The organism is bacterium, from assembly GCA_037143175.1.
Classification (GTDB): domain Bacteria; phylum Verrucomicrobiota; class Kiritimatiellia; order CAIKKV01; family CAITUY01; genus JAABPW01.
Genome location: JBAWZF010000001.1, coordinates 1 through 115,343, shown reverse-complemented (window position 1 = coordinate 115,343; position 115,343 = coordinate 1). Strand labels below are relative to the sequence as shown.

At 53.1% G+C, this 115,343-nt stretch carries 95 protein-coding genes and 3 pseudogenes (1 of these 98 running past the window's edge); 46 read left to right on the top strand and 52 right to left on the bottom strand.

The genetic code is table 11. The annotated features are described in order from the left end of the window. The 3 genes in view from WCI03_00490 to WCI03_00480 are tightly spaced (each overlapping or abutting the next) and all read left to right on the top strand, a layout consistent with a single transcriptional unit that may run on beyond the window. A protein-coding gene (locus tag WCI03_00490; GenBank protein ID MEI8138323.1) for an O-antigen ligase family protein crosses the window boundary here: on the top strand, positions 1 to 1,098 show its 3' portion. It extends 651 nt beyond the left edge of the window; only the last 1,098 of its 1,749 coding nucleotides appear in the window; its start codon lies off the left edge, out of view; the stop codon is at positions 1,096 to 1,098. Then, positions 1,095 to 1,436, top strand: coding sequence for a hypothetical protein (locus tag WCI03_00485; GenBank protein ID MEI8138322.1), 342 nt, complete (start codon positions 1,095 to 1,097; stop codon positions 1,434 to 1,436). The genes WCI03_00490 and WCI03_00485 overlap by 4 nt, the downstream gene beginning before the upstream one ends. Then, positions 1,436 to 1,795, top strand: coding sequence for a hypothetical protein (locus WCI03_00480; GenBank protein MEI8138321.1), 360 nt, complete (start codon positions 1,436 to 1,438; stop codon positions 1,793 to 1,795). The genes WCI03_00485 and WCI03_00480 overlap by 1 nt, the downstream gene beginning before the upstream one ends. Here WCI03_00480 and WCI03_00475 read toward each other — a convergent pair. Further along, the gene (locus WCI03_00475; GenBank protein ID MEI8138320.1) at positions 1,785 to 2,363 is read right to left on the bottom strand and encodes a MarC family protein; all 579 of its coding nucleotides are present in this window, start codon (positions 2,361 to 2,363) and stop codon (positions 1,785 to 1,787) included. The genes WCI03_00480 and WCI03_00475 overlap by 11 nt on opposite strands. Positions 2,364 to 2,393: 30 nt before the next feature. Further along, entirely contained in the window at positions 2,394 to 3,233 is an 840-nt protein-coding gene (locus tag WCI03_00470) for an AraC family transcriptional regulator (protein MEI8138319.1), read from the bottom strand. 105 nt (positions 3,234 to 3,338) lie between these two features. On the opposite strand from WCI03_00470, the gene WCI03_00465 reads away from it, so the two are divergent. Next, a complete protein-coding gene (locus WCI03_00465) occupies positions 3,339 to 4,478 on the top strand; it encodes a uroporphyrinogen decarboxylase family protein (protein ID MEI8138318.1) in 1,140 nt (379 codons plus the stop codon). Here WCI03_00465 and WCI03_00460 read toward each other — a convergent pair. The 3 genes from WCI03_00460 to WCI03_00450 form a co-directional block, all read right to left on the bottom strand. Beyond that, a complete protein-coding gene (locus WCI03_00460; GenBank protein MEI8138317.1) occupies positions 4,473 to 4,820 on the bottom strand; it encodes a hypothetical protein in 348 nt (115 codons plus the stop codon). The genes WCI03_00465 and WCI03_00460 overlap by 6 nt on opposite strands. A gap of 90 nt (positions 4,821 to 4,910) precedes the next feature. Then, the gene (alaS, locus tag WCI03_00455; GenBank protein MEI8138316.1) at positions 4,911 to 7,556 is read right to left on the bottom strand and encodes an alanine--tRNA ligase; all 2,646 of its coding nucleotides are present in this window, start codon (positions 7,554 to 7,556) and stop codon (positions 4,911 to 4,913) included. Positions 7,557 to 7,699: 143 nt separating this feature from the next. Then, entirely contained in the window at positions 7,700 to 8,818 is a 1,119-nt protein-coding gene (locus tag WCI03_00450) for an aldo/keto reductase (GenBank protein ID MEI8138315.1), read from the bottom strand. A 156-nt stretch (positions 8,819 to 8,974) separates the two neighbouring features. On the opposite strand from WCI03_00450, the gene WCI03_00445 reads away from it, so the two are divergent. Further along, entirely contained in the window at positions 8,975 to 10,192 is a 1,218-nt protein-coding gene (locus tag WCI03_00445) for an MFS transporter (protein MEI8138314.1), read from the top strand. 71 nt (positions 10,193 to 10,263) lie between these two features. On the opposite strand, the gene WCI03_00440 is transcribed toward WCI03_00445, so the two are convergent. The 5 genes from WCI03_00440 to WCI03_00420 all read right to left on the bottom strand — a co-directional run bounded on the left by WCI03_00440 (position 10,264) and on the right by WCI03_00420 (position 16,953). Next, positions 10,264 to 12,081 carry a VWA domain-containing protein gene (locus WCI03_00440; GenBank protein MEI8138313.1) on the bottom strand — a complete coding sequence of 606 codons (1,818 nt, stop codon included), beginning with the start codon at positions 12,079 to 12,081 and terminating at the stop codon, positions 10,264 to 10,266. A gap of 4 nt (positions 12,082 to 12,085) precedes the next feature. After that, positions 12,086 to 14,389 carry a tetratricopeptide repeat protein gene (locus WCI03_00435; protein MEI8138312.1) on the bottom strand — a complete coding sequence of 768 codons (2,304 nt, stop codon included), beginning with the start codon at positions 14,387 to 14,389 and terminating at the stop codon, positions 12,086 to 12,088. Further along, complete coding sequence (locus WCI03_00430) at positions 14,389 to 14,817, bottom strand: biopolymer transporter ExbD (GenBank protein MEI8138311.1); 429 nt, start codon at positions 14,815 to 14,817, stop codon at positions 14,389 to 14,391. Before WCI03_00430 ends, WCI03_00435 begins: the two co-directional genes overlap by 1 nt. Beyond that, positions 14,814 to 15,536 (bottom strand): MotA/TolQ/ExbB proton channel family protein, encoded by a 723-nt coding sequence (locus tag WCI03_00425; GenBank protein ID MEI8138310.1) that lies wholly within the window; start codon positions 15,534 to 15,536, stop codon positions 14,814 to 14,816. The genes WCI03_00430 and WCI03_00425 overlap by 4 nt, the downstream gene beginning before the upstream one ends. Before the next feature lie 232 nt (positions 15,537 to 15,768). Continuing rightward, on the bottom strand, positions 15,769 to 16,953 hold the full coding sequence (locus WCI03_00420) for a uroporphyrinogen decarboxylase family protein (protein MEI8138309.1): 1,185 nt from the start codon (positions 16,951 to 16,953) through the stop codon (positions 15,769 to 15,771). A gap of 188 nt (positions 16,954 to 17,141) precedes the next feature. Here WCI03_00420 and WCI03_00415 point away from each other — a divergent pair, with 188 nt between their 5' ends. Continuing rightward, positions 17,142 to 17,894 carry an AraC family transcriptional regulator gene (locus tag WCI03_00415; protein MEI8138308.1) on the top strand — a complete coding sequence of 251 codons (753 nt, stop codon included), beginning with the start codon at positions 17,142 to 17,144 and terminating at the stop codon, positions 17,892 to 17,894. A gap of 365 nt (positions 17,895 to 18,259) precedes the next feature. Here WCI03_00415 and argS read toward each other — a convergent pair whose 3' ends face one another. The 3 genes from argS to WCI03_00400 form a co-directional block, all read right to left on the bottom strand. Then, positions 18,260 to 19,981, bottom strand: a complete 1,722-nt coding sequence (argS, locus tag WCI03_00410; protein MEI8138307.1) for an arginine--tRNA ligase — start codon at positions 19,979 to 19,981, stop codon at positions 18,260 to 18,262. A gap of 8 nt (positions 19,982 to 19,989) precedes the next feature. Then, positions 19,990 to 21,312 (bottom strand): phosphomannomutase/phosphoglucomutase, encoded by a 1,323-nt coding sequence (locus tag WCI03_00405; GenBank protein ID MEI8138306.1) that lies wholly within the window; start codon positions 21,310 to 21,312, stop codon positions 19,990 to 19,992. 100 nt (positions 21,313 to 21,412) lie between these two features. Continuing rightward, a complete protein-coding gene (locus tag WCI03_00400) occupies positions 21,413 to 21,856 on the bottom strand; it encodes a hypothetical protein (GenBank protein ID MEI8138305.1) in 444 nt (147 codons plus the stop codon). 192 nt (positions 21,857 to 22,048) lie between these two features. On the opposite strand from WCI03_00400, the gene WCI03_00395 reads away from it, so the two are divergent. Both WCI03_00395 and WCI03_00390 read left to right on the top strand, forming a co-directional pair. After that, entirely contained in the window at positions 22,049 to 23,227 is a 1,179-nt protein-coding gene (locus WCI03_00395; protein ID MEI8138304.1) for a DUF1343 domain-containing protein, read from the top strand. Next, positions 23,224 to 25,104 (top strand): sugar phosphate nucleotidyltransferase, encoded by a 1,881-nt coding sequence (locus WCI03_00390; GenBank protein ID MEI8138303.1) that lies wholly within the window; start codon positions 23,224 to 23,226, stop codon positions 25,102 to 25,104. The genes WCI03_00395 and WCI03_00390 overlap by 4 nt, the downstream gene beginning before the upstream one ends. On the opposite strand, the gene WCI03_00385 is transcribed toward WCI03_00390, so the two are convergent. Continuing rightward, positions 25,101 to 25,928 carry a patatin-like phospholipase family protein gene (locus WCI03_00385; protein ID MEI8138302.1) on the bottom strand — a complete coding sequence of 276 codons (828 nt, stop codon included), beginning with the start codon at positions 25,926 to 25,928 and terminating at the stop codon, positions 25,101 to 25,103. The genes WCI03_00390 and WCI03_00385 overlap by 4 nt on opposite strands. Then, positions 25,925 to 27,805: an NAD(+) synthase gene (gene nadE / locus WCI03_00380; GenBank protein MEI8138301.1), complete on the bottom strand. Its 1,881-nt coding sequence runs from the start codon at positions 27,803 to 27,805 to the stop codon at positions 25,925 to 25,927. The genes WCI03_00385 and nadE overlap by 4 nt, the downstream gene beginning before the upstream one ends. Positions 27,806 to 27,928: 123 nt before the next feature. Here nadE and WCI03_00375 point away from each other — a divergent pair, with 123 nt between their 5' ends. The 4 genes from WCI03_00375 to mtaB all read left to right on the top strand — a co-directional run bounded on the left by WCI03_00375 (position 27,929) and on the right by mtaB (position 31,829). Next, positions 27,929 to 28,174, top strand: coding sequence for a hypothetical protein (locus tag WCI03_00375; GenBank protein MEI8138300.1), 246 nt, complete (start codon positions 27,929 to 27,931; stop codon positions 28,172 to 28,174). Positions 28,175 to 28,205: 31 nt separating this feature from the next. After that, complete coding sequence (locus WCI03_00370) at positions 28,206 to 29,012, top strand: DUF3108 domain-containing protein (GenBank protein MEI8138299.1); 807 nt, start codon at positions 28,206 to 28,208, stop codon at positions 29,010 to 29,012. Positions 29,013 to 29,099: 87 nt separating this feature from the next. Further along, the gene (locus WCI03_00365; GenBank protein MEI8138298.1) at positions 29,100 to 30,533 is read left to right on the top strand and encodes a nitronate monooxygenase; all 1,434 of its coding nucleotides are present in this window, start codon (positions 29,100 to 29,102) and stop codon (positions 30,531 to 30,533) included. A gap of 12 nt (positions 30,534 to 30,545) precedes the next feature. After that, complete coding sequence (gene mtaB, locus WCI03_00360) at positions 30,546 to 31,829, top strand: tRNA (N(6)-L-threonylcarbamoyladenosine(37)-C(2))-methylthiotransferase MtaB (GenBank protein MEI8138297.1); 1,284 nt, start codon at positions 30,546 to 30,548, stop codon at positions 31,827 to 31,829. Here the strand turns inward: mtaB and infA are convergent. Next, positions 31,807 to 32,037 carry a translation initiation factor IF-1 gene (infA, locus tag WCI03_00355; GenBank protein ID MEI8138296.1) on the bottom strand — a complete coding sequence of 77 codons (231 nt, stop codon included), beginning with the start codon at positions 32,035 to 32,037 and terminating at the stop codon, positions 31,807 to 31,809. The two genes, mtaB and infA, sit on opposite strands and share 23 nt — an antisense overlap. A gap of 170 nt (positions 32,038 to 32,207) precedes the next feature. Between infA and smc the strand changes: the two genes are divergently transcribed. From smc to WCI03_00335, 4 genes are read left to right on the top strand one after another with little or no spacing between them, the layout of a single operon-like run. Continuing rightward, positions 32,208 to 35,813: a chromosome segregation protein SMC gene (smc, locus tag WCI03_00350; protein ID MEI8138295.1), complete on the top strand. Its 3,606-nt coding sequence runs from the start codon at positions 32,208 to 32,210 to the stop codon at positions 35,811 to 35,813. 28 nt (positions 35,814 to 35,841) lie between these two features. Next, positions 35,842 to 36,657 (top strand): inositol monophosphatase family protein, encoded by an 816-nt coding sequence (locus WCI03_00345; protein ID MEI8138294.1) that lies wholly within the window; start codon positions 35,842 to 35,844, stop codon positions 36,655 to 36,657. A 23-nt stretch (positions 36,658 to 36,680) separates the two neighbouring features. Further along, on the top strand, positions 36,681 to 38,189 hold the full coding sequence (locus WCI03_00340) for a trypsin-like peptidase domain-containing protein (GenBank protein MEI8138293.1): 1,509 nt from the start codon (positions 36,681 to 36,683) through the stop codon (positions 38,187 to 38,189). Beyond that, a complete protein-coding gene (locus tag WCI03_00335) occupies positions 38,186 to 39,682 on the top strand; it encodes a hypothetical protein (protein MEI8138292.1) in 1,497 nt (498 codons plus the stop codon). Before WCI03_00340 ends, WCI03_00335 begins: the two co-directional genes overlap by 4 nt. A gap of 24 nt (positions 39,683 to 39,706) precedes the next feature. On the opposite strand, the gene WCI03_00330 is transcribed toward WCI03_00335, so the two are convergent. After that, positions 39,707 to 40,834: an ATP-binding protein gene (locus tag WCI03_00330; protein MEI8138291.1), complete on the bottom strand. Its 1,128-nt coding sequence runs from the start codon at positions 40,832 to 40,834 to the stop codon at positions 39,707 to 39,709. 353 nt (positions 40,835 to 41,187) lie between these two features. Here WCI03_00330 and WCI03_00325 point away from each other — a divergent pair, with 353 nt between their 5' ends. From WCI03_00325 to larC, 10 genes are all read left to right on the top strand, one after another. After that, on the top strand, positions 41,188 to 42,840 hold the full coding sequence (locus tag WCI03_00325; GenBank protein ID MEI8138290.1) for a glycerol-3-phosphate dehydrogenase/oxidase: 1,653 nt from the start codon (positions 41,188 to 41,190) through the stop codon (positions 42,838 to 42,840). Positions 42,841 to 42,874: 34 nt separating this feature from the next. Beyond that, positions 42,875 to 43,678 carry a 1,4-dihydroxy-6-naphthoate synthase gene (locus WCI03_00320; protein ID MEI8138289.1) on the top strand — a complete coding sequence of 268 codons (804 nt, stop codon included), beginning with the start codon at positions 42,875 to 42,877 and terminating at the stop codon, positions 43,676 to 43,678. Beyond that, complete coding sequence (locus WCI03_00315; protein ID MEI8138288.1) at positions 43,675 to 45,141, top strand: UbiA-like polyprenyltransferase; 1,467 nt, start codon at positions 43,675 to 43,677, stop codon at positions 45,139 to 45,141. Before WCI03_00320 ends, WCI03_00315 begins: the two co-directional genes overlap by 4 nt. A 42-nt stretch (positions 45,142 to 45,183) precedes the next feature. Continuing rightward, on the top strand, positions 45,184 to 45,744 hold the full coding sequence (locus WCI03_00310) for a UbiX family flavin prenyltransferase (protein MEI8138287.1): 561 nt from the start codon (positions 45,184 to 45,186) through the stop codon (positions 45,742 to 45,744). Then, positions 45,741 to 47,525, top strand: coding sequence for a UbiD family decarboxylase (locus WCI03_00305; GenBank protein ID MEI8138286.1), 1,785 nt, complete (start codon positions 45,741 to 45,743; stop codon positions 47,523 to 47,525). The genes WCI03_00310 and WCI03_00305 overlap by 4 nt, the downstream gene beginning before the upstream one ends. Next, a complete protein-coding gene (gene ubiE / locus WCI03_00300) occupies positions 47,522 to 48,979 on the top strand; it encodes a bifunctional demethylmenaquinone methyltransferase/2-methoxy-6-polyprenyl-1,4-benzoquinol methylase UbiE (GenBank protein MEI8138285.1) in 1,458 nt (485 codons plus the stop codon). Before WCI03_00305 ends, ubiE begins: the two co-directional genes overlap by 4 nt. 22 nt (positions 48,980 to 49,001) lie before the next feature. Next, complete coding sequence (locus WCI03_00295; protein MEI8138284.1) at positions 49,002 to 49,814, top strand: four helix bundle suffix domain-containing protein; 813 nt, start codon at positions 49,002 to 49,004, stop codon at positions 49,812 to 49,814. Positions 49,815 to 49,893: 79 nt separating this feature from the next. Continuing rightward, complete coding sequence (gene mqnC, locus WCI03_00290; protein MEI8138283.1) at positions 49,894 to 52,077, top strand: cyclic dehypoxanthinyl futalosine synthase; 2,184 nt, start codon at positions 49,894 to 49,896, stop codon at positions 52,075 to 52,077. Positions 52,078 to 52,108: 31 nt separating this feature from the next. Continuing rightward, positions 52,109 to 52,849 (top strand): nickel pincer cofactor biosynthesis protein LarB, encoded by a 741-nt coding sequence (gene larB, locus WCI03_00285; protein ID MEI8138282.1) that lies wholly within the window; start codon positions 52,109 to 52,111, stop codon positions 52,847 to 52,849. Then, a complete protein-coding gene (gene larC / locus WCI03_00280; GenBank protein ID MEI8138281.1) occupies positions 52,846 to 54,069 on the top strand; it encodes a nickel pincer cofactor biosynthesis protein LarC in 1,224 nt (407 codons plus the stop codon). Before larB ends, larC begins: the two co-directional genes overlap by 4 nt. Here the strand turns inward: larC and WCI03_00275 are convergent. Together WCI03_00275 and WCI03_00270 are read right to left on the bottom strand one after the other, a co-directional pair. After that, complete coding sequence (locus WCI03_00275; protein MEI8138280.1) at positions 54,058 to 56,178, bottom strand: glycoside hydrolase family 52 protein; 2,121 nt, start codon at positions 56,176 to 56,178, stop codon at positions 54,058 to 54,060. The two genes, larC and WCI03_00275, sit on opposite strands and share 12 nt — an antisense overlap. Positions 56,179 to 56,196: 18 nt before the next feature. Beyond that, positions 56,197 to 57,465, bottom strand: a complete 1,269-nt coding sequence (locus WCI03_00270; protein ID MEI8138279.1) for a sialate O-acetylesterase — start codon at positions 57,463 to 57,465, stop codon at positions 56,197 to 56,199. A 244-nt stretch (positions 57,466 to 57,709) separates the two neighbouring features. Between WCI03_00270 and WCI03_00265 the strand changes: the two genes are divergently transcribed. Continuing rightward, a complete protein-coding gene (locus WCI03_00265) occupies positions 57,710 to 58,375 on the top strand; it encodes a carbohydrate-binding family 9-like protein (GenBank protein ID MEI8138278.1) in 666 nt (221 codons plus the stop codon). 5 nt (positions 58,376 to 58,380) lie between these two features. On the opposite strand, the gene WCI03_00260 is transcribed toward WCI03_00265, so the two are convergent. Beyond that, a complete protein-coding gene (locus tag WCI03_00260) occupies positions 58,381 to 59,235 on the bottom strand; it encodes an NAD(+)/NADH kinase (GenBank protein MEI8138277.1) in 855 nt (284 codons plus the stop codon). Next, positions 59,232 to 59,966 (bottom strand): TlyA family RNA methyltransferase, encoded by a 735-nt coding sequence (locus WCI03_00255; GenBank protein MEI8138276.1) that lies wholly within the window; start codon positions 59,964 to 59,966, stop codon positions 59,232 to 59,234. Before WCI03_00255 ends, WCI03_00260 begins: the two co-directional genes overlap by 4 nt. A 152-nt stretch (positions 59,967 to 60,118) precedes the next feature. On the opposite strand from WCI03_00255, the gene WCI03_00250 reads away from it, so the two are divergent. Genes WCI03_00250 through WCI03_00235 form a run of 4 tightly spaced genes read left to right on the top strand, consistent with a single transcriptional unit; the run spans position 60,119 to position 66,462 of the window. Continuing rightward, entirely contained in the window at positions 60,119 to 61,621 is a 1,503-nt protein-coding gene (locus WCI03_00250) for an SPFH domain-containing protein (protein ID MEI8138275.1), read from the top strand. Then, positions 61,621 to 63,300, top strand: coding sequence for an SPFH domain-containing protein (locus tag WCI03_00245; protein MEI8138274.1), 1,680 nt, complete (start codon positions 61,621 to 61,623; stop codon positions 63,298 to 63,300). Before WCI03_00250 ends, WCI03_00245 begins: the two co-directional genes overlap by 1 nt. Positions 63,301 to 63,325: 25 nt before the next feature. Beyond that, positions 63,326 to 65,719: a glycosyltransferase family 39 protein gene (locus WCI03_00240; GenBank protein ID MEI8138273.1), complete on the top strand. Its 2,394-nt coding sequence runs from the start codon at positions 63,326 to 63,328 to the stop codon at positions 65,717 to 65,719. Continuing rightward, complete coding sequence (locus WCI03_00235; GenBank protein ID MEI8138272.1) at positions 65,716 to 66,462, top strand: VTT domain-containing protein; 747 nt, start codon at positions 65,716 to 65,718, stop codon at positions 66,460 to 66,462. Before WCI03_00240 ends, WCI03_00235 begins: the two co-directional genes overlap by 4 nt. Here the strand turns inward: WCI03_00235 and WCI03_00230 are convergent. From WCI03_00230 to WCI03_00220, 3 genes are read right to left on the bottom strand one after another with little or no spacing between them, the layout of a single operon-like run. Beyond that, on the bottom strand, positions 66,443 to 67,558 hold the full coding sequence (locus tag WCI03_00230; protein ID MEI8138271.1) for an LptF/LptG family permease: 1,116 nt from the start codon (positions 67,556 to 67,558) through the stop codon (positions 66,443 to 66,445). The two genes, WCI03_00235 and WCI03_00230, sit on opposite strands and share 20 nt — an antisense overlap. A gap of 1 nt (position 67,559) precedes the next feature. Continuing rightward, entirely contained in the window at positions 67,560 to 68,153 is a 594-nt protein-coding gene (locus WCI03_00225) for a MerR family transcriptional regulator (protein MEI8138270.1), read from the bottom strand. Next, positions 68,141 to 68,539, bottom strand: coding sequence for a gamma-glutamylcyclotransferase family protein (locus WCI03_00220; GenBank protein ID MEI8138269.1), 399 nt, complete (start codon positions 68,537 to 68,539; stop codon positions 68,141 to 68,143). Before WCI03_00220 ends, WCI03_00225 begins: the two co-directional genes overlap by 13 nt. 293 nt (positions 68,540 to 68,832) lie before the next feature. Between WCI03_00220 and WCI03_00215 the strand changes: the two genes are divergently transcribed. Further along, complete coding sequence (locus WCI03_00215; protein ID MEI8138268.1) at positions 68,833 to 69,285, top strand: GtrA family protein; 453 nt, start codon at positions 68,833 to 68,835, stop codon at positions 69,283 to 69,285. Here the strand turns inward: WCI03_00215 and WCI03_00210 are convergent. Genes WCI03_00210 through WCI03_00195 form a run of 4 tightly spaced genes read right to left on the bottom strand, consistent with a single transcriptional unit; the run spans position 69,229 to position 74,736 of the window. Continuing rightward, positions 69,229 to 70,251 (bottom strand): hypothetical protein, encoded by a 1,023-nt coding sequence (locus tag WCI03_00210; protein MEI8138267.1) that lies wholly within the window; start codon positions 70,249 to 70,251, stop codon positions 69,229 to 69,231. The two genes, WCI03_00215 and WCI03_00210, sit on opposite strands and share 57 nt — an antisense overlap. Beyond that, positions 70,248 to 72,458: a ribonuclease R gene (rnr, locus tag WCI03_00205; protein MEI8138266.1), complete on the bottom strand. Its 2,211-nt coding sequence runs from the start codon at positions 72,456 to 72,458 to the stop codon at positions 70,248 to 70,250. The genes WCI03_00210 and rnr overlap by 4 nt, the downstream gene beginning before the upstream one ends. A 28-nt stretch (positions 72,459 to 72,486) precedes the next feature. Next, entirely contained in the window at positions 72,487 to 73,449 is a 963-nt protein-coding gene (locus WCI03_00200) for an ABC transporter permease (GenBank protein ID MEI8138265.1), read from the bottom strand. A 3-nt stretch (positions 73,450 to 73,452) separates the two neighbouring features. Continuing rightward, positions 73,453 to 74,736 (bottom strand): ABC transporter permease, encoded by a 1,284-nt coding sequence (locus tag WCI03_00195; protein MEI8138264.1) that lies wholly within the window; start codon positions 74,734 to 74,736, stop codon positions 73,453 to 73,455. A 152-nt stretch (positions 74,737 to 74,888) separates the two neighbouring features. Between WCI03_00195 and WCI03_00190 the strand changes: the two genes are divergently transcribed. The 3 genes from WCI03_00190 (at position 74,889) to WCI03_00180 (ending at position 78,491) form a co-directional block, all read left to right on the top strand. Further along, a complete protein-coding gene (locus tag WCI03_00190; protein ID MEI8138263.1) occupies positions 74,889 to 75,272 on the top strand; it encodes a RidA family protein in 384 nt (127 codons plus the stop codon). A 75-nt stretch (positions 75,273 to 75,347) separates the two neighbouring features. Then, the gene (locus WCI03_00185; GenBank protein ID MEI8138262.1) at positions 75,348 to 76,898 is read left to right on the top strand and encodes a metallophosphoesterase family protein; all 1,551 of its coding nucleotides are present in this window, start codon (positions 75,348 to 75,350) and stop codon (positions 76,896 to 76,898) included. A gap of 90 nt (positions 76,899 to 76,988) precedes the next feature. Then, positions 76,989 to 78,491, top strand: a complete 1,503-nt coding sequence (locus WCI03_00180; GenBank protein MEI8138261.1) for a metallophosphoesterase family protein — start codon at positions 76,989 to 76,991, stop codon at positions 78,489 to 78,491. Here WCI03_00180 and ruvX read toward each other — a convergent pair. From ruvX to WCI03_00155, 5 genes are read right to left on the bottom strand one after another with little or no spacing between them, the layout of a single operon-like run. Continuing rightward, positions 78,448 to 78,897 (bottom strand): Holliday junction resolvase RuvX, encoded by a 450-nt coding sequence (gene ruvX / locus WCI03_00175; GenBank protein ID MEI8138260.1) that lies wholly within the window; start codon positions 78,895 to 78,897, stop codon positions 78,448 to 78,450. The genes WCI03_00180 and ruvX overlap by 44 nt on opposite strands. Beyond that, positions 78,897 to 79,655: a type III pantothenate kinase gene (locus WCI03_00170; GenBank protein MEI8138259.1), complete on the bottom strand. Its 759-nt coding sequence runs from the start codon at positions 79,653 to 79,655 to the stop codon at positions 78,897 to 78,899. Before WCI03_00170 ends, ruvX begins: the two co-directional genes overlap by 1 nt. Beyond that, the gene (gene nadC, locus WCI03_00165; GenBank protein ID MEI8138258.1) at positions 79,655 to 80,509 is read right to left on the bottom strand and encodes a carboxylating nicotinate-nucleotide diphosphorylase; all 855 of its coding nucleotides are present in this window, start codon (positions 80,507 to 80,509) and stop codon (positions 79,655 to 79,657) included. The genes WCI03_00170 and nadC overlap by 1 nt, the downstream gene beginning before the upstream one ends. Then, positions 80,506 to 81,693: an ABC transporter ATP-binding protein gene (locus WCI03_00160; GenBank protein ID MEI8138257.1), complete on the bottom strand. Its 1,188-nt coding sequence runs from the start codon at positions 81,691 to 81,693 to the stop codon at positions 80,506 to 80,508. The genes nadC and WCI03_00160 overlap by 4 nt, the downstream gene beginning before the upstream one ends. Before the next feature lies 1 nt (position 81,694). Then, positions 81,695 to 82,480 carry an ABC transporter permease gene (locus WCI03_00155; protein ID MEI8138256.1) on the bottom strand — a complete coding sequence of 262 codons (786 nt, stop codon included), beginning with the start codon at positions 82,478 to 82,480 and terminating at the stop codon, positions 81,695 to 81,697. Positions 82,481 to 82,593: 113 nt separating this feature from the next. Here WCI03_00155 and WCI03_00150 point away from each other — a divergent pair, with 113 nt between their 5' ends. From WCI03_00150 to WCI03_00140, 3 genes are read left to right on the top strand one after another with little or no spacing between them, the layout of a single operon-like run. Continuing rightward, a complete protein-coding gene (locus tag WCI03_00150; GenBank protein ID MEI8138255.1) occupies positions 82,594 to 84,189 on the top strand; it encodes an ABC transporter permease subunit in 1,596 nt (531 codons plus the stop codon). Next, entirely contained in the window at positions 84,189 to 85,181 is a 993-nt protein-coding gene (locus tag WCI03_00145) for an ABC transporter ATP-binding protein (protein MEI8138254.1), read from the top strand. The genes WCI03_00150 and WCI03_00145 overlap by 1 nt, the downstream gene beginning before the upstream one ends. Before the next feature lie 59 nt (positions 85,182 to 85,240). Next, the gene (locus WCI03_00140; GenBank protein ID MEI8138253.1) at positions 85,241 to 86,215 is read left to right on the top strand and encodes an oligopeptide/dipeptide ABC transporter ATP-binding protein; all 975 of its coding nucleotides are present in this window, start codon (positions 85,241 to 85,243) and stop codon (positions 86,213 to 86,215) included. A 70-nt stretch (positions 86,216 to 86,285) separates the two neighbouring features. On the opposite strand, the gene rsmB is transcribed toward WCI03_00140, so the two are convergent. From rsmB to WCI03_00115, 5 genes are all read right to left on the bottom strand, one after another. After that, positions 86,286 to 87,578: a 16S rRNA (cytosine(967)-C(5))-methyltransferase RsmB gene (rsmB, locus tag WCI03_00135; GenBank protein ID MEI8138252.1), complete on the bottom strand. Its 1,293-nt coding sequence runs from the start codon at positions 87,576 to 87,578 to the stop codon at positions 86,286 to 86,288. Positions 87,579 to 87,582: 4 nt separating this feature from the next. Further along, a complete protein-coding gene (gene rlmN, locus WCI03_00130) occupies positions 87,583 to 88,632 on the bottom strand; it encodes a 23S rRNA (adenine(2503)-C(2))-methyltransferase RlmN (protein ID MEI8138251.1) in 1,050 nt (349 codons plus the stop codon). A gap of 64 nt (positions 88,633 to 88,696) precedes the next feature. Next, the gene (gene murJ, locus WCI03_00125; GenBank protein ID MEI8138250.1) at positions 88,697 to 90,298 is read right to left on the bottom strand and encodes a murein biosynthesis integral membrane protein MurJ; all 1,602 of its coding nucleotides are present in this window, start codon (positions 90,296 to 90,298) and stop codon (positions 88,697 to 88,699) included. A gap of 130 nt (positions 90,299 to 90,428) precedes the next feature. After that, complete coding sequence (gene carB, locus WCI03_00120) at positions 90,429 to 93,635, bottom strand: carbamoyl-phosphate synthase large subunit (GenBank protein ID MEI8138249.1); 3,207 nt, start codon at positions 93,633 to 93,635, stop codon at positions 90,429 to 90,431. Between the two features lie 25 nt (positions 93,636 to 93,660). Continuing rightward, positions 93,661 to 95,172: a DUF1846 domain-containing protein gene (locus tag WCI03_00115; protein MEI8138248.1), complete on the bottom strand. Its 1,512-nt coding sequence runs from the start codon at positions 95,170 to 95,172 to the stop codon at positions 93,661 to 93,663. A 140-nt stretch (positions 95,173 to 95,312) separates the two neighbouring features. Here WCI03_00115 and WCI03_00110 point away from each other — a divergent pair. After that, a pseudogene (locus tag WCI03_00110) lies at positions 95,313 to 95,774 on the top strand (GDP-mannose 4,6-dehydratase). Position 95,775: 1 nt separating this feature from the next. On the opposite strand, the pseudogene WCI03_00105 reads toward WCI03_00110, so the two are convergent. The 5 genes and pseudogenes from WCI03_00105 to WCI03_00085 all read right to left on the bottom strand — a co-directional run bounded on the left by WCI03_00105 (position 95,776) and on the right by WCI03_00085 (position 104,038). Continuing rightward, positions 95,776 to 96,165: pseudogene (locus WCI03_00105) on the bottom strand (type I restriction-modification system subunit M N-terminal domain-containing protein). A gap of 49 nt (positions 96,166 to 96,214) precedes the next feature. Next, on the bottom strand, positions 96,215 to 99,517 hold the full coding sequence (gene carB, locus WCI03_00100; GenBank protein ID MEI8138247.1) for a carbamoyl-phosphate synthase large subunit: 3,303 nt from the start codon (positions 99,515 to 99,517) through the stop codon (positions 96,215 to 96,217). Positions 99,518 to 99,555: 38 nt separating this feature from the next. Further along, on the bottom strand, positions 99,556 to 101,208 hold the full coding sequence (locus tag WCI03_00095; protein ID MEI8138246.1) for a CTP synthase: 1,653 nt from the start codon (positions 101,206 to 101,208) through the stop codon (positions 99,556 to 99,558). A gap of 11 nt (positions 101,209 to 101,219) precedes the next feature. Continuing rightward, positions 101,220 to 102,668 carry an amidophosphoribosyltransferase gene (gene purF / locus WCI03_00090; protein MEI8138245.1) on the bottom strand — a complete coding sequence of 483 codons (1,449 nt, stop codon included), beginning with the start codon at positions 102,666 to 102,668 and terminating at the stop codon, positions 101,220 to 101,222. 92 nt (positions 102,669 to 102,760) lie between these two features. Next, a complete protein-coding gene (locus WCI03_00085; protein MEI8138244.1) occupies positions 102,761 to 104,038 on the bottom strand; it encodes a hypothetical protein in 1,278 nt (425 codons plus the stop codon). A gap of 166 nt (positions 104,039 to 104,204) precedes the next feature. On the opposite strand from WCI03_00085, the gene WCI03_00080 reads away from it, so the two are divergent. After that, the gene (locus WCI03_00080) at positions 104,205 to 104,405 is read left to right on the top strand and encodes a helix-turn-helix transcriptional regulator (protein MEI8138243.1); all 201 of its coding nucleotides are present in this window, start codon (positions 104,205 to 104,207) and stop codon (positions 104,403 to 104,405) included. A 6-nt stretch (positions 104,406 to 104,411) separates the two neighbouring features. Here WCI03_00080 and WCI03_00075 read toward each other — a convergent pair whose 3' ends face one another. From WCI03_00075 to WCI03_00055, 5 genes are all read right to left on the bottom strand, one after another. Continuing rightward, positions 104,412 to 104,633 (bottom strand): zinc ribbon domain-containing protein, encoded by a 222-nt coding sequence (locus WCI03_00075; GenBank protein MEI8138242.1) that lies wholly within the window; start codon positions 104,631 to 104,633, stop codon positions 104,412 to 104,414. Positions 104,634 to 104,701: 68 nt separating this feature from the next. Next, the gene (locus WCI03_00070; GenBank protein MEI8138241.1) at positions 104,702 to 104,995 is read right to left on the bottom strand and encodes an HU family DNA-binding protein; all 294 of its coding nucleotides are present in this window, start codon (positions 104,993 to 104,995) and stop codon (positions 104,702 to 104,704) included. Positions 104,996 to 105,185: 190 nt separating this feature from the next. Then, positions 105,186 to 107,219, bottom strand: coding sequence for an NAD-dependent DNA ligase LigA (gene ligA, locus WCI03_00065; GenBank protein ID MEI8138240.1), 2,034 nt, complete (start codon positions 107,217 to 107,219; stop codon positions 105,186 to 105,188). 20 nt (positions 107,220 to 107,239) lie between these two features. Continuing rightward, positions 107,240 to 107,425, bottom strand: a complete 186-nt coding sequence (locus tag WCI03_00060; GenBank protein MEI8138239.1) for a hypothetical protein — start codon at positions 107,423 to 107,425, stop codon at positions 107,240 to 107,242. Between the two features lie 54 nt (positions 107,426 to 107,479). Further along, on the bottom strand, positions 107,480 to 109,273 hold the full coding sequence (locus WCI03_00055; protein MEI8138238.1) for a chitobiase/beta-hexosaminidase C-terminal domain-containing protein: 1,794 nt from the start codon (positions 109,271 to 109,273) through the stop codon (positions 107,480 to 107,482). Between the two features lie 222 nt (positions 109,274 to 109,495). On the opposite strand from WCI03_00055, the gene WCI03_00050 reads away from it, so the two are divergent. Beyond that, a complete protein-coding gene (locus WCI03_00050) occupies positions 109,496 to 109,825 on the top strand; it encodes a PilZ domain-containing protein (protein MEI8138237.1) in 330 nt (109 codons plus the stop codon). A 20-nt stretch (positions 109,826 to 109,845) separates the two neighbouring features. Here the strand turns inward: WCI03_00050 and WCI03_00045 are convergent, their stop codons facing one another. Next, positions 109,846 to 110,226, bottom strand: a complete 381-nt coding sequence (locus WCI03_00045) for a PEGA domain-containing protein (GenBank protein MEI8138236.1) — start codon at positions 110,224 to 110,226, stop codon at positions 109,846 to 109,848. A 176-nt stretch (positions 110,227 to 110,402) separates the two neighbouring features. Continuing rightward, on the bottom strand, positions 110,403 to 111,566 hold the full coding sequence (locus tag WCI03_00040) for a Gfo/Idh/MocA family oxidoreductase (protein ID MEI8138235.1): 1,164 nt from the start codon (positions 111,564 to 111,566) through the stop codon (positions 110,403 to 110,405). A gap of 273 nt (positions 111,567 to 111,839) precedes the next feature. On the opposite strand from WCI03_00040, the gene WCI03_00035 reads away from it, so the two are divergent. Beyond that, a complete protein-coding gene (locus WCI03_00035) occupies positions 111,840 to 112,106 on the top strand; it encodes a hypothetical protein (GenBank protein MEI8138234.1) in 267 nt (88 codons plus the stop codon). A gap of 155 nt (positions 112,107 to 112,261) precedes the next feature. Here WCI03_00035 and WCI03_00030 read toward each other — a convergent pair whose 3' ends face one another. After that, positions 112,262 to 112,549: an XRE family transcriptional regulator gene (locus WCI03_00030; GenBank protein MEI8138233.1), complete on the bottom strand. Its 288-nt coding sequence runs from the start codon at positions 112,547 to 112,549 to the stop codon at positions 112,262 to 112,264. After that, on the bottom strand, positions 112,536 to 112,826 hold the full coding sequence (locus WCI03_00025; protein MEI8138232.1) for a type II toxin-antitoxin system RelE/ParE family toxin: 291 nt from the start codon (positions 112,824 to 112,826) through the stop codon (positions 112,536 to 112,538). The genes WCI03_00030 and WCI03_00025 overlap by 14 nt, the downstream gene beginning before the upstream one ends. Before the next feature lie 201 nt (positions 112,827 to 113,027). Here WCI03_00025 and WCI03_00020 point away from each other — a divergent pair. From WCI03_00020 to WCI03_00005, 4 genes and pseudogenes are all read left to right on the top strand, one after another. Then, positions 113,028 to 113,295 (top strand): annotated as a pseudogene (locus WCI03_00020) (ORF6N domain-containing protein). Between the two features lie 273 nt (positions 113,296 to 113,568). After that, positions 113,569 to 114,513 (top strand): AraC family transcriptional regulator, encoded by a 945-nt coding sequence (locus WCI03_00015; protein ID MEI8138231.1) that lies wholly within the window; start codon positions 113,569 to 113,571, stop codon positions 114,511 to 114,513. A gap of 266 nt (positions 114,514 to 114,779) precedes the next feature. After that, complete coding sequence (locus tag WCI03_00010; protein MEI8138230.1) at positions 114,780 to 115,097, top strand: nucleotidyltransferase domain-containing protein; 318 nt, start codon at positions 114,780 to 114,782, stop codon at positions 115,095 to 115,097. Beyond that, entirely contained in the window at positions 115,098 to 115,292 is a 195-nt protein-coding gene (locus tag WCI03_00005) for a hypothetical protein (protein MEI8138229.1), read from the top strand. Positions 115,293 to 115,343: the final 51 nt, after the last annotated feature.

Sequence of the window (115,343 nt, the reverse complement as noted above, 5' to 3'; positions counted from 1 at the left end):
TCCATCAGTACACGACGATGGGTTGGCGCCATTTTTTATTTTGGACTGACCAGCCTGATGGGATGCGTGGTCTTCATGTCACTTTCCCGTGGTGCCATGCTGGCCATGGCTGTCGGCCTGGTAACAACGGCCCTGATCATTACCTTTCGACACCGACTACTCTGGGGGGGCATACTTCTCTGTTTAATGGCGGCAGGTAGTGGCCTGTTGGTTACACAAAGTCCGGCCATCCGCACACGTCTGGCAGGGATTCATAACCCGGCACAAGTTGACAGCGTTAACAGTCGTCTGAATGAATGGAAGGAATCCCTGCGAGTCTGGCCCCATTACCCCATCCTAGGGGCCGGAGCCAACGCCCTCCGCATGGTATACCCCCAATATCGGCAGACCAGTGTCGGCGCCCGTTTGATCCATGCAGAAAATGAATACATCCAACTCGTAGCCGAATGCGGGCTGCTGGGAGTGGGACTTGTCTTCATGGTGGCATGGAGCCTTCGACAAAGACTGAAACAAGCTTCTGCACGACCTCCTGCAGTCATCATTACCGCGGTTTCAGGCGCTCTGTCTGTCACGGCCATCCACTGCATCTTTGATTTCCCTGCTCATCTTCCGATCTATGCGCTTGTTCTGGGTGCGCTGGTCGGATTATTACTTACCCCGGTGCCAGAAACTCATCCCCGCTGTTGGCTGACCATGACGCCAGCACTGATCGCGCTTCTTGGGACTATCGCCATTGCCTGCTATCAACCCTCCGCGGTACGAACCATGGATGATCCAAATTATCTCTATAAGGCCAAATACCGGGACTTGCACCGTGCGCTGATCTGGGCACCAACATCATCGGCCTGGCTTTATCTGGGACGGACCATGTTTAAAGAAGGTTCGATAGTAAGGAATGGTCCTCTTTGCAGCCAGGCGGAATCCTTAATGACCCGTGCCGCGACACTGGATCCTCAAAATTACTGGCTTTGGTATGAAGTGGGCCAGATCCGGCTCAGCCTTGATGATAAGCAGCGGGCCACCGAGGCCTTTCAAAAGGCTCAAGCGCTCCGATCCTGGATGACCCCACCCGTAATCCCTGGGGGATCCACACCATGAACCACAGCCTCCTGGGTGCGTCATTTCCATTTGCCATAGCGCTTATCTGGTACTTAATACGGCACTGCCGGGCGAGTTTTGCCATGCTCATCATCACTCCCCTCGCCATGGCCATCTGCGGCGTGTGGGCGTCCATTCCGGATCTTCCCCGGTTAGTTGGCTGGCACTCACTCTATATGAAGCTCTCCATGGATCCACGGATCAATATCTTCTTCTGGCACTATACCATTGACCAGATTGAGACCGACTCCTCCTGGTATGCTGCGGGAATCTTTTTGCTGGGGATGGCGGTTATGCTGGCTGCCCTGCGTGAACTAAAAATACGGGAGACTCCCTGATGGCTCACGCTGCACTCCATTTCGCGGTGGGAATGACGGCGGGCATGGTGCTACTGGCTCCACGCCTCAGAACGGCCTGGCAAACGCGACGGCATGTGTACGCTGCCGCAAGGTGGTGGGTCCTCGCCGCCTGGGGCCTTGGCTTTGCCGCAATTGTGCCCAGCCTACTGAAATATGGAGGATGGCCGGAATCATTTTGTGCAGGCTGGTGGATGAATATATTCCTGCTACACCCCCTCCTCAACCGGCTTCTCCCCCAGAACCTGATTCTGGCCAGTTTCATATTCGGCAGTCTGATCGCCCTCCAATATCTGATCATACTGGCATCCATCCGGCGAATGAATCCGCCTAATGCATGAATTGGATGATACCTTTTCGCACCATCATCACGGCGATCGCGGCGAGCAGGAGACTGGCCAGTTTGGAGACGGCTTTGGTACCTGCCCGGCCCAAAAGGGAGGTAATGAAACCGGCGAAGTGGAAAACAATACCAGCCAGCAGAATGTTCATGATGGCGGCAGAGATCGTGGGAATAATTCCATACTGATCGACGAGCAGTAAGATGGTGGTCAGCACCGCTGGCCCGACAATCAGGGGAACCCCAACTGGAACAGCGCCGAGACTATCAGGATCCTCTGGATCCGGATGTTTATTGCTCACCAGAAGATCGCGCAATGAAATGGCAAAAAGCAGAACTCCCCCCGCGACCATGAAGTCGGAAGTCGTGATCCCCAGCAGTTGGAATACAGCCTTCCCGATCATCACAAAAACAATCGCCACCAGGGTGCCGGTAATCAGTGATTGCCAGATCACCTTCCGGAGCTTCTGTTGGTCAATGCCCTCGGTCAGGGCCAAAAACATCGGAAGCACACCCACCGCATCCACGGCAACAAACAGCGGCACAAAACACAACCAGAAATTATGCATAATCGTTCCCCTTGATAGAATTCACCACAGCTACCTAACAGAAGCAGGTGTCCGATGCATCACGCGCTTGAATACCCTCGAAAAATAAAAGGGATCATCATATCCCAGGCGTGCGGCCGTCTCCTTGACACTGAGTCCCTCATCACGCAGATAGCGGTAGGCCAACTGCATCTGCTCGCGATGAATGAACTGGGTGGGCGTGACTCCAAGCTGTTTCCTAAACAACGCATTCACATGTTCCGGGGTAACCCCAAATACATGAGCTAAACTGCGCCGGGTGATCTTCTGGTCGAGATGAGTACGAAGATATGACACCATGACCTTCATCCGCCCTGAAAAAACGCCCGACTGCCCTCCACTCCAGAACCCAGCTAACCTCACCCAGATTTCCTTAAGTATGGTCTCAAGCAACACCGCCCGATATTTATCATACCCCTCGAACACCGTCCGACAGCGCATAAACAGGTCATGAATGGCGGTATCGCCGTCCGTTCGGGTCACCCGCTGGGGGGGTGGCGAAAAGCCATAGTCTCCCTGCGCCCAGCTCGCACCGGGAATGAGCTCGCCATGAATACAACTAAAAACTGCATGAGCCAGCTCATCTACCCGCCTGACAGTGTGCCACTCCATCGGGGGAATCAGCAATACATCTCCGGCGCTCAAAATAAGGGGAGAAGCCGTTCGGGTTTCATAGGCAAAACGTCCTTCGATAATCAGGATTAATTCGAAATCCGGTATTTGTCGTTCGCCCCAATACCGCCCGCGACTGACCTCCAAGTAATTCGCAACACTCACAACAGGGCGAAGCTCATTCACCGTTAGCTGAATAAATTTCTTATTATTGTCCATGAAAACCCAACCGTCATCCATTGTTTTCCTGATCCATTCAATGTATACTAACTCATAGTAACTGGTTTTTGTTTTTAACAAATTACTTTTATTCATGTTCTGCAATATTAAGGAAGGATATACCTCATGAGCTCTCCCCAAAAAGTGATCACTCCCTGCCGTCAAAAATGGAAGGGCACCATGACTGACCGCCAGCGCTTCAACAACCAGATGCAGTATCTCCCGGTTGACCGCTGTTTCAACATGGAGTTTGGCTACTGGGAAGAGAACTTCAGCGAATGGGATCTATTTACAAAAAACAACATTAAGAATAATGACGAGGCGGATGTATTTTTCAGCTTTGATAAACAGGCCGTGACGGGAGGCAATGTATGGATGAGTCCGCCGTTCCCCCATGCGGTGATTGAGGAAACCGCGAACACGAAAATTGTCATGAACGGGGATGGTTTGCTGGCCGAGGTCCCCAAGGATGGCCACGACACAATCCCCCATTACATCAAGGCCAGCATCGTGACCCCGGACGACTGGAAACGCTGCAAGGAAGAACGGTTCCGGCTGGACGATCCCGCGCGCAAGGTAAATATCGAAGCGATGAAACGCGCTCATCCCACGACCCGGGACTATCCCCTGGGCGTCTGGTGCGGCTCAATGATCGGTAAAATTCGTGACATGCTGACTTTTGAGGGTCTCGCCTACGCTGGCTTTGACTACCCGGAAATGGTTGAGGACATGGTCGAAACGTCCTGCCAACTCGTCGAGAATGCCCTCGACCAGATGCTCCCCCAAATGGATTTCGACTTCGCGGCTGGCTGGGAGGATATTTGCTTTAAAAATGGGCCCATCGTCTCGGCCGATTTCTTCCGCGACGTCGTGATGCCTCGCTACAAACGAATTTCCAAACGCCTCCAAGCCGCAGGAATCAAGCTCTGGTGGATTGATTGTGATGGCGATGTGAGACCCATTTTAAAATATATGATGGAAGGGGGCATGAATTGCCTGTTCCCCTTTGAAGTCAATGGCTGCGCCCACCCGGCAGAACTGCTGGCTGAGTACGGCAAAGAACTGCGCATCATGGGCGGGTTCGATAAAATCGAGATGGCCAAAGGCCCCGACGCCATCAAAGCTTATATGAAAACCTTGATTCCGCTTGTCGAACGTGGCGGTTACATCCCGTTCTGCGATCATCGGTGCCCCCCCAATGTGAAACCGGAATATTACCTCTATTACCTGGATCTCAAGGAACAGATGTTCGGTCTGAAATCATAATTTCTTTAAAAAGTCACGGCAAGTATCAGTGGCTTCCACGACCTTGCCGTGTTTGCTGCATCGTTGTACGAAGGGATTCACCACATAGTGCTGACAGTGCCGGCAAAGGCGTTCCGCCTCGGCCTCATCAAACACCTTAATGACGCGGGAGACGTCGCTGTCATCAAACACCTTCGGCTTGCGCCGCTGCTTAAACGGCACCTCAGCCTCATCCAAATACTCATGTCCACAGGCCGCGCAGGTCAGGCTCTCCCCGACCTTCTTGAACCCGTCAAACTTAGGCACACGTTTAAGCAAACTTTCCTGCCCACATGCAGAACAAATTATCTCAACACTGGCCATTAAGCACTCCTTAGGGATCTCAGTTATCTGTTATCGGTTATGGTTATTCAGCCCCAATAACCAATAACTCAGAACAAATAACCCGCTCCCCTATACCAATTCACTTGCCTTCGCCACCGCCTCGGCAATCTTACTCACATCTTTGCCACCAGCCCGCGCCATGGCCGGCTGACCACCACCGCCGCCGCCCGCGATCTTGGCCACTTCCTTGATAATCTTGCCGGCATGGACTCCCTTCTTCACAAGATCAGGGCTCACAACCACGATAAACTGGGCCTTACCATCGCTTGTCGCACCGAGAACCACAACAGCAGATCCAGCCTTTTCGAGAGCCGCTTCCGCGAGATTCTTCAGGGCATCAGGAGAAACCTCGCCCACCGCAACGGCCATCAGTTTGACCCCTTTTACCTCTGCCGCAGCGGCCAGAACACCATCTAACTTCTGCATCGCTGCGGCATTTTCGTTATCCCTGATCTGCTTTTCAAGCGCCTTCACCTGATCCACAAGAGTGTCCACACGTCCGGGGATTTCGACTGCCGACACACTGAAACGCTTGGCCAAGCCCTCCAACATAGACCGGTCATTACACATCGCGTCATAGGCCGGGATGCCGGTCACGGCCTCGATGCGCCGAACTCCGGAAGCGATGGAACATTCCGACACGATCCTGAACAGGCCAATTGTGCCCGTGGCCGATACATGAGTTCCCCCACAGAGCTCACGACTGAATCCACCTACATTCACGACCCTCACGGTGTCACCATATTTCTCATCAAAGATGGCAACAATCCCCGATCCGGGCACATCTTTAAGAGCCATCTCACTGATGCCAACAGACGCATTGGCAATAATCAGTTCATTAACACGGCGCTCTACGGCAGCCAGCTCAAGCGGTGTTAGCGCCTGGAAGTAATTAAAGTCAAACCGCAGCCGCTCGGGAGAAACCATGGAGCCAGCCTGCTTAATGCTGGTGCCCACAATCTCTTTCAAGGCAAACTGCATTAAATGCGTTGCCGTATGGTGACGGGCCGTCGCCGCCCGTCTCTCGGGGTCCACAGTGGCTGACACCATCTCACTTGCCGTTATTTTACCGCGCGTCACCCGCCCCACATGAAGAACGATTCCTTCGGTCGGTTGCCGGGTATCCGTCACTTCAAACTCACCATCGGGGCCGGTAATGGTTCCACGATCCCCGACTTGTCCGCCTTTTTCTGGATAAAAAGATGTTTCCGCCAGCAGAATGGCGCCTTCCTGCCCTTCGAACATTGCTTCCACCACAGCACTAGCCCCAGCGGCATCCTTGCCCAATAGTTTCAGTACAGGGGCTTTGCCGGAAAGGCCGGCGTAACCGATGAATTTCGTTTTGATACCACTCGCAACAAGATCCGACACCAGATCCACATCAGCGTCCGCCGTGGCCGCCTTGCGGGCATTCCGAGCCCGTTTCCGCTGCTCATCCATCAAAACAGCAAACCGCTTTTCATCGACATCCAAACCTTTTTCTTTGGCGATTACCACGGTCAGGTCCAGCGGGAACCCGTAGGTATCGTAGAGTTTGAAGGCCGCATCTCCGGGGAACACAGTACTCCTAGAAGCAACCACGTCGGCAGTCACCTCATCAAACAGGAAAAGCCCCCGGTCAAGGGTCACAGAGAAACTCTCCTCCTCAGCCAGAATAGCCCGGGCAATCTCTTTGCGATGTTGACCTAACTCCGGGTATTGAGCACCCATCGTCTCCTCCAGTGTGGGCAGTAGCGCCGTCATAAAGGGCTTGGTAAAGCCGATCTTCCGTCCATAGCGAACCGCACGGCGCAGTAAACGACGCAACACATATCCCCGCCCGTCATTAGAGGGAAGCACCCCATCACCAATGGCAAAGGCGAGCGTCCGGAGGTGATCGGCAATCACCCGCATCGCCACCCCTCCCGATCCTTCATAGGGATACCCACTCATCTGGACCATCTTCTGGATCACGGGCTGAAAGATGTCGGTGTCGTAGTTGGAGGTCTTCCCCTGAATCACGGAAACCACACGTTCCAACCCCATCCCGGTATCGACGTGTTTGGCAGGAAGCTCCTCGAGAGACCCATCTTGTCGACGATTGTACTGCATGAAGACGTGATTCCAGATTTCGATCACCTCCTGCAGACCGGCATTGATCATATCCGGTGTGCAGCCATTGACCGTACGGTCAAAATGAATTTCAGAGCAGGGCCCGCAGGGGCCGGTTTCACCCATTTCCCAGAAGTTATCCTTTTCGGCAAATTTCAAAATATGGGTTGGATCAATGTCAGTGACCTCTTTCCAGATGGCAATTGCCTCATCATCATTCTTATAAACCGTAGCCCACAGACGGTTTTTGGGGAGTCCCCAGACCTTAGTTAGCAGTTCCCAGCCCCAGGCGATGGATTCCCGCTTGTAGTAATCCCCGAAAGACCAATTCCCCAGCATCTCGAAAAAGGTATGATGATAGGTATCATGGCCGACCTCTTCGAGGTCGTTATGTTTGCCGCTTACGCGAATACACTTCTGACTGTTAGCAACCCGCCCATACTGGCTCACACGGGCACCCAGAAAGATTTCCTTGAACTGGTTCATCCCGGCGTTGACGAACAGAAGCGTCGGATCCGCTTGCAATACCACAGGCGAACTGGGGACAATCTGATGTTGCTTGGACTTGTAGAAGTCCATAAACGATTGCCTGATTTCTGCCACCGTCATTGCTGATTTCGTCATAATAGCCATCCTTTTCGATCCAATCCAAAGCCCATACACAGAAACAATATCCATTATCAAAATAGGGCCAGAGGCTATACCACCCCTTGCTCTGATTCAAGCAATCTCCACAGCCTCAATTCATATTGATAACGCGGGAATTCTCACATGCGGAGTTCGCGCAGCATGGCCCGGATGCCCAGACTATTAGGACATTTCTGCTCGCACGCGCCGCACTCGTTACATCGGGCGGCGCTTTGCGCCTCCGGAATCCCCTTGAGTCCGCTCTGAGGCCAATCCGAAAGGCCAAAACACTTCCAGTTCCTGTAAACCTCCATATGCCGCGGAATGTCAACCCCTTGCGGACAAGGCATACAATAACGGCACATCGTACAAAAACGGTCGCCCAATGTGGCGCGCAACCGATCCAGGCCTTCACACATCGCCTCAAAATCAACCGAGCCGGGCACAAACTCCCGAACCGTTTTAACGTTCTGATCGAGCTGTTCCGTTCGATTCATGCCGGAGCAGGCAGTGCTCACGTTTGGATTGGAAAGAACAAATCGTAGTGCCATCTCGGTGGTAGGCAGATCCATCTTGAGCGCTTCCTTCAACTTGTCGGATTCAAAGGATAACATCCCCCCGGCGACAGGGCACATCGCCACAACGCCCACACCCAGTTCCCCTGCCCGCTTGATGGTCGGCTCATACTGACGATTCAATAAATTGTAAGGAACAGTCAGGCTGTCAAATAACCCCGTCTCAATGCATCGGGTGAAATTCTCCGGCGTATCGTGGCCGGTAAACCCGACATGCTGAATCAGACCTTCATTCTGGGCGCTTCGGATGGCTTCAAGCACACCACCACGTTTAAGCAGATGCGGCATATTGGCCCAGGCAAACCAGCCAACCTGGAAAAACTTGAAGTGAGTCAGCCCGAGAATATCGAGCTGGCGCTCGATCTCCTTTCGGAACCGGTAAGCCGTCTGGTCGGGACCGATGCCTTCCTTACCGGAAATAATAACCCCTGCTGTTTTACCAACAAGTCCCGGAGCCGTACGATGCTGACAGGTGCCGCCCAGGTAATACCGTGTAGTCTCGAAATAATTGACTCCCATATCTATGGCCTGAGCAATGAGCGAAGTGTTATAAGGCTGATCCTCGCCCAAACGCATACAACCAAAAGACAGGGCGGACACGGTCATACCGGTCTTACCAAAGGGACGATATCGCATGGTATCCGCTTTGCAGTTTAAAGGCTCACTGTTTGAAGGCATCTTCATAATTATTCCACTTTTCTGATGGTGCTGGCACGTACTCCGAAACTCAGATATAAAAAATCACGGATTAAGAAAGTGTCAAAATCGAGACGGAAACACAATCAAGTAGATCTAACTTCACGCTTTCTCTGGTTTTCACCCTATGGTACGTTCCGGCCCATGCAAATTTCTCGACAGCGATTATCTCTCTGCATTTACTTACTGCCAGCGGTTGCCGATATGGTGGTTGCCCAGTTTATGTTCATCAATGCGATCCGTCTGTCGCAGCAAGGGGCAAGCGCCACGATCGTAGCCAATACCCTTACCACATGGAGCCTGGTCTATCTTGTGGCCTGCCCGGTAATTGGACGATTTATCACCGCCGCGAATGCATCGCGCCTGATGGTGGCCTCCATGGGTGGTCTTTCAGTGCTGAGCCTGCTCTTTACCCTCATTCCCGGGGTTATCGGGGTTTACATCCTCATGGCGCTGGCGGGCATTGCAACGGCGCTATTCTTTCTGCCATTTCAGGTCTTCATGAAGGCCGTGGATGGGGCCAATAACAAACCCCTCACCTACTCGACCGGACTTTACACCTTTGCCTGGAGCATGGGCTTTGCCATCGGCCCCTTTGTCTCCGGACTTCTGATGGAACTTGGCACCTCAACACCGGATGTCGCCAACACAGGCTGGAAATGCGCCTGCTATTTCGCATCAGTCATGTCGGCCCTGACAGGAATAGCCATTTTCTTTCTGAGAGACTTTGCCCAGTCACCGCAAACCAATACTGATCGACTCGTCGTGACGCCCCTCCCTCCCGAATCAAAACCAGTGAACTATTCGCGTCAATCTGACCTCGCCTGGCTTGGGTGGATCAGTGCAGGCGTGGGTGTCATCGTACTTACATTTATTCGCGCCGTCTTCCCTGTACGCGGAGAAACCTTCCTTCATCTGACTCAAAGTTTTCAAGGGCTGCTCTTTTTCTTACTAAGTGCCGCCCAGGGGCTGACGGGATTAGCATTATGCTGGAGTCGGTTCTGGATGTACCGCCCCACCACAATAGCAATATTTGGCAGCTTGGGTATGGCGGGAATGCTGATGCTGGGCTTTGCTCAATCTCCCCTAATACTCTGCACTGGTGCCATAGTGTTCGGGATCTATGCAGGCAGCTTTTTCTTCTACCTGGTTTTTCACGCTCTGGTTCACCCCCAGAGAAGTTCGCAATATGTGGCGATCAATGAAAGTGTGGTGGGCATCTGCACGATGCTGGGCGCCATGCTGGGAGGACTCCTGGCCGACCGATTCGGGTTCGGCACACTCTACGCCACAGGCGCAACCCTCATTCTACTGGCCTTAATCCTGCAAGGGTTCATCCACAACCGCAAACCGTTGAGGTAAAAGAGCCCTAAGTTATTAGTTATCTGGAGAGGTTATTGGGAATTCCCAGTAACCAATAACGAATAACCATTTTACTGCTGAAGCTCGGTCTTGTAAGGGATCTTGATTTTATAGGCCTTGCCCAAGCGGCCAAGCTCAGTGATGACCCCGGGCTGTTTCGTGCGGGTGTGCTCCCCGATGAGATAATAGGCACGCTGCCAAGCCCAACTTTTCCTAACGCCTTCATCCGCCACCAAGGCCGTTGCAAGATCCAAATCAAAAACCATATCACACTTGATCTCATCGGCCTGCCCTGTAGCCTGGAATACCAGATGCGGCGTCCCTTTAAGATACCGCCCGTAAATCACCAACGGCCGGTCGAGATACAGATTTGCCGTCAGAGCCGGGTAGGCCTCACAATACGTCTGGCCTGCAAACCGGAACCGCACATCGGATAACACCGGACGACTCACTTCCCGCACACGATTCTCCAACACGGCCGGTATATCCCAGCGGCCAGTCTTGACAATATAAGTATCGCCACGGTTCCGATAACTTAAGAGATCCAGCAAATAGGCATCGACACCGGGGAAAGTACCTACCGTGAAAACGGACACCTGCCCCTGATTGGCCTGACTGAAAGCCTCAATGATCCGGGTGTGATCAGTCATTCCCATGGTCGCAACCCCATCACTCGCAACAACCATGATGACCGGGCGACCAGGCTTACGGGGTAACTGAAGCAAATCTTTAAGAGAATCATAGATATCGGTATTGCCAACCGATTCCATCCGTCCGATGAATTCCCGTGCCCGCTGAAGATTATCAGGATCCACAGTCGCCCAGGTATCGAAGCACTTCACAACCGAATCACGAAATTCCACTACGTTGAAGCGGTCACCCGGAGCCAGAAGATCAAGGGACTTGAGCAGTCCCTCGCGGCAATAATGGAGTTTCTGCTCAGTGATACTGGCCGAGCCGTCCTGGACCAAAATCATATCTTTTGTCAGCACAGGCAACAGGTCCGCCGTCCGGCGCTTGATCTCAATACGGCAGTAATCATACAGTTCGCCCCTCGGCGTATGATAGACATACACGTCTGCTTTCAGGTGCCGCTCCAGGGCCTTAAGGATATTGACGCGGGCCTGCTTCTCCTCGATAAGTTTCTTGGGCTCCTCTTCAATAACCTTTTTAGGAGGTGGCACATCCCGCGCGGCACGCCCTAACCCCACTCCGGCAGGCACGTTCCGCCCCCAGGTAAATTTAGAGGGATCATCCACCAGGTAATAGGCTCCCGTAGAGACCAACCCGCTTTCCAGGGCTTCCCTGCTGGCTGGTGCTGAAATATCCAATCCGGTCTCCCCGCGGGGAACTGTATCCATATATCGCCGCGGCTTCCGCAGGGCGGCATCATCTTTTACAATGGCCTTATTGATACTCAGAATTTCCTGACAGGGTTCCCAGAGCGGACGATCCACCGGCACCGGTTCGGCCAGATTCCGTTGCTCGCCGATCAATACCCCCGCCCCCACCTGCCGCGGCTCCACCGCCGACTCGTCCATCGCGCGCCGTATAGTTGTCGCCTCGGTTCCAACATCACCAGCCACCTCACCACGTGCAGTCTCAGGCTTGAATTTCGGAGGGCGCCGGTCAACATCCGGCAGTTCAGGCACCGGCTTCACATCCTCCAATTTCAGGGAAATCTGTTTCTCCGAGGCTGGGCGGGCGGTCATCTTATAGACACTGAAACCCGGAAGCATAAGAAAGACGGCTATATGCAAAAGGAGTGATGCCAGTATGGCGATGCCATACCAAACCAGATTGCGGCGGCGGATCTGCCGGATCATCTCCACGGCGCCTAAGGCCTGGTTTTTCTTTCGGAAATTGAGTTGTCTCTGAGTCATGTTCATGGGATTAATTCTTTTTTACCCAATCACTATCAGGGTAACGCTCCAGCAATTCTTTTTTAGCCTTCAAGGCGTCATCCACACGACCCGCCGCAGTAAATTCCGCAACTGCCAAGTACAAACATTCCGGGACCAAATCCGGATCATCAAATAACACCGCCACACTCAGAAAATGACGCGCGGCGCCTCCATGATCCCCTTTTGCCTTCAGTGATTTTCCGATTCCGGCATAAGCTTGGACACGAATGGGAAGTAACAAATCAGTTCCCGCCAACGTGGCCGACTCCTCAAACGCACGTTTAGCCTTATCGGCATCATTACCCAATAGATTCAGCTCACCCAGCTTAAGCCACGCTTCAGCCAATGCCTGACTTTTAAAACTTACCCCCGTCACCCGCTCAAAAGCCTGTCTGGCATCCTCAGTCTTCCCCTGCCCCATCAGAATTTTACCCTTCAGGCACCAGGCCGTTTGCTTCCAGTTATCCGTTTTTGCCTCGGTCAGCAGTAATTCAACCACTTCGGACGCCTTGGCATACTCATGCTTTTTTAGCTGATAATCACCCAGCCATTCCAGCAATTCGATGGGAAATTTTTCGCGCAGCGGCGAGCGAATCAGCTCTTGCAGAATGGGCGCGGCATCATCCGGTTTTGCTCTCCGCTGAAGCACCAGGGCCAGACGGAAATTGGCCCGCTGCCGCAAATCATCAGAGGGAGGCGGCACCGCCGTAAACACCTGACGAAAGGACGCCTCAGACTCCTCGAATTTACCGGCTTCCTCCAACAATACCCCGCTCCAGAAGCGGGCATCAGCCAGATATTTCGTGGCGGAAAATTTCACGAGAAGCTCACGCCAGGTTTCCATCGCCTGGGCATCCCTCCTCAAATAGGTTTCGCTAATTGCCTTCTGATAGAGGGAATCCTCAACAAACCGGCATTGCGGGAATTTCTCGAGTAACCGGGAATAAGCAGCCACAGCCTGCTCCGGCTTTTTCGCCGTTCCAAGGCAGGAAGCCTGGGCAAAAATGGCCTGAGGAACCAATTCATGTTTCGGAAAATCTGCCGCAAGCCGCCCAAACAACTCGGCAGCCTGTAAAAGGTCGCCCTTCTTCTGGAGCAAATGGGCCAGTCGGTACAACGCATCCCCCGCCAGCATGGAGTCAGGATACTGGTCAAGCAGCATACGGTAATACTGAACAGCGCTGGCATCATCATTGAGCGCCGCACTCGACTCCGCCAAAAGCCAGCATACATCCCGCTTCACGCGATCGTTAGTAATCAGTCCCCGCGCCTGGTCAATTGCCGCCTGAAAACGCCCGAGCTTGAATAATACCAGGGCCCGTTCGTAGACCGCACTGACTGCGGAATCCCCCGATGGATTATGCTTTAGCAACTCAGCATACGTCTCAGCGGCCTCCTCGTTTTTCATAACCTGCCGCAAACAGTTTGCCTTGAGATAAAGCCATTCAGGAATCTTTCCAGCCTCCTCCGCCGATTCGGTCGCTGCATCCCCATAAATTTTCAAAGCCTCGGCAAAGCGCTTGGAGTTGTAAAGCGCCCAAGCCTGTTGCAGCCGCGATTGGACCACACGCTCATCTTTCGGATATTGAGTGGCTAATTTTTCATAGGCTTGCGCTGCGGCATCATAGTCTTTCCGGGAATAGCAGAAGTCTCCAAGCTGGAACAAAGCCTCGGCGCCCATCCGTGGCGATCCCGGAGCAGCTGCCGCCAATCCATAGAGAAGTGCGGCCCGCTTGCCCTCGCCGCGCCGGTCAATCCCTGCCAGTGCAAGAGCCGCATAGGGAATTAACTGGGTACCCGTATACTTCGTTAACACCGCATCATAGGCACTAGCCGCCTCATCCAGCTTCCCTTGCTTCTCCAGGGCGCCCCCCAACGCAAACTGACAAGCCGCCCCCATCTCAGGCATCGGGGACCCCTTGAGCATGGAATTGAGCAACTGAATCTGCTCTTCGCGCTTCCCGCTCTGTTCCAATAGTTCGGCCCGGCGCAAGCCGGCACGGTAATGGGACTCACCCCCGGCAAACTCATCAAATACCCGCTGATACGCCTGACCGGCCTCCTGGGTTCTGCCAAGCGAGCGGAAACATTCGCCCATCCGGTACATGACAACGTCATTCGAAGCATTCTGGGGATTCTGCGTCAGATAGGCCTGATACTCCTTCAGCGCTGTCTCCCACATACCGCGGGAATAAAGGCCATCCGCAAACTGCAACTGCTCAACTTCACTGAGGGCAAAAACCGGCAATGATGAAAAAATGATCAGCGAAAAAATGACAGCCAGTTTCACCATCACGGTTCGCCCTTCTTTTCAACAAAGCCAGTGGCAAAAGACACATTCCAGATGTCGGCCTGGCGGCAAAGATCAAGGACGCGGATCACATGTTGATACGCCGTCTCACTGTCGGCACGCAACAACACCGGCTGGCCGGGAAAAAGCACGACCAACCGCTTGAGCAGCGCCGAGAGTTCGGGATCACTGAGTTTCCGCCCATTCACCACGGTCGCGCCATTTTTCATGATATTCAGGATAATTTCACCCGGCAGGCGCTGCTCAATCTTCGCAGTAGAAGCCGTGGGCAACTTGACATCCAACTCGGCTTCCCACTGCGTAAAGATCTGACTCATGATGGAGTAGCAGAGCAGAACCAGCAAAAAATCCACCATCGGCGCGATCTGAAAGGCGATGGGATTAGGTTGATGTTTTGCCCGAAAGTTCATTTACCCCTCTTGCTTAACAGGATGTTCATGACTTGCCCTGAAGATACCTCAAGTTCAGCAATGATCCGGGCGGCGCGGTTGCGGAAGAAAGCATAGAAGGCCATGGCTGGAATACCCACAATTAGACCCGCCGCCGTGGCAATCAAGGCCTCACCCACCCCTGCGGCCAGCAGCATCGGTTTGGCTTTGGTCAAATCCAACGCTACCGCATTGAAGGCGTGAATCATTCCAAACACGGTTCCCAGCAGTCCCACCATCGGGGAGAGTACCGCCAGATCGAACAAGTATTGGGTCTGACCCTGGATAATAAGAGCCTGGCGCCCTCCTTCAGACTCAATAACATCTTTGAGGAGTGGAGGCGAGATTTCACCGGATCGCGCATAATCAATGGCGGCGACGGCTACCTCGGAGAAGGCGCAGGGTTTATACCCGCACGCGGAACGAGCATCGGCCAGTTCCCCTGCTTCCAGCTTATCCAATACATCATCCTTCAACATCTGAGGAACCACCTGATTGCGGCGCAAAACGAAGAAAAAGTAGATCACCAGTGCCAGTCCCACAATGGACATTACTCCGAGGGCCACCATCACCACTCCCCCGCGGCTCAGCATTTCCATCAAGGAAACTTTCTGTGATAAGAGATCGTCTTTACCCGCCACCGTTTCGGCCAGCGTCGATGTTGCCGTCAATGCCAGCATCAAGGTCGTCATCCATTTCATATTCATACGCATATCCCTATTCTCCTAACCCGGCAATGCCGGAAGTTAAAAACATATATCTAGAGGCTAACGACGAAGTTTTACGGCATCAAGCCTAATCTCAATGATCTGATGCACTAGGGTAATTACGGATTGGCGGGTCACGCCCAACCGATGCGTCTCGCGGTCGAGGGAATGAATCATCCAGACGGGAAAATCCACATTGACCCGCTTTTGCTGGCTAATGACCCGTTCAGCCGCCCAACTCCAGGCACCGCATTCGATAATGCATGTAATTAGCGTAAGACACATTGTTGGGCACACCGTGATCGCACGTGGGAATATAGCCGCCGCATTCCCGCATGAAAGGAATGATCCTCTCGACCATTCTATCAATATCACGCGGCGTTTGAGCCAGCACACGCTTGTCGATCCCGCCGGTAATCACGAGATCAGGATACTGCTTACGCGTTGCCACGACATCACAGTTGCTGGCGACTTCAAACGGGCTCATCACATCCATTCCGATGCTCTCCCGGTAAATGGGGATCACCGGATCGGCAAACCCATCCGTATCAATCTGCACATAGAGATGGCGCGTGCGATCAAGCTGGCGCGCATTCAGGTTGGCAATCAACTGCTGGTAGTACGGCAGGATAAATTCCTTCATCATTTCCGGAGAGATCAGCGAACCGTGATTGTAGCAAATATCCTCCCCGAAATATATTTCGTCAATGGTCACCGCCTGCTGATGCCGGGCAATCACGGTATCGGCCAGCTCAAACCACGTTTTCATGCAATCATGCACCATGTCCGGCATATCGTAAAAAGCGTATAACAATTCCTCGGGGCCGATGAGGCTGCGCAAGTACATATAGCCTCCAACAAGATTCTGAACAATGTACCGCCCCTCCGCAGCGGCCGCACTGGCAGCGGCCATACGCAACTCCAAGTCCGCATAGCGTTCAGGACTCGCCGGATTCATCCGCCACTTCACATTCTCCACCCAGGTGCGCATGTCCTTGACGGGATGATCCACATATTCGGGCATGAAGCCATGTCGACGCCCCTTGAAAAACAGAACATGGCGTCCTGCAAAATCCTGCACCAATTCCGTTTCGCCCCGGTCCTCGATCAACTTGGTCTCAAAACAAGGCCGGAACTCAGCCTCACACCACCCGATCTGTCCCAGCGAATGACTCCCAGGCGGATCGTAACCAAACAATTGCTCCTGAGGCACATCGGCAGGCATCCCCTCCTCCGCTTTCCACCGTTCAATCGCGTCAGCCCAGATGTAGAATTCACGATGAAATATGGGCGCACCCGGTTTACGCTCATAGGCATCCCGAAGCTTGCGGGCACCCGAACTCATGCGCTCACGCGGCACTGGCGCCAAGATCCCCTCAGCACCGACCAACTCAGAACTTTTCATACTCATTTCAGACTCCTTTACTTGTTAACCCATGCGTTTGAATGCGGCTTTGAACACGAATAATCAGTATAATACGCAAAAACTGATAAAAAAAGAATGGACGAATCGGCTATTTTCATACATAAATCGGCATAACTATGTGGCAGGATTGTTCCAATGCAAGAAATGGAGGGCTCCCGGGGGGATGCCTGGCCTTGAATACCCTCTGGCATGTTCGGGCGGATGCTTCCTATTGTGTAACCCGTGATCAGCCTGCCACACAAAACATGATCGCCCTGCGAACGATAAGGGGACGAGGCAGCGTAACGCTTAATACCAGTGAGACTTTTGAGGTTTCACAAGAAACCCTGTTGATTGTGGAAAATGACCTTATTCGACAGTACCGACAGGAAGCAGGCTCATGGCACTTCTGGTGGTTCGAATTCAGAGTCAGCGGCCCTTTGTTCTTCCCGCTCCGCCAAATCATGAACGTCCCGGCGAAATCCGACGAACTGGAATTGCTGAAGCACCTGTTCAGCACCTTGAGAAAGGAGGCCCCGGCGCAACGCAGTCTTGCCTCCGCAGGTCTGGCCTACCTCCTCCACATCTGGATTGCGGCCGTTCAGGAACAACAACAAGCCTCTCCCCACCAGGCCAAGGTGATGCATACCATCGAGACCATGTATGCCCTCACCGACGGGTCGTATCGCGTAGCCGAAATGGCCCAGCAGGCTGGCTTGAGCGATCGGCGCTTCCGACAGGTGTTCGAAACCATTACCGGTCAAACTCCTAAACATTTTTATGATGGGATCCGGCTCGAGTTCGCCCGCCAACTGTTACTCGCCTCTCCGGACAAAATCGAGACCATCGCCGAACGTCTGGGATTCTCAAGCCCCTTCCATTTCAGCCGGAGTTTCCGCAAATGTTTTGGCGCCCCCCCCTCCCACATCCGCAACGGGCGAAACTAGATCGCCCTGCACCTTCAGTAGGAGGGGGTATGCTTAATCTTAATCCTCGCCGCGCCTTGAGCGGGTACGCGCCCATATCGATAAGCACTTCCGCACTCCCCTGACCCTGGATCATCTGGCGGACATCGCTGGGCACTGGTGTTCCTGATGCAGGCGGCGCGGCTTGATCCGAAGATTCAACTGCCTCGAATTTGAAAATCGGCAACAATCAGGTGCATCGGATCCAGACGAAGCGCCATTATCGTCACAAGTCCGGATTCACATCCCTACCACTTGCTCGCCTACCATGGGATACATCCACAGTTTCTCGCGTTCTTACTGGGAAGGCTACAAAAGGCCGAAAATGGTGTGTCAAGGAGAGCCCATTAGATCCTGTCCGGTGTCTCAATGCCGAGCAACTTCAAGCCCTGTCGCAAGAGTTTGGCGACCACCGAGCACAGGCGCACACGACTCTCGCGCACGCCTTCCGGCGCCTTGAGGAATGGCACATTCTGATAAAAAGTGCTATAGGCAGAGGCTAATTCATAAAGGTAATCAGCCAATATGCTCGGCTTGTAACCCTCTGCGGCACGCACCACAGTTTCCGGAAAACGGAGGATCATGACCGCCAGCACCCGCTCAATAGGCTCGCCCAGCAGAATCGGATAGTTATTCAAGTCAAGACCGGGGAATAGATCGCGATATTTGTCCTGAACACTGGCAATACGCGCGTAGGCATATTGAAGATAGGGGGCTGAATTGCCGTCCAACGCCAAAGCCTTTTCCCAGGTAAAAGTCACCAGACTCTGGGGGTTCTGACTCAGGTCAGTATATTTAACCGCCCCAATGCCTGCGGCACGCGCAATGTCCTTTTGTTTTTCTTCGGGCATCTCGGGACTGGACTCCTTAACGACGGCAAGTGCACGGGCCTCCGCCTCGTCCAGATATTTCTCCAGCTTGATCACATTGCCTTGCCGTGTTGAAAACGTTCCCTCGGGCAAACGCATCAACCCGAACCAGACATGCTCAAGATGGGTCTTACATCCAAGTTTACGGGCAACCGCAAATACCTGCCGGAAGTGGTTCTGCTGGCGCTCATCCGTCACATAGATGATCTTGTCAGGATTAAACTCAGCAATCCGGCTCTGAATGGTGGCCAGATCGGTCGTGGCATAATTAAAGCCACCATCAGTTTTTTTAACGATACAGGGTGGCAATTTTTCATCATCCAAAAAGGCAACCAAAGCCCCTTCACTCTCACGTGCCAAACCCTGATCCAGCAAAGCTTGAACAACACCGGGCAGGCGGTCGTTATAAAAGCTTTCGCCCCGCATCAGATCAAACGTCACATCCAACCGCTTGTAGATATGCGCGAACTCCTTCAGACTTAATTCCACAAATTGCTGCCAAAGCCGGCGATTTTCGGGGTCACCCGCCTGAAGCTTCACCAGTTCGTTCCTAGCCTGAGCTAACCAAGTTTCATCCGATTTGGACTGTTCGTAACTCTTAACGTAAACCCGTTCAAGTTCCTCAATGGGTTCGGCTTCAAGTGCAACGGGATCCGCGAAATGGCGATAGCCCATGATCATAATCCCAAACTGGGTACCCCAATCTCCAAGATGATTGTCAGATATCACCTTATACCCGAGAAAACGATGCAAACGATCCAGGGAATTTCCAATCACCGTAGACCGTATATGCCCGATATGCATGGGCTTAGCGACATTGGGACTGGAGTAATCAAGAATCACCGTTTTGCCGATCCCCATTTGCGGCACGCCGCAACTTGGATCACGTCCTGCCGTATCGACCATACGGGCAAGCCAATCCTTATTCAGGGTAATATTGATAAAGCCAGGACCAGCGATCTCCAGTTTGGCAACCGCATCAATCGGAACCGCTTGTTTAACAACCGTATCAGCAATCTGGCGCGGATTCTTTTTCAGTTGTTTGGCAAAGCCCATCGAGTGATTACACTGGTAGTCACCAAATTCGGCACTGGTAGTGGCCACCACACCGATAGCCCACCACCCCTCAGTAACCTCAGGTAAAGTCTTCTGAAAAGCCGCCCGCATCCAGTCCGAAAGCATTTGTTCAATAGTTGTCATAGATTGTGTCAAGCTCCACGGATCAAGTTCAGCAATTCGTCCCGTCGCGCTTCCATAACGGCCTTTGTTTTGGCCTCCAGATTCAACCGGACCAAGGGTTCGGTGTTGGAGCAACGCACATTAAACCACCAGTCAGCATATTCAACAGTAATGCCATCCAGCTCAAGAAGCTTCCCATCAGTGTACTTCTTACGAATCGCATCAAGCACAACCTGAGCGCTATGCACTTCGGAATTGATTTCACCGCTGGCAAAATAGCGTTGGATCGGCTTGATCAGCTCTGACAGTGTCTTACCCGTCTTAGTAATGACATTGGCGATATATATCACAGCCATGGCGGAACTTTCCGTCGTGTAGTTGTCGCGAAAATAGTAATGACCCGACAACTCGCCAGCGAAGATCGCCTTATTGTCACGCATCTGCTGCTTGATAAAGGCGTGCCCCACCCGACTCATCATCGGTTTACCACCACTGGCTTCAATAGTCTCCTTGACGGCCCAACTGCTGCGCAAGTCGTAGAAAATCACGCCCTTCTCCCTTTCCAAGATACTTGAAGCTATCAGGGCAGTAATAATGTCCATGGGCACGATGTCGCCCTTCTCATCGACAAATCCGGCACGGTCGGCGTCTCCATCAAACGCCACACCAAAATCAAATTTCCCATGCCGTACTGTTTCCTGTAGCACTTCCATGGTCTCCGTGTTCAGGGGATTGGCTTCATGATTCGGGAAAGTTCCATCAAGAGTGTCAAAAAGCCGCTTTATTTCAACCACTCCATCCAGGCAGCGCGCCTCCAGAATGCCCATTGAGTTTGCAAAATCCACCGCGATCTTAACCGGACGTCGAATATCTGCAGCTTTTTGTACATGTTTCACGTAAGCGGGAATGATGTCATAGGCCGTGACCGTACCCGAACATGACGCTGGGGCGGCAAACCCTTTATTGAGCACAATCTGCTCGACTTCCTTGATGCCGGTGGCGCCACTGATCGGAATCCCCTGCTCCCGGCAAAGTTTAAAGCCATTCCATTCCCCGGGATTATGTGAAGCCGTGATCATGATGCTGGCATCGGCACCTAGCGAACCGTTAGCGTAATACGACATCGGCGTCGAACACATGCCGATGTTAATCACATCGGCTCCCTGCATCGTGATGCCCTCACAAAGTGCCTTAAAAAGGGGAATGGAATGCGGACGCATGTCATATCCGATCACCACTTTTTTGCATTTCAAAAAGGTAACAAAAGCCCGGCCAATAGCATTCGCCAATGCCTCGGTCAATTGAGTGCCATAGATGCCACGAATGTCATAGGCCTTGAAAATTCCCGCCATATTAACCTCTTTTCTCAGAATTCTATTAAAATATACTTCCTCTTAAAATGAAAACGGGACGCTGAAAAGCGTCCCGTGTCTCAACCTTAATGAACTCGACTCACGTTGTCTTTTTGGTCGATTTCTTCACAGTCGACTTCTTCACAGGAACGGTCGATTTCTTCACGATCGTCTTTCCGGCCGTATGAACGACTGGCTTGACAGGAGCTTTGGCTGCATCCGCTTTCACCTGAGCCTGCTTAGCGGCTTCATCAGCCTTCTTGCGCATTTCTTCCTGAAGGCGAAGCTGGTGCTGACGGGTCCATTCCATGGCGGTCTGGCGGAGCTTCTCGACTTCATCCATCTTACGCAGGGTATCCTGCTTCAATTGTTCAGACTCCTGCCGGATCAATTCTTTCTCACCTGTCAACCGATCAACATCCTTACGGCGGCTAGAAGCCATGACAGAGGCAATGATGGCCCAGATCGTTACAAAGACAACCAATAAAGACAAAAGCATTACGGTCGTGTTCTTCGGCTCGCGCAGTGATTCATTTTCCATCATAGTATCTCCTCGTTCATCCAGTTTCCCCGTTATTCACGGTTATGTTTTTGTGAAAAATTCAGAAGCGAATATGCAGGATCGCCTAAAAAAAAACAAGTAGTTTTTTGAATAACGAGAGCGCTCCGGAATTTCGACTTCTGAATCCCGACTTCTTCCTTTGAGTTTTCATACGCACTGTGCCAAAGTGCCGCTATGACAGGCGTCGATAAAACCTTTAAATCAGGAATGGATGTTCTCCTGGAGGATCATCCAGACTGGCTGGCAGGATCGCGGGTGGGACTAGTGAGTCACACGGCAGCCGTTGATCAAGCCGGCATCACCTCGGCTGAGAAACTGCGTCATTGTCCCGGGGTTAACTTATGTGCGTTATTTGGTCCTGAACACGGTTTTAGGGGGCTTGCCGCAGCAGGCGATCCGACACAGGATGAATCGCATTCGGAATGGAATATCCCCATCTACTCTTTATACGGAACTACCCGAAAACCCACTCGAGAAATGCTTCAGGGCGTCGATATCCTGGTAGTTGAGTTTCAAGACCTCGGAGCCCGTCCCTATACTTATGTCTCCACGCTCTCCCTCGTACTGGAAGCCGCAAACGAATTCCATATTCCCGTAATCATAGCCGACCGCCCCGTTCCGCTCCCGCTCAGTGCAGATGGCCCTGTCACTGACAATAAGTTCAAGAGTTTCGTAGCGGCACTCCCCCTGCCCATGCAATACGGTATGACCCCTGCCGAGACCGCGTTATGGATCCAAAATCAATTCCTGCCAGAACTGGACCTCCGGATTGCTCCCATGCAAGGCTATAACGGCGAAAGCGAACGGCAACGCTCATGGCCGCCTTGGATGCCCCCCTCCCCGCGCATAAAGTCCTGGGAATCCGCCAGTCTCTTCACCTGTACTGTATTCGGGGAAGCGCTTCCCGCGTTGGACTATGGCTCAGGAACAAACCTCGCATTTCAACTGGTTGGCGCGCCCTGGCTTGAGCGGGATCGGCTGGCCGACCGCCTGAGCGCAAGCAGCCTTACCGGTATTAGATTTGAGCCCATTGATTATCAATCCCAGTCCGGCCTTTATCAAGGAATGTCGTTTGCCGGTCTGCGACTCATCATTACCGATTACACCACGTTCCGGCCGTTAGTAACTTGTATCACCCTCATCGAGAATATCATCACACTCTACGGACATGCTCCGCTATGGACCGCTCCCGGCACACGACCCGGGTGGTTTGATAGCCTGTTCGGAACCGACCAAGTCAGATTGGCCCTTCAGGCGGACACGCCCGCCGCAGAAATTATCGCGCAATGGCAGCCAGCTCTCATTGAATACAGACACACACGACGCCCCCACCTTCTTTATGGAACAAGATGAATAAACCTAGAAAAGCAATTATTCTGGCAGCAGGTTTCGGTTCAAGACTCCTCCCCTTAACCCTGCTCAAACCCAAGCCACTATTCCCCATATGGGGGCAACCTGTTCTGGGACATACCCTGCAATTACTGCAGCGCTGGGGCGTGAAGGAAGTGCTGGTCAATGCCCACCACCATGCCGATCAAATTCTGGCTTATCTCCAAACCATCCCCGTTCCGGGAATGAAATACCATGTTTCCTTCGAGCCGAATGTGCTCGGAACAGGCGGAGTCCTGCCCAAAGCCCGCTGGTTTCTGGATGATCAGCCTTTCTGGATGATCAATGCCGATGTGATGGCCGAATTGGATGAACTCCCCTTGATTAAGGCCTTCCATCAACATGCTGCAATCGCCTCCTTATGGCTCCACCCAGAACGCGGACCACGTACCGTTGAACACAAAAATGGTCTGATCAGTGTATTCAAAAGTCCACTCGCGAAAACTGAAGGCACCGCAACTTTCTGCGGATTGCAACTGCTCTCCCCCGGGATCCTCAAGTATCTTCCGGAATCCGGATTTGCCAGTATTGTCGATGCTTATGAAAACGCTTTGGTCGCAGACGAAAAGATCGCCGGCGTGGTGGTGCCAAATGCCTACTGGGCAGACATTGGTAACCCGGAATCCTATCTCGCCGCCCATCGTGAAATGCTGGAGTTGCCCCGCTGGAAATCCTTCCGCTCCCGTGACGGGCGGATTGTGGCATCCGGCATAGGTACTACCATTCATCCAAAAGCCAAAGTCGACCGGTCCGTACTTTGGGATCATGTCACCCTCCTCCCCGGCGCCAACGTGCAGGATGCGATTATCACGGACGGTGTGACGCTGAGTAGCCGTGCCTCTTATATGGCGATCCCCGCGGCCGATTTACCCGATGCCGTGATCAGCCGGGTTCTCAATCAACTCGACTGGAATCCTAATGCCACAACTGTTCTGCCGCTTCCCCCACGAGGTTCTGCACGAACCTTTACCCGCCTAATCTCCGGCTCTCAGGAAAAATCCAAAAGCGCTATGGTTGTACGCTACAGCCTCGAACGCCCGGAAAACGGACTTTACACCAGCCAGGCGAGATTTTTACTCAAACAGGGCATCAGCGTACCTGGCGTGCTTCTCGATTGGCCGAAGGAACAACTATGCGTTTTGGAAGATGTCGGGGAAAACAGCTTGGAGCAACTTATGCCAAACCTGGACCGGGCTCACTGTATCGAATTCTATAAGCAGACCCTGGACAACGTGGCCTGTCTGCATACCCAGGCCACGCGGGCCGCCGCGCGCCATCCCCTCAAGTTATCAATGCCCTTCACCCGTCATCTTTATGAATGGGAACAATCCTTGTTCTGTGATCAGTTTTTACGCCGTCATCTCCCCATCAATGAAGACCAGTGCAAACTGATTCGGAAGGAATTGGCGGGCTTGATTCCGGCTCAAGTTCGCGCCCCGCGCGTCATCGTTCATCGCGACCTGCAGTCCAGTAACGTTTTGATTAACACGGGAAAGGTATTCCTGATCGATTTCCAGGGAATGCGGATGGGAACGGCAGCCTATGATTTGGCCTCTCTCCTTTGTGATCCCTATGTCAATCTTCCTGCCGATGTGCGCGATGAGCTTCTGGAATACTATCTAGGGTTGATTCCCAACGGTAAACCCGTAAGGGATCTTTTCTGGATCGCCGCCGTGGAGCGCTTATCCCAGGCTTTGGGGGCATTCGGCCGACTGGGCGCGGCACCCGCCACCTCGTACTTCCTGAAACATATCCCCGCCGGCATCAATCAACTCCAAAAAGCCCTTCTCCATATTCCAGGCCTACCCACACTTAAAAGCGGCCTGAATGCGAGGGGCTAACGGGCCAGCATGACTCGCTCAAGCGCTTGCTTGAGTTTCTGGCACGCAGGCTGGGCCTGTTCATAGATCAAATCGGCCTTATAGAACTCCAAAACATCGACGTTAATGATATCGGGGGCGATATAGATTTCAGGAGGGGCATGCCGTAATTTCTCCGCAATAATGGATTTTTGCATGATGTCGAACGAACCCAACACAACTCGGAATAGGCTGGGCATTTTGTGCCGGGTCTGCCGCAACGCCCCCATAACATTGATGGCAACCACAATGTCGCAATCGGTGAGAAGATCAAACGGAACCGGATTAACGGTTCCCCCATCCGTTAAAAGCCGGCCATCCCAGCGCACAGGCGTGAATAATCCGGGCAGTGCCATACTGGCTTTTACCGCATCCAGAAGTTCCCCGGAGTTAATGACCACCTGCTCGGCTGAATGAAAATCCGTCGTCACCACCTGCAATGGAATCTGCAAATCCTCAAACTGGCTGACACGCATGGCCTCATAAAGGAAATCAATAAACTTATCCCCCTTTAAAAGACCGCCATGACCGAATTCCAAGTCAAGAAACTTGATCCATTTAAAAGTGTCTTTTCTGCGCATGGCGCTTCGAAAAGATTCCCCCTTAGCCATGAGCATACTGTGCACGCCCTCCCGGATTTCCACGCCCGAAAGCCCCGAGGCATAAAGTGCCCCCATCACCGCGCCAATGCTGGTGCCCGCAATGCGATGAGGCCGGATACCCAACTCGTCAAAGACTTCCAACATGGGAATATGCGCCAATCCACGCGCCCCGCCGCCACCAAGTGCCAAACCGATTTTTTTCATATCCCGATCAAATCTTTTTTCAGCGCTTCATAGCGCTGGGTATAACGGGGGCCCATCTGGGATTCCCGGTGATCAAAACCGAACGCACGGCGTTTGACGGCCAACACCGGCGGGGCCTGAATGCGTTTTGCAACGCCCAGCCCCTGATACTGTTTCCACCACCGCTCCAAATCCGCAATGAATTCCCTGACGGCGGGGAAAAGGGCGTTGACTTTGCCGGCATAGCCAATACGCGCTTCAAGACTTCCGTCCCGATACCACTCCAGAATCTCTTCAGGAGTCACCCGATTCCAGTCTTCCACCCACGTCCGGAAAAGACAATCATGATAGGGATATATCAAGGGATCCCCCTTCCCCTTATCCACCGCCTGCGCGGCACTTAACTCGGCAGAGGGAACAACGGTAAATGAACCCTCAGGGATGACGCCCCGTTGATAGACATGAGTGTTCAGGTAGCGACCCAATGCATAAACTTCACCTTTCCAGAGGTCGGCGATATTGGCCAGATATCCACCCAGATCACCATAAAGCGTGGTATAGCCAACAGTCATCTCTGACTTGTTCGCATTGCAGGTAAACACCCCGCCAAAAGCAGCCGCTATGGCAGCCAGCACACGAGCGGAACGATCACGCGCCTGAATATTTTCCAGCAAAAAATCAGTAAGAACCAGTTTTCGCCTGGCCCCAGACCATTGTATTTCGACCTCAGACAGCTGGGTTTTCGTGTGATGCACGCTTTCTTCAATCGGAATTTCCATATAACCACACCCGAGATTGCGGGCCAACTCGCGCGCCAGGGAAATGGTTGTGCTGGAATTAAACTGGCTGGGCATATTAACGAGCAACAAGTGCTCAGGGGGAAGAATACACCCATAGATGGCGGCCACCACGGCGGAGTCAATCCCGCCCGAGGCCCCGACCACAACCCGATCCACCCCACAGGCCTTCATGAACCGTCGCGTACCATATCGGATCGCCTCAAAAAGCATGGAGACATCATCTGCGGCGGGAACGATCGGTACGCCAAAAGCCTGGCGCCCCCCAACCGGCATCATGAAATCTATAACGCCTTCGGTATATGGGGCCAGCGGCTCGATACTGTTCCCGTGCCCATCATAAATGCAGGAGGCCCCATCAAACGTGAAAACCGTTTTCCCGTTATTCTGAAGACCCGTCGTGTTGACGTAAATCAGAGGCCGCTGAATTCTGGCCGCGGCCGCGGCAAATACTCGATTGCGCTTATTGTTTTTGTTGAAAGTAAACGGGGAGCAGCTCGCATTAACCACAAAATCCACACCATGCTTCGCCAGAATTTTAAGGGGCGACACATCGTAGTCACTATCCCATGCATCCTCACACAGCACCGCACCAATCCGCCCACACGCGGTAACGACCGGCGCAATCAGTTTAGACAGAGGCCGTCCCAGTTCACACGCCAACTTCCGGGTGTCATAAAAATAGCGGCTGTCATCAAACTCCCTGTAATTTGGCATCAGCGTCTTGATAACAAAGGGATAAGGGCACTCTATCGGCCCGATAAAACGACCCGACTCGGCAACAAACAGGGCATTATATTTGCGAGTCCGGCCATCCTCATTCTTCAGGCGCCAATCAAGCCCCACATTCCCGAAAATAACCGTCAACCCGGTGGCGGCGGACCGGATTTCATTGCCACACGCTTCGCACTCACGCAAAAAGGCTGCACGTTCCCATTCATCCCCGAGCAAATACCCCGGAATGGCCATTTCCGGAAAAACAAGAAGTTGTACCTGATCCTGTTTCGCGACCTCAATCAAGGCCAACATTGTGGTGGTATTCTCCCGGGGTCGCCCGGGTAAAACCTCCATTTGGGCCAATCTGACTTGAACTTTGTGCATAGCAATCACACCCAACTGACATTCCGCTGATAGTCTCGATCCTTTTATCTACCGTAAGTTGTCACCTGTGTCACGATCGTTCCTATGGGCAGTCGCCATAACTTCGGCATAATCAGCGCCTTCATGAATCGAAACGAACAGACACATTACCCTGCAAGTCCCGATGCCGTGCCCTCCAATGCGGCACGAATCAACCGGACCCTGTCGCTTTCCATCGTCGAAGGATGTGCCTGGGCGGTGATGTGGGCTTCGGCGAATCATTCGTGGGGCCATAGCCCAGCTCATCGGGGCCAGCGTGATCGAACGCCTCGGCCGACGCAGTCCCCTGTGTTCACTCACAATGACTATGTTGCCTTCAAAGAGCATTGACTACTGGCTCGCAAGAGGCTTTTATTCCCGAATGAAGCTATTGGTATCCATCTATTTTCTAGCCCTGACATGGGGTGGTACCGCATTGGGTGAGAGTGACCCCAATTATCTGTCCGGGTTTAACTGGCCCATTGGCGAAAAAATCACCTACCGCATCTATTGGGGCATCATTCCCGTCGGCATCAGCACCAGTTGGACGGAATGGACTGAATATGAAGGGCAGAAAGTGCTGGCCATCCGGATGCGAACCATTTCGAACAAAGTCGTCGAAAAAATGTATCCCGTCGATGACACGATCGAAAGCCTCGTCACTCCTGATACATTTCTACCGATCAGGTTCTCCAAGAATATGAGCGAAGGCACCCATAAATATAAGGAAGAAACGCTATTTGACCGGACAAATTTGGTGGCCCATTGGGAATCCAAACTGACCGGAAAAAAGAAGGTTTATCCCATTGAGGCTGAAACACGGGATATTCCCTCCTTAATGTATTACCTTCGGATCCAAACCTTTACGCCCGGCAAACGAGAACACCTCCGAGTTCAGGCTGATGAAAAAATCTACGATCTCTGGTTGAATATCCGAAAGAAGGAAAAAGTCGATACTCCGAACCATGGCGACGTCGAAAGCATAAAGGTGGAACCTGAAGCCTCCTTCAACGGGCTATTTGTCCGGAAAGGCAAGCTTTGGGTGTGGATATCCAATGACCCGCGCCATCTGGCCACTCGGATCGAAGCCAGCATCCCGGTTGCCAATGTCAGAGCGGTAATCATAAAAGTTGAAGGTCCGGGAACTGATTTCTGGCTCAAATCAAATGAGCCATCCCAAAAAGATTAAGCAGTGGGTAGCTTCTCTAAAATATTATGCCCCCATCGCTAAACTTTGTGGCTTTTGTCGAAAAATAGGTATACAATGGATGGCGTTATGAATATTTCGATTCCAAAAATCATACAGGGCGGGATGGGTACCGGAGTTTCAAACTGGCGTCTGGCGCAAGCGGTATCCAGGATCGGACAACTCGGCGTCGTATCTGGTACCGGGCTGGATCACGTTCTCGTCCGTCGCCTTCAAGATGGAGATCCAGAAGGACACATCCGTCGGGCGCTGAGCCATTTTCCTTTCCAGAAAATGGTTCAGACGATTCTTAATAATTATTTTATCCCAAATGGGAAAGCCCCCGATGCGCCCTACCGCAACTTCGGGCCACACGCCGTGGCCGGTAAACGGGAACCCCAGGAACTTTGTATAGCCGCCAATTTTGTTGAGGTTTACCTCGCCCGCGAAGGACACACTAACCCCGTGGGAATCAATTATCTGGAGAAGATCCAACTTCCCCATCTCCCCTCCATTTATGGAGCGATGCTTGCCGGAGTCAGCGTTGTCATTATGGGCGCAGGCATCCCACTTGAAATCCCTGGGATATTGGACGTCCTTGTCAACCACGAAGCCGTCTCCTACCCGATCCACATTACGACACAGAAAACCGGGGGCGAAGTTATCCGACTTCAGTTTAATCCTCGTGATTTTCAGGAAGATACTACCACTCCCCTAGCCGCCTTACACAGACCCGCATTCCTGCCCATTGTGTCATCTGACACTCTGGCTACCATGCTACTTCGTCGCGCCACCGGAAGCATTCAGGGCTTCATCATCGAGGGCCCCCTCGCAGGCGGTCATAACGCCCCCCCCCGCGGTAAACTCCAGTTATCCGCGCGTGGCGAACCCATATACGGCCCTCGCGATACGGTTGATCTTGCTGCATTCCGTGCGATGAATGTGCATTTCTGGCTTGCCGGTGCCTATGGTTCAGCCGCCAAGTTGTCCGAAGCCTTGGCCGCAGGGGCCTCAGGAATTCAGGTAGGAACCGCTTTTGCACTGTGCGTGGAATCCGGGGTAACCACGGAATTAAGGCATGCCTTAATTCAAAAGGCCCTCGATGGCAAAGCAGAAGTCTTTACGGATCCGCTCGCTTCACCCACCGGCTTCCCCTTCAAAGTAGCTAAACTCGAAGGGACTCTCTCAGAACCCGAGATTTACAGTAAACGCCGCCGGGGATGCGACCTCGGTTTTCTGCGCGAAATGTATCGCAAAGATGATGGCTCCATCGGGTATCGTTGCCCAGCGGAAAACGTTGAGGCATATGTTGCAAAGGGCGGCAAAATAGAGGACACGGTAAACCGGAAATGCCTCTGTAACGGTTTGGTCTCGAACATTGGGTATCCACAGCATTTTAAGGGAGGCGGCCAGGAATTGCCCGTCCTCACACTGGGCGATGACTACGTCAACATCAGTCAATTCTGCAAGTCAGGCAGTTTGGATTTTTCGGCAGCTGATGTAGTACGCGTCCTCCTTGGTTAACACCCTTGCAGGATGAATCCCACCGTCTCATTCAAAACCCTGGGGTGCCGGCTGAATCAGGCCGAAACCGCAACGATAACCGCTGCTTTTTCAAATGCAGGTTACGTGTTCACCCCTTTCGGAACCGTCTGCGACGTCACCGTCATTCACGGCTGTGCCATCACCGGTAAAGCTGAACACAGTTCGCTTTACGCGGCCCGGCAAGCCAAACGCATAAGCCCCAATACTCTGGTGATTCTTGCGGGATGCCCCGCCGAAACTCTTGGTGAGTCGTTGCGCGACAACCCCAGTGTGGATTTAGTCATTGGGCAATCCGAAAAATATTCCATTCCCGAGCTCCTACACCGCCTCCATCCGGGGCACTACCCCATTCCGCCAGCTACGGTCAAACTTCAAGCGGCTCCTCAATTCGAAACTCAACGCGCTCTGATCAAAGTTCAGGACGGGTGCGACTTTCATTGCGCCTATTGCATTGTTCCCACGGCGAGAGGAGCCCCAGTAAGTCGCCCGTTAGCCCAAATTTACGATGAAATTAAATGCGTGGTTGAGGCTGGCTTCAGCGAAATCATCCTGACAGGAGCCAATCTGGGACGCTATCAGGATGGAAACATTCATCTGGTTGATCTGATTCAGAAAATCGAGACCATTCCGGACTTGAAGCGCATCCGTCTCAGTTCCATCGAAATCACAACCACCGAACGCGCCATCATTGATCATATGGCGAACTCACCAAAACTCTGCCACTTCCTGCACATCCCACTCCAAAGCGGTGACGACCACACCCTCGCAACCATGGGACGCCGGTATAATTCAGCCACCTATCGCCAGGCCATTGACCATGCCGTCAACGCCATTCCTGATCTAGGACTGGGAACCGATATTATTGTGGGATTCCCGGGTGAGGACGATAAAGCGTTCAATAACACAGTAGCCCTGGTTCGCGCTCTTCCCTTCAGTAACCTTCACATCTTCCCTTATAGCCGGCGCTCAGGTACTCGTGCCGACACCATGCCAAACCAAGTCCCTGAATCAAAAAAGAAAGAACGGTTTCAAGCGCTGACCGGAATCGGCGAAACCAAACGACAGCTTTATGCCGAAAGTTTCATTGGCAAGAATGTCTCTGTGCTGATTGAACGGATCGATCCCGCTGGAAATGGGCACGGCTGGACCGGTCAGTATGTTCAAACCTGCCTGAAAGGCGCAAACCTTCATCCACGCCAGATTGTCACCGCCTGCGTGACTCGGGCCGAAGCAGGCTCAATTGAGGCAATCGTCAAGTCTTGTGACGGTAGGTAATGCGACCTTTGGTCAGATCGTAGGGGGAAATTTCGACAGTAACCTTGTCACCGGAAGTAATCCGGATGAAATGCTTACGCATCTTTCCGGAGATATGAGCCAGGATTTCGTGCCCATTCTCCAATTTTACCCGATACATAGTGGCGGGTAAAACCTTGGTCACGACTCCATCAACGCGGATCATATCATCTTTTGCTTCTTCGGCCATAGTCTCTCCTGAAATATCCCAATTAAGTCGGCTGAATAAATATCACGCCCCACCCTCCTTGTCAATATTGGGAAAAATATCTAATTGAATCCAGCCCCTCTTGATGGTACGTTTTGCCACTCATTTCCGGAGCCAATAAAGATCTCTCAGTCAGGAGTATTCTCGTGTATTTGAAATCCATTCATATGGTCGGGTTCAAGAGTTTTGCGAATCCGACAACTTTAAATTTTGAGCCCGGCATGACCGCGATCGTCGGCCCTAATGGGTGCGGCAAGAGTAATGTTTCAGATGCCGTTCGCTGGGTGCTGGGTGAGACCAGTGCCAAGGCCCTCCGTGGGTCAAAAATGGAAGATGTCATCTTTAACGGGACCGATACCCGTAAACCCGTTGGCATGGCGGAAGTTAGCATTACCTTCACAGATTGCGAGCAAACCCTCGGCACGGATTATCACGAAGTTACGGTGACCCGGCGGGTCTTCCGTTCGGGCGAAGGCCAGTACTTCATGAACAAGACCGCCTGCCGACTCAAGGACATTCAGCGGCTCTTCATGGATACCGGTATCGGGACCTCCTCCTACTCCTTGATGGAACAAGGCCGCATCGATCAGGTTTTGAGTTCACGCCCCGAAGATCGTCGTGAGATTTTCGAGGAAGCCAGCGGGATCACCCGCTTCAAGGCGGATAAGAAGGAAGCCCTGCGCAAACTGGAACAAACCGAAGCCAACCTGCTCCGCCTGGATGACGTAGTACGCGAAGTGAAGCGCCAGATCGGATCCCTTCAACGTCAAGCCGGTAAGGCGCGCCGTTACAAGGAATTACGCGATCAACTCCGGATGTTCGATGTCTATTGGACCGCCCGGAAACTGGAAAAGATGGATGGCGATCTCCAGATGCTCGACACCACCATCGCCGAGTTGGGTCAGAAAATTCAAGAGTTGCATGAATCTCTTCAACAAGGGGAAGCGCGTGGTGCCGAGTGGCGGAACGCCATTATGGAAATTGAGCAGTTGATTGGCGAGACTACCGAGGAACGCGCGACCGCTCAAACCCGCCTTGAACACAATACTGACCTCATCCGCATCAATCGCGACCGCATTGAGGAACTCCGTAATCTGGCGGAACGTGACCGTAGCGATAGTGTTCTCGCGGCATCCCAGGCCGAACAACAACGGCTGACTCTCACGACGCTGAAGGAAAGCCTGTTGGCCACCATTCAGGAGCGAAACGAATCAGAGGCGGAATGGAATAAGAAGAACGCGGATCTGGCCGGTCATGAGGGGCAGGTTGAAAATGCCCGCAAGGAAATCCAAGGACTGCGATCCAGTGCCATGGCACTGGATCATACCCTCTCTCAATTCCAAAACCAGTTGAGCCAACTCGAAGCGAAGCAGCAGTCAACCATTGTACAGCGCGAACGCATGGCTGCAGAACATGCCCAGATCGAACGTGGTGCCGCCGAAACCGAAGCCCAACTCGGACAGATCGCGGAACACCTTGGATCCCTGCAGCAGGAACTTGAAAACCGGGAGGGCCGCCTTGAGTCACTTCAGTCCCTCCGGAACGAAAAAAACATCGAGATCGACGCTTTGCGCAAGGAGTGCAGCGAAATTCAGGGACAATTGGCCGTTAAAAAAGCCCAAATCGAAATTCTCGAGGCCGATGAACAGTCCGCCAAGGATTTCCCCGAAGGGGCCCGACTGGTCATGGACTCCTCCAATCCCCTCGGCATTAATGCCAAAGCTGTTCTTGGTGCACTGGCCAGCCACATTCAAACGGAACCCGAGTATCGAACCGCACTGGAATCGGTCCTCCGGGCCTGGCTCGATGCCGTGGTGATTGCCGATGCACCTGACGCGCTGGCCATCCTTAAAGAATTGCAAACCCGCAAGGCGGGTGCCATCCGTCTGTTGGCGGCAAACGCTGCAGCCACTACGACTTCCACCATTCCTGCACCGCAGGGGGCGCGCCGATTATTTGACGTCATCACCTGCACTCCTTTCGCAAAGCCCGCGGTGGCACGCTTTTTAGCCAATATCTTTGTCGTGGATTCGACCGAGAACATCCCCGCTGAGATTCCCGAGGGTAGTGCGGTCGTAACCCTCGGTGGCGTTGTGGCCAGAGCCGACGGTGCCTTTGAGTACTGGGCCACCGATGCCCGCGCCAGTAACCCCCTCACCCGCCGACACCAATTATCCGATCTCCATCAAGGACTTGAAGGGCTTGATGATGGGCTCTCCCGCCGGAGTCATGCCGTCGCCTCCCTGGCCGCCGAACTCACTGACCTAAACCGTAAGATCGAGGACGCCACCAACCAACTGACCGCCCAGCGTCGCGCCGTGGCGTTAAAGGAAGGGGAATTCCAAATTGTTTCCAATGACGCCCGTCAATCGAAACAGAAACTGGAAGTCATGGCGTTTGAGTTGGATAAACTGCGCCAACTATCCGGAAGTGACGAGGAACGACAAAACCTCAGCAGGGAGATTGCAGAAGGCCGAGCCCGACAAGCGGAAATGCTTCGCCGATTGGAGGAACTCACACACGTCCTCCAGGATATGGAGGGCCGTCGTACTGCCCTGCAGGCGGCCGCCACCGAAGCGCGCCTCCGGTTCTCTGAAGCACGCCAGAAGGCCGAGCACATGGAATCCCAATTAGAACCTATCAATCATCGTCTCGCCGAACTCGATTCGGTTATCAAATCGCGCTCTGCGGGTCTCGTCCAATACGAAAAGACGATTGAACAGCTCACCCATGCCACCGCAGAAGCGGAAAGCCAGTTCTCCAGTCTGCAATCCAATGCATCCGCACTCGCTGAAAAGCTGGAATTGATTAAACGCCAGCGTACCGAAAAAGTTAAGGAACTCTCCGTACTGGAAACCGAACTCCTGACGAAGCGTGATTTGATGGATAAGATCCGCGACCAGCGCTCCAAACTGGAAGTCAACAACGCGGAGCATAAAATGCGCCGCCAGAACATGGTGGAGCGAGTCACTTCCGAATGGACGCTCACTTTGGAAGATGTGATGAACGCGCCTGAACCCCAACTGGAGGGCGAAGCCCCGGTCGTTACAGAAAAACCGGCCTACGAACAAATCATCGCCGACGTGCGTACCAAAATCGAGGCCATGGGCCCGGTCAATCTGGTGGCTATTGAAGAATATCAGGAACATGAAGAACGCTATGCGTTCCTGACCGGTCAGCAACAGGATTTGATCAATGCCAAAGATCAACTCATGGAAATGATCAAAAAGATCAATCTAACCACCTCCGAACTTTTCGCCACCACCTTCGCGAAAATTAATGAAAACTTCCAAATAATGTACGAGCGGCTGTTCAATGGCGGCTCAGCTAAATTAGTCATGATGGCAGAGGAGGATGTTCTGGAATGCGGAATTGACATCATTGCCCGCCCCCCGGGGAAACGCCTGCAAAGCGTCTCACTCCTTTCAGGTGGCGAGCGCACCATGACGGCCGTCGCCCTGCTTTTCTCCATTTACCTGATCAAACCGAGCCCCTTCTGTTTGCTGGACGAATTGGATGCCGCTTTGGACGAGTCCAATATCGGGAGGTTTGTGAACGTCCTGGGCGACTTCCTTAAAATGTCACAGTTTATCGTGATCACCCACAATCGGCGCACGATCGCCGCCGCCAGTGTCATTTATGGCGTGACCATGCAGGAATCCGGAATCTCCCGCACCGTCTCCATGAAGTTCGCTGAATACGAGCAAAGCAAGGAAATGCAACCGAACACCAAGAGAATCGTGATCCCGGTAAAGTAAATCCGGCCCCTACTCACGAACGTATCTTATGAACACCCACCCAGAAATCGCCCCGGCCCTTCTACTTGAGACTCTTGTGCTTGCAGTGCGAACCGCGGGGAATCATGCTAACAACAACCGGCACCGTAAGACGGAATCGATCATGGTGGCAGCACATGACGTTAAGCTGAAGCTCGATCTGGAATGTCAGGAAATCATCTGGGATATCATTCGCACGCATTTCCCGACACATGCCATTCTGGCAGAAGAGAGTTCTGACAAGGGGCAACCGGCGGATGACCCGCATCAATCTCCCTATACCTGGATTATTGACCCTATCGATGGCACAGTGAACTTCACACACGGCCTCCCCTGGTGGTGTTGCTCGGTTGCCGTAAACTACCACGGGAAAACAGTTGCCGGGGCCGTTTATGCCCCCGCCACCAACGAATTGTTTACCGCAGCACGCGGAGGAACCGCTTGTTGCAACGGGATCCCTATTGCCGTCTCCAGTGTCACCACCCTCAAAGAATCAATGGTGCTGACAGGCCTTGACCAAAAGTTCACAGAACAGGATCAAAGATTAAGCCGTTTTCTGGCCATATCCAACGCAGTTCAAAAGGCTCGCGTCATCGGTGCGGCGGCCCTGGATATGTGCCGAGTTGCTGCCGGCCAGTCGGATGGCTATTTTGAGGGCGGCATTTACACCTGGGATGTTGCCGCTGCCGGTTTGATCGTGGAACTCGCGGGCGGCCGGGTCGAAACTCTGGCGGAAACCTCCCCCCATCGCCTGATCTACATGGCTACCAACGGCCTCATTCATGACGAATTGAAAACCTTGATCAAGGGGCTGGATTACACATAACGGATCTGAAGTCAGGAGTCAGCATGACTTGCTATAAACGTCAACTTTCCCCTCTTATCCGGAACCTTCTACTGGTCATCGTCTTGAACCTTTCATGGCCGAGTTTCGCGGGGATTGACCATCAGCGTCCGTCGGTTACCAAAATTTTCGTTACCGTTCAACAGGAAGATTTCCGCCAGCCTTGGCAGTCCAGCCCCCCGATGAGCGGCAGTGGTTCGGGTTTTATCATTAAGGGTAAGCGCCTGATGACCAACGCCCATGTCGTTTCAGATGCCCGATTTATAGAGGTTCAGAGGGAGGGCGATACCCGCAAATTTTCAGCCCGTGTTCTTTTTATCGCCCACGACTGCGATATTGCAGTGTTGGAAGTTAAAGATGAATCATTTTTCGAAGGAACCCAACCCCTGACGTTTGGATCCACCCTTCCAAGTCTGAATGACGCCGTGATTGTATTGGGATATCCGATGGGCGGCGGCCGCCTTTCGCTCACCAAGGGTGTGGTCTCCCGGATTGACTATAACCTCTATGCCCATAGTTCGATTGACTCGCATCTGGTCATGCAGGTGGATGCCGCCATTAATCCCGGCAATAGCGGGGGCCCAGTTCTCTTCAATAATAAAGTGATCGGCATTGCATTTCAGGGAATCGCCGCCTCACAGAATATTGGTTACACCATCCCGCTTCCCGTGATTGAGCATTTCTTGAAAGATATTGAAGACGGCACCTATGATGGATACCCGGAATTAGGGGTGGATCATCTCCGTACTGAAAACCCGGCCTTGCGCGCCAACCTCGGCCTCCCCAAGGGCAGTAGCGGCGTAGTCGTCGCCAATGTGGATCCGTTCGGCGCAGCGGCGGGGCTTCTCAAGCCCCGCGATGTTCTGCTATCCATCGATTCCCATCCCATCGCCAACGATGGGTCCGTACGACTGGAGGGTAACAGCGTTGAATACACTGAGTTTGTTGAGCGCAAACAATGCACTGAAAGCATTTATTTCACCATTTGGCGGGAGGATAAAACGCTGGCCATCATCGTTCCCCTGAAACGCAAGCCCGACCCCTTCATCTTCCGCCAAACCTACGATGAAAAGCCCGATTACCTGATTATCGGCGGTCTGATTTTTTCCCCGCTCAGTCGCGGTTATCTGGCCACCTTGGGAACGGATCTCAACACTCCGGCCGCCCAACACCTGCTCTACACAGCACGTTATGCCAAGTTGGACAACCTGATCAAGGATCGCACCCAGTTTGTTCTACTCACCGGGCGTCTGCCCCATCCCGTGAACACCTATTGTGCCAGTCACTTCAACCAAATTCTTGCCTCTGTTAATGGCCAGCCCATCCGCAATATTCGCGATATTCCCGATGCTTTACTAAAAGCACCCCAGGGCTTCCATGTATTCCGTTTCGAGGGGCGGGACGATCCCCTCATCATGGATGCAAGCCTAACGGCTAAAGCAGACGCTGAAATTCTAACCCAATACAGCATCCCTACCATCAGCCACATCCCGTCTCAGGAGGCCAAACAATGAAAATCATCATACGATTGGCCTTTCTATCGGCAGGAATCATGGCGTTAGTCAGTTCGCCTGCCACAGCCGAAACGAACACGCTCCCCGGGTGCGTGGCTGAAGTCCTTGTCACCGCCCAGAAGTTTGATTCCCATTTCCCCTGGAAAAAAAGCCGCCCTGAAACACGCGCCGGATATGGGGTCGTTATGGCCGACGGCAAACTGATCACCACCGAGGATCTTGTCCGAAATGCCATGCTCATTGAGATTCAACACCCTGGAGGAGCCATCAAAACTATGGCCCGGGTGATAGAGGCGGATCCCCGGATCAATGCCGCGTTACTGACGGCAGTTACCGATGGCTATACCCCGGCACAGTGGGGCGCACCGGTTGGCACCGGTGCCAAAATCCAAATTGTGCAATTTGATGAGGCGGGGCAACAACAAAGCGGAGAGGGCCGCATCACGGGCATTCAGGTCTCCCAACTCCCAAACGCCCCTCTCAGCATTCTAACCTTTCAAGCCCTGACCGACCTCAAACTTGAACGTATCGGCTCCCCTGCATTTCATGAGGGAAAACTAGCCGGGCTGATTATGGAATATGATGATGCCACTCAAACCAGTCTGGTTTTACCAACGGCTATTCTGAAGCGATTTATGGAAGACGTCAGCGCCCCGCCCTACCGCGGGATCGCAGTCGCAGGCATGACCTGGTCGCCGCTGATCGCCCCCGCGAATCGAAAATTTTACGGCCTGCTGAATGATGACCAGGGCATACTGGTCTTGCGAACAATTCCCGGAAGTGGTGCTGCAGCCGTCCTCCAGTCAGGCGATGTTATTTTAAAGTGGGATGGATGCGCCATTGATTCACAAGGCTACTACACTGATCCGGATTTCGGGCGCTTAGTTCTCATCCACCAGATTTCTGGTCGTCGCCATCCCGGCGACGTCGTAACGGTCACCCGCTGGCGCAATCAGAAAAGCGAGGAAGTACAACTCAAGTTGGACTCCTACAATGATTCAAAATCATTAGTTCCTCTCAATATTGAGGGGGAGCAGGCTGAATATCTCGTGGAGGGCGGCTTTATCTTCCGTGAATTATCCGCCGATTATCTGCTCGCCTACGGGGCACAATGGATGGTTCGATCTAACCCGCGTTTGGTAGACCTGTATTTGACCCGCGCCCAGGCGCCCAGCAAACCCGGCGAGCGGATCATCATTCTCACCGGCATCCTTCCGGACCCCATCAATGTGAGTTATCAGGAGATTCGTGATGAATTGGTAACACAGCTCAATGGGAAACCGGTATCAAGCATGAATGACGTTTTCGCCATTCGTGATCAGGACGGGGGGCTGACCCGCATCCGACTGAAAACCCTGGGGTTGGATCTGGTCATGGACAAGGCCATGCTGCCGGAAGCGAATCGCCGGATTGCCATGCTTTACGGCATTCCGAAACGGGAACACCGAAAATCGATCCCCGCTTTGGGGCCGCTACGCAGCCCAATGAAATAAGCCCTCCGTCACTTCGGAGCCATCTCATGCGGGAGGGGTTTTGTCGGGTATGGCGAAACTAAATGTTGCGCCAGCATGTTCCTTTCCTTCAGCCCACACATGCCCTTCGTGTCGGTGGATGATGCGCTGAACAATGGCCAGGCCAATTCCGGTTCCCTCAAATTCTTCGGCCTTATGAAGCCGTTGAAAAGCACCAAAAAGCTTTCCCGCATATTCAGGATTGAAACCTGCCCCGGTATCTTTGATATAATAAACAGCTTCCCCGTTTTTCAAATCCCCGCCGACTTCAATTGCTTTGACGGATGATTTCATCGTGTATTTAATAGCATTCGATATCAAATTCACCCACACCTGTCTTAAAAGAACGGGATCACCCCACACACTAGGAAGAGGCCTCAAGGTAAATTGAAATTGCCGCCGAATCTCTTCAGAAACGACCTTATTATATACCTCATTTACCAACGCAAACATGTCGATCTTGGCAGACAGTAACTCACCTTGAGTAGTTCTGGAAAGTGTCAGCAAATCAGTAATTAAACGATCCATTTTTCGTGAATTAGAACGAATAATACCCAGCAACCGCCGCCCTTCGTCGTCAAGTTTATCCCCATATCCTTCCTCAAGAAATCCGGAAAAGCCATCCATAGCCCGCAAAGGGGCACGCAGATCATGGGAAACAGAATAGGCGAAAGCCACCAGTTCCTTATTGGTGCATTGGAGTTGATGAGTCCGTTCCGCCAGATGTTTCTCAAGATTGGCATTCAATAAAATAATTTCCTGAGCCCGCTGCTGAAGAGTTTCCAGCATCTGATTAAACCCGGACGCTAACGCAGCGGCCTCATCACCACCAGATAAGACAACTCTGGCATTTATATTCCCATCTCGCACCGACTCCATTACTGCCTGAATGACTTTCATTCTTCGGACGAAAAAAGTGCTTAAGGCCATGGCCATCAGGGATCCCACAATGATGGCCAACCCCGCATAGATCAATCCATCCCAAACCATGCGAGTGAGTACGCCCCCCCCCTCCCGCAGGCTGAACGCTGCAATAAAACCCATCATCACAACGGCATGCACTAATGCGACACCGGCTACCAGCTGCCGCCGGAGCGTCCCCATAAAGAAATTGCGAGCAGATGTGTAATCCATATTACTCCCCAAATATAGAATATTTAAGCGATCTCGTCCCGTTCCACCAAGACCAATGCCACGGGATCTCGCCGTACAGGGACTACCACTGTAACCTTTGCGCCCTTCCCAACAACGCTTTCAATCTCGAGCCTGCCTCCAATGGCAACCAGGCGTTCACACAGATGGAATAAACCTTGAGAGGCGTGGGCTAGCGAAATGCTCCTTAGTAAGATACTAACAGTTACACGACAAAATTGAATATAACTCTCCAGTCAATAATTGCAAGTCTTGAGACTGCTATTCGAGTTGACATGCCCGTGAGATCAAAGTAACTCATGCGTTTGAATTTTGCATTTTACAGGGAGAAATTAATGAATAGGGATATTGCCAGCCTTTCGGGGCGCGAATTTGACATTTTAATCATCGGGGGTGGCATTCACGGGGTTACCCTGGCCCGGGAAGCCGCCTCGGCGGGCCTCAATGTGGCCTTGGTTGAAAAATCAGACTTCTGTTCCGCCACGTCAGCCAACAGCCTGAAAATCCTCCATGGCGGCATTCGTTACCTGCAACAGGCCAATCTTCCTCGTGTGCGCCAATCCGTCCTCGAGCGGCGTACATTATTGCAAATTGCCCCCCACCTCGTTACCCCCCTCCCCTGTGCCATGCCAACCTACGGACATGGAATGAAGAGCCGAGAGGTCATGTTCTGCGGCCTGCTGGCTTATGACCTCTTGAGCCGGGATCGGAACCAGGGGCTTCCCCTTGATAAAACGATTCCAAATGGCCAAATTGGCTCACGCGCCGATTGGCTGGCCATCGCCCCGGCCTTGAATAATCCCTGCTTTACGGGCACCGCCCTATGGCACGATGCCATCACCGGCAACACCGAACGGCTTGGGTTGGGATTTGTGACCGACGCCGTTCTGGCAGGCGCCATAGTGGCCAACTACGTCGAAGTCACGGGGTTCCAAAGAAACGGTCATGATGTCACCGGTGTCACCGCCATCGACCTAATAACCAAGCAACCCTTGACGATCCATGCCAAAGTAACCGTAAACAATACCGGAACCTGGGCCAAGGAAACTCTACGAAAGCTAGGCGAAAAGGTCACCACTCCTGAATACCAGTGTGCCGTGGCCATGAATATCGTCTTGCGCAAGCAGCTGATCGCAAGTCATGCCATCGGGCTTACGGCATACAAAGAAGGCTGGAAAAATGGCCGCCTTTTCTTCTTCGTTCCCTGGCGGGATCGCACCATGGTGGGAACCTATCTTCGCCCGCACACAGGCACTCCCGACCAACTCAAGGTCACCCCGGAGGATGTCCAGTCATTCATTGATAATTTGAATCTCGCTTATCCCGCAGCCCAACTGAAGCCTGAGGATGTTACGTTCATTCAGGCAGGGATCATGCCCGCCGCAGATAAGGACGTAGCACCAAACGGAGAGCCCAGCCTCCTGAATCACTATCAGATTCTAGATCATGCCAAAGCGGATCATATCAATGGCTTGCTGACTATTCTCGGAGTAAAATGGACTACCGCACGCGATGTGGCACACCGTACCTTGGCCATCATTCAAACCAAGTTGGGCCAACCCAAATCGAGTTCAGCCTCCGTTATCCGCCCGTTACCGGGCGGGGACATTCCTGATCTAACGGCGCTCATTAACGAAGCAATCCAGTCGGGCTTGACAGAAGCCACTGCACGCCACCTTGTAGGTAACTACGGAACCTGCTACCGGGATATCGTTCGACTGGGAACCGGAAATCCCCTTTGGTTAAAGCCACTGGGTGAGGGAACCCCTGTTACGGGGGCCGAGGTCATTTTTGCCCTGCGTGAAGAGATGGCCCAAACGATGACCGATGTGGTTCTGCGGAGAACCGACCTGGGATCTGCGGGCCGTCCCGCCAAAGCCGCGCTGATGAATGCCGCCGTAATCATGGCGCGCGAACTCGCCTGGAATGCCCCGCGTCTCGATAAGGAACTGGCCATTCTCAACGCCCTTCCCTGCTGGCCAAGCTAACCGAAAGAGTATTCAGGATTCAGGAGTTTAGAATATGAACCTCTCCATGGCCTATTCGCCTTGTCCGAATGACACCTCGATGTTTCATGACGTCGCGTCCGGCCTTTTGGCAAACGCCGGTTACGAGGTATCCGTACACCTTCATGACGTCGAGACACTCAATCAACTGGCACTGAATGCCACTTTCGACATCACGAAAATCTCCTTTTACACTTACCTCCTGGTTCGCCACCACTACCAACTCCTTAACTCCGGCGCCGCGCTCGGGTTCGGCTGTGGGCCGTTACTTGTGTCAAAATCCCCAATGGCGCCGGTCGACATCACCCGCTGTCGAATCGCCATCCCCGGCAAACTCACTACCGCACATCTGCTCCTTCAGCTCTGGGCACATGAAGTCCGGCAGAAAATCTTTGTCCCCTATGACCGCATCATGGAACTGCTGCGTACCGGCGAAGCCGATTGCGGCATTCTTATTCATGAGTCACGCTTCGTATACCAGCAAGCGGGCCTTACCTGCATTACAGATCTCGGGCAATGGTGGGAGCAGCAAACGGGCCAGCCCATTCCCTTAGGCTGTATTGTTGCCCGCAAGACACTTGGAAATAGCGTCATCGCCGAAGTCGAAAAAATGCTTCGCCGATCTATCATCCACTCCCGGGCTCATCCTGAGGACTCCGCTCATTACGTCCGTGCACATGCCCAGGAAATCGATGAAGCGATCATGAAAAAACACATTGATATGTTTGTCACCGACTTCTCCGTTGATCTCGGTGAAGCCGGCCACAAGGCCATTGCCGTCCTGGAATCGATGGCACGTAAGGCGAGGGTGATTCAATGATTGCCATTCTTCTGGCCACGATCAGTGAAGCACAGCCACTGCTCGAACTGCTCATGGCCGAAAAACGTCTGGACCAACCCTTCGCAACCTATAGTTTTCAAGCTGCAGGCCGCCGCCCGGGCGGCTTAATCATCATTGCGGGGATTGGCCCTAAGGATGCGGCGGCCGCCACCGATTACGCCATCACCGCCCGAGGCGCCACCCGAATCTTGAACGTGGGAATCTGCGGGGCCCTCACCCATGCCGTTGACCCCGGTCATATGTGTCATATCACTGAAATCGTCGAAGGAGATGTCCTGCTAAAAGATCCCACAGCTCCATCGTTGCCGCTCCCCACTGAATCCCTTTGGCGCTCACTGCCCTCTGCAAGACTGGTATCCGTCAGTGAGCCGGTTTTCGGTGGCGAGGGCCGGGCCATTCTGGCCGCTCACGCTGATATGGTCGATATGGAAGGTTATGCGATTGTGCAGACGTGCCAGCAGAAAGGCATCCCCTTTCAATTGCTGAAGGTTGTCAGTGATCGTGCCGATGACACCGGCCACGAGGAATTGCATCTTAATCTCACACGCGTCTCCACCATTCTGGCAGAAGAAGTGATTGTCGGACTGGAACACCATCTGGCACCGCCGGTTCAAAGTCTGATGGCGCGGCTCTTCAATTTCGTCAAAATCGAACACACCATTTTCAGTATCCCCCTGCTGCTGGCGGGGGCCTGGCTCGGAGCCGGTGGGAAATGGCCGGGACTTCACCTCCTAATGCTTATTATGCTGGCAGGAGTTGGCGCACGAGCCTTGGGCATGGCCATGAACCGAATCCTTGACCGTCACCTCGACCAGCTTAATCCCCGCACGGTAAGCCGCGAACTCCCGAGCGGCAAGCTTTCAACGAAACAAGCCTGGGGCGTTGCGGCCACCGGCCTCTTTATCTACCTCGCGGCATGTGCGGCACTTGGCCCTTTGTGCCTGAAACTGTCCACGATACCGGCCTTGGTTTTGATTACATATTCTTTACTTAAGCGGTTAAGCTGCCTCTGTCATTATGGAATTGGAGTCTGTCTGGCGCTTGGCCCTCTGGGGGCCTTCGTAGCCGTCAGGGGATCTACCGACATCGATGGAGCGACCTTGATGTTGACACTGTTCACCTTCTGCTGGATCAGTGGATTCGATATCATTTACGCCCTGCAGGACATCAAGGCCGACCGCGAGATTGGTGTTCACAGCCTTCCTGCAGCTCTGGGCAGTACCGGTGCCCAATGGGTGGCAGCCCTCACTCATCTCATCGCTGCAGCCGCCGCCATTCAGCTCTGGGTACTGGTCGGCGGGGGACTGGCCTCTGGGCTGGCGCTGACCGTCACCATCGCTGCTTTAGGGTTGGCCTACTGGTCAAAGCTGCCACTTCATGCTAGATTCTTCCCCGTATCCGCCATTGCCGGAATTGCCGGAGCCATGATTGCGATGCTGTAAATAGTGAGATGTGAAACGTGAGATGTGAAAAGTGGTTTGAAAATGAATCTATTACTCGCTGTAAGTGGTGCCACCGGGTCATATGCCGCAGAACTTCTGATCAGGAAATCGCCATGGCCGGTCGCGCTGGTGGCCAGCGCCTGGGGTCGGAATGTATATGAACGTGAATACGGCGATTTTTCCAAGCTGGCCGCGATGGCCGCCAGGGTCTTTGACGACACCGATCTCGCAGCCCCCGTGTCATCAGGTTCGGTTCCCTCGGCTGGGATGGTCATCCTTCCCTGCTCCACCAACACACTGGCTAAAGTGGCACACGGCATTGCCGACACCTTGATCTCACGCGCAGCACATTGTCACCTGAAGGAACAACGCAAACTGGTGCTCTGCGTGCGAGAATCGCCCTGGACTCAAATCGATTTGAATAATGCCGCCACAGTAGCTGGTGCCGGCGGCGTGATCATGCCTCTTTCCCCTCCCTTTTACCAGGTTGCCGGCAGGGACCCTCGTCAGGTCACCATGACTGACCTCCTTGAACTCTACGTGGATCGTGTGCTGGCCGTTCTGGGGCACCCCGCCCCCACAAACTGGGAGACCATCTCTTGAGTGCCACTGATCTCCGGGGATTTATCAATCAACTTGAAGCCAAAGGGCAACTCGCCCGAGTTACGGAGGAAGTCGATCCGGATCAGGACATTACAATCATCCAACACCGGCTTCTGGCCGAGCAGGGCCCTGCGATTTTATTTGAACGGATCAAAGGTTCACCTTATCGCCTGGTCTCCAATCTTTATGGAACCCCCGAACGGGTTGAGATGGCTTTTGGGCGTCACCCCGGGGCCATAGGTGAAGATTTGGTTCGCCTCGCTGAACGCTTCATGCCCCCCACGCTGTCGGCGGTGTGGGCAGAACGTCGCGAGCTCTGGAAAGTAGCCAAAGCCCGTATGAGAACCGTACGCCGCGGCCCCATTCTTGATCAATGCTTTAGCCCTGCCCGACTGGATCTATTACCCTGCCTGACCTGCTGGCCGCTTGATGGTGGGCCCTTTTTCACCTTGCCACTGGTCCATACGGTTGATCCGCTTACAGGGGCGGGCAATCTCGGCATTTACCGCCTGCAACGTTATGACGCCACCAGCACAGGAATGCACTGGCAGATCGAAAAAGGGGGCGGTTTCCATTTCCAAATCGCCGCCGCCCGCGGGGAATCGCTTCCCCTAAGTGTTATTCTGGGGGGCCCGCCAGCGCTGACCATTGCCGCCATCACGCCCCTCCCGGAAGGGATCGATGAACGACTGCTAGCCGCCTTGCTCATGGGCCACCCATTGGATGTTATCAAGCGATCCGGCACCGGCCACCGTATTCCCGCCACTGCTGAATTCGTGCTGGAAGGAAGGGTGACTCCCGGTGATGAACGACAGGAAGGCCCCTTCGGCGACCATCTGGGCCACTATTCTCACAGTGCCATATTTCCGGTTTTTCGAGTAGATCGCATGCTGGCCCGTAAAGATGCCATCTATCCAGCCACTGTGGTCGGCAAGCCCCCTCAGGAGGATTACTATATTGGAGAGGCCCTCCAGGAAATGACCCTCCCCTTGTTGAAACTAATCCGCCCGGCTATCAGCGATCTATGGGCTTATCCGGAAACGGGATTTCATCCGCTGGCCATCGCCGCCGTCAGAGAACGCTACGGACAGGAAGCGCTCAAACATGCCCTTGGACTCATGGGCGAAGGCCAACTCTCGCTCACGAAAATCATGATCGTGGTGGACCATGATGTCAATGTCCGGGACTTTAAAGAGGTCAGCCACGCCCTGTGGGAAACGCTTGACGCCAACCAAGGGATCCATCTGCTGGCCCCCACCGCACAGGACACCCTGGATTTTACCGGACCATCCATGAATACCGGCAGTAAACTGATTCTGTTAGGGACCCGGGGAAATCGCCCGCCACTCCGACTTCAACCCCCGCCGCCCCCGCCTGCCCCTGTTGCTGTGCACCGCCAGATTATTGCCATGGTGGCAGTGGGCGAAGCCTTTCTCGTGGCCCAGGTCCAACCCGACGCCAACAAAGAGGAGATCCGTGAGGCGCTGGCCTCACACCCCGTCACCCGCCAATATCTATTCCATGTTCTGGTTTCGTCCGATGTGCCCCTGAATGATTTGCGAATGATTCTCTGGGGCTGGTTTACCCGATTTGATCCGCTCCTTGATCTCCACCCCACACAGCGTGAAATCGTCGGGAACAGACTGGTTCTACAGTTTCCAATCGCCATCGATGCGACATGGAAGCCCGGATATCGCCAACCCGTGGCATTCGATCCGGCCCATGAACGTAGGGTCAGTGAGAACTGGGCGAGTTACGGAATCCCGGAGCGTAAGCGATGACAGGCCCCGCTCGTGACGCGCTCATCCCTGCGGAGGAAAACCGGCGCATGTTCGACCGCATCGCGCGGCGGTATGACCTCCTGAATGCCTTAATGTCATTCGGCCTGCACCGGATCTGGAGGCGTCGCGCTATAGAAACCCTTAATTCTAAAGGTTTCGCAAGAGGTGACCGGGATTTTCTGGACATCGGCTGTGGCACAGGTGATGTGGCGATTGCCGTGCTGAAAAAGGACCCGACGGCTCGAATTACCGGCATTGATCTCTCTGCCCCGATGATTGAAATCGCCGACCGGAAAACACGGGCGGCTGGCCTGCAAAGCCGGGCGACCTATCAAACTGGAGATGCGACCGCCCTCGCATTTGGCGACAATTCATTTGACAGCATTGTCAGCGCCTTCTGCCTGAGAAATATCGAAGACCGCGCAAAAGCCTTCCAGGAGATGAGGCGGGTTCTTCGTCCAGGCGGCACGGTTGTCATCTTGGAATTAACCAAGCCCACAACCACCCTGCCGCTATGGATTCACCAATTTCACACCAGTCGGATCATTCCGTTGCTGGGCTCAATCCTTTCGCAAGGCAGTGCCTACCGCTATCTGGCTGACTCGATCGAGCATTTCCCAACGCCTGACGCCATCGTATCCGAGATGACCGTAGCCGGATTTACACAGGCCCGCCACATTCCCCTGACCGGCGGGTTTGTGACCATGTTCACAGCCCATTCGCCGCATCCCTACTCCTTTGCTGCTCCGGAATATGCCAATTCGGTCCCTCTGGCACAATTCATCCCCAAGGTTAGTCCCGGATCCCACGTGGTTCTCAACACCCCGGCTCAGTTAATTGCCCCATTACTGGATGGAACTATTGATGCGGCGCTGATTCCTGTCGCGGCCCTATTCGCCAACCCGAGACTTATGGCGCTCGAAGGCACCGGGATCTGTGCCGGCAAAGAAGTCCGCAGCGTCTTACTCCGGTGCAACCGGCCCCTCGAAGAAGTGCGCACAGTTTGTCTTGATCCAGCTTCGCGAACATCAAATGCCTTGGCACAAATCCTTCTGAAGAACCATTGGAAGCGCACCATCCAGATCGTTACAAATCCGACGGAAGCCGACGCCTCGGTGGTCATTGGGGATCGTGCCCTCTACGAAAAGCCCGGTCCGGGCGGTGATTATGATCTGGCTACAGCCTGGAACCAAATGACTGGCCTGCCATTTGTATTTGCCGTGTGGGCGGTGCGCCGCGACCACCCCGATCCCGCGGGGCTAACAAGGGTGATTCAGACTGCCAAGCAGGACGGTGTGGCCGCGATACCTGAGATCGCACATGAGCAGGCCGTCAAACTAGGGTTGAGCGAAGCCAGCTGTCTGGCGTATTTCACAGACTGCATCTACTACGATATTGGCCCCCGTGAACGCGAGGCCATGGCCTCGTTTCAAAAACTTCTAGCAGACGCATAAGTTTTAGCTTAATAATAGCTAAATGAACGGCAGTGAAGTAAGTGATCCGACGGATCGGTCGGATCTGACGGATAGAAAAAGAAAAGTTCGACGCCTGCGCTCCAGCGGCGGATACCGTGAGTTGAGAGGGTTCCAAGTTGCCACGCTCATCTATGATGGCACCGTCAAATTCTGTGACCGCTTCATTGATAAACGCTCACGGACACACGATCAGATGGTGCAAGCCGCACGGAGCGGGCGACAGAACATCGCGGAAGGCAGCCGCGCAGGCGCAACAAGCAGCAAAACTGAAACCCACCTGACAAATGTGGCACGCAGCAGCCTGGATGAACTATTACTGGACTATGAGGATTACCTGCGCCAGCGAAAATTGCGACAATGGACGAAAGACGACATAGAAGCACATGAAGTGCGAAGCCTGGGCCGAAAATCAGATCGGTCGGATCTGACCGATCCGACGGATACTGGCGACCTCGCCCGCTGGGCGCTCTATGCTCCCTGGCTTGAGCACAAAGATCCAGCCATCATTGCCAACACATTGATTTGCCTGATTCACCAGGCCAATTACCTGATGGACCAGCAGATCATTGCCCTTGAGCAGTCTTTCATCAAAGAAGGCGGTTACAGCGAACAATTAGCAGTCGCACGGCTCGCAGAGCGGGAGCGATTGCGAAAAAATCCGACGGATCCGTCAGATCAGACGGATCTTATAAAAAACTGCCCGATATGCGGCCAACTGATGGCCATTAGAACCGCCCGGCAGGGTAAAAACATCGGCTCTCAGTTCTGGGGGTGCACGGGATACCCCACCTGCAAAGGCACTCGCCCAATGTAGAGTGCGCAATCGGCTTGTCAGCGAATCTCATCAACAGTATTATTGGTTCATAACTGAAGCAGTGGATGAACCTTTCAAAATGATTTTTCGCACTCAACCACCAATAACATTGCCCCGCCTATCGCCATCCGAGGCATTAGAGCTGTTGCGCCATGCCGATACCGCTGAACTCATGGGGCGCGCGAATCGAGTCCGCCACCAATTGCATGGCCGGATCACTTGCTTTACCCACAGCCTGAATCTCAACCCGACCAACGTTTGCGAAAACCGCTGTGAACTTTGCGCCTTCTGGCGCGAACCGGACGCCCCTGACGCTTATGTCATGACGCTCGACCAGGCCCGCGACCGGCTCCTTGCCGCCGATAACATGGGGCTGACAGATCTTCACATTGTTGGGGGTTTGCAGGAAGATATCGGACTCGAGTACTACGAGTCCTTATTCCGCCTGGCCCGCTCAATTATGCCGGGGGTTCTCATTCAAGGCCTGACTGCTGTGGAAATCCATTCACTGGCCCAGCGCTCCACTCTACCCGTGGCAACCGTTTTGCGGCGCCTGCATGATGCCGGCCTCAGCGCGATTCCCGGCGGCGGGGCAGAGATCTTCAGCGGTTCCGTACGCGCCCAAATCTGCTCCAAAAAGATCTCCGCCGAAGACTGGCTCTCGATTCATCAACACGCCCACAAACTCGGAATTCCCAGTAATGCCACCATGCTCTTTGGCCATCTGGAAAAGCATGAAGATATTATCGATCATCTTACAAGATTGAGAGAGTTGCAGGATCAAACAGGGGGCTTCAAGGCTTTCATTCCCCTGCCCTTTCAGCCGCAGGGCACCCGGCTCAGCATCAGCCGTGGTCCCGGCGGATACCCCATTGCCCGCATTGTCGCCATCGCCCGGCTATTTCTGGATAACGTGCCGCACATCCGCATGCTGGTGAACTACGTTGACCGCAAGCTGCTTCAGGTACTGCTTGAAGCCGGGATAGACGATGTAGGAGGCACCAGCCTCGATGAGCGCATTGCCAAGGCCGCAGGGGCCCCAACCGACCAACGCTTTGGATCCATTCGAGAAATGGCTTCTTTCATTACCAACCTCGGGCTCACTCCCCGGCTCGTGAACAGCCGCTATGAAACAGCAGCACCCGACACTAGTCCCTCGATTGCCCCCCCCGAACAGCCACCCGCACCTTCTGCAACTCTATCCATCGCGCTTAACAAAGCCCGGAATGGCGAACGACTCGTGGCCAGCGAGGCTGTTACGCTCCTTATTGAAGCTGGGCTCGACCAACTGGGCACATTGGCTCATCAGCGTCGCTTGCAGCGCGTGCCCGGTAATCTTGGAACCTTTGTCATCGACAGGAATCTTTCCAACACGAATGTCTGCGAGGCCGGTTGTAAATTCTGTGCCTTCCACGTGGCGCCCGGTTCCGGCAAAGGCTTTTGCCTGACTTCAGACGAGATAGTGCAGCAAGTCATTGAGTCGGTTGACCGCGGAGCAACCCAGGTGCTGATTCAAGGGGGATTAAATCCCGATCTCGACCTGAATTTTTATGAACGCGTGTTTACTGCGATTAAGCAAAAGGTGCACGTTTGCGTGCATTCACTCTCCCCGACAGAAATCACATACCTCGCCCGGAAAAGCGGCTTGTCGTTACGGGAGGCTCTGGAACGATTACGTCGGGCTGGTCTTGATTCACTGCCGGGTGGAGGAGCGGAAATCCTGGTGGACGCGGTGCGCCAACAGGTCAGTCCTAAAAAAATCACCACCGCTGAGTGGCTTGCCGTAATGGAGGTCGCCCAGGAATTGGGGATGAAAACCACGGCGACCATGGTCTATGGACTTGGCGAAACACCGGCACAACGCGTGGAGCATTTGCTCCGTATTCGTGAACTGCAGGATAAAACGGGAGGGTTTACCGCTTTTATTCCCTGGAGTTTCCAACCCAATAAAACCCAATGGCTCCAGCGCCATGCCACCGGCCCGGATTACCTGAGGATGATCGCCCTCGCCCGCCTGGTTCTTGATAACATTCCTCATATTCAGGCAGGCTGGGTCACTGAGGGCCCCGACCTCTCCCAACTGGCGCTTGTTTTCGGCGCCGATGATTTTGGGGGGGTGCTGATGGAAGAACAAGTCGTTCGCGCCACCGGCACGGCTTATGCCGTCGCCCCTGAACTGGTGATCTCCCTGATTGCCCAAACCGGCCTGATTCCTGCACAACGCGACACACAGTATAAGCTTCTTCGCCGATTTCCTGCTTGATTCCCTCTTCACTCTCTTTCATTCTTAGTAGATGACTGTACGAACAATACTGGATTCTGTTGCGGATGGAACATTGTCGGCGGGAAAGGCACTCCGTCAAATTGAGGGATTGCGCGAAAAGAACATTGGATTCGCCCGACTGGATACGGATCGTCTCCGCAGGCGCGGGTTCCCTGAAGTCATCTTTGGTCAGGGAAAAACCGCAGAACAGTTGGTTAAAATCGTATCCGCTTTGGCCGCAGCCGGTCAAAACTGTTTGGCTACACGTGTCTCTAAAGAACAGTTTGCCGTCGTTAAAGCGGAGTTCCCCAAAACACGTTACCATGAAGTCGCCCGGGTTCTGACTTTGGATGTCACGCCACGGCCCCGCCCCAAAGGGTGTGTCGTGGTACTCTCGGCAGGCACAACCGATATTCCTGTTGCAGAAGAGGCCGCCCTGGTAGCAGAAACCATGGGCGCCAAGGTTGAGCGCGTCTACGATGTCGGAGTCGCCGGCCTCCATCGCCTGCTCCATCACTTGCCAGTCATGAAAAAGGCTCACGTTATGATTGTGGTGGCGGGAATGGAAGGGGCACTGCCCTCGGTTGTCGGCGGCCTGACCAACTGTCCCATCATCGCCGTCCCCACCAGCATTGGGTATGGCACCAGCATGGGCGGCATCACCGCCCTACTGGCCATGCTCAACAGCTGCGTCCCGGGCATTACCGTCGTCAATATCGATAATGGATTCGGCGCCGGTGTGGCTGCCGCCATGATTAACAAGGGCAAATGAAACGAATCTTATGGTTTGATAGCGTGGGTGGGGCGAGCGGCGACATGATTTTGTCAACGCTGATTGATCTGGGGGTACGCCCTTCGGATTTAAATGAGGCCCTAGCCTCCCTGGGCGATTTTCATATTGCCATTGAGGCCCGCCAACATGCCTCGAATGGAATGCACGGATCCCAGATTACCGTTCACGCTCACGAGCATCACGCCCATCATCACCACGAGTCCCTCGGGCACCATCATCACGCTCCACACCGGGGACTTCTTGAAATCCTGAGCATGATCGAAGCGGCCACCCTGCCGGCTGACGTAAAGAAAAAGAGCATCGCCGTGTTTCAGCGACTGGCGGAAGCCGAGGCACGCGTACATGGGAAAACGCCGCAGGAGGTCCATTTCCATGAAGTAGGCGCACTCGATGCCATTGCGGATATCGTTGGCGCCTGTCTGGGCTTGCATCTCCTCCATGTTGACCATGTCGGCTTTTCGCCCCTGCCCCAGGGACACGGAACCATCACCTGTGCCCACGGCATTTTCCCTAATCCTGCGCCAGGTACAGTGGAGCTTCTCAAAGGCTTTGCCGTGACCCATACCGATGAACCCTATGAACTGGTGACTCCTACCGGCGCGGCCTTATTGACCACTTGGTCTAATCTGAAAAGCTGGCCGGACGGCTGGCTGATCAAGGCCGTGGGGCATGGCTTTGGCCAACGGATCCTCGACAAACGTCCCAATTTATTACGTGGCATATTGCTTGAAGCGGCGCCCGTTAAGATAAGTGATCCCGACCTTTGCCTTGTCCTGGAGACCAATATCGATGACACCACGCCGGAACTGATTGGGGCCTTGGTGCAAAAACTCATGGCAGTCGGGGCGTATGATGCGTTTACGTCCGCCATTCAAATGAAAAAACAGAGGCCCGCCACACTTTTGACAGTGCTGTGCGCGCCTGAACTCAAGCCCGTAATACTGGATTTAATCTTTACTGAAAGCACGACCTTCGGGATCCGCGAACATCTCACACGCCGCACCATGCTTGAGCGGGAGTTTGCGACCGCGGAGACTGCCTATGGCCCCATCCAGATTAAAATCGGACGCTGGCATGGGACCCCGGTGACGGCCTCACCGGAGTATGACGACTGCGCCAGCGCAGCCGCCATCCATAAAGTCTCCGTTCGCGTAGTCTACGAATCGGCCCAAACCGCAGGCCGACGATTACTTTGGTAACTCTTCCAGCCAAAGCGCCGCCGTGACGCCTCGGGGATAGTATTTACTCCCCTTGGCGATACCAGACACGATCTGGTCGCTCCAAGACCAATAAGCATTCTGGGGATCCAACAACCAGCCCACATGAGCGGCGTCGGCCTTACGCTCGGCCGCACCCCATTTCCGGCCGAAGATCCGGCGTGCCACGAACTGGCAGATGTAGATTTTACTTAACCAGGAATTGTCGCTTGTAGATGAGAGCTTCCAGCCGCCATCAGCAAACAGGCAAACCCCCGGCTTAAGAACCACATCCAGATGTTTGCGCAACGCGATGATCAGTTCACCAAACCGTCCAGCCTCATCCAGAACCTCATGCAGTCCCTGCGCCCAGGGAAAGACGAGCCCTTCAATAGCCGGAATGATCTTCGATGCATTGCCCTCACCCATCACGGCCGGAAGCCAGTCTTCCGGCGTTTGATAGGAACAAATGGAGTCGGCACATTTCCGAGCCTGCTCCCCACATTGCGATGCCGTCTTCGAATCCTTTGCACGCCGGAAAACGGCTTCCATAGCCACATACGAAGCCCAGCATTTGACCGCCATATAGAGGTTGTGTCGTGATTGCCCCAGGGAGACGTCCAGACTGTCATAAGTGGTGATCTCGCTCCCCCCTTTGCACCGGTCGCTATCAAGGCTCATCAACCCATTCCTCTTCGCAGGATCGAAATGGTCACGGTTGAGCATACTCTCAAAACAGTCCTTAAGTACGGGAAGCCGCCGCTTCATCCATGCCTGGTCACCCGATCGCGCGGCGTAGGTCGTAGCACAAAGCACCCAATTGCAGAGCTGCTCATGAGTCATATGCGAAAAACAGCCGTGCAAGCCGAATAATTCATAACTGGAATAGGCCGGACGGGAAAACACATTCCCAATCCCCATGTCATGGGTAAAACTCAAACCGCCAGGTTGCAAACGCGCCACTCCAGGCTCTCTGACATGATCGGTATAGGCATAACGGGACAGGAATAAATCCAGCACATTCCGGACAACCCATGGATTTTTACCGAGCTCATAGAAGAGATGATCCACCGTCAGGTCGAAGGTATTCATCATCCGGTATTCACCTTCATTAACCACCCAGAGGGGCCGGCCTTCCTGTTTCAGAAACTCAGTGCTGCCGTAGTAACTCCGGATGGCATGCACCAATTGGAAGCGCTGATCATCAGAAAGATGTCTGGCCTTATCTAAAACGCGATCAGCGGCAAGGCTGGCACGGCGGGCCTCGCCAGCATGTACCAAAGACCAGTCCGCAACGGCCTCAATGTCTGAAAAGAACCGGGTATAATAATAAGATGTGGGCATCCCGGTCGTCACAATCCCGCCGTGGAAGAAACAAATAGCGAAGGTAAAGGTTTTCCGTTTTCGTGCCGGCACGGTAGCCTGAATCCCCCCGAGAGGGGCAATCCCAAAGCGAACATTATCCGGATGCTCAGGCCGCAACATATTCTCCAAACTGAAAAATGTTCCGACTTTGAGGCCACGGTCACGGCTGACAATGGCCGTCCGCGTGCCTTGCCCAATACCGCTGAAAGAGTGACCGGATTCGGAGTTCATCCAGCGCATATTGCTGTAGGGATCCCCTCCCTGCCAGGCGAAGAAGGCTGTTCGCGCCCGGTCGCACTTGCGATTATCAACTGTTAACTCCGCCCAAACTGCCGGCACCACGGCCGCCTTGACGGCCGAGGCCGCTGCTTTATCGGGATCGGGAATCGCCGGCATGGGGCTGAGAATACGAAAAACCATGTCCCCTGCCGTCCACGTATCGGTTCCCTGTTGAAAATCACGTTCAATTTCATCATCCGCAAAGGGCCGAAGGGGAAAAGCCTTTTTCGCCCCCCCCAGGGATTCTACCTCAAAACGATTGCGATCGTCTTCGGCCTGGGCATAAAATGGCAGACTTTCATAGGCGCTCCCGTCACGGTTTTCCACGCCGATATAGATGTTTTCATCCGCTGGCCGCCCCAACTCCAATCCCAGCCCTCCCTTGGCGCCTTTGCACCCAAGAGTGAAACTTGCAAACGCCCCAGAGGGCGAGTGATGAGCATTAAAGAAAATATTTGTTTTATTCATGACGCTTTTCCTTTCATTTCATTTCGGCTGAGTAGTCCACGGCCAATCATCGGTTTTGAACGGGGTAGCAGGCAGACCGGCACCGTTCCCGAGATTGAAAACGGGATTGTCCGCCCAGGCATATCGCACTGCCACGGGATTCGGAACATGAGGGTGTCGCACGATCACAGTATCGTCTTCAATCCTGGCCCAAGCCCAATGGAAAATGCGATTCGCTCCGGCAATCGCAAACCCACGAACGGGCCCATGGTCGTGGGTCACTAAGCCGCCCTCAGTGTGGTCAAAACGCACGCGCATGACCCCATCCTTTGATTCCCAGTCCCGTGGGGCTGGCCCGGAACCTGCCAGGGGCTGGCCATACACCGTAACCAGCGCAGAATATGCAAGTCGGCGCCCGACATCTTGTTTATTGGTCGGATGAATATCAGCACCGTCACCGATATCCAGAGTCACCGCCATCCCCGTGTTCGGCTCGCGTAGCGTCAACCGCTGCGCTTCGCGCAACTCCGCCCAGGCACTCTCGCCCGGCTTTGGTTGTTCCGGCATATAGTTGGCCAATTGCACAAAATGGAACGCAAAGTCACCACCCGGTGCACCTGCCTTGGCTGGCGCGGGTAATCCCCAGGCCCGGCGCCAATCCCGAATCATGGCAGGAAAAAGCGTACAGTACTGGTGCGCACGATCGGAGTCCTCAATCATATGCTTCAATTCGGGCTCGACCAAAAGCCCTTCACGACTGGTCCAGGCTTCCGCGAGCGTACCGCCCCAGGACGTGTTGATAATGCCAACCGGAATACCTCCCAATCGTTGTTGCAGTTCCCGTGCAAAAAAGTAACCCACCGCGGAGAAGGTTCCGACTGTATATGGAGTGCACACCTCCCAAACCCCTTCCACATCGGCCTGAGGTTGCATGATCGCCTTCTTGGGCACAGTGAACATTCGCAACTGAGGATGATCTGCCGACGCGCATTCGGCCTCACCATCCTGACTCATGGCAACCTGCCATTCCATGTTAGATTGACCCGATGCGACCCAGACTTCGCCGACCATCACGTTTTTGGACGTCAGGTGATCTTTCGCGCCCCGCACACTCAAAATATGCGGCCCGCCCGCCGGCAGCGGGGCAAAAGCCACCCGGAACGAACCGGATGCATCCGCCTTGGTCTTAAGCGTTTTCCCGGCCAGTGAGACTTCAATCGCTTCCCCCGGTTCAGCCCACCCCCACACCGGGATGGAAATATCGCGTTGTAATACCATGCTCTCGCAAAACAAACTATTCAGCTTCATTCGGTCTATTCCTTTTCCGTAACTTCAGCGCATTAATTTCAGATTCAAAACAATTCCGTCAAACTGTCAGCAAAAAATCTCATACCCTTTGGGTTAGGGTGATTAATTGCATTCATGGAATCGGTATTTCTTTTTTCTACTTCCCATCCGCCAGCGACTAGTTGTATAAAATTAATCACGTCACGGTATCTGATAGCGTGATGTTTTCAAGAACAATCAACACCATTTAAGGAACAACGACACCATGCCCATCTGTGTCTGCCACCACATTCCTGCCCCTCTAAAAATCACCGGCCGCCTGAACGATCCACAGTGGAAGAAGGCTGAAACAGTGGAACTGACCGACCCGGTGACCGGCACGCCACACCCCGATCGCGTATCCGCACAGCTGCTGTACTCAGACACCCATCTGTATATCGGCTTCACATGCGTCGATTCCTATGTCTGGGCCACATTGACCCAACATGATGCTGCCGTCTGGAGCGAAGAATGCGTGGAAGTGTTCCTCTGCCCTTCAGGAAAAGTGCGGCAATATTACGAGATTAATCTCAACCCGCTCAATACGGTTTTTGACACCTTCATTCTAAATGGCCGCCCGGAGAATGGAGGGAATTGGGCCGTTACCTCGTTTGTTGAGGCCTATACCTGCAAGGGGTTGGAAACAGCAGTATTCGTAGATGGAGAACTGGGCACGCCCGGCGCCAAAGGATGGACTGCAGAATACGCGATCCCTTTCACATCACTGATCGGGGCCGACACCCTTACCCCGCGCCCAGGCGATCAATGGCGCATGAATCTCTGTCGCATAGATCATCCTAAGGACAGTCAGGTCCGTCATTATTCCTGGGCTACCATTGGGAAAGTGGACTTCCATCTCCCCTGGCATTTCGGCACACTGGCGTTTGAATAAAACGTTTAAACGTTCGTGCCGCGCCAATGGAGCTTCTGACGTAATACGGAAAAATAGTCATAGCCGGGCAGATGGATAAACCGGACACGATGCGGACTGCGGTTTACGCGTACGGTATCACCGATTTCAAGCGGCTGCCCCACCTGGCCATCAACAGCCAACATGGCCGCCACAGCGCGTTCCACCACCTTGATTTCTATCGAAGAGTCACTGGGAATCACCAAGGGGCGCGTACTTAGCGTATGCGGACAAATCAGACTCACCACCACCGCAGGCGCCGTTGGCAATAATACAGGGCCTCCCGCCGAAAGCGAATGGCCCGTGCTTCCAGTCGGAGTCGACACAATCAGTCCATCACAAACAAAGTCGCCCACATCCTGCCCGTCCACCGTCATTCGCAATGTGCCCACACGGGCCCCACAGGTCAGGAGCACATCGTTCAGGGCGCGATAGCCTCCGATGGAGACCTCGTTGCGCCAAAGCGAGGCGTCCAGCATCAGTCGCAGGGAGGTTGTATACTGATTTTGAACAAGACAAACCAAAGCCCTCTCAAGCTCATCCTCGGGGACACTCGTCATAAATCCGAGAGCACCAAGATTAACCCCGATCAGGGGAATATCGCGCCCCTCAAGATCACGCACCGCACGCAACATCGACCCATCGCCGCCCAGAACCATGAGGGTATCCGCCTGGTGGACCACATCACGGGGTGTCGCGGACGATATGATGCCCATCAACTTGGCGGTCGCGGCATCAGGCAGCAACTTCAACCCGAGCTCCTCAGCCTTCACACGAAGCCGTGCGAGAACAGCGGGTGCCTTTTCCTTCGCACAATTGGCAATGACTCCGAGAATTTTCATAGCTTTCTCCACCAGGCCAAAAATTCGATATTCCCGGCCGGGCCTCGTAACGGGGACTCACATAATCCGAGCCATTCCAATGGCAATTCCTGTGTCCCAAACTGACGGATACGCGCCACCACCGCCTCATGAACAGCGGCGTCGCGAACTACCCCACCCTTGCCGACATGCTCACGCCCAGCCTCAAACTGCGGCTTGATCAGGGTAACGATTTGTCCGCCCAGCTCAATCAGCTTTGTAACAGGCGGCAGAATCAGGGTCAAGGAGATGAACGATACATCAATAACGGCAAACTGAAAGGGCTCAGGGATGTCACGTTGTGAGAGATAGCGGGCATTAAGCTCTTCTTTCACGATGACGCGGGGATCATTCCGAAGCCGCCAGTTCAATTGCCCCTTCCCCACATCCACCGCATAAACCCGTGAGGCCCCATGCTGGAGCAGGCAGTCTGTAAAACCACCGGTAGAGGCCCCAATATCCGCACACACTTTACTGGTCACATCCAACTTGAAAGATTCAAAGGCCCCGTCCAGTTTTCCGCCCCCTCGACTGACAAACTTGTCAGCGGCAGTGACTTCAAGAATGGACTCCTCATCGCAAGGCCGGCCAGCCTTGTCAACCATCTGCCCATCCACCCGCACCGCACCAGCAAGAATCAGGCGACGCGCCTTTTCCCGGCTCTCGGCAAGCCCACGTTCAACAAGAATGATATCCAATCTCTGTTTTGACATTCGTCACATCGCCCCTTAGTCCTCCCAGAATGCCCCAGCTTCATACTTAGGCGCAAGGATTTATGGAAGACATTCATTCCGGCAAAGATTGACGCCTTACGCCAAGGCCATTAAACTCCGCTCCATTGAAAGAATAGAGGAGTACACAACATATGATGAGAATGACAGACAGCGGCCCTTCGTTTTCGATGATGCGCGCCGCATTTATTCCGATTTTTGCGCTGGTCCTGCTGGCCGGTTCAGCTGTTTTCTATTGGTACTTCTGCCGGATTGAACCGGACAGCGGAGAAATCGCCATTTTGATTCATAAAACAGGCGAAAATCTGCCCAGTGGCCAGATTCTGGCGGAAAACGAAAACCAGAAAGGGATCCAACTGGATGTGCTTTCGGAAGGGAGATATTTCAGAAACCCCTACTCCTGGGACTGGCGGATATACAGGATCACCGATATTCCCGCAGGCAAATTGGGCGTTTTGACCCGCCTCTATGGCAAGGATCTTCCGCCAAATCAAATCATCGCTGGCCCCGGAGAAAAAGGCATTGTTCGCGACGTCTTAAGTCCCGGAAAATATCGTATCAACCCGTACGCTTACCGGATCGATATATTTGACGCCATTAAAATCCGGCCAGGCTATGCCGGCGTTGTGACCTCCCTGATCGGAGATGACGTCCTTAGCAAAATCTCATCCAATAAACCGAATGGGTTTCTTGTCGGAAAAACAATGAAGGGCGTACTACCGGAAATTCTTGATGCCGGAACCTACTACCTCAACCCGTACCTGGTCAGCGTGGCCGAGGTGAACCTGCAAAGTCAGCGCTTCGAGATGAGTGGCGCCGATGCGATCAGCTTTTTGACCATGGACGGTTTTGGAGTCGATGTCGAAGGCACTATTGAATACGCCATCATAGGAGATAAGGCCGCCTTACTTACCCATCGTGTCGGTGATCTGAATGATATCATTAAAAAGATTATTCTTCCCCGTGCCCGCGGTTTCAGCCGCATTGAGGGAAGCAAGCACCCGGCAACAACGTTCATCGTGGGCGAGACACGCCAACAATTCCAAAGGGATCTGGAAAACCACCTTAAAACCACGTGTGAAAGCTGGGGGATCTCCATCAAATCGGTACTGATCCGCAACATCAGTCCGCCCGAACAGATCTCGAGCATTATCCGCGACCGGGAGGTGGCGGTTCAGGAAAGCCGGAAATATGACCAGGAAATTGGTCAGGCCAAGTCAAAAGCAGAATTGGTGAAACAGGAAATGCTGGCCCAGCAAAGTGGCGAAAAGGTCGCAGCCGACACTGCCCGCATCAGTGCCGTCATTGCCGCCCAGCAGGGGCAGTCCGTACGCGTCGTCAAAGCCAACCAGGAACTGGAAGTGGCTAAGATCGACAATGAGGCCGCTGCGGCCCAGGCCCAGGCAATCATGCTTAAAGCAAACGCCGATGCCGCCGTAGTTAATATGCAGAACGTCGCAGAGGCAGGCGTGCTCACCAGCCAGGTCCAGGCCTTTAGTAACGGCTTGAATTATGCCCGCTACATTTTCTTAAAAAAGGTTGGGCCCCGTATCGACTCCATCTTGAGTACCGATCAGGGAGATGGGCTTGGAGCCCTCTTCCAGCCCTATCTTCCCAGTGTCAAGGAGGTCAAATAATGAAATCACTCACCCCGATGATTGCCGCCGCGTTTGGTGTTGTTATGTTTGTTGTCTTTGTTTGGGAATGGGGATTCTGCCGTTTCTATGTCGGTCCTGAACAAATGGCCGTCATTACGGCCAAGACAGGAGACGCCCTACCTCCTGGTGAAATTCTTGCAAAACAAGGTCAAATGGGAATTCAGGAGGAAGTGTTGGGCGAAGGTCGCCATTTCCGGAATCCCTATGAGTTTGACCGGATTATTTTGCCTGTTACCACAATTTTGCCAGGCAAAATCGGTGTTGTGACCGCCAAAGTGGGCGCTGAATTGCCCCAGGGCGAATTTTTGGCGAATGAAACCCAAAAAGGAATCTGGCGCCGTGTTCTCGGGCCCGGCACCTACCGCCTCAATCCCTATGGTTATGAGATCACAATTGAAGATGCCGTTGTGATCCCGATCGGATACGTCGGTATCATCACTTCGCTTTCCGGCAAGCAGGCCCCTGAGGGAGCTTTTGCCGTCACGGGTGAAAAGGGAGTACGGTCAGATATTCTTCAACCAGGACTGTATTACGTTAATCCAAAAGAATTCCAAATCAATATTGTGGAAATTGGCGTCAATCAAGTTTCTCTTTTGGGTAAGGAAGGTAGTACCGTGATTACCAAGGGGCAAATCTCAGCCCAAAATGCAGCCATGGATGTCTTGCAGGACAAAATGCTTGAGAAGCAGGCGGCCAAACGACGTGATTACTACCAGCAGGCAGAATCGCAAATGGCTCAGCGCGCCATGCCGGTCGCATCCAAAAAGTCACCCCCCCCTCAACAGCAACAATCCGCCGAGGGTATTCACGTTCTCAATGAATATGTTTCGTTTCCGTCACGAGACGGCTTTTTGATCAGCCTCGACATGACCGTGGAATTCGAACTCCTGCCTGAAAATATTGCATGGTTGTATCGCAGTTACGGGGATCTCCCTGCTGTGATCGACAAAATCATCATGCCGCAAATTCTATCTATTTCACGTAATAAAGGTTCCGAATACAGGGCAAAGGATTTCATCGTCGGCGAAGGTCGCGAAAAATTCCAAACGGACATGACGGATGCGTTGTCCAAAACTCTCAACGAAAAAAAGATCATTACTCATAACGCCCTGATACGACATGTGGAGGTGCCCATGCAAATCCTGGATCCCATCCAAAAAGCCAGCGTGGCGGTCGAACAGGATCTCACGAATAAGGAACGGCAGAATACCGCCAAAAAGCAGGGCGAACTGAATACGGAAATGTCGTTGATCGATCAAAAACGTGTCCAGGTAGCCCAGGAAACCTTGAAGCTGAAAGCGGAGATTTTGGCGGATCAGGATAAACAGGTGGCTGAGATTCAAGCGGAAACCCTTCGTCTGATGTCCCAAATTGACAAAGAAACCGCGGGTTTCAGGGCCAGCAAAGTTCTCACCTTGGGGAAAGCGGCAGCCGATTCCATGCAGGTGGTCGAAAGCCAGCGTGCCCATGGTTCACAGATGAAAACCGTTGCATTCGGAGACCCAACCGCCTTCAGCCTATGGGAATTCGCGGGATCGTTGCGTTCGGATATACGCATCAACATCCTGCATTCAGGCCCGGGTACACTGTGGACGGATCTCCCAAAAGCCTCACTGGGGGACCTGGGGGGAGCCTCATTGTTGAATAAGCAAAAATAAAACATCCGCCTTAAGCTCCGTGCCCATGTGCTTATCGAAAAAACATCATTACGCCCCGACTCTACTGGCAGCCCTTTTCTTTCTGGCCGCGGCAGTCATCATTTACCCGTTTGACTACAGCCTCTCGGATTCCATCCGGGCCTTTTCCAGAAGCGTCGGCAAGATTCACATCTTCCAGGAAGCATTGAATCTTTGTCGGCCTTTCGGGAAGGGGGATGTGATTCTCGTCATTGTCGCTGGTTTAGGGATATGCGGTCTGAGAAAACGGGCGGCACATATCATCCTGGCCCTCCTGATCATGTCGGTTTTAATCTGGCCTTTTAAACTGGGTGTTGGGCGTGAGCGACCGGGTTACAAAAACAGTCACTCCTTCCCCAGCGGAGACGCAGCGACTGCTGCTGCGTTTTGCATGCCACTTGTCACAACCTCCCCCTGGGGCGCCCCCATCGCCATCATACTGAACGCCGGAGTCGCAACAGGGCGGGTTTATGATGGGCGGCATTATCCCAGTGATGTGTTAGCGGGGGTCGCTTGCGGAATCATCGCCAGTGCCATCGCAGGGGCTGTGCTCCGCCGCTGGCCGTGGAAACCACGCCGCCGTTGGTTTGTAATCATTGGGAGTGTCATTATTTTGTTTTCTCTCGTCAACTTGTCCTGGGCTCGCGCCACCCCTTTTGTACTCGATTTCCTCCGGGTCTGGGGTCCCCTCGGGGCCTTTCTGGTTTTCGCCCGGCTGATACCGGTTTGGTATCGCAAAAGGAAGATAATGGGAAATCCGGTCAGGGGGTTTTTCCTCCTCGTCTTTCTGGTCTTTACCATCTACCTGTCTTTAACCTCGGCATCATCGCTCTGGGATCGAGACGAACCGCGTTTCTCAAGGGCAACTGTAGAAATGGTGGAATCAGGAAATTATCTCTTCCCCACTTTTAACAATCAACTCCGCCCTGATAAACCCATTCTTATCTATTGGCTCATGTCCATCCCGGTTCGGGTCTTGGGGGTCTCCGAGCTATCCTGCCGCCTGGTGGCCCCCATTGCCACGCTGATTACGGTGCTTCTGACGTTCTGGCTTGCTCGCCGTCTCTTCGATCAGAAAATCGCCTTTTGGGCCGGACTTATCCTGATGCTAACCCCATTGATGACAGTTAGCGGAACTGCGGCAACGACCGACGCGCTGCTGCTTGCCTGTATCACAGGAGCCATTGCGGCATTTATGCTGTCCTGGTTGAACGGTTTCCGGCTCTGGCATCTCCTTCTACTCATTCTATCACTCAGCGGAGCCTTGTTGACCAAAGGCCCTGTAGGGCTTGTCGTACCGTTATTCGTGATGGTTGCCATCATGATCTTCACCCGCAATGGCGCCCTCAAACCCTGGCGCTATGCGGGCTGGCTGGTGTTTGCCGTTATTGCCTCCACCCTCCTATTCCTTTCCTGGGGACTGCCCGCAAACGCGGCCACGAATGGAGAGTTTATGCGGATGGGCATTGGAAAACATGTCGTTAGCCGATCCTTGACGGCCATGGAAAGCCATGGCGGCAAATCTTTTGCATTTTATTTCTATTATGTTCCCGTTGTGATTTTGACCTTTTTCCCATGGATCCTTTATCTTCCGCGAGTTTTCTCAAAAATCTCCTTATGGCCAGATCAGGGGAAGGATCGTATCCGCATTCTCTTCTGTTGGGCGGCACCGATCATTATTCTGATGAGTGTGGTAGCCACAAAGCTCCCGCATTACATTCTTCCTGCCTGGCCTGCGTTAGCGATAGCCTCAGCCTTGGGGCTCACTCATGCAATCCGTATGCGGCGCGCCGGGAACAACTCTCTAACCGCAAAAATCGGCCTGAGGCTTTTCGTTACCATTGGATCGACCCTGGGGTTAGGCTTGATGCTTGCCCCTTGGGTCATGGCCAAAATGCCCCTTTACAGCATTCGGGTCCCCGCTACGATATTGGGGGCTGTGTTTTTATCAATGACTGGAGTGGCCTGTCATTATTACCGAAAAGCCCGTCATGAGTATGTAGCGAGCGTTCTCGGGGGCGGCATGATGGTGATCCTGCTTTCCGCCAGCCTGTTCCTGCTTCCAGCTATCGAGCGGTTGAAATTGTCCCCCCTGATCGCGGAAATCATTCAACTCAACAGTGCCCCCATGACGCCTGTAGCGACCTGTGGCTATGGAGAACCGAGCCTTAATTTCTATCTGGGGCGCAGCCCTATAACCCCGCTTGAGGGGCCAGATCTACCTAAGTGGGCCGCCGAAGCAGGCCCCGGCATTCTAGTAGTAACCGAGGCCAGACTGATGCCGCAATTAGAAGTCTTTCGTACCCCCGGAATTGAAACGCTGGATATCATCACCGGCTTCAATTACTCACAGGGGAAACAGGTGAGAATTCACATTCTTTTCAGAAATAAAATCCCATGAACTTAGAACAAAACGGGCTAAATGATGAACCTGATCCCATTCCTATTGAGTTAGAAATCGAGGCCGCCGAATCTGCTGGTAAGTCCGAGAAAAAGCTTCTGCTCATGGCCCTCATCGTGGTCGCTTGTATTGCTGTAGTCCATTTCACCCCATTAAAGTCACTCACAAGTGATGTAGCGTGGAAAGCCTATATCAGCCAACTAGGAATGTGGGCCTCATCAATCTACTTTCTTGTCAGTGTTGCTTTGATCGCCATCGGCATCCCTCGCATGTTGCTATGCGGGCTTGCAGGCGTGCTATTTGGATTCACGACCGGAAGCGTCATTGGGCAATTTTCCGCGCTATTCGGTTCCTATGCCACATTCGTTTTTGCCCGATGGGGCGGGCGTGACTGGGTGCAAAAACGGATCGAGAAAAGTCAGCGGCTCCGGAACATGCTGAAAAAACCATCCACTTTTACCATATTTCTGGTGCGTCAATTGCCGATTGCCGGGATTGTTCCTAACTTGATATTAGGGGTAACCCCAGTGAAGCACCGCTATTTCCTTCTGGGCTCATTTCTTGGATACCTGCCCAGTTCCATCATGGTAGCCGCCATTGGCAGCAGCTTTGGAAAAGGTTTTAATAAGGCAACCTTTCAGCATTCCATTGCACAAATCACCGCTGCCATGCTGGGACTTGGTGGCATCTCCCTAATCGTGTGGTACATGCGGAAGAAACTAATTACCGCAAGCGCCAAGTAAGAATACCGCCAATCACAAGGAAGACGATGTTAGGAAGCCAGCCGGCAAGCCAGGGCGCGATGATCTCTTGCTTTCCAAGAATCAGGCCGAACTGCACCAGGAAATAAAAACTAAACAAAGCGGCCAGCCCGAACACGACGCTTCGCATGGCGGGGCTACGTGCCCCACCCGCTGTCGCAGGAAGCCCTAGCAGCAGGAGAACAAGGCAAGACCATGGCATTGCCACACGACCATGAATATCGGTCAGACGCGAGGCGACCCATTTACCCGAAACATTCGGCCGATTCTGAATGATCCTAATCATTTCAATGGTTGAAAGATAATCAGAGTCCTTCATCTCATTCACAAAATCATCCGGTCTCTCAGGATAATCAGTCATCTCCATCGGCCGTTCCACCAGGACGGAAGGCGGGCCCAGCGGATCACCTTTTTCATCAAATTCTTTCTTTTGGACCCCGTAAAACCACCACGTGCCATCCAACCACTCCGCACGCTCCGCTGTAATTTCCATTTCGATCGTGCCATCAGTCCGTTGCTGCGAGACTTTAATGCCGGACAAACGGGTGGGCGTACGCTGATCAAAAGCTTTCACAAACCACTGCCGGTGTGAAGGCCCTGTATGATAAACATAATCCCGCACAACAAATGAAGAATCAGGGGATCGTTTCAGCACCTGTTTAGTGTAATCTGCTACCCAGCGGGTAGCGACGGGCCCCACTGTTTCCTGAACAACAGCCCCGAAAAGACTCGCACAAAGGCCTACACCCATGAGGGGAAGCATCAATCGGCGCACACTCACCCCACTGGCACACATGGCGGTCAGTTCGTTATTCCGGGCAAACATCGTCATGGTATAGAGAGTCGCCAGCAGCAAAGCAATCGGCAGAACCACGACAATAAACGGATTGTGCCCATTTACTTTAAAAAGAAAAAAACAATAATACAGCAGGATGTCTGTGATCGGGGCTTTGACTTCTAGAAAGTCTGAAAATCGGTCAAACAAATCGAGCACAATATAGAGCAAGCTGAACGCCACGAAACAATACCCGAACGGAATCAGGTACTGCTTCAGCATATATCGATCAATAATCTTCACGTTACTTTGTCTCCCAGCGGGCGGACCAGTCCAGTGCACGACGCAAAACGACTTCTTCAGTTTTAACACGGCTTCTGACCTTTTCCAACCGGGTATCATAGGCCGCCATCACGCATTTGGCATCCTGCCCCATTTCTGCACCGGAAAAAAGCTCTCCATGCATGCCCCTGAAATCGAGATGAAACTGTACGCCCCCTTCGCTAATGGAGCCACCTAAATCCTGATTCGTGAGTAAAAGGCGATTGGCGCTTTCCTCATTTCGTCCACATTGATCCAAATACCAGGTTGGCGACATGGTTAACGAATCGATTCGCAGAAAACGAAGAATACGCTTCTCGGCCTCGAAAAGCTCGGCGATATCTTCGAGGGGCACGGAAAAGGCCCGCAAAATAATAATGGTTTCGAGAAAATGGAGATACGCAGGCGAATAGCCTTCGGACTCCTTGGGGACGTAAAGCCCCAATTTAATTTGAAAATTCCGCAAAAAATGGGGTGACCTACCAATTTTACGGCACACCTGCGAAAACGTCAGTCGCGGCACTTCAGCCAGGAGATAACCCCCTTCGCGAATATCGAATTCAGTTATTTCCGACACGAGTCCAACACTTTCTTCGAATGTTTTTCGCGATAAACATCCTCGTCCCACTCCACCCCTGAAAGCAATGATTTCCGGGATAATTTCAAACAGTAAGCGAGGGCTTCCACCCACTCCCCCCCTTCACCTTCGATCGAGACCTCTTCCCGGACAAAGCGCTTCCCCTGAAAGGCATCTAAATTGACTAAAGCATCCTCATCCACATCCAAATATACCACCCCGTCTACTTGCCTGTCAGGAAAGGGGACCAGGGCCGACTGCCATTCATCTTTGACCACAAACTGGGCATACCCGTTCAGTGAACCAAACTTGGTTGAATAGGATTTACCCGTCAATGCCTTAACCAATTCCACAAACATTAATGGGCCTGATACAAACAGATTCATATCTCGTGCTACTAGGCGATCAACGCCTATCCTCCACTCGTTTCGATAGTCTTTAAAGAATCATGAAATCAACTGCCTCACGACTTGTTCCAAGGCCGCATAGAATTCGGTTCAGCTTCTTGATGAATATAAATCGTGAAGTGTTTCCCATACCTTGACTCAACTGATTAAGAAAGGCTGGCATTCTACATTCACGGGCTAAAAATGCAAAAGCAAAAGGCAGCAGCTTTGAAGGCTTAATGTATTAGGATTGCTGAACTGTTCCGTTTTCCGTAAAAGTCACTTAAATCATCATGAATTGGTTCAATCAAATTAAAAAGTACGCTACGGTGGGCGTGGGTAGCACCTTTACGGATTTCGCTATTTATGGAGCCCTGATCCATTATGCAAATTTTTCTCCGGAAATCGCTAACCTCATCAGTCGCCCCTGCGGTGGCCTATTCAGCTTCACGTTCAACAAAATCTGGACTTTTGACCGAAAACAACTAACGGGGACCCATCACGAAATCGCACGATTTAGCATCGTGTGGATTGCCTCATACTGTCTATCCATCCTGCTTGTATGGCTGTTCCATCAGTATTTCATCCAGAACCAGAGTCTTCCCCTGGCTCTGGCAGAGATGATCCAGCACATGACCGGTTGGGAAGTGCACCTGGTGGAAGGTCTATCCAAACTCTGCGCAGAAAGCTTAGTGTGTATTGGAATTTTCCTGAGCCACCGGTTTTGGACCTTTAGACAAAACTAGAGGAGCGGGGGGTGATGCTGCCGCCCCCATATATATGGCAGTCATGGTGGTTCGTACACACCCAAGGCCCAGTTCGTAATCCATTACCAACGGCACAATGGATTCAATGGGAGCCTCCTGCGCCGCCTTGATGAGAGCCTCATCTTTACGCAAGGCCGCCAGCTTTTTAAAATCCAAACTCCACGCATGAAACTCCCGAGGCTTCACGGAACTCCCGGGCGCGGCGACCGGTACGATACGGGTAGTGTCAAAATGCAGGCGACCAAAACACGCAGGACTCTGGTCGGGCTTCGTTAAAATCTGCAGCGCCACAACTTTCCCATCTAAATTGGCAACGATCCGTCCTTGCCCTGAAGCGGCCCCCGCTTTCGCCCCTTCACGGTGCTGACTCACCAGAAAATCCATCACCGGCTTAATCCGCTGACTCAAATCGAACAAAGCTTCAGGATTAGCCAGATTCGTTGAGCTCACCCCTGTCTGCAGGTTGCAGGTGGAATACGACATGCGCCCCGCCTGTGCGTCATACACCGATACAATCAGGGCATCTTTATTCCGTCCAATCAAGGGATGTAAATATTCATCAGTGACCTTTGCGAAAACCAACGCTTTCATCTCCGGCAAGGTCATGACGGCGATAATCCGGTCATGAATAGACACCCGGTTGCGCTCCCCGGTCTTCCCACTGTCCGGCGAATCCACTTTCATGTCGAGAAACAGGGCGGGAATGCTTTCCCCAGTCACGCGATGTCGCCACGTTCCAATGGTCGTCGAAGCCACAATTTTCCCGACTCGGGCAAGTTCCAAATGAAGCAAGCGATACCCGACATCATATTCCATGTACAGCGGAGTTTCCGACGCCGTAAAACGGGCGTCAATATCCGCCAGCCGCGACTCACCCGCCATGACCGGACCGCCCCATGACACCAGGATAATTAACACAGCCCGGAAATATCGTTTCAAAATCACCTCCGCCTCCTACGTCCAGCCTGCTCACTATTACGCGCCGGCCTTGCCCCCTTACCCCCCCCCTTTGTCTTTTCAGACTCAGGTCGCTGCAAGGCAAAATCAATGCGTCGCTTATCGAAATCCACTTTGACGGGAATGACCTTTAGCCGGGTTCCCAACTTATACAAATCCTGCCCCGCTCGCAGTGCCTTGGCCGCAGGATCGAATCGCACAAAAGCTTCCGAGATGGCGGAACAGTGAAGCAGACCTTGAACTCCCAGCCCATCCAACTCAATGAAAAGCCCGAAATTCATCACTTTGACGACCACGGCGTCATACACCCGCACATTTCGTTGTTCAATCTGCTGGGCAAGGAAACGGTACTTCTTGATTTCCAGCAATTCGCGCTCCGCCGCCTGAGCCACCTGCTCGGTTTCGGAACAGTGTACAGCCAATCGTTCCAACTCCTGATTGGGGTAAGGACTACTCTTCCCCTCAAGCAGTGCTGCCAATATCCGATGTACAATCAGATCGGGGTAACGACGGATTGGCGACGTGAAATGAGCGTAATATTTCTTTGCCAAACCGAAATGCCCGCCCTCTTTTGAACTATAGATGGCCCGCTTCATACTGCGCAAGACCGCCATCTGGGCGCTGTTAGCCAGTGGCGTATCCTTAATCCTAACCAGGAATTCCATCAGATTACGACGATGCTTCAATTGCCCGGGCTGATACCCCATCTCATGCAAATCGGCCGTCAGCATCTCGATTTTTTCAGCATCTGGCTCTTCATGAAGACGATGAATTAACGCTCGCCCCTTCGTGCTCAATTCCCGATCAACAGCCTCATTGGCCGCAACCATGCATTCCTCGATCATCTGATGAGAGACATCATTTTCAACAGGACGGATATCCTCAATCATCCCATCCTTGCCGATAATGACCGAATTTTCCGGCATCGTAATATCCAGTGCCCACTGCGCCATGCGCCGGGCACGAAGTTGCATGGCCAACTCGTAAACCTCCAGAATCAACGGCCGGGCCTCGGGCGGCATCGCCACCTTGCAATGCATTCCGGCCGGGGTCTGAATCACTTGTAAAGCCTGCTCATAATTCAAACGCAACCGCGAGCGGATAATCGTACGGGCAAACCGGGCCGAAATCATACGACCAACCTGATCAAAGGTCATAAAAGCGGAAAACGCCAACCTATCCTGATCGGGTTTTAAACTGCAAAGCCCGTTTGAAAGCTCCTCGGGCAACATCGGTATCACTTTGTCGGGGAGATAAACACTATTTCCTCGCTCAATGGCCTCCCGATCAAGGGCATTACCCTTGGTTACGAAGTGACAGACATCGGCAATATGGACACCCAACACCCGGCGACCTTCCTCGTCATGCTCCAACGATAGCGCATCATCAAAATCCTTGGCCGTGACGGGGTCTACGGTAAAGATAAATTTACTGCGCAAATCCAGACGCTTGCCAGTCTGAGTCAGCCGCGCGGCTGTATCAGAAGCCTCCTGCATGACTTCACTTGAAAATTCCTGGGGCAAATCGTATTGCCGCATCACGGCTAATGTATCCAGCGACGGATTATCCGCCGGCCCAATCACCTCAATGATCTCAGCCTCGGGATTGACATGCCGGTTTTCCCAGTTGGTAAACTGGATGACCACGCGGTCATTGATCTGAGCCCCCTTCGCCTCCGGCACATAAAAATCCTGTTGATAAGAGGGGTTAAGCGGGAGCACATAAAGAAATTTTCCTGTGCTTTTCAGGGTTCCGACAACCACCCGCGATCCACGCTCCACCACTCGGATCACCACACCTTGCCGTTGCCATTCGGGTGTGCCCGGCTTAAGGGGTTCCAAGCGTACCACCACTTGATCGCCCGGCAAGGCCGTGCTCAGGTTACCGCGCTCGATGCGCACCGTCAGCTCCCCATCCAAATTGGTAAGATAGCCGCCACCAGAACGTTTCACTTCCAGCCGACCGGTAACCAAATCAGCCGGGGCCCCGAGGGAATAACGGGTCTTACGAATGATGACGATCTCACCATTCAGAACCATTTTGTGAAGGATATCAACCAAGGCCTTTCGCTCTGCTCCCCGGAGGTCAAAGATGTCAGTCAATTCGCCAAGCGTCATCGGGGTATAGTCAGGTTTCTGGAAAAATTCCAGAATGGCCTCATGGGTTACTTTTTTAAGTGTAGATTTCGGCATCATATATCGAACTCCCGTCTCTTCGCTTACGTTAAACTTCTCGCGATCTCAATCTTGGATCCAGCGCATCCCTCAAGGCGTCTCCCACCAGATTGAAGGCCAGCACAACCAGCAGAATAGCGGCAGATACAGCAGCCATTTCCCACCATACCCCCTGCCAGAGGCGTAAACGCGCATTTCCAATCATTATACCCCAAGATGGCTCTCCCTGCACTCCAATTCCGAGGAAACTCATAAAGACTTCGGTCCCTATGGCAGCTGGGAAGCGAATGGAGAAGGTAATAATAACAATATGGAAAACATTGGGTAAAATATGTCGGAAAATGATGCGCCAGGATGAATACCCCAACGAACGGGCGGCCAACACATAAGCCCGATCCCGATGTTTCATCACTTCGGCCCTTAATAACCTGCACAACCCCACCCAGGTAGTAAGACCAATCCCCAGATAGACCCCCATGATCCCCTTTCCCACTACCATCGAAATCGCCAGTATAAACAGTAGACCGGGGATGCTTTCGATCGTGGAATATACCCAAACAACGATATCGTCGGCCCATTTTCCAAAATAACCACTAATACAGCCAAGCAATACCCCTATGGGAATGGCAATTAAGGAAGTCACCACCCCCACTAGAAAGGCAATTCGAGTGCCTTGAATCGTCCGCTGCAGCACATCACGGCCCAGATTGTCTGTCCCTAACGGACGATAGGCCAAGGTCTTTGCTCCGAGCCAGAGCCGACGGCCCGGCCCAGCTCCATCCACCTCCGCAAAAGGATGCCGGAAAATACTGGGGGGCAGATATCGCTCACTTAAGTTTACTTGCGAATAAGAAGGCGTTCGATCAACGGCCTGATAATACCTGAAGATAATCTCACCATAAAATGCGACCAAACCAAAACAGACAATAATCCCGAAGCAAATCCGGATTACCCGACGACGCATGAGATCCCTCCATGCCTCCCGCCATAATGATTGTCCCCATTCTTCCATTGCCTACCTCAACTTCACCCTCGGATCCACCAGCGCATAGCATAAATCTGTAACGAGACTCGCGACCACATACAGGAGTGCCCCCACCAGGACCACCCCTCTCACCACATCCACGTCTGAAGAGTTAATGGCATTTATACTGAGTCCACCCAGTCCCGGAATTCCAAAAAAGCTCTCCAACAAAAGGCTCCCAGTGTAGAGAATAGGCAAAGCAATCACCGTGTTGGTCACAATCGGAATCATCGCATTGGGTAACACATGCTTGAACAACACCCCCGCCGGACTTAACCCCTTGGCGAAGGCCGTTCGCACATAATCTTTATAAATCTCATCCAAAATAACGGCTCGATAGAACCGAAGATTCCCGCCCAGCCCGCTAAGGATACCAATCATCACCGGCAACAACAGATAGCCCCAGGACTCAAAGCCCCAAATCGGGAACCAATGCCATTTATATGCCATAAAAAATTGTCCAAAAATGATCCAAACGAGGTAATTCACACTCATCAGTGCCACCGCCATAAAGACAAAAATGCGGTCCGGCCAGCGATTCCGCCAATAGGCACAGAGAAGAGCCAACCCAACAGATAGCCCCAATCCGCCAAAGAAAACGGGGACCGTCAGCGCTAGCGATGGCAAAATCCCGCGTCTCAACATCGTGGTCACCTTCTCATTGGTCGATAACGAGGTGCCAAGATCCAAGCGAGCCAAAGTCTTAAAATAATGCACAAGTTGGGAGTCCAACCCATGTGGCATACGTCGCTCAAGTCGCACGTTTCTCACTTCTAAGGCCCCCTGCTCTACCGATAACAAAACGGGGGGCGACACCGATAAATTAGTTCCCGGCTGGAACTGAAACTCAGTCCAATGCCAGCGGGAGGAGATTTCAGGCTTCGAATTGGATAGCATGATCAGGGAATCCGGCAGCAACCTGACCCTGGTGCCGGACTCCAGCCCCCGCACCTGCACCTTCACCCGATAACAGGAATCCGGGCGTAATGGAAAAAGCAGTTGAACCGCCAAGTTTGTCCCCGCAAAAAGCTTGACGGGCTCTGAAAAATCGCGGGCAGGAAAGGCCCTGGTGGTCGTCCACCAGCCGAAAATGACGGGCTTGTTGAACCCCCGTTGCTCATCAAACTCCTCTAAGGCTTGCGGCGAAACATTTTTACCAAGTGCCATGGAAGCCGGGCTCCCGCCCACAACATTAAAGAGCAGGAAGGTAACCAGAATTACCCCCAGCACCATCGGGACCATATAAAGCACGCGGCGTATAATAAAACGGGTCATAAAATGCACGGCCTATCAGTCGAATTTAATAGAAAATGGGGTATGATCCTCATCCTGAGGTTATGTGTCAAGCGGGGCGTGTCGTCGAAATTGTTCAAAAGGCTCATTTATCGGTTGAAGCCATGGTTTTCCATGCTAAAATTTATGGGATTATGCAAAAGAGGATCATCAACACCGACAAAGCGCCCGCTCCTGTGGGGCCTTACCAACAGGCTGTGGGAATGGATCGCCTCGTTTTTACCGCAGGCCAGATTCCCGTTGATGCAAAAACTGGCGCCGTCATCACGGGCACGATTGAAGATCAAACCCGGCAGGTTCTTGAGAATCTTAAGGCTATACTCGAGGCAGCGGGAACCTCTCTCGACAAAGTCCTCAAAACCACGGTATTTCTGCATGACATGAATGATTTTGCGAAAATGAACGCCGTATATGCCGAGTATTTCCGAACCGATATCGCACCAGCCCGATCTACCGTACAAGTGGCGCGTCTCCCGAAAGATGTGGCCGTCGAAATTGAGGCCATCGCCTCACTTTAAAAGCCTTTATGCCCTAAACCCTCTATGCTTTTCAATTGAACGACTGAATCACAACAAACAACCAGGACGGTTCCTATGCGCTATGCAATCGTTTCCGATCTCCACGCCAACATGCAGGCTTGGAAAGTAGTTTACGAAGACATCCAGAATAATAATGCGGATCGCATTATCTGCCTGGGTGACATCGTCGGATATGGCCCAAACCCAGCCCAACTGCTTCGAGAAGTTCGCAGCAAAGTCGATGCCGTTATCCTCGGTAACCATGACGCAGCCTGCTGCGGGAAATTGGACGCAACGTTGTTCAATGACGATGCCCAGCGTCTTCTTGAATGGACACGCAAACAATTGAGCGCGGATGACCTGAAATTCCTTTCCTCCCTCCCTCTCACCTTGATCGGTGACGGATTTCTGTGTGCCCATGGCGAATTTTCCGCACCGGGAAATTTTGACTATGCTTCAAACGCCGATGAGGTCATGCCTTCATGGAAAGTCACTGAGTCGGATCTCCTTTTCGTCGGGCATACCCATGAGCCCGCCATCTTTGTACTCGGCAGCAGCGGCACTCCCCGCAGTGTTGAACCCCAGGACTTTACCGTCAACCCGGGCAAACGCTACTTCGTCAACGTCGGCTCTGTGGGCCAACCGCGGGATAAAGACCCCCGCGCCTGTTATTGCATCTATGACACGGAAACTCGATCCATCTACTGGCGTCGCGTTAGATTCGATGTTGAACCCTACCGGAAAGCATTACGGGCCACCGGGCTTAAATTAGATCCGAGTTACTACCTTCCCGAGTCCAAAGGTACGGCACAAGAGACGCCTGCAAACTGGCACGTTGCATACTCCCCCCCCAAATCCCCCAGTCAAGCGGCTCACGATGTCGTCGCCGTTCAGGATATCAAAGCCATTCCTAAACGAAAAAAATCAATTCCCCTCAGCATGATTTCTCTGGCGTTGTTAATGCTGGCAATTTCAGGCTATGCCATCTGGCAAAAATTACCTCATCCCATTGACCTGAATGCCACCAGTACTACCTCGCTGGCATCGTCTGACCGCAATAGTTTGTCCTTACCCGAAAGAGTTGTGACACCCGGCCAACCGATCCATGGTTGGGCGATTCATTTGGATGATAAAAATCGACAACAGATCGGCATTAATCTTGACCCCTTTAAACGTCCGTTCCTATATTTTTCCTCTAAGAAGGCTGACAAGACAATGACCCTCATCTCCAGTTGGGTCTCGGTCAACCCGGGCGAAAAGTGGGCGTTTGAAGCCGCACTTCAGAAAAAAAAGGATTTCGCTGGTGAAGCCGTTTTGGTCATTATGCTCCAGAAAAGTGGCGGCACCATTGTATCAAATTTTGTCTCACTGAAAATCCCGCCCCCACAGATCTCAGGACTGTCGAAAATCGAGGAACAGTTTATCATCCCGGAAAAAAGCACCATGATCCGGGTTGCCCTCCTTGGAAAATTTTCAGGAAAATTGCTTATCCTTACACCAAAATTATATTGCCCGAAAATAGAGGTTCCACCGCCAATCAACCCCGCATTAACCGAAGAACCCGATACGAAACCTGCTGAGGAGCCTAAAAATACATGGGATCAAAAAACGCAGGTAGGTTACTGAACTGCCATCGCCACATCGCCCATTACTATAGACAGCAGACTGGTTATTAATTAATTGAACATATTAGCTATACTATGCTAGTAATTAGGCATGCGCTATGCCTTTATTTCAGATATCCATGCCAACCTGCAAGCCTGGCGAGCCGTTCATCTCGATATTCGAAGTAATAAAATCGACTACGTTCTATGCCTGGGAGATGTCATAGGCTATGGCCCATCCCCCGCAGAAGTACTCAACGAGGTGCACGCCCATGTCGACGCCTTCGTCTTAGGTAACCATGATGCCGTCGTCAGTGGACGTATGGACGACTCTTCTTTTAATCCCCATGCCCGGGAAATGATCCGGTGGACGGCCTCCAAACTCAACCGCAAGGCCTCCGCATTTTTATCGTCGTTTCCACTCACCCTGATCGGTAATGGTTTTCAGTGCGTGCACGGTGAATTTTCCCGCCCAGCCAGCTTTGAATATGTGCTGAACCCTGAAGATGCACTCCCCTCCTGGAAAGCGGTGGAAGCCCCACTTTTATTAGCCGGCCACACGCATGAACCCTCCTTTTTCCTGATGGGGCCAAGCGGTATCCCCAGACTGGCAGTCCCTCAGGATTTCGAGCTTGAACCCGGGAAACGTTATTTCGTCAACGTCGGGTCGGTCGGTTGTTCGCGAGATGGCGATCCGAGAGCCAGCTACTGCATTTATGACACCGAGGCACGGGCTGTATTCTGGCGCCGTATTCCCTTTGATCTGGATAGTTATCGTTCCACGTTGATCCGCTCAGGACTCGACCCCAAACGTTGCGCTTTGCTCAAGCTTGACCCTCTGGCCCAGACCCTCCCATTACGTCAAAGGCTGGACTTCACTCCCCCCACCGCACCTGAAAAAGCAGCCCGCCCTGCCGTAGCCATGCAGGACATCACATCCCTGAGACGCTCGATCCGTCACTGGAAATTCCTTTTTTCGTCCGCCATTATCATGGTGGCTCTTTCAATCATTGCGGCTCTTTGGATTTGGCGCGAACAAAAGGATTACCGGGCAATTTTAGGCGCCGCATCGCCCATCATCGTCGCCACCAACTTCTCCGCCAAAACCAATCTTCTACCACAACACCACAATCCCATCCTGTCAGGACAAATCATTCCCGGATGGCAAATTCAGCTGGGTGATTCCCGGCAGCAAAAAGCGTCGGTCATCCCCTTGAAAAAAGAGGGGTACTGCCTCCAACTTGAATCTGAATCGGCCGATGCCGGGCTCACACTCTCTGCCCCTCTCGTTCAGGTGGATCCCGGCCAGAGTTGGAGCATGAGTGGATTATTTGAAAAGGGAGCCAGCTTCGCCGGAACCATCATCGTGGCCGTCACGCTCATCCGGCAGGATGGTTGTGGTCTCATAACGAATCAACATTTTGCTGTAAAAGAACCTTTACTGGCACGGGCTGATGGATGGATGAGAACTCGGCAGACATTCACTATTCCCGCTGGCGGAAAAACGATACAGGTTCAAATCCGTGGAAAATTTCGAGGAAACATTCGAGTCCGCGGCCTGTCACTGGAACTCAATAATCATCCGGATCATGAACGTAATTCGCTTCGGCCTTAGTATCCAGATAGCCCTGCAAGATGACCTGGGCCGCCAACTTATCACGAACCTCCTTGCGCCGCTCGCGGGACACATCCGCTTCTAGCAGCATCCGTTCCACCAGGCTGGTACTTAACCGTTCATCGGTAATATCCACCGGCAAACCGCTCGCCGTTCGCAATAACTCGACAAACTTTCCCGCTTCCAAAGCCATTGGCCCACTGGATCCATTCATATTGATGGGGATACCCACCACAATTTTGACCACGCCACGGTCACGGGCAATCCGGCACACCGCCGTGATCGCTTCTTCAACCGACTGGACCGTTTCCACAGAAAGCGGGGTCGCCAGCATGGCCATGGGGTCGCTGATCGCAATTCCCACGCGCTTCGTCCCGTAATCTACACCTAGAATGCGTCCTGTCATCAGAGGTTTAATTCCCTTAATAAAACCAGACCGTCCAAAGTCAAATCCGGAACAATATCCACAGGAGCATCAAGCCCCTTCAATGCCAAACCGGCATACCCGCCCGTGGCACAGAAATGAATCTTACGTTCCTTCATCCCTGCTTTCACATGGCTTAGGATTTCCCGAACCATGCCGCGATAGCCAACCACCACACCAATCCGCATGGCCTCACTGGTAGAGCGCCCGATATTTTTGAATTTGCCATCCAGCTCAATCTCCGGCAGCAATGCCGTTCGTTCAGCAAGATAATCGGTCATCAAGGGTAGTCCTGGAGCAATGACCCCGCCCACATAACGCCCATCGCCGGTAACGGCATCGAAAGTGAGTGCCGTTCCGAAATCAGCGACAATCACAGCAGACTGATAAAGCTCCCAAGCAGCAGCCGTATCCGCCAAACGATCCGCCCCAATGGTTTCAGGCTGGGGATATTCCACCTTGATGTTCAAATTAATGCGATACCCAACGAGCAAGGGCTCTTTCCCGCAAAGGTTCTGAAGCACCTGCGTCCATAACGGATTAAGTCCCGGTACCACTGAACACAATACCGCCGCCTTGACCACACGTCCTGCAGCCAATTTCCGTAGAAGCGCCATGATTTTACGTTCTTCACGCCCCTCACGCGTCGCCATGCGACCCTGCCGAAGAATCCGCCGCCCGCGAGCCAGTCCGATGTGGGTACTGGTATTGCCAATATCAATAACGAAAAAATAGTCCATTATTTCATCTCCAGCGACAAATCCGCCGCCGGCGCGGAATGCGTCAGGCCTCCAATGGAGATGGCATCCACACCTGTAGCCGCAATGGCCGCAACCGTCTCCAGGGAAACCCCGCCGGAAGCCTCCAGTTTGCATCGCTTTGCACAAATGGCGACACAGGCCTTCATCCGCTCAGGCGACATGTTATCAAGCATGATCCATTCAGGAGCGGCCCGCATGGCGTCGCGTAACTCTTCCTCGGATTCCACTTCCACCTCAACGGGAATGCCTGGGAATTTGGCCCGCGCGGCCGCCACCGCCCCCTGAAGATTGCTGATCCCCGCCTCCTGCCAGAGCCGCCGATGGTTATCCTTGATGAGCACCATGTCGTACAATCCCATCCGGTGATTGGTTCCTCCCCCACAGGTTACAGCATATTTTTCAAAAATGCGCAACGTGGGGGCCGTCTTACGGGTATCCAGTATCCGGGTGCCAAAGGGTTTCACTTTGTCCACGAAATCATGTGTACGCGAAGCAATTCCCGTCATCCGTTGCATAAAATTCAGCGCGGTCCGCTCTCCAGTCAGAATGCCTCGAATTGGCCCTTCAATCGTCATCAGGACTTGATCCGGCTTGACCGCTTCCCCATCTGCAATCAGACATTGGCACCTGAGCGCAGGGTTCACGCTGGCAAAAACCGCCTGCGCCACCGCACCTCCGGATACCACATAATTCCCGCGAGACAGGATCACGGCCTTTCCTTGACTGGTTTCCGGCACCACAGACAACGTCGTGACATCACCCGAACCTATATCCTCAGCCAACGCCCGACGAATCAGATCCTGCACCACTGGATTTTCAATGAGATTGATCATCCCTCCACCCTCCATTCGCTTGGCATGTGGCAAATTCCTTCAAAGTTTTTTACTGAGTCCACCCCGATCGCGAAGGCATTGTCCATGCGATGATAGTTCACCTTGTGATCAGCAGAATGAACAGAAAATGAGAAGAAATAGGTGCCACGAGCCAGATTCAGATGGGGAATCTTTAAGACGACATGTCCGGAACCCGTCAAACCGGGGATCGACACAGACGCAATCTCAGTATTGCTACCATGAACCAACCGACCAGCCTCGTCGCTAATGCCAAACCCGAAAATTGAAGCACCTACCGGAGTCTTGACCTCATAGCCCAACCGAACCGTGAGGGGCTCACCCCACATGAATTTAGTCGTGGCATTTCCAGACGCATCTAAAAACTCGGCACCTGTCAGAATGACCTCACGGGTCCCCCACTCGCGACTCCGCTCAGCACTTGCCTGATTACGCCAGAAGCTTTCATACTGCCCCACCACTTTCCCCGGGGCACCATGGCCCAACACCCGGCCATGATCTAAAAAAAGAATCTGATCACTCACAGATTGAATGGTTCCCAGATCATGCGAGATGATCAACATCGTCTTCTTCTGGTCCCGGAATTCAGACATCCGCCGCAGACATTTGCGCTGAAAAGAGGCATCCCCAACAGCCAGCACCTCATCCACCAGCAAAATATCCGGATCCACCTCCACCGCCACCGCAAAGCCCAGCCGGACATACATTCCGGACGAATAATGTTTCACGGGTTGGTCAATAAAGGTGCCAATGTCGGCAAAGTTGAGAATGGCATCAAACCGACGGGTCATTTGTTGCCGCGTTAACCCCATGATGGCTCCGGCCAGAAAGACATTTTCACGCCCTGTCAGGTCGGGATGGAAACCTGCGCCCAATTCAAGCAAAGAGGAAATCACACCCGTGGTCTTGATTTTGCCCTCGGTGGGCATCATGGTGCCAGCCAAAACAGACAGCAGCGTGCTCTTACCCGCCCCATTGGCACCGATCAACCCCAGCGTGGTGCCGCGTTCGACGGTGAAATTCACGTCCTTCAACGCCCATAAGTCGCGTTCACTTCCGGGCTTATGGATCATATCCATTACCATGGACTTCAAGGTGCGGCCACCGGAACTCCTCAACCGGAACCGTTTTCCCACGCCCTCAACCTGTATGGCAATATCACTCATGTTACAGCTCATCTGAAAATCCAGGTTGAAGTTTTTGGAAAATAATAATTCCGGCTACAAAAACCACAGCGGTCATCCCCACTGAAAGCATGATTAAGGAAAGCGAGGGCAGCGGGTTACCCAGCAAAGCGGAGCGATAGAGCGCCAAAATGCCAGCCATGGGATTCAAAAAATACAACTGCCCGAGAATCGGATGCTTATCGGTAATAGGAGCAATCATGGAAATGTCATATACCACCGGGGTCAGGAAAAACCACGCCATCGTAAAGATGCCGGTCAAATGTTGAACATCCCGGAAGAATACATTCAAGGCGCTCAACGCCAGACTAATGCCCGTACAGAGCGTCAGATGGGCCACTAAAGCCAAAGGAAGCCAGGCAATGCCCCCGAGATGCGGGCCCATGAAAAGTAAATAAACCATCATCACCAACAGGGATAACAGGAAGTTTACAAAATTGGCCAAGACAATGGACAGCGGCAACAGCACTCGCGGGAAACAGGCCTTTTTGACCAGATTCGCATTGCCGATAATGGCAAAGGAGGAATCCCCCAGACACATGGCAAGGTACTGCCAAACAAAGATTCCCGACACCAGCACTTCCATGGGCATGGGGAATTTCATGATGATCTTCATGAAAACACCATAGATGGCAATCAGGAAAACCGGCCCCAACAGAGTCCACAGAAACCCCAGAACCGATTCCTTATAGCGGATCTTGACGTTCCGGATCACCAGCATGGAGAGCAGATCACGGCGCGCATAAATATCTTTAACCAACCCAATCATAGGGGCGAGAGTGTATGCGGAGTGCCCATTGAAAACAATCCCGAATACTGCCCCGAAATTTGGGTAACCATTCAGTCTTTCTTTTAAAACTGAGGCCGTTACAATCCACCGCCATGATTGATTGGAATCCAGTGACAATAAAGCGGTGGCGTCGGTTTCGGCAGCTACGCCGCGCATGGTGGTCGCTCTGGATCCTCACTTCATTGTACCTGATCAGCCTCGTTGCAGAGGTCATCTGCAACAATACACCCCTTTTGGTCCGCTTTGACGGCCATTACTATATCCCTCTCGTCCGCTTCTACCCGGAAGACACTTTCCTTCAAAACGGGCGCCAGACCCGACCGGACTACAAGCAGATTCAATCCCAACCCCTCTTCAAAGATCATCCCGGCAATTTCATGATCTTCCCGCTTATTCCCTATGGCCCCTATGAGAATGTCCCCACCGCCTCCATCCCCCTACCCGAGGCGGTGACATTAGCCTTCCGCCCCGAACCACATGTGGCCTCTGTCACCTTATCACCCGAGCTCACCATCACCCGCTCTGCCAACACGGCGTTTTTCTTTGAGTCCAGCACGGAGGCCCTACGCGGCCAGGCCTTCACCAACATCTGGAGCCTCCCCACCGCCATCAAGGAAGCCATCACCATTCGACTGCAAAACCAGGCGGCCCCGGCCATCAGCGCCACAACCGTCCGTCTTGCGAATCCCTCCGTGGAGTCAGAACTCTCTCTTCCAGAATTCACCCCCCGCGAAACCGCCCCGGCCACCATTAGACTTACCCTCCGTGAAAAATCAGATCGCTCCACACTCCCCCATGGCACCATGGGATGGAATGACCAAATGGAACTCTCCGTCTCTTCCTTTTCTGAATGGACGGCTCTCTCGCCGGAAACACAATCCGAACTTACCGCTTTCGCCGCCGCAGGGCTCAGCAATGCTGTCCCCCCGTGTATTATAGATATCAAGGGCACGTCCTACACCATCACCGCGACAAAATCTGAAGTGCGCTGGCCCTACCCGCCTATCAAAGGACACTGGATGGGGATCGACAGCTCAGGACGCGATGTGCTTGCCCGCATTCTCTATGGATTGCGCACCTCTTTAACCTTTGGCTTTCTTCTGGTCATCCTCGCCATGTTTCTAGGCACCGCTCTGGGCGCCATTCAGGGGTATTTCGGGAATCATGTGGATATGCTTGGGCAGCGCTTCACTGAGATATGGAGTGCCCTGCCCTTTCTCTATGTGATGATTCTGCTGGGCGCTGTTTACGGGCGCGGCTTCATGTTATTGCTGATCTGTTACGCGATCTTCAACTGGATAGGGATCTCCTACTACATCCGGGCGGAATTCCTGCGGCTGCGGCATCTGCCGTTTGTCGAGGCCGCCCGATCTTTGGGACTCCCGCACCGCACCATTATCTTCCGCCACATCCTGCCCAACTCCCTCACCCCCCTCATCACCTTTTTTCCCTTCAATCTGGTCGGGGCCATCGGCTCACTGGCCGCGCTGGATTATCTGGGCTTCGGCTTGCCGCCCCCCACGCCCAGCTGGGGCGAATTGCTGCAACAGGCCCAGCAATTCAGATGGGCCTGGTGGCTGATCCTCTATCCGGCCCTCGCCCTGTTTATCGTCATGCTGCTTGGGGTTTTTGTGGGAGAAGGCATCCGGAATGTCTATGATCCCAGACCGAAAACCAAATTTGAATAATGAGTACCTTACTGGATATACAAAATCTGAGCGTGGCATTCGACACGGATGAAGGCACCCTCACGGCGGCGGAAAACGTATCGTTTTCTATCGGGCAGGGGGAAGTCGTCGGTCTGGTCGGCGAATCCGGCTGCGGGAAATCAGTAACCGCTCTGAGCCTGCTCCGCTTGATCCCCATGCCGCCAGGGCGGATCCTGTCGGGCAAAGTCTTATTTGAAGGGCGTGATCTCCTGCGCCTGCCTGCCTCCGAACTGCAAACCATCCGGGGCCGACGAATCAGCGTGATCTTCCAGGAACCCCAGGCCGCCCTCTCCCCCCTTCATACGATCGGCGCTCAACTGATTGAAACTCTCCAACTCCATCTGAATATTGATCATCAATCCGCTAAAAACATCTCTCTGGATTGGCTTAGAAAAGTTGGCCTTCCTGATCCCGAGGAACGGATGCGTGCTTATCCCTATCAGCTCTCCGGGGGCATGCTCCAGCGCGTCATGATTGCCATGGCCCTGATGCTGGAGCCTTCACTCATTATTGCGGACGAACCGACTACCGCCCTGGATGTCACCATCCAGGCCCAGATACTGGACCTCCTTCTGGAAATGAAAAGTAAGGACACGTCCCTGCTGATTATCACCCATGATCTAGGGGTGGTTTGGGAGATGTGTGACCGGATATTAGTCATGTATGCGGCCAAAATTGTAGAGGAAGGCCCGCGTCACGATCTATTCAAAAATCCAGCCCATCCCTATACTCAGGCACTCCTCGAATCCGTCATCAGCCTGACAAGTCGTTCAGAACGATTATCATCTATTGAGGGGCAAGTCCCCTCCCCGCTCGCCTATCCGGCAGGTTGCCGTTTTGCAGACCGCTGCAAATATGCTTTCCCCCGCTGCCGCCAGGAACTCCCCCCACTCTATAATGTGACCCCCAACCACCGTTCCGCCTGCTTCCTCTCTGAAACTTCAGATCTCAAATCTCAAATCTCAAAATAACCATGCCCCCGCTACTCCAAATTCAAGATCTCAAGACATGGTTCCCGATCAGGAGCGGAGTGTTCTCCCGCACCATCGGGCATATCCATGCCGTGGATGGAGTGTCGTTGACAATTGAATCAGGCGAGACCGTGGGCCTGGTGGGAGAATCAGGCTGCGGCAAAACGACCCTGGGCCGGACAGTGATGGGATTGGAGCCCAAAAAGTCCGGCACCATCCATTTAGGAGGCACCTCGCTCTGGCCCTCCCGGCATCAGGACAGCATGCCCCTCCGCCGCCGGATCCAAATGGTTTTTCAGGATCCCTATTCCTCCCTGAACCCGCGCATGACCATTCAGGAGATTATTACGGAAGGCCTGCTCCAACAGAAACTGATCCGCCCTCGTGACCGCGAAACAGCAGCTGTACGGCTGCTCCATGAGGTGGGGATGGAACCTAGCGGACTGCATCGCTATCCCCATGAGTTTTCAGGCGGACAACGGCAACGTATCAGTATTGCCCGCGCCATCGCGGTACGCCCTGAACTTGTGATCTGCGATGAGGCCGTCAGCGCCCTCGACGTCTCTGTCCGCGCTCAGGTTTTAAATCTACTGAAAGATCTACGCACCTCCCACAACCTTGCCTACCTGTTCATTTCCCATGATCTAGGGGTGATCCGGCACATTGCCGATCGGGTGGTGGTCATGTATCTGGGCGTGGTAGTCGAAACCGGCCCGGCATCCGAGGTTCTTGATCACCCTGCACACCCCTATTCACGCGCGCTCATTTCGGCTGTGCCGGTCCCGCTGGGAGACAAGAGAAAGAGAACCATTCTCCGGGGGGATATTCCTTCATCCACAAACCCGCCATCCGGCTGTCGTTTCCACACCCGCTGTCCCTATGCCATGGAAGCCTGCAAAACGGCGCCCCCTCCACTTGAGCCACTCACCGCAGATTCCGCCCGTTTGGTGGCTTGCATCAGGAAATACGAGCCGCATTTTTCAATACCCGCTCAACCATTAGGCCTTCCGACGAGAGTTTTGATGACGATTTAATATTACACTCCTGCCTGATTTTTAAGGCGGACTCATCCGAAAAAAGGGACATTATGCGGACATTACAAAATCAGGAAATGCGTTTCAGCAACGCCGCATACGCGCCATCTGTCCCGTCAGTGGGTGGAAACAGTTTTTTCTCACGGACCAGTTCAAAGTTCGGATTATCCTTTACCCACCCGGCAACCAGCGCCTCGTCTTCCTCAGTCTCCAAACTGCACGTGCTGTAAACCAGGCGTCCGCCAATACGTAAACGGGTGGCGGCCCCATCCAGAATCGCCCGTTGAGTTGCACAGACTGAGCCCAATCGATCTGTGGCAAAACGCCAGCGGGCATCAGCACGCCGCTGCAACACCCCCGTATTCATGCAAGGCACGTCCAGCAGAATCCCGTCAAAAACCAGGCCCGACAGTGCGGGCACCCCCTCGCCGCCCGGTTTGCAAGACGTCATATCTCCCTCAATGACCCGCACGCCACTGAACCCCATGCGTGTCAGATTTTCGTGAAGGTAACCCATCCGGTCGGCATGAATATCCATGGCTGTAAGCGTCCCGCCCCCACCCATCGCCTCGGCCATTGCCACCGTTTTCCCGCCCGGTGCAGCACAGGCATCCAGAATCCGTTCCTGCGGTTTAGGCGCCAGCATCTCCACCGCCATAATCGTGGAGGGATCCTGGACCATAAACCAGCCATCCTCAAAACCCGGCAGGTCTTCGACACTGACGCCCCGCCCCAAGGTACAGAACCGTGAGGGATCCATGGGATGCGGCTCCACTTTCATGCCCGCGGTCATCACGCGATCCCGGAAATCAGCCATCTGAATCCGCGTCGTATTAATCCGGAGAATAACCGCAGCACGCTGATTATTCCAGTTACACAAGGCATCTGTCTGACTATTCCCATAGGTGGCAATCCAGCGTTTGACCAGGATCTCAGGATGGGACAGGCGAATACCGGAGGGCTGTTGGTTTAAAGCCGTTATCACTTCAGCCTTTTCACGCAAAACACGCCTCAATACCGCATTGGTGAAATTGGCTTCCGTCTGGGATGACACGGCTTTCACAGCGGCGACCGTCTCGTTGACTGCCGCATAAGACTCCACTGAATCCATGTGCAAAATCTGATACAGGCCGACCATCATATGAGCGCGCAGTGGAATCGCCGGCATTTGCTTCATGCACTGCTTCAACACCCATTCCAACTCACGCTTCCACTTGACGGTGCCGTAGACAACCTCCATCACAAAGCCGCGATCTGCACGCACCCGATTCATCATCCGATCCGGGAAATCCCCGGTCTCCATCCATCGGGCAATCATATCCGCTGCCACCGCACGGGAGTTATTTTGCAACGCCATCTTCATTTTATTATTCCTTCTTCAAACTTCTCAATCTTAACTGCCCGCAGGCCGCATCAATGGCCCCGCCTTTGGAGACCCGATAGGTCGCATTGACGCCCACCTTCGCCAATTGCTCCTTAAAGATCTCGGAGGTTCCGTCTAGTGGCGGTAAACCTTCGTACCCGTCAACTGGACTTAAGGGGATCAGATTCACGCGGCTCGGAAGAGTTTTTAGGAGTTTGGCCAACTCGACGGCATGCGCGTGGGTGTCGTTGACCCCGCGGATCAACGTATATTCAAAAGTTACAATCCGCCCCGTCGCCTCGGTATGCCGGGCACAGGCCTCGATCAACTCCTCAATTGGGTAACGTTTGTTCACCGGCATCAGGCGGTTACGCAGTTCATTATTGGGGGCATGCAGGGACACGGAGAGCTCGATCTGTAACCCCTCGCCGCTCAAGCGCTTGATTCCCGGGACCACGCCGCTGGTACTGACGGTAATGTGCCGGATACCGATATTCAGCCCTTTGCCATCATTGATAATCCGAATGGCCTTGATTACGGCGTCGTAGTTATCAAATGGTTCACCCATTCCCATAAAAACAATATTGGTGGGCCGGTCCCCATATTCTTCCCAGGCCAGCATCAACTCCTCTACAATCTCACCCGCTTCAAGATTACGAATCCAGCCGCCTTTTCCGCTCGCACAGAATGCGCAGGCAAATTTACACCCCACCTGACTGGACACACATACCGTACGCCGCTCCCGGGCGGGGATTAAGACTTCCTCGACACATTCACCATCACGGAGGCCAACCAGAATCTTGCGTGTCCCGGTATGCTCACCGTCCTGTTGAATAGGCTTTACCGACAGCAATTCATACCGCTCAGCCAGCGCGTCACGAAGCACAGTCGGCACATTTTTCATCTCTTCCCACGTCTTCACATGCTGACGATAAAGCCAGTCCCAGACCTGTCCTGCACGATAGGCCGGCTGCCCCAGCTCTTTACACGCCGCCGTAAGCTCATCCCGAAGGAGCCCATGGATCAACGGTTTGAATTTTATACTATCATTCATGTTTCAAGTATCCCAACCTTCGTGGTCGTCGTGAGCTTCTGTCCAAATTCTTTTCCCCTCAGCCTCAATCCGCTCTTGCCCGCAGCTTCCGTCGTAACAATCCCACGATATAATGGGTTTCGTTAATGCGGCAGACGTGCGTTAGAACAAAGTATACCAAACCGGCTACCCCGATCTCAATACACAGGGCCAGCACCATGCGGGTGAAACTTTGGTCAAACCCGCCAAACCAATGTTTGAGAAGCCAGGCCGTCAGCCCGCACACCCCGGCAGAACCGCCCACCAATAACCCAAACCGAAACCAGGCACGAACCGTGCCGAAATGAACATCACGCCTCAGATAAAGCGCCAATTGCGCAAAATTCAGGATCGCGATACAGCCCGTCGTTGCGGCCAGCCCAACATGTCCTAAGTGTAAAACCTTAACCAGGATATAATTCAAAACGATACACAGGCCAATCCCCACCAAACTGACATTCAAGGGAATCCGACGCCGATCCAACGCATAGAAACAAGGGGTCAACACCTTGATGGCGGCATAGGCGGCCAAACCGATCGCATAGGCCCGCAAAGCCGACGCTGTCGACGCTGTCGACGCTGCGGAAAAGTGGCCATGTTGATAGATCACCTGAATGATTTCCGGCGCCAGTACGGCAAGTCCTACCGCCGCCGGCAGGGTTAAAAAAAGAGCCAGCCGGAGTGCTTCTTCGATCGTTTTTCCCGCCTCCGCCATTGCCCCTTTGGCATGCAACCTGGCCACCGCTGGCAGGGTCACCGTGGCAATCGCCACACCAAAGATCCCGATAGGAAACTGCATCATGCGAAACGCACAGTTAAGCCAGGACCTTGCCCCATCAATTTCCGAGGCAAACATGCCGTTGACCAATACATTCACCTGTACTGCTGCCCCCGCGATCATGCTGGGCCAGGCCAGTGCCCAGACCTGTCTTAAACGCGGGTCACGCCAATTCAACTCCCATTTGAAGCGGAAACCCAGTTTGTATAATGATGGCAACTGCATGCCCAACTGAGCCAAACCGCCCAACATCACGCCCAACGTCACCCCGTAAAGTGCCCGTTCGGAAAAAACCGGATGGCGCCAGTCAGATTGCGGATCAAACACATAGGCAAGCAAGACACTACTGATCACCGATACCAGGTTGAATACCGTCGAGGCGGAGGCGGGAAGCCCGAAAATAAACCGGGCATTCAGAATACCCATCACCACTGACGCCAGTGACACCAACATGATAAAGGGAAACAGAATCCGCGTCAGCCTGATGGTCAGCTCAAACTTACCCGGCACCTGATGAAAACCGAAGTTCGTGATCTGCACCAATAGCGGACTGGCGATAATGCCAACAATACAAATCACACCCATGAGCACGATCAAGGCACTGAAAAGCAAACTGGCCAGATGCCAGGCAGGCTGTTCCCCCTCCTTATGAAGCGTCTTGGTAAATACCGTGGTGAAGGCCGTGGATAAAGCTCCCTCTGCGAACAAATCACGCAGCAAATTGGGAATCTGGAAGGCAGCAAGAAAGGAGTCCAGACACTTTCCTGCATTGAACATTCCGGCAATCACGACCTCCCGGACGAGCCCCAAAATACGGGACCCCATCACGGCAAGACCAACAATTCCAGCAGCTTTTCGGCGATCAGTCATAGGCGGCCATTAAACAGGCCGAGCCCCCACCCCGTCAAGGGAGGAAGGTGAAAAATCAAGAATACAGAATTCACAACAATTCGTCGGCACACGACGCGCCTGCCAACGGATCAATGCCACGACTGTTCCGCTACTTGATGTCGGCGTGGTAACTCTGCAGTGACCGCACCTGGTAGTCGCCCTTAAGTCGGGCCGCAATGCCCTCCGCCGCCGCCACCGCGGCCGCAACGGTCGTGATATAGGGAATTTTGAGCCTGATGGCCGCTTTGCGGATATACGAATCGTCGACCGCGCTTAACTTCCCGGCAGGCGTGTTGATCACCAGTTGGATGGCGCGGTTCGTGACCATATCCGCAATGCTGGGCCGTCCTTCATGCACCTTCAGCACCAGTTCTGATTTCACCCCGTTCTCCGCTAGAAACGCCTGCGTCCCTTTTGTCGCCAGAAGGCTGAACCCCATTTGGGCAAACTTCCTGGCGGCGGCAACCAAAGCCGGATTTCGATCCTTTACGCAGACCGTCAACAGCACGGATCCCGAAGTGGGCAGCGTTGCCTTAGCCGCATCCTGCGCCTTATAGAACGCCATACCAAAGGAGTCCGCCATTCCCAGCACCTCGCCAGTCGAACGCATCTCAGGACCCAACACTGGATCCACCTCGGGGAACATGGAGAACGGGAAGACCGATTCCTTCACGCCGCAATGCGGGATGAAGCGATCCTTGAGATCGAAGTCTTTCAAATTCCGGCCCAACATGATTTCTGTGGCAATCCGTGCCATCGACATGCCACACACCTTGGAGACGATCGGAACGGTGCGAGAGGCGCGCGGGTTGGCTTCCAGCACATAAACCGTGTCCCTGTAAATGGCAAACTGTACATTCATGAGGCCAACGACCTTCATGGTCTTTGCGATCTCGCGCGTGTACTCCTTGATGGTGTCGATATGTTTCTGCGGAATCGTTCTTGGCGGAATCACGCAGGCGGAATCCCCCGAGTGAATACCGGCTTCCTCGATATGCTCCATCACGGCAGGCACATAGGCATCCGTACCATCGGCGATGGCATCCGCCTCCGCCTCCAGCGCGTTGTCGAGGTATTTATCGATCAGGATCGGGCGATCCGGGGTCACCCCCACTGCCGCCGCGAAGTAATTCGTCAACATCGCCTCGTCGTAGACGATCTCCATGCCCCGCCCACCCAGCACAAACGATGGACGCACCATAAGCGGATACCCGATCCGCGCAGCGATCTCAAAGGCCTGTTCGATCGTCACCGCCATGCCGCTTTCGGCCATTGGAATTCCCATCTTGTCCATGAGCTTCCTGAACAGATCCCGATCCTCCGCCAAATCAATGGTCCCAGTGGTCGTTCCCAGAATCTTCACTCCCGCGGCCTCGATGTCCTTCGCCAAGTTAAGCGGCGTCTGCCCGCCAAACTGACAGATCACACCAACCGGTTTTTCCTTGTTGTAGATCTGGAGGACATCCTCGACCGTGACCGGCTCGAAGTAAAGTTTGTTCGAAGTGTCGTAGTCGGTGGAGACGGTCTCCGGGTTGCAGTTGACCATGACGCTTTCGTAGCCCATATCGCGCAACGCAAAAGCGGCATGAACACAGCAGTAGTCAAACTCAATTCCCTGCCCGATCCGGTTCGGGCCACCACCCAGAATCATGACTTTCTTCGGATTGGTGGTAGCCGTGGAAGCGTCCGGCGCATTGTAGGTCGAGTAGTAGTAACCGGCTTTCTCCACGCCACTGACCTTCACCTCGTGCCAGCCTTCCACAATCCCGGCCTTCGTTCGCTGCTCACGGATCGCCTTTTCAGGGACGCCTAGGATTTGGGCCAGATACTTATCCGCAAAACCGTCCTTTTTCGCCCGCATGAGCAGAGTGTCGGGCAGAGCCTTGCCTTTGAATGCCAGAACCTCCTCCTCCAGCTTTACGAGTTCCCGCATCTGCTCGATGAAATACGGCTTGATGTGGGTACGGCGGAACAGATCCTGTGTATCGGCCCCCTTCCTGAGCGCCTCATACATGAGGAACTGCCGTTCACTCGTGGCCTCATTCAGACGCGCCATCAGTTCGTCCAGCGACAACCGATTGAAGTCCTTGGCAAAACCAAGACCGTGCCGGCCGTTCTCGAGCGACCGGATCGCCTTTTGGAAAGATTCTTTATAATTCTTCCCGATGCTCATCACTTCGCCCACGGCGCGCATCTGGGTGCCAAGCTTATCCTGCACCCCTTTGAACTTCTCGAACGCCCAGCGGCAGAACTTGATGACCACGTAATCACCGGACGGCGTATAGCGATCCAACGTACCATCCCGCCAGTAAGACATTTCGCTCATAGTCATACCGCCCGCCAGTTTTGCAGATACCAGCGCGATAGGGAACCCCGTCGCCTTCGATGCGAGTGCGGATGACCGAGAGGTTCGGGGGTTGATCTCAATGACAACGATACGCCCGGTTTTCGGGTTGTGTGCGAATTGCACATTTGTACCCCCGATGACCCCAATCGACTCCACAATCTTATACGAGTATTCCTGCAACCTCTTCTGCACCTTCGTGTCGATCGTCAGCATCGGAGCCGCACAATAAGAGTCGCCCGTATGGACCCCCATGGCGTCGATGTTCTCGATGAAACAGACGGTAATGAGCTTGTTGTCCGCATCCCGAACCACCTCCAACTCGAGTTCCTCCCAGCCCAGGACGGATTCCTCGACCAGGATCTGCCCGACAGGACTGGCAGAGATCCCCCGGGCCGCGACGGTTCTCAGTTCGTCCACGTTATAAACCAAGCCGCCGCCCGTTCCCCCCATCGTGTAGGCGGGCCGGATCACGACGGGATAGCCCAAGCCAACGGCCGCCCGTTCCGCATCCTCAACTTTGTAGACCGCTTCGCTCTTCGGCATATCGATTCCGAGCTCATTCATGGCGTTTTTGAAGGCAATCCGATCCTCACCCCGTTCGATGGCATCAAGCTTTACGCCGATAACCTGCACGTTGTACTTGTCGAGCACACCCGCCTTGGCGAGATCGGAAGACAGATTGAGGCCGGTCTGACCGCCAAGATTCGGCAGGAGCGCATCCGGCCGTTCCTTGGCAATGATCTTCTCCAGGGCCTCAATGTTCAGCGGCTCGATATAGGTCGCATCGGCCATCCCTGGGTCAGTCATAATCGTGGCCGGGTTCGAATTCACCAGCACGATTTTGTAGCCGAGGGCACGCAGGGCCTTGCAGGCCTGGGTTCCAGAATAGTCAAACTCACAAGCCTGCCCGATCACGATGGGACCCGAACCGATGATCAATACCTTGTTGATTCCTGCCAACTTCTTCATGAACGTCATCCTTTCGTCACTGGTTTTACGTAAAAAGTTCCTTACCCGAAAAATTCGGCTCACTGGTGAGATTCACACCCAACTGCCGAAGTCCCTTCTCATCACCAGCGGCCGGCATATGAGTCAGATGCATCTCGCAGCCTCTCAAATGGCAGAGTTGCTGCAGAACCGCCAGGGCGGTCGGATTATGGGTGGCACTGATAGCCAGGGCAATCAGGGTTTCGTCGAGGCTGAGGCTCACCGTCCGGGAACCCAGGACCTCATGCTTCATCCGACTGATCGACTCGATGACGTTCTCGGAAATGAGGTGGATCGGATCAGGTACCCCGGCGAGTTTTTTCACCGCGTTAAGCACAACGCTCGAGGAGGCATGCATCAACGGTGAATTCTTGCCCGTGACGATTGTGCCATCCTCAAGTTCCAGTGCCGCACCGCAGTAAACACCCTTGTTCCCCTTACCCTTCTGTTCGGCATCCCAAGCCGCCTCACGCGCCGGAAGAACCGTTGTCCGCCGTTCGGGAACCAGATCCGACTCCCGCATAATCTTCTCAATAATGGCAAGGGACTCTTTGTCGGCCACCCCCATGGCGAACTCGCAGTGGCACCGGAAATACCGGCGGATAATTTCCTGAAGGGAGGCTTCCCTGACCACTACGTCATCAGAAATCGCAAAGCCAGCCCGGTTGACACCCATGTCCGTTGGTGAGCGGTAACCGGCCCCCACCTCCGAAATCTTCTCGAGGATCCGCTTCAGCAGCGGAAAAGCCTCCACGTCCCGATTGTAATTGATGCTTACCTGATTATAGGCCTCCAAATGGAACGGATCCACCATGTTGAAATCGGCCAGATCCACCGTGGCCGCCTCGTAGGCAATGTTGACCGGATGCCTGAGCGGGAGGCTCCAGATGGGGAATGTCTCGAATTTTGCATAGCCGCAGGAGATGCCGTGCTTATGCTCATGATACAGTTGGTTCAGACAAGTGGCCAGCTTGCCACTCCCGGGTCCGGGAGCGGTGACCACGACGATCGGCTTGGTCGTCTCGATATACGCATTGGAGCCATACCCCCGGTCGCTGACGATCCCGTCGATATCCGTCGGATAGCCCTTGATCGCGTGATGCGTATACACCTTGATGCCACGCCGCTCGAGTCGGGTAATGAATTGCGTCGTCGCAGGCTGGTTATCGAAGCGGGTAATCACAACCCCGGCCACGTCCAGTTTCCACTCACGCAAATCGTCGATAAGTTTGAGAATGTCGACGTCATAGGTGATACCAAAATCCGCACGCATTTTCTTACGCTCGATATCCCCGGCGTGGATGCAGATGATGATGTCAACTTTGTCCCGGAGCTTTTGAAGAAGGCGCATCTTTACGTTCGGGTCAAAGCCCGGCAGGATCCGGGCCGCGTGCATATCAAACAGGAGTTTGCCGCCGAACTCGAGGTAGAGTTTGTTGCCGAACTGTGCGGCCCGCTCAATGATGGCCTTCGACTGTTCTTCCAGATACTTCTCGTTATCGAACCCAAGTGCCTTCATGAAGTCTCCCGCTTAAAGCATTGTTGCGCAGGCGACACCTTAAGCTGGAAAGAGGCGAAATGTAAACGGCTTTTTAGTTAATGCTGCTCACGACCGGCAGGCGCCATACAACACACTTACCTCCTGTTATATTAATCACCATGAAACGAGCACTCATAACTGGAATCACGGGGCAGGATGGATCTTATCTGGCGGAATTGCTTCTAGCCAAAGGCTACAAGGTTCATGGAGTCATCCGGCGTTCGTCCTCTTTCCACACGGGACGCATTGATCATCTCTACTGCGATCCACACATTGCCGAATCACGCCTGTCGCTGCATTACGGCAATTTGGCCGATCCGGTTCAAATGGTGCAATTGGTTTGTGCTTGTGCTAAAGCTTATGCCTATTGGTTAACAGTGAATTACCGGGATGCTTATAAATTGCATGACAGCAATGGCATTCTGTTCAATCACGAATCACCCCGGCGCGGGGAAATCTTTGTCACCCGCAAAATCACCCGAGCCGCCACGCGCATCAAAGTGGGCCTGCAAAACAGTCTCTTTCTTGGGAATCTGGAAGCACAACGCGACTGGGGATATGCCGGTGACTACGTGGACGCAAATAGACCCGCCCAAGTATGTCCTTGGCACGGTTCTCTTTGTCGCCAAGACCGATGGTGCCGATAAGATCAATAAGTTCACCAAGACGGTGCTTATCAAGTCCGGGACGGGCAAAGTCCTTGGGGAGGACGCCTTTAAGGCGGAGATTGTCACGTTCAATGGCAACCATGGCATCATCCACGATTTTGCCGATAGTGGACTGTTTAGCGCTATTCTGAAGATAGGTCCAACGCGCAGCAGGCGGAACCCAAAAAACGTTTTCGGCTTTGTATTCGTCCTGGTCTTCGGGATTGGCACCGGCGTATTCGCCCTTACCCGCGACCAGTTTGGCGTGGTGTTCCTCAAAAGTGTCGGAGATGTATTTGAGGAAAACGAGACCAAGGACGACATAGCCTGCCGACTACTGCCAACTGCAAACTGCTCACTGGCAACTTTACACTCTACGCCGTTTTACGGCGGGGTGACTTTGCTGTCCCGCTCAAGTTCGGATACTTAATCTTGGGGGCATGCCGATGGAATTCCTGGATACTGCAGACTTCCATGCGCTTGGCATCCCGCATCGCCTCAATGCCCGCCAAAGCCGCCCGGAACCCATGGATGGTCGTCGTGATCGGAATCCCGCGAATAACGGCGTGGGAGCGCATCTTGACCTCGTCGATCCGGGGACTAGGCCCGCTGGTCGGCGTGTTGACGATCCAGCTCACCTGCTTTTCCTCAATCAGATCAATGACATTCGGACGGCCATCGGCAATCCTGAATAATGCCATACTCTTGATATTGTTTTGGCGCAACAAGGTGCTCGTACCCGCCGTAGCATAAATCGAGAACCCAAGCTCTACCAAACGCTTAGCCAGAGGTAACAGCGCATCCTTGTCCTCATCGCGAACGCTCAGGAATACATTCCCCTGGGCCGGCATCGGATTCCCCGCCGCCAACTGGCTCTTCAGGAACGCCATCCCACCGCTGGTATCAATCCCCATGACTTCGCCGGTAGACTTCATCTCAGGTGTCAAAATGACATCCACTCCCGGGAATCGGGCAAAGGGAAATACGGCTTCCTTGACGGAGAAGTGTTTCGGAATAATTTCCTTGGTAAAACCCATGTCTTTCAGCTTAAACCCGGCCATGGCGAGTGAGGCCACTTTGGCTAGCGCCACCCCAATGGCCTTACTGACAAACGGAACGGTCCGGGAAGCGCGCGGATTGACTTCCAGCACATAGACATGACCATCCTTGATGGCGTACTGGACATTCATCAAACCACATACATTGAGTTCCTTCGCCATCAGAAGGGTACAGCGCCGAATCTCAGTCTTCACCTCTTCGGTCAGGGTCGGAGGAGGAATGGTGCAAGCGCTGTCACCCGAATGAATCCCCGCCAGCTCGACGTGCTCCATGATGGAGCCAATAACGGAAGTGTCGCCATCGGATAGGCAATCCACATCGACCTCAACCGCATTCTCAAGATAACGATCCACGAGCACCGGTCGTGTGGCGGAAACTTCAGCCGCTTCGGCCATATATTTCCGCAACATCTCAACATTATAGACAATCACCATCGCGCGACCACCCAGTACAAACGAGGGACGCATTAAGACCGGAAACCCAATTCGCTCGGCAATGACCTCGGCCTGTTCCACGGTCGTGGCCATACCATTCTCCGGCTGCTTCAGCTTAAGCTTCCGGAGCATGGCCGCAAACAAATCGCGATCTTCCGCGATTTCAATGCTGGAAGGCTTGGTGCCAATGATATTCACCCCATTGGCCTCAAGATCCTTGGCCAGATTCAGCGGGGTCTGTCCCCCGAATTGAACAATGACACCCCAACAATTCTCACGCTCATAAATGTGTAGAACGTCTTCCAGTGTGAGCGGTTCAAAATAGAGCCGATCGCTGGTGTCATAGTCGGTTGACACCGTCTCGGGATTACTATTGACCATGATGATTTCAAACCCGGCCTCATGAAGGGCAAAGGCGGCATGCACGCAGCAGTAATCGAACTCAATCCCCTGCCCGATCCGGTTCGGGCCACCGCCCAGAATCATGACTTTCTTTTTATCTGACGGCCGGCTCTCATCCACCTCACCGTAGGTCGAATAGAAATAAGGAGTGAACGCGGTAAACTCAGCCGCACAGGTATCCACAAGGCTGTAGACGGGCAGCAGTTTCTGCTCCTTGCGGGCGGAACGTACATCCCCTTCTTTGCACCCTAGCAGAAACGCAATCTGCCGATCCGAATAACCCATCTCCTTGATCTGACGAAACAGGGCGGGATCTTTCTGCAAGCCTGGCAGAGTTTTGGCAGACTTGATCTCACCCTCATAGGCCACCAATTCTTCCAAATGACGCAGGAACCAGGGATCAATCCCGGTAAGTTTCTGAATCTTCTCGACCGTCCAGCCTCGTGTGAAAGCGGCATGAACGATAAAAATCCGCATGGCATTGGGGCGAACCAACTCGGCGGCCATCACCTCATCCGTCAGGGCTTCAAAGGCGGCGCCTTTGCCATCGGCACCGAAACCGGCGCGCCCGATTTCAAGGGAGCGGCAGGCCTTCTGGAAAGACTGCTTGAAGGTCTTGCCGATGCTCATGGCTTCACCCACGGACTTCATCTGAGTGCCCAGGGTACTATTCACGCCGGGGAATTTCTCGAAGGCAAACCGCGGCATCTTGGTTACCACGTAGTCGATGGACGGCTCAAAACATGCGGGAGTCTCACGCGTGATATCGTTACGCAATTCATCCAGGGTATAGCCCACCGCCAGCTTGGCGGCGATTTTGGCAATGGGGAATCCGGTGGCCTTGGAGGCCAGTGCGCTTGAACGCGATACACGGGGATTCATCTCGATAATGATCATGCGGCCATTGGCCGGGTTGAGTGCCCACTGCACATTGGAGCCCCCGGTATCAACCCCGATTTCACGCATCACGGCAATCGAGCCATCGCGCATGATCTGGTATTCCCGATCTGTCAGAGTCTGGGCTGGCGCCACCGTAATGCTGTCGCCCGTGTGAACCCCCATGGGATCAAGATTCTCGATAGAACAGATGATGACGACGTTGTCCTTATTGTCGCGCATCACCTCCAACTCGAATTCCTTCCACCCTTCAATAGACTCCTCAACCAGTACTTCTGTCGTCGGGCTATAGAACAGTCCCCGCTGGACAATCTCTTCAAACTCCTGTTCATTACGGGCAATCCCACCGCCGGTTCCGCCCATGGTAAACCCGGGTCGAATCACAACAGGAAAACGACCGATTTCATTCTGAACCGTCCAGGCTTCCTCGAGTGAATGCGCCGACCCGCTCTGCGGTAGATCCAACCCGATCTTCTGCATGGCGGCCTTGAATAAAGCCCTGTCTTCAGCTTTACGGATCACCTCCGCCTTAGCCCCGATCATCTCCACGCCATAGCGTTTCAGAATGCCACGGTCATGCAATTCAATTCCCAAATTCAGCGCGGTCTGCCCCCCCAGTGTGGGCAGCAACGCATCAGGACGCTCCCGCCGGATAATTTCCTCAAGAATTGCGGCCGTCAGAGGTTCTATGTAGGTCCGATCGGCGAACTCCGGATCGGTCATGATCGTGGCGGGATTGCTATTCACCAGCACGACCTCGTATCCCTCTTCTTTCAGGGATTTGCAGGCTTGCACACCTGAATAGTCAAACTCGCAGGCCTGTCCGATGATAATCGGACCGGAGCCGATAAGCATAATCTTCTTAATGTCGGTTCTTTTAGGCATAAACGTAATAACTTAATCTGAATGTTGAACTAATCGGGTTAAACTTTTTTTGGTTTCCTGCATTCCTGCTTTCCCCTGCTCGTCAGGGCCGCTGCAATGAAATCACGGAAAAGTGGGTGCGGTTGCGTCGGGGTAGATTGAAATTCGGGATGGAACTGACACGCCACAAACCACGGATGGTTTTTCAGTTCGATAATTTCAACCAGGTTTCGCCCGGGGCACATCCCGGAAAAAACCAACCCCTGCTTGGTCAACTGCTCAAGGTATTTGTTGTTAAACTCATAGCGATGGCGATGCCGTTCCATAATGTCAACCTGTCCGTAGGACTGCCAGGCTTTGGTGCCCTCGGTAATCCGGCAGGGATAGGCGCCCAACCGCATGGTTCCGCCCTTTTCGGTCACTTTCTTCTGTTCCACCATCATGTCAATCACAGGATAAGCGGTTTCGGGATTGAATTCGGTACTGTTGGCGTTCTTTAAGCCGCACACATTCCTGGCGAATTCGATGGTCGCACATTGCATCCCCAGACAAATACCGAAGAAAGGAATGTTATGGGTGCGCGCATATTCGACCGCCTTGATCTTGCCTTCGATCCCCCGATCGCCAAATCCACCGGGAACCAGCACGCCCACCACGCCTTTAAGCAGGGCTTCGGCGCCAGACGTCTCAATATCTTCCGACTCCACCATCCGGACTTCCACCTTGACGTTGCTGGCAATACCGCCATGAGCAAGAGACTCATAGATGCTCTTGTAGGCGTCCTTCAAGCTGATGTATTTTCCCACCACGGCAATTTCAAGGGTGCCATTGGCCGGCTCAATCAACTTGCGGACCATATCTTTCCAGTCATCCAAATTCAGCTGGTTGACATGCATGCCCAGCATCTCAAGGATATACACATCGACATCCTGCCGGGCCAACTCAATAGGCACTTCATAAATCGAGTGCTCCACATCCTTTTCCTCAATCACCTTATTGAGATCCACATCACAAAACAGAGCGAGTTTGGCCTTGTGCTCGTCGTTCATCGGGTGCTCACACCGGCAGATCAGAATATCCGGAATGATCCCGATCGTTCGAAGGATACCCACCGACTGTTGGGAGGGTTTGGTTTTCATCTCGCCCGCGGCCTTAATATACGGCACCAGCGTCAAATGGATAAAGAGTCCATTCTGGCGCCCGATCTCATGCCGGAACTGGCGGATCGCCTCCAGGAACGGCAACGACTCGATATCCCCTGCGGTACCGCCGATCTCCGTAATGACGATATCCACATCTTCCGCATCCAGGGAACGGATTGCCGCCTTGATTTCATCAGTAATATGAGGAATCACCTGGACAGTTTTTCCCAGATAGCCCCCTTCCCGTTCACGGCGAATGACCGATTGATAAATGCTGCCGGACGTATAATTACTGTTCCGGTTACAAATCACTTCACCAAACCGTTCATAGTGGCCCAGATCCAGATCGGTCTCGGCGCCATCCACGGTCACATAGACCTCACCATGCTGGTAAGGCGACATGGTGCCGGGATCCACATTCAAGTAGGGATCAAGTTTCTGCATCTTGACCCGGTAGCCACGGCGTTTAAGAAGCAGCGCCAGCGAGGCAGCGGTCAGCCCTTTTCCGAGAGACGACACCACGCCACCGGTGACAAAAATATGTCGGGTTGGTCCATTTCGTGTAGCCATAATCAACTCTTTCAGCGTTGCCCTTTTGAATCCAGATTGAGCAACATACTACTGCTCTCCAAAGCTTCCTTACCCTGCATGCGACTGATATCCATGGGATACTTCCCGGAGAAACAGGCATTGCAATAATCCGATGAATTCGGGAAGGGCGATAACAGCCCTTCCAAGCTGAGATAACCGAGTGTATCCGCACCCGTGTAGGCGCAAACTTCCTCAATGGTATTTCCCGCCGCAATCAATTCCGCTTTAGTGGCGAAATCAATCCCGAAAAAACAGGGATTGATGGTGGGGGGACATGAAATACGCAGATGGATCTCCTTCGCACCGGCCTCGCGAAGTGCCATGACACGTCGACGCGCGGTGGTCCCTCGAATGATGGAATCATCCACCACAATCACCCGCTTGCCTCGCACTACATCCGCCACGACCGCCAGTTTCATATCCACACTCCGGGCGCGCTGATCCGAATCCGGCATGATGAAGGTTCTGCCCACATAATGATTACGCATAAAGCCGAAATCAAGAGGGATCCCGCTCTGTCGCGAATATCCGAGCGCCGCCGAATTACCACTATCCGGCACCGCGGTAACCAAATCTGCCTCCACGGGATGTTCCTGAGCCAGACGCATTCCCAACTTCAACCGTACCGAGTGAACGCTCTGCCCAAAGACCGTGCTGTCAGGGCGGGCAAAATATACATGTTCAAAGACACATTGGGAAAACTGTTTCTGTTCCTTTTCCGCAAACCAGGTGCTGCGAAGCCCGGATGCATCCACGATCACCAGTTCGCCGGGCTCAACATCCCGGATATATTCAGCCCCAACCTGGACGAGCGCACAAGTCTCGCTAGCGAACACATACCCATTGCCAAGTTTACCGATGGAAAGAGGCTTGAATCCCAACGGGTCACGTGCCGCCATGATGCAATCCTTGGTCATCAGAAGAAACGCAAAGGCCCCCTTGAGTTCCGCCAGGGCGCGAGCCACGCGGCGGGGGCGGTTCCGGTACATGGGATCCGCCAGAAGATGAATCAGAACTTCGCTATCCGTACTGGTCTGGAAAATAGCACCCGATTCCTGGTACATATGCCGGAGTGCCCTGGCATTGACAAGGTTGCCATTATGCGCAATTGCCCAGATGCCATCCACGGTCTCGGCAACTAAAGGTTGAACATTTTGAACGCGGTTGGAACCAGTGGTCGAATAACGAACATGCCCGATACCAAGATGGCCTGCGATTCCTCGCAGAACCTCGGTATTAAACACATCGTTTACCTGACCAATGCCTTTTGAAGACTTAACCTGACTGCCATCTGAAACCACAATTCCGGCGCCTTCCTGGCCCCGATGTTGCAAAGAAAACAGTCCGGCATGAATTAACAACGCGACGTCCGGAATACCGAAAACGCCAAACAGTCCGCACGATTCTTTAGGGTGATCAAAGTCTGATTCAAAATTCACGTATAATCCTCCACACGGGGCCAATGGCTTTACCGTTTCATGCGGAGGAAAGCAAGATTTTTCACTTCCGGTTGTACAATTTCGATCAGGCCTCACCGGGCATATTGCTCTGCGACTTCCATCGCAATTTCAGACCACTCCCACAAACGTTGTGGCTTGTAGCGAATGGTAGAAATGTCTTTGAGGATTAACTCCACATGGCAATCCCCGCCCGTCGCCTCCATGAATTGCACCAAATCCGCCCGCGCCCGATCCGGATGCCAGTTATCCTCGGCAAGAATCGCCGGATTCGGCTTGCGGCTCAACACATACTTATCGCCAAAGGACGCAACCGCACGCTCATTATTGCACCAGGGGCTTATCGACACCTTGCGCAGATTGGGGATGCGTTTCAGAATCTCGGCCTTCCCGTCCAGCGGCTCGCAACAGCCGTAGTAGGTCAAACCCCAACGCTTGAGCCAGCGCAAATCATGTCGAATCGCGAAGTCCCAATGCATTTCGGGAGATATCTCCGAGAAAATCTGGGCATTGGAACATCCCCACATATTGCTCGGCTTCACGTGTCCGGGTTGATAATCCGCTCCAGGCAGCTCAGATACATAGCCGTATCCCCCGGACCCCACACGGACGTTATTGTCCAGCGCCAACAGGTGCAGTGCTTCGTATTGATCCATCTCCACCATCCAGGCATCCACCATCCGATCCACGGCCTCATGGACCAATTCGGGGCGATCATACATATCGATCATGGCCTCCTCAACGCCCCACCACCGAATCAGGTAGTCCCAGGGGGTGAACCAAACATGAGATTGCCCGACCATTTTCACCGGCATAATCCCCTCATAGACATCGCACATGGCCTGATACCGGATCGCCGTCACCTCCTCATTGTGGGTGACGACCGGCAGTTTGATTTTATCGAGATCTTCCAACTCGCTAATCTGCTTGTGAAAATGACGAGACACCACATCACTTGAAGCGTCGGTCTTGATCACTTCCACATCCTCCTGAATACCGAAACCTGTGCTGTTGATCGCCATGGGGCAAGCCAGGTAATTATCTACAATCATATCTCCAGGAAAATGGCGCCACTGATAAATCGTCCTCCGTAACCAGCCCTCCTGCCCCCGTGCCCAGGGATGCTCCGCCAGGAGCGTGAGCTCACCATCCACATTCATCTCATTCCAGCAAACCTCATTGATCCAGACCATGGGCCGCACGGAATTCAGGTCATTGAGCTTCGTCCAAAGGTGTACCTTTTCTCGCTGAACCGGTAATGCAGCAATGACTGCAAGCTCACCAGCCAAATGGCGGAGAATATCAATATCCTGTTGTGACAAGGTGATGCCATCACCAACCGCTTTCATCATTTTATGACTGGCCTCGTTTATCATGCTTGTGACCTTTCGTAAAATTACAGATGGATTCCATCTCCACCAAGACGATAGCAAATGGCTTGTCTCACACTATAAACGATCTTGACATAAGCATGCACGATCTTATCTTTATAGATATAAGGGAGAGTGAGAATGCTCGATAATTATAAGCAGCCCCTTCCTGTACATGATGAATCAACGCCTCAACAAAGCCCGACACCTGCTCTCCAGCACCTCGCTCTCGATCAAGGAAATTGCTGAAGCCGTTGGTTATGATAATCCTCTATATTTTTCCAGGGTGTTCACAACCCAAATGAACATCACCCCGTCACGCTACCGCGCCTTGAACATTGAATCTTAAGCTGGATTAGTGTCCGCTGTGCGGACAGCCGGAACTGGGACAGGAGGCACATGCGGAAGAGGGCTCATGCTTGGGGCCTGATGAGGCCATTGAAACACTGAATCCCGAGAGCGCTTTTTTCAATTTGCCACCACACTTACCGCAGGTCTTGGGAATATCCTTGTCATTCCGAATCAGCGCTTCGATCCGACCCGCACATTTCTCGCATTCATATTCATAAATTGGCATAATACACCTCCAACAAAAAAGGCCGCAACCTTTCGGCAGCGGCCTTGTCTTGAATCTAAAAGACTCAATTAGCCCAGGATCGCATCCTTGCAAGCCTTGGCGACGCGGAACTTCACCACGCGCTTGGCCGGGATCTTGATCGTTGCGCCGGTCGCGGGATTGCGGCCCATGCGCGCCTTGCGGTTGACCAACACCAGCTTGCCCAAACCAGGAACCGTGAAACCGTTCTTGGCGTTCTTGTAAGCCAAGCCCACAAGCGTCTCAATCGCCACGCCAGCTTGCTTCTTGGTGATTTCGGTCGCTTCCGCCACGCCCGCCACGATCTGACCCTTCGTCAATGCCTTTGCCGTTGCTTTCGCCATTAGAATAACTCCTATGAGGTTTAACTATGTGGCCCAACCACTATGGTTCGGCCCCCACGAAATCGGAATATATGCATATTCCTTAGGGAATGCAATACCCCTCTGCAATATTTTTCAATGTTTTCAGGTGATTGAGAGTGAAGAAGACAGAAGGCAGTAGGCAATGAGCAGTATGCAGAAGACAGAGAATTCAGGATTCGGAATTCAGCAGTGCTTTGAAATCTTCTTCCGAAAGAATGGAAACCCCTAGAGATTGGGCTTTAGTCAATTTCGAACCCGCATCAGCACCGGCAATGAGATAATGGGTTTTCTTACTGACGCTATCCGTCACTTTTGCGCCCCGTTTGCGCAGTTCTTCCTGGGCCAACTCACGGGTATACTGCTGCAAGGCCCCGGTAATGACGACCGTCTTTTCAAAAAACGCCCCACCCGTCACAGGGGGACGTTCGGAAACATTGTTCATATTCACGCCGTCCACACGCAGTTTCTCGATCACGTCACGATTCCGCGCATTGGCAAAAAAATCAACAAGGCTTCCGGCCATCACCGGCCCCACATCAGGTACTCGCTGAATCTCATCAAGCCCGGCTGCGGCAAGGGCCTCTAAAGAACGGAAATGATCGGCGAGCTTACGGGCCGCACCGGCACCAACATGAAATATACCGAGGCTGTAGATCAGTCGCCAGAGATCCCGTTGTTTGCTTTCGGCAATCGCGGCAATCACATTGCTGGCCGATTTTTTCGCCATGCGCTCAAGGCCGGCAACCTGCTCAACGGTCAGTCTGTACAGGTCCGCTACATCACGTACCAGTTGCTGATCCACCAACTGATTCACGAGCACTTCCCCCAACCCTTCGATATCCATCCCCTGGCGTCCAGCAAAGTGCTCGATGGTCCGCTTGATCTGGGCTGAACAGGCAATGTTGTCACAACGCCATGCCACAAATTCCGGATCGCGACTGATCGCCCCTCCACAGGCGGGACATTTACCTTCAAGATGTGCCACCAGATCAAATGGCTTGGAATGAACGGGGCGCCGTTCCGGGACGACACTGATGACGGCGGGGATCACCTCTCCGGCTTTCTCAATAACCACGGTGTCCCCCACCCGGATATCCTTTCTCCGGATCTCCTCTTCGTTATGTAGTGTGGCTCGGGAGATGGTGGAACCGGCAAGTAACACCGGCTCTAATTCCGCCACCGGCGTCAATATTCCGGTCCGGCCGACTTGCACCGTAATGGCACGCAAAAGAGTTTCCGCCTGCTCATGAGAATATTTGTAGGCGATGGCAAAACGCGGGGCCTTAGCTGTCGCCCCTAAACGCGACCACTGGGCAAGATCATTCACCTTGATGACAGCCCCATCAATCTCATACGGCAAACTGTCTTCCAGCCGCTCCAACTCTCTCGAACGCTCAATCACGACCTCAATGTCGCGGCAAAGCCAGTGATTGGCTGGTGTGGGAAATCCCAATGATTTCAATAGCTCGAGCACCTTCGCCTGAGTTGGAGGGAAGGGAATCCCCTCAAGGGCTGAGATGGCATAAAACACAGCCGACAAAGGCCGCTGCGCCACAATTTTGGAATCTAATTGTTTTAAGGAACCAGCCGTGGCATTACGTGGATTCGCGAAAGGTTCCTCACCAGCCGCGCGTCGGTCGGCATTCAGCCGGCGGAAACCGTCCCGTGGCATATAAGCCTCACCACGAACCTCCAGAAAGGCGGGAACAAAAACCGTCTCAGTCAAACGCAGGGGAATGGCTCGAATCGTTCTGATATTCGCGGTGATATCATCACCGGTAGTCCCATCCCCGCGTGTGGTACCTACCGCAAGAATTCCGTTTTCATATCGGATACAGATCGAACAGCCATCAACCTTCGGTTCCAGAACATATTCAACATATTCCCCTGGCAGGAGTTTTCTCACCCGCCCATCAAAATCCCGTATCTCTTCAAAGGAATACGTATTATCCAGCGACATCATCGGTTTGAGATGACTGACGTTCTTGAATTGCTTTAGCGGCGCTCCCCCCACACGCTGGGTGGGGGAATCGCGCGTGATCAGGGTGGGAAATTTTTCTTCCAACTGCTTCAGCTCATCATAGAGCCGATCATACTCGCGATCAGAAATCTCCGGCGTTGCCTCCACATAATAGAGGGCATTGTGCCGGTTGAGTTCTGTTCGAAGAAAATCGATCCGCAATTTGGCTGAGGTTTCGCCCATAGATTCATCCCGCCACCACCTTACTTCAACGGCATTGGGGCGCAGAGGTTACCCTCTTTATCAGCCACACGGCCACAGTTGAAGCAGACAAATTTTGGTTCCTGGACAAGTTTCTTGATTTCCTCTATTTGTCCGGTGCTGGCCAGCATACACAGGTGTCCGGGATGGCCATGCTCATGTTTACAGTCTTTGCGTTTATCGATCATATTTCGGCTCCTTTTTTGGAATATATAACAAGAGTTATCTCTTTTATCACGAAGTTATTCCACCCGTCTCACTTGGATGGTCGTGGCGGAACTCTCTTCCATACCCTGACGGAAGGCCCGGGCCTTGACAATCGCTCCATACACCACTGAAACGGCCCCCGTGTAACGCTCGGAGTTCTGGTCGGGCATCCGGCCGTCAAGGGTATACCGCACCTCCGCACCCTCAGTCTCAGAATCAATGATCACCTTGACCACAGGTGCGACGACCTTGTTCGCATTATCATTCACATGGCAACCAGGCATCGGGTAGGGTCTTCCCTGTTCATAGGCACCCATATCCGGAAGCATGCCGCTATACTCATCCGTAAACTCAGGCTCTTCCTGGCCAGCATCAATACAAGGCGAACCGGCTACTAACTGAAAGTTTCGATTGGTTTCATCTACAAAACCAGGTGCGGCCCCCGTAAAATTCTTTTTCCAAACCAGTTTTGGAGGCGGCTTGCCTCCAAGCGATGCCCAGGAATCGCCCGTCATAATATTGTTCATCACACGGGTCTCGCTGCAATCCCCTTCCTGCCCTTGTTTCTCGACATCGATGCCCCCGCCATTCAGAGCGCAGGTACTATTCAGCAGGTAATTATATCGGACCACCCCGGCAAGCCTTAATGCCACCCCGGCTTGGCCCCAAATCACATTTTGCCGGAACACATAATTTTCCACAGGCCCGCTGAACCGCACCCCATCTCCCCCCAGTGCCAGATTGTCATGCAACCAGTTGTAAGACAGTACGGTTCCCTTCCCATCCCCGGTGAGCTGAATCAAACTCACATTGGTCTGCCCCGCGCCGCACCGGTAAAAATCATTATTCTCGATCCGGGCATTAAAGACGTTACTACATAACATTGCCCCACCTGAAAAGTTTACGACTGAAACGTTTCGAATTATGGGGGCCGTACCCTGAGCCAATATCCCCACTGAACGTTCAAATGGAAAATCCCGTCCTCGCACCAATGTGTTGAGCAGCCGGTTATTCACGCCGTCGGGCAACAACACAATCCCGTACCCATCACTGCCAATCACTGAGCTGTTGGCGATCTCATTTTCCCGGCCCCCCATGACAATGGCCGCACGCAATGACGTGGCGTTCGTCACCCCTGCCAGAGTGTTGGTAATGCAAACCTGGCCGCCGCCCCACCAGATATGACCGTCATCCATTCGGCAAAATCGGGCTGACATCAGATTAATTCCGCAGGCTGTGAGATTAAGCCCCTTCACTTCAATGTAAGACAACTTATGCAAATCCATACCCCAGACACGCGTTTGCAACTCAATATGGTGTCCTTCCGGGGCATCATTATGGGGAAGCCTGATATAGATGACCCTATTAAGCGCATCATACCAATAGGTGGCCCGTAACGTGAGCGCAGGGGTCAGGTCATTGATATCGAGATTGTCAGTCGCCAGAACCTCATCCACCAGCACCTGGACGACATTGGATACAGATGCCCGGTAAATGGCGCCAGTATGTTGCTGCCAGACAAAGCTTTCATCCGCCCCCCCAATGGTAACGGTTTCACCCGGAGCGGCCTGAAAACGAATCCACTTATCAGGTTTACCCGACACCGCAGGGCGAACCGTTTCGCGGTACACCCCGCGACTGATCGTGCACACATCCCCGGGCAACATAAGCTCAGCCGCCTTTTGAATCGTCCGGAAGGGCTGCATACGCGTGCCAGGACTGGAATCATTTCCGCCCTTCTCTACAAAATAATCCGTTGCAGAAACTTGAAGAGCCAGACTGCCCCCCAATACAATAATCAATAATCCCGTTAACCAATAATGTTTCATAGCAGGTAGTCCCATTCGAATGACTCCCAGATAATAGCGTGCCATTTGATCCACTCAAGCCAATAAGCATGCGCCCGGGAGGCAACTGCCCCTAAAAAATTAAAAATAATTTCTTCCTCACGGCCGATGTGGTAAAGTATTGGTAGTCAGGGGGAAGATAGAGTAATGAATAAAAGGATCCATCGCAAAGATCAAGTTGTATGCTCTTCATGGAGGAAAATCATGAAACGCGGCTTGAGTAAGATTGGGGTCAGTCCTAAAAACCAGCGGCGGTTTCATCGGTTTGACTGCATGTTTCCGATCCAGATTCACCTGGATACGCCAGGACAGATTTCCATCATTAATGCGGTGGCAAAAAATATATCTTCAGGGGGAATGCTTGTAAAATGTTCAGCTGCTCTGGATGCCCTGACGTCATGTCATGTGTCTTTTCGAGTGCCCGAATGGTTTCCCAGTGCGAATCGTACCAGTGAAGTCATGGCCCAAGCCCGAATCCTTCATGCCAGCGCAGCAAGCCTGACTTTCGGAATTGCTTTCAGTCAGCCCCTTTGATGGCTCTGATCATTGAATGCTCAATTACTGAAGAACTTCCGGAGTGCAGCGCTCATCGACCTTCTGAACACTTTTTTCGGATGGAATTCGATATAATGCTGTTTTCTGCCTTCAATTAAGGACACGTTTCCTTCGCAAGTTTCGTAACCATCTGTGATGACCTTTACATCATAGTTTCCCTGTGCAAGGTCATACGTTTTTTGATCACTTCCCGGAACAGCCGTATCAACGAAATGCCCATTCAAATACACCTTTGCCGATTCCCATCTGTCATAGGGATCAGGAATCACTGCCACCACAAGCCGTGAACTTCCGGCCTTGAGTTCATGCCTGGTCGTTGCACACGACGTAACAAGCATAAGCGCAAACATAAACCCTACTGACATTATTAATCTCTTCATGATCCATTTGCCTTTTGATTGTTGAAATTTCATTCGTAATCATTAGCATCCCATAGAAATCCTAATCGTAATCGTAATCCTTTCTGGAGGCAGTAGATTACGATTAGGATTTCCGTGGGATGCTAATGAATAATTACCCTGGTAAAGTGGCATTGGGAGCCGCTGCCACTTTCTCATTAACCTACATTGATTCCGGCTTGCTTCCAGTACGGGGTTAGATCCACGACGGTTCCAGTACGCTGGGCCTCATCGATGCCAAACACGGTAAAGGCAGCACGGAGTCCATCATCCAGTGAAGTTAGTGAAGGCGTTCCCTGTAACATAGTGCTGGCAAGACTTGCGCCGAGAATACAGTCGCCACCGCCATGCCCTCCTGAGACATCCATCCGGCAGTCCTCTAATTGGGTATCAAATCCTATGCGCTTCACTTCCAGTTGCCCGGTGCTCACATCGGCACGCAGCGTGCCCTCAGTTCCGCAAATATACATGCGGCGTTCGGGAATGCTGGTGGAGCAATTCGTGTGAAATGAGGCACGGATCCCGTTGGCGAATTGAAGAATCGCAACCTGATTATCGAGAATGTCTTTGTCGTTATTGAAAGGATTGATGATGTTTCCCTGAATTTTATCGTCATTCCACGTTGTGAAAGCCGGTTTCCCTTGAGAGGACTGGCCCAGTCGCGCCGAATGATGGGCATTGGCTGGGGTGAAAAAGTCACACCCGCCAAATGAGGCCGCCTTGATTGCCAGAGACTCCGTCATCCAGTTGACCAGATCAATATCGTGACAGCATTTCTCCAGAATGTGACTTCCCGCCCACTCAGTCTTACGACGCCAGTCAGCGTGAATGTAACCGCCATGGTTGAAGTCAAGGGTCTCATTGAATTCCATGCTCAATATGGAACCGATTTTACCTGAGCTTAGAAGCTCCTTGATCCGCCGGTAGTGGGGAGAATAACGCAGAGTGAAGCCAATGGAGAACAGTTTCCCGGAAGCGCGCCAGGCATCCCTCATGGCAAGACAGTCGCCGACAGATAGGGCCAAAGGTTTTTCACAGAAAACATTTTTTCCGGCTTCGAAGGCGGCAATCGTGTGCTGTGCATGGAAACAATTCCAGGAAGCGATCATCACCCAATCCACCGCCGGGTCACGCACCAGTTCCCGATAATCTTCATGAACCCGGGCAGTGGGATTGAAGGCGCTCTTCGTCGCAGCAATAGAATGCGGGTTGGGGTCGCAGAGCGCCACGATTTCGACCTGATCCGTTGCCTTGGTCAATTCGCCAACTACGCCCCGACTCCGTCCACCACACCCAATCAATCCAATTCCGACTTTTTTCATTGAGCAGATCCTTTATGAGATAAATTATTATTTTCCATCGCCCTCAATCATCAATATTGTTAATGTAACAATCATGATGCGTGTTGAAAATAGCAATATCGACGAAATATTTACCAAAACCGACTATGGCATAAATGAGATGAATTAAGCCTCCTGCAGGGGCGGGCAGTGAAAATTCGGTTCCAAGTGCTGTAACCGCTTTTCCACCTTGGTGGCTCGTTTCGCATTTTCGATAGGTATTGCCATTCTGTTGGTAATTGGTAATGTATTACCATGAACGCACACATCACAATGGACGAAGTTGGACGCCTGGTTTTGCCCAAGAATATCCGTGAAGCCATTGGGGTCTTTGGGGTCTTTGGGCGCATGGTGGTCAGTATCGAAGTCGTGGACAAGGCGGCTATGATCACGGTTCCGGCGTCCGCCGTTTCCTCAGTGGCACGCAAACGCGGACGGTTGGTGCATACTGGACCGTTACCGCAAACCTGGGATAGTGGCCAGGCGGTGTTGGCGATACGGCAACGGAGGATACCCCGATGAAGCGGTTCATTGACAGTTCGGTGCTGGTGGAATCGTGTCTGAGCACCAGTCCGAAATTTGGCACTGCTGACGCCTTGGTGAACGATGCCCATGCCGTGACTTCCGCGCACGGCCTGAGGATAATGTTCCTGTCCCTGTCGGTTTTTCTTAATCACTCAGATGGCGGCGGCCAAATCTTTACGTGTCATACCAATTTTGAAAAGGGCCTGAATCACTAGATCAAGGGAGACGGAAGGATCTGCCTTCTCCATTTTTGCGATTCGAGATTGGCTTGTATGCAGGACAGTTGCCAATTCAAATTGGGTCAAGTGCTTCTTATTCCGTTCCTCGCGCAGCCGCCGAGCCAACGCAACACGGGTTTCAATATAAGCGGCCTCAGCCGCAGAAAGTTCAAGAAAATCCTGAACCGAGCCCTCCACCCATCCGTTCTTAAGTTTTTTCATCAAAATTTGCCTCGTACTGTTTCAACCGCCGGCGACATATCTCAATGATCTTTCTCGGGGTTGTCTGAGTTTTCTTTTCAAACACTTCAAGTATGACAATGGCTACAGGGTCAATCCGGTAGACCAATCGCCATGTTTTGTTGCTTTCATTTACACGCAATTCATAACAATGAGATCCAATAGCAGGCATCGGACGAGAGTGAGGCAGGGGCAAACTTTCCCCATTCTGCAATTCTCTTAGAAGAATTCCAATCTCCCTACGCGCCTCAGTACTCATCGGTGGAGTTTTTACCTCGCCATGCATCCATCGCAGTGGTTTCTCTCTCACACTTCACCTTTAATATATGTCAGTTTAGACATAACGTCAATCTCTCCAAATATTAAATTTTTGGAAGAATTTCGATTTAAATCATGTTCTTATATTATAACAAGTATTAATTGTAATTAAATACAAAAAAAGGGGGGGGTAATAATTTTCATTGCCGAACTTTATGCAGTTGAAACACGCTTGTTAAAACAGACTGTTCGCCGAAACCTTGATCATTTCCCAAGTGATTTCATGTTTATTCTCACGACAGATGAGATCAATTTGCTGGTATCACAAAATGTGATATCAGGTTGCGGAAAACTGGGCGGTGCTGAACCCATGGCTTTCACAGAGTAAAGCGTGCGGTTCTATGCTTTCCGGCGTTCTGCGAAGTCCATGCGCGACACAAGTTAACATTGCGATCATGCGAGCCTTCGTTCGACCCCAACGCCCGGCACAAACAGAATACCGGTGGCGTTCGACCTCCCGGCGAACGCATTGGCGGCCCTGTTGGCCTATCCCGGAACCAGCAGCCGCCGGGGACGTCGGCTGCCACCCGTCACGGACTGAGGATAATGTTCCTGTCCCTGTCGGTTCCCCGCCCACCACATCCGATCAAACCAATTCCGACTTTTTTCATATAACAGCTCCTTGATGAGACAAAAATATTTTTCCATCGTCCTCAATCATCAATTTTGTTAATATAACCCCCATGATGCGTGTTGAAAATAGCCATATCGACGAAATATTTAACAATACCGACTATGGCTTAAATGATTGGAATGCCTTCTGCAAGGTGGCCGAAGCCATTAAACCTCATCCCCGGAATTATTTTATTGGCCTACCAGATTGTCCGGTAGCACTTCCAAAAAACATTTTGCTTTTTAGTCGGCAGAAGGCCTTTGACCATGGGCAAGGCACGGCACATCATCGGTTCTTACTAATTTTCTGCCTTCAGGGAGAGGGTTCAGTGATCGTAGATGACGAAGTCTCACGCCTGCAACCAGGTTATGTATTACTCGTCACTCCACTCCAGTTTCATCACTACGCCCGATTTAACGAGGGCAAGTTGTTATGGCTCTTTTTAAGCTTTGAACTCGATGCTGTTGATGAATTTAGCGCCCTGCAGGGCCGGGCGGTAGAAATGACGCATTTACAAATCACCTGCCTCCGGCAATTGGCTCGGCGTTATGCGGCACTGGACGAAGAGCAGGCGCCGAGTTCTGAACTGACTCTGCTCGCGGCCCTTTTGCTGCAGGAATTCCGGATTACCGCAACGCCATCCCAAAATTCTAATTTTACGACAAGCCAATCACCACCACCCTCTCGGGGCTTGATTCAGGATGTGGCAAGTTATGTTCACAGTCACGTGACTGACGCGATTCAAATCCCGGAAGTTGCCAGAGCGGTGGGGTATTCTGAAAGTCATCTGCGAGCCCGATTCCAGGCCTTGGCAGGCATTGGACTTGGGACATACATCCGCCAATTACGCCTCCATCGGGCACGAACCATGATGCTCGTCACGGAATTGCGGCTGAAAGAAATTGCAGAGCGGTGTGGATACGAATCGATTTATACGTTCAGCCGGACGTTCCGGAAGGAAATGGGCGTGAGCCCAAGCCGATACCGGCAGCAAACAAGAAAGAACGGGATTTAAATATAAGAAGTTTAACCGCAAAACACGCGGTCGGTGGTGTTCGACGTCCCCAGCCACTGCGGGCAGGCTGGCGAACGCATTGGAGGCCCTATTGGCCTACCCAGAACCAGCAGCCGCCGGTGACGTCGGCTGCCACCTTTCACGGACTGCGGATAATGTTACGATCCCTGTCGGTTTTTTGACCTGCTAAAGTGGCAGAGGCGTCTCGCCTCTGGCCTTGCACAAGATTGTTGCAGGTGCGCCGTGCCTATGGCAGTATAAAAACTATGGTAGCCGTTAACGAAATCGAATCATTCTGCAAAAAAATTGCAGCCGAGTACCGCCCCAGCCAGATTGTTTTGTTTGGTTCTTATGCGACAGGCAAGGCTCGTCTGGATTCAGATGTGGATCTGCTGGTGGTTATGCCATTCAAAGGAAGTGGCGTCAGCAAAGCGGCCGAAATAATCCGGCGATTTAATCCGTCGTTTGCAGTCGATCTAGTGATCCGGACACCCGCCGATATCAAACGTCGTTTGGCTATGAATGATTTTTTCCTCCAGGAAGCTACACAAGGGAAATTATTATATGAATCCCCTGACAGGTGAATGGTCCGATTGCTCGATCTCATCATGCCCGTGGAGCCAACGTGGGATGCATTCCGTCCTGATCTTGGTGTGCTCAACCAGTTTGCAGTTGCGTTTCGTTATCCCGGTGAATCGGCACAGAAATCTATAGCCGCCCAAGCACTGAAAATCTGCAAGGCCTTGCGCAGCGAAGTCCGGACAGCCCTCCTTCCTTAGGGATTAGCAGCCTATCGAATCCTTCTCAATCAGCGGCGAGACGCCGCTGCC

What these genes read in the sequence shown, in the direction of transcription:
- WCI03_00485 (MEI8138322.1), top strand. Translation starts at nt 1,095, where the DNA reads ATGAACCACAGCCTCCTGGGTGCGTCATTTCCATTTGCCATAGCGCTT.
- WCI03_00480 (MEI8138321.1), top strand. Translation starts at nt 1,436, where the DNA reads ATGGCTCACGCTGCACTCCATTTCGCGGTGGGAATGACGGCGGGCATG.
- WCI03_00475 (MEI8138320.1), bottom strand. Translation starts at nt 2,363, where the DNA reads ATGCATAATTTCTGGTTGTGTTTTGTGCCGCTGTTTGTTGCCGTGGAT.
- WCI03_00470 (MEI8138319.1), bottom strand. Translation starts at nt 3,233, where the DNA reads ATGGATGACGGTTGGGTTTTCATGGACAATAATAAGAAATTTATTCAG.
- WCI03_00465 (MEI8138318.1), top strand. Translation starts at nt 3,339, where the DNA reads ATGAGCTCTCCCCAAAAAGTGATCACTCCCTGCCGTCAAAAATGGAAG.
- WCI03_00460 (MEI8138317.1), bottom strand. Translation starts at nt 4,820, where the DNA reads ATGGCCAGTGTTGAGATAATTTGTTCTGCATGTGGGCAGGAAAGTTTG.
- alaS (MEI8138316.1), bottom strand. Translation starts at nt 7,556, where the DNA reads ATGACGAAATCAGCAATGACGGTGGCAGAAATCAGGCAATCGTTTATG.
- WCI03_00450 (MEI8138315.1), bottom strand. Translation starts at nt 8,818, where the DNA reads ATGAAGATGCCTTCAAACAGTGAGCCTTTAAACTGCAAAGCGGATACC.
- WCI03_00445 (MEI8138314.1), top strand. Translation starts at nt 8,975, where the DNA reads ATGCAAATTTCTCGACAGCGATTATCTCTCTGCATTTACTTACTGCCA.
- WCI03_00440 (MEI8138313.1), bottom strand. Translation starts at nt 12,081, where the DNA reads ATGAACATGACTCAGAGACAACTCAATTTCCGAAAGAAAAACCAGGCC.
- WCI03_00435 (MEI8138312.1), bottom strand. Translation starts at nt 14,389, where the DNA reads ATGGTGAAACTGGCTGTCATTTTTTCGCTGATCATTTTTTCATCATTG.
- WCI03_00430 (MEI8138311.1), bottom strand. Translation starts at nt 14,817, where the DNA reads ATGAACTTTCGGGCAAAACATCAACCTAATCCCATCGCCTTTCAGATC.
- WCI03_00425 (MEI8138310.1), bottom strand. Translation starts at nt 15,536, where the DNA reads ATGAAATGGATGACGACCTTGATGCTGGCATTGACGGCAACATCGACG.
- WCI03_00420 (MEI8138309.1), bottom strand. Translation starts at nt 16,953, where the DNA reads ATGAGTATGAAAAGTTCTGAGTTGGTCGGTGCTGAGGGGATCTTGGCG.
- argS (MEI8138307.1), bottom strand. Translation starts at nt 19,981, where the DNA reads ATGACAACTATTGAACAAATGCTTTCGGACTGGATGCGGGCGGCTTTT.
- WCI03_00405 (MEI8138306.1), bottom strand. Translation starts at nt 21,312, where the DNA reads ATGGCGGGAATTTTCAAGGCCTATGACATTCGTGGCATCTATGGCACT.
- WCI03_00400 (MEI8138305.1), bottom strand. Translation starts at nt 21,856, where the DNA reads ATGATGGAAAATGAATCACTGCGCGAGCCGAAGAACACGACCGTAATG.
- WCI03_00395 (MEI8138304.1), top strand. Translation starts at nt 22,049, where the DNA reads ATGACAGGCGTCGATAAAACCTTTAAATCAGGAATGGATGTTCTCCTG.
- WCI03_00390 (MEI8138303.1), top strand. Translation starts at nt 23,224, where the DNA reads ATGAATAAACCTAGAAAAGCAATTATTCTGGCAGCAGGTTTCGGTTCA.
- WCI03_00385 (MEI8138302.1), bottom strand. Translation starts at nt 25,928, where the DNA reads ATGAAAAAAATCGGTTTGGCACTTGGTGGCGGCGGGGCGCGTGGATTG.
- nadE (MEI8138301.1), bottom strand. Translation starts at nt 27,805, where the DNA reads ATGCACAAAGTTCAAGTCAGATTGGCCCAAATGGAGGTTTTACCCGGG.
- WCI03_00375 (MEI8138300.1), top strand. Translation starts at nt 27,929, where the DNA reads ATGAATCGAAACGAACAGACACATTACCCTGCAAGTCCCGATGCCGTG.
- WCI03_00370 (MEI8138299.1), top strand. Translation starts at nt 28,206, where the DNA reads ATGAAGCTATTGGTATCCATCTATTTTCTAGCCCTGACATGGGGTGGT.
- WCI03_00365 (MEI8138298.1), top strand. Translation starts at nt 29,100, where the DNA reads ATGAATATTTCGATTCCAAAAATCATACAGGGCGGGATGGGTACCGGA.
- mtaB (MEI8138297.1), top strand. Translation starts at nt 30,546, where the DNA reads ATGAATCCCACCGTCTCATTCAAAACCCTGGGGTGCCGGCTGAATCAG.
- infA (MEI8138296.1), bottom strand. Translation starts at nt 32,037, where the DNA reads ATGGCCGAAGAAGCAAAAGATGATATGATCCGCGTTGATGGAGTCGTG.
- WCI03_00345 (MEI8138294.1), top strand. Translation starts at nt 35,842, where the DNA reads ATGAACACCCACCCAGAAATCGCCCCGGCCCTTCTACTTGAGACTCTT.
- WCI03_00340 (MEI8138293.1), top strand. Translation starts at nt 36,681, where the DNA reads ATGACTTGCTATAAACGTCAACTTTCCCCTCTTATCCGGAACCTTCTA.
- WCI03_00335 (MEI8138292.1), top strand. Translation starts at nt 38,186, where the DNA reads ATGAAAATCATCATACGATTGGCCTTTCTATCGGCAGGAATCATGGCG.
- WCI03_00330 (MEI8138291.1), bottom strand. Translation starts at nt 40,834, where the DNA reads ATGGATTACACATCTGCTCGCAATTTCTTTATGGGGACGCTCCGGCGG.
- WCI03_00325 (MEI8138290.1), top strand. Translation starts at nt 41,188, where the DNA reads ATGAATAGGGATATTGCCAGCCTTTCGGGGCGCGAATTTGACATTTTA.
- WCI03_00320 (MEI8138289.1), top strand. Translation starts at nt 42,875, where the DNA reads ATGAACCTCTCCATGGCCTATTCGCCTTGTCCGAATGACACCTCGATG.
- WCI03_00315 (MEI8138288.1), top strand. Translation starts at nt 43,675, where the DNA reads ATGATTGCCATTCTTCTGGCCACGATCAGTGAAGCACAGCCACTGCTC.
- WCI03_00310 (MEI8138287.1), top strand. Translation starts at nt 45,184, where the DNA reads ATGAATCTATTACTCGCTGTAAGTGGTGCCACCGGGTCATATGCCGCA.
- ubiE (MEI8138285.1), top strand. Translation starts at nt 47,522, where the DNA reads ATGACAGGCCCCGCTCGTGACGCGCTCATCCCTGCGGAGGAAAACCGG.
- WCI03_00295 (MEI8138284.1), top strand. Translation starts at nt 49,002, where the DNA reads ATGAACGGCAGTGAAGTAAGTGATCCGACGGATCGGTCGGATCTGACG.
- mqnC (MEI8138283.1), top strand. Translation starts at nt 49,894, where the DNA reads ATGATTTTTCGCACTCAACCACCAATAACATTGCCCCGCCTATCGCCA.
- larB (MEI8138282.1), top strand. Translation starts at nt 52,109, where the DNA reads ATGACTGTACGAACAATACTGGATTCTGTTGCGGATGGAACATTGTCG.
- larC (MEI8138281.1), top strand. Translation starts at nt 52,846, where the DNA reads ATGAAACGAATCTTATGGTTTGATAGCGTGGGTGGGGCGAGCGGCGAC.
- WCI03_00275 (MEI8138280.1), bottom strand. Translation starts at nt 56,178, where the DNA reads ATGAATAAAACAAATATTTTCTTTAATGCTCATCACTCGCCCTCTGGG.
- WCI03_00270 (MEI8138279.1), bottom strand. Translation starts at nt 57,465, where the DNA reads ATGAAGCTGAATAGTTTGTTTTGCGAGAGCATGGTATTACAACGCGAT.
- WCI03_00265 (MEI8138278.1), top strand. Translation starts at nt 57,710, where the DNA reads ATGCCCATCTGTGTCTGCCACCACATTCCTGCCCCTCTAAAAATCACC.
- WCI03_00260 (MEI8138277.1), bottom strand. Translation starts at nt 59,235, where the DNA reads ATGAAAATTCTCGGAGTCATTGCCAATTGTGCGAAGGAAAAGGCACCC.
- WCI03_00255 (MEI8138276.1), bottom strand. Translation starts at nt 59,966, where the DNA reads ATGTCAAAACAGAGATTGGATATCATTCTTGTTGAACGTGGGCTTGCC.
- WCI03_00250 (MEI8138275.1), top strand. Translation starts at nt 60,119, where the DNA reads ATGATGAGAATGACAGACAGCGGCCCTTCGTTTTCGATGATGCGCGCC.
- WCI03_00245 (MEI8138274.1), top strand. Translation starts at nt 61,621, where the DNA reads ATGAAATCACTCACCCCGATGATTGCCGCCGCGTTTGGTGTTGTTATG.
- WCI03_00240 (MEI8138273.1), top strand. Translation starts at nt 63,326, where the DNA reads ATGTGCTTATCGAAAAAACATCATTACGCCCCGACTCTACTGGCAGCC.
- WCI03_00235 (MEI8138272.1), top strand. Translation starts at nt 65,716, where the DNA reads ATGAACTTAGAACAAAACGGGCTAAATGATGAACCTGATCCCATTCCT.
- WCI03_00220 (MEI8138269.1), bottom strand. Translation starts at nt 68,539, where the DNA reads ATGAATCTGTTTGTATCAGGCCCATTAATGTTTGTGGAATTGGTTAAG.
- WCI03_00215 (MEI8138268.1), top strand. Translation starts at nt 68,833, where the DNA reads ATGAATTGGTTCAATCAAATTAAAAAGTACGCTACGGTGGGCGTGGGT.
- rnr (MEI8138266.1), bottom strand. Translation starts at nt 72,458, where the DNA reads ATGATGCCGAAATCTACACTTAAAAAAGTAACCCATGAGGCCATTCTG.
- WCI03_00200 (MEI8138265.1), bottom strand. Translation starts at nt 73,449, where the DNA reads ATGGAAGAATGGGGACAATCATTATGGCGGGAGGCATGGAGGGATCTC.
- WCI03_00195 (MEI8138264.1), bottom strand. Translation starts at nt 74,736, where the DNA reads ATGACCCGTTTTATTATACGCCGCGTGCTTTATATGGTCCCGATGGTG.
- WCI03_00190 (MEI8138263.1), top strand. Translation starts at nt 74,889, where the DNA reads ATGCAAAAGAGGATCATCAACACCGACAAAGCGCCCGCTCCTGTGGGG.
- WCI03_00185 (MEI8138262.1), top strand. Translation starts at nt 75,348, where the DNA reads ATGCGCTATGCAATCGTTTCCGATCTCCACGCCAACATGCAGGCTTGG.
- WCI03_00180 (MEI8138261.1), top strand. Translation starts at nt 76,989, where the DNA reads ATGCGCTATGCCTTTATTTCAGATATCCATGCCAACCTGCAAGCCTGG.
- ruvX (MEI8138260.1), bottom strand. Translation starts at nt 78,897, where the DNA reads ATGACAGGACGCATTCTAGGTGTAGATTACGGGACGAAGCGCGTGGGA.
- WCI03_00170 (MEI8138259.1), bottom strand. Translation starts at nt 79,655, where the DNA reads ATGGACTATTTTTTCGTTATTGATATTGGCAATACCAGTACCCACATC.
- nadC (MEI8138258.1), bottom strand. Translation starts at nt 80,509, where the DNA reads ATGATCAATCTCATTGAAAATCCAGTGGTGCAGGATCTGATTCGTCGG.
- WCI03_00160 (MEI8138257.1), bottom strand. Translation starts at nt 81,693, where the DNA reads ATGAGTGATATTGCCATACAGGTTGAGGGCGTGGGAAAACGGTTCCGG.
- WCI03_00155 (MEI8138256.1), bottom strand. Translation starts at nt 82,480, where the DNA reads ATGATTGGGTTGGTTAAAGATATTTATGCGCGCCGTGATCTGCTCTCC.
- WCI03_00150 (MEI8138255.1), top strand. Translation starts at nt 82,594, where the DNA reads ATGATTGATTGGAATCCAGTGACAATAAAGCGGTGGCGTCGGTTTCGG.
- WCI03_00145 (MEI8138254.1), top strand. Translation starts at nt 84,189, where the DNA reads ATGAGTACCTTACTGGATATACAAAATCTGAGCGTGGCATTCGACACG.
- rsmB (MEI8138252.1), bottom strand. Translation starts at nt 87,578, where the DNA reads ATGAAGATGGCGTTGCAAAATAACTCCCGTGCGGTGGCAGCGGATATG.
- rlmN (MEI8138251.1), bottom strand. Translation starts at nt 88,632, where the DNA reads ATGAATGATAGTATAAAATTCAAACCGTTGATCCATGGGCTCCTTCGG.
- murJ (MEI8138250.1), bottom strand. Translation starts at nt 90,298, where the DNA reads ATGACTGATCGCCGAAAAGCTGCTGGAATTGTTGGTCTTGCCGTGATG.
- carB (MEI8138249.1), bottom strand. Translation starts at nt 93,635, where the DNA reads ATGAAGAAGTTGGCAGGAATCAACAAGGTATTGATCATCGGTTCGGGT.
- WCI03_00115 (MEI8138248.1), bottom strand. Translation starts at nt 95,172, where the DNA reads ATGAAGGCACTTGGGTTCGATAACGAGAAGTATCTGGAAGAACAGTCG.
- carB (MEI8138247.1), bottom strand. Translation starts at nt 99,517, where the DNA reads ATGCCTAAAAGAACCGACATTAAGAAGATTATGCTTATCGGCTCCGGT.
- WCI03_00095 (MEI8138246.1), bottom strand. Translation starts at nt 101,208, where the DNA reads ATGGCTACACGAAATGGACCAACCCGACATATTTTTGTCACCGGTGGC.
- WCI03_00085 (MEI8138244.1), bottom strand. Translation starts at nt 104,038, where the DNA reads ATGATGAAAGCGGTTGGTGATGGCATCACCTTGTCACAACAGGATATT.
- WCI03_00075 (MEI8138242.1), bottom strand. Translation starts at nt 104,633, where the DNA reads ATGCCAATTTATGAATATGAATGCGAGAAATGTGCGGGTCGGATCGAA.
- WCI03_00070 (MEI8138241.1), bottom strand. Translation starts at nt 104,995, where the DNA reads ATGGCGAAAGCAACGGCAAAGGCATTGACGAAGGGTCAGATCGTGGCG.
- ligA (MEI8138240.1), bottom strand. Translation starts at nt 107,219, where the DNA reads ATGGGCGAAACCTCAGCCAAATTGCGGATCGATTTTCTTCGAACAGAA.
- WCI03_00060 (MEI8138239.1), bottom strand. Translation starts at nt 107,425, where the DNA reads ATGATCGATAAACGCAAAGACTGTAAACATGAGCATGGCCATCCCGGA.
- WCI03_00055 (MEI8138238.1), bottom strand. Translation starts at nt 109,273, where the DNA reads ATGAAACATTATTGGTTAACGGGATTATTGATTATTGTATTGGGGGGC.
- WCI03_00050 (MEI8138237.1), top strand. Translation starts at nt 109,496, where the DNA reads ATGAAACGCGGCTTGAGTAAGATTGGGGTCAGTCCTAAAAACCAGCGG.
- WCI03_00045 (MEI8138236.1), bottom strand. Translation starts at nt 110,226, where the DNA reads ATGAAGAGATTAATAATGTCAGTAGGGTTTATGTTTGCGCTTATGCTT.
- WCI03_00040 (MEI8138235.1), bottom strand. Translation starts at nt 111,566, where the DNA reads ATGAAAAAAGTCGGAATTGGATTGATTGGGTGTGGTGGACGGAGTCGG.
- WCI03_00035 (MEI8138234.1), top strand. Translation starts at nt 111,840, where the DNA reads ATGAACGCACACATCACAATGGACGAAGTTGGACGCCTGGTTTTGCCC.
- WCI03_00030 (MEI8138233.1), bottom strand. Translation starts at nt 112,549, where the DNA reads ATGAAAAAACTTAAGAACGGATGGGTGGAGGGCTCGGTTCAGGATTTT.
- WCI03_00025 (MEI8138232.1), bottom strand. Translation starts at nt 112,826, where the DNA reads ATGAGTACTGAGGCGCGTAGGGAGATTGGAATTCTTCTAAGAGAATTG.
- WCI03_00015 (MEI8138231.1), top strand. Translation starts at nt 113,569, where the DNA reads ATGATGCGTGTTGAAAATAGCCATATCGACGAAATATTTAACAATACC.
- WCI03_00010 (MEI8138230.1), top strand. Translation starts at nt 114,780, where the DNA reads ATGGTAGCCGTTAACGAAATCGAATCATTCTGCAAAAAAATTGCAGCC.
- WCI03_00005 (MEI8138229.1), top strand. Translation starts at nt 115,098, where the DNA reads ATGGTCCGATTGCTCGATCTCATCATGCCCGTGGAGCCAACGTGGGAT.